General features: G+C 67.0%; 108 protein-coding genes and 3 pseudogenes (2 of these 111 running past the window's edge). 59 read left to right on the top strand and 52 right to left on the bottom strand.

What is annotated here, in order from left to right; genetic code table 11:
• On the bottom strand, positions 1-3447 hold the 5' portion of the coding sequence (gene metH, locus ABD225_RS04670) for a methionine synthase (RefSeq protein WP_344081959.1). Its footprint begins 270 nt before the window's first position; the window shows 3447 of its 3717 coding nt (coding positions 1-3447); the start codon lies at positions 3445-3447; its stop codon lies off the left edge, out of view.
• Between the two features lie 71 nt (positions 3448-3518).
• On the opposite strand from metH, the gene ABD225_RS04665 reads away from it, so the two are divergent.
• The 4 genes from ABD225_RS04665 (at position 3519) to ABD225_RS04650 (ending at position 8424) form a co-directional block, all read left to right on the top strand.
• Entirely contained in the window at positions 3519-4625 is a 1107-nt protein-coding gene (locus tag ABD225_RS04665) for a site-2 protease family protein (RefSeq protein WP_344081957.1), read from the top strand.
• A gap of 11 nt (positions 4626-4636) precedes the next feature.
• Positions 4637-5614, top strand: a complete 978-nt coding sequence (locus ABD225_RS04660) for a tRNA (adenine-N1)-methyltransferase (RefSeq protein ID WP_344081955.1) — start codon at positions 4637-4639, stop codon at positions 5612-5614.
• A 127-nt stretch (positions 5615-5741) separates the two neighbouring features.
• Complete coding sequence (gene arc / locus ABD225_RS04655; RefSeq protein ID WP_344081953.1) at positions 5742-7373, top strand: proteasome ATPase; 1632 nt, start codon at positions 5742-5744, stop codon at positions 7371-7373.
• 94 nt (positions 7374-7467) lie between these two features.
• Entirely contained in the window at positions 7468-8424 is a 957-nt protein-coding gene (locus tag ABD225_RS04650) for a hypothetical protein (protein WP_344081951.1), read from the top strand.
• 40 nt (positions 8425-8464) lie between these two features.
• On the opposite strand, the gene ligD is transcribed toward ABD225_RS04650, so the two are convergent.
• A complete protein-coding gene (gene ligD / locus ABD225_RS04645) occupies positions 8465-9430 on the bottom strand; it encodes a non-homologous end-joining DNA ligase (protein ID WP_344081949.1) in 966 nt (321 codons plus the stop codon).
• 202 nt (positions 9431-9632) lie between these two features.
• Positions 9633-10613 carry a ribose-phosphate diphosphokinase gene (locus tag ABD225_RS04640; RefSeq protein ID WP_344081947.1) on the bottom strand — a complete coding sequence of 327 codons (981 nt, stop codon included), beginning with the start codon at positions 10611-10613 and terminating at the stop codon, positions 9633-9635.
• Positions 10614-10858: 245 nt separating this feature from the next.
• Here ABD225_RS04640 and ABD225_RS04635 point away from each other — a divergent pair, with 245 nt between their 5' ends.
• From ABD225_RS04635 to ABD225_RS04565, 15 genes and pseudogenes are all read left to right on the top strand, one after another.
• On the top strand, positions 10859-11257 hold the full coding sequence (locus ABD225_RS04635; protein ID WP_344081945.1) for a hypothetical protein: 399 nt from the start codon (positions 10859-10861) through the stop codon (positions 11255-11257).
• A gap of 61 nt (positions 11258-11318) precedes the next feature.
• Positions 11319-11975, top strand: coding sequence for a vWA domain-containing protein (locus tag ABD225_RS04630; protein WP_344081943.1), 657 nt, complete (start codon positions 11319-11321; stop codon positions 11973-11975).
• Positions 11976-11984: 9 nt separating this feature from the next.
• Positions 11985-13514, top strand: coding sequence for a depupylase/deamidase Dop (gene dop / locus ABD225_RS04625; RefSeq protein ID WP_344081941.1), 1530 nt, complete (start codon positions 11985-11987; stop codon positions 13512-13514).
• An 85-nt stretch (positions 13515-13599) separates the two neighbouring features.
• Positions 13600-13797, top strand: coding sequence for a ubiquitin-like protein Pup (locus ABD225_RS04620; protein ID WP_344081939.1), 198 nt, complete (start codon positions 13600-13602; stop codon positions 13795-13797).
• Positions 13794-14615, top strand: a complete 822-nt coding sequence (gene prcB, locus ABD225_RS04615) for a proteasome subunit beta (protein ID WP_344081937.1) — start codon at positions 13794-13796, stop codon at positions 14613-14615. Before ABD225_RS04620 ends, prcB begins: the two co-directional genes overlap by 4 nt.
• Positions 14612-15472: a proteasome subunit alpha gene (gene prcA, locus ABD225_RS04610; RefSeq protein WP_344081935.1), complete on the top strand. Its 861-nt coding sequence runs from the start codon at positions 14612-14614 to the stop codon at positions 15470-15472. Before prcB ends, prcA begins: the two co-directional genes overlap by 4 nt.
• Positions 15473-15483: 11 nt before the next feature.
• Entirely contained in the window at positions 15484-16869 is a 1386-nt protein-coding gene (gene pafA / locus ABD225_RS04605) for a Pup--protein ligase (RefSeq protein WP_344081933.1), read from the top strand.
• Positions 16870-17012: 143 nt separating this feature from the next.
• A complete protein-coding gene (locus tag ABD225_RS04600; RefSeq protein WP_344081931.1) occupies positions 17013-18026 on the top strand; it encodes an FKBP-type peptidyl-prolyl cis-trans isomerase in 1014 nt (337 codons plus the stop codon).
• A gap of 27 nt (positions 18027-18053) precedes the next feature.
• The gene (locus ABD225_RS04595; protein ID WP_344081929.1) at positions 18054-18443 is read left to right on the top strand and encodes an FKBP-type peptidyl-prolyl cis-trans isomerase; all 390 of its coding nucleotides are present in this window, start codon (positions 18054-18056) and stop codon (positions 18441-18443) included.
• A complete protein-coding gene (locus ABD225_RS04590; RefSeq protein WP_344082027.1) occupies positions 18440-19165 on the top strand; it encodes a DUF4921 family protein in 726 nt (241 codons plus the stop codon). The genes ABD225_RS04595 and ABD225_RS04590 overlap by 4 nt, the downstream gene beginning before the upstream one ends.
• 349 nt (positions 19166-19514) lie before the next feature.
• A complete protein-coding gene (locus ABD225_RS04585) occupies positions 19515-19982 on the top strand; it encodes a hypothetical protein (protein WP_344081927.1) in 468 nt (155 codons plus the stop codon).
• Between the two features lie 47 nt (positions 19983-20029).
• Positions 20030-20979 (top strand): annotated as a pseudogene (locus ABD225_RS04580) (ABC transporter ATP-binding protein).
• Entirely contained in the window at positions 20972-21226 is a 255-nt protein-coding gene (locus ABD225_RS04575) for a hypothetical protein (RefSeq protein WP_344081925.1), read from the top strand. The pseudogene ABD225_RS04580 and the gene ABD225_RS04575 overlap by 8 nt, the downstream one beginning before the upstream one ends.
• A 27-nt stretch (positions 21227-21253) precedes the next feature.
• Positions 21254-21643: an FKBP-type peptidyl-prolyl cis-trans isomerase gene (locus ABD225_RS04570; protein WP_344081923.1), complete on the top strand. Its 390-nt coding sequence runs from the start codon at positions 21254-21256 to the stop codon at positions 21641-21643.
• A 169-nt stretch (positions 21644-21812) separates the two neighbouring features.
• Entirely contained in the window at positions 21813-22733 is a 921-nt protein-coding gene (locus ABD225_RS04565; RefSeq protein WP_344081921.1) for a universal stress protein, read from the top strand.
• Between the two features lie 114 nt (positions 22734-22847).
• On the opposite strand, the gene ABD225_RS04560 is transcribed toward ABD225_RS04565, so the two are convergent.
• Positions 22848-23951 carry a DUF3866 family protein gene (locus ABD225_RS04560; protein ID WP_344082025.1) on the bottom strand — a complete coding sequence of 368 codons (1104 nt, stop codon included), beginning with the start codon at positions 23949-23951 and terminating at the stop codon, positions 22848-22850.
• A 43-nt stretch (positions 23952-23994) separates the two neighbouring features.
• Here ABD225_RS04560 and ABD225_RS04555 point away from each other — a divergent pair, with 43 nt between their 5' ends.
• The 7 genes from ABD225_RS04555 to ABD225_RS04525 are packed head-to-tail and all read left to right on the top strand — an operon-like array spanning position 23995 to position 31053.
• Complete coding sequence (locus ABD225_RS04555) at positions 23995-24981, top strand: helix-turn-helix transcriptional regulator (protein ID WP_344081919.1); 987 nt, start codon at positions 23995-23997, stop codon at positions 24979-24981.
• Positions 24978-25949 (top strand): helix-turn-helix transcriptional regulator, encoded by a 972-nt coding sequence (locus ABD225_RS04550; protein ID WP_344081917.1) that lies wholly within the window; start codon positions 24978-24980, stop codon positions 25947-25949. The genes ABD225_RS04555 and ABD225_RS04550 overlap by 4 nt, the downstream gene beginning before the upstream one ends.
• A gap of 3 nt (positions 25950-25952) precedes the next feature.
• Positions 25953-26258 carry a hypothetical protein gene (locus ABD225_RS04545; RefSeq protein ID WP_344081915.1) on the top strand — a complete coding sequence of 102 codons (306 nt, stop codon included), beginning with the start codon at positions 25953-25955 and terminating at the stop codon, positions 26256-26258.
• A 39-nt stretch (positions 26259-26297) separates the two neighbouring features.
• On the top strand, positions 26298-26540 hold the full coding sequence (gene tatA, locus ABD225_RS04540) for a Sec-independent protein translocase subunit TatA (RefSeq protein WP_344081913.1): 243 nt from the start codon (positions 26298-26300) through the stop codon (positions 26538-26540).
• 5 nt (positions 26541-26545) lie between these two features.
• Positions 26546-27382 (top strand): twin-arginine translocase subunit TatC, encoded by an 837-nt coding sequence (gene tatC / locus ABD225_RS04535; protein WP_344081911.1) that lies wholly within the window; start codon positions 26546-26548, stop codon positions 27380-27382.
• 9 nt (positions 27383-27391) lie between these two features.
• Positions 27392-28312 carry a diacylglycerol/lipid kinase family protein gene (locus ABD225_RS04530; RefSeq protein WP_344081909.1) on the top strand — a complete coding sequence of 307 codons (921 nt, stop codon included), beginning with the start codon at positions 27392-27394 and terminating at the stop codon, positions 28310-28312.
• Positions 28309-31053, top strand: coding sequence for a DEAD/DEAH box helicase (locus tag ABD225_RS04525; RefSeq protein WP_344081907.1), 2745 nt, complete (start codon positions 28309-28311; stop codon positions 31051-31053). The genes ABD225_RS04530 and ABD225_RS04525 overlap by 4 nt, the downstream gene beginning before the upstream one ends.
• Before the next feature lie 137 nt (positions 31054-31190).
• Here ABD225_RS04525 and ABD225_RS04520 read toward each other — a convergent pair whose 3' ends face one another.
• Together ABD225_RS04520 and ABD225_RS04515 are read right to left on the bottom strand one after the other, a co-directional pair.
• Positions 31191-33050, bottom strand: coding sequence for an NHL repeat-containing protein (locus ABD225_RS04520; protein ID WP_344081905.1), 1860 nt, complete (start codon positions 33048-33050; stop codon positions 31191-31193).
• 179 nt (positions 33051-33229) lie between these two features.
• Entirely contained in the window at positions 33230-34165 is a 936-nt protein-coding gene (locus ABD225_RS04515; RefSeq protein ID WP_344081903.1) for a 5'-3' exonuclease, read from the bottom strand.
• A 69-nt stretch (positions 34166-34234) separates the two neighbouring features.
• Between ABD225_RS04515 and ABD225_RS04510 the strand changes: the two genes are divergently transcribed.
• Positions 34235-34657: an Lrp/AsnC family transcriptional regulator gene (locus tag ABD225_RS04510; protein ID WP_344081901.1), complete on the top strand. Its 423-nt coding sequence runs from the start codon at positions 34235-34237 to the stop codon at positions 34655-34657.
• Between the two features lie 7 nt (positions 34658-34664).
• On the opposite strand, the gene ybaK is transcribed toward ABD225_RS04510, so the two are convergent.
• Both ybaK and ABD225_RS04500 read right to left on the bottom strand, forming a co-directional pair.
• Positions 34665-35159 carry a Cys-tRNA(Pro) deacylase gene (gene ybaK / locus ABD225_RS04505; RefSeq protein ID WP_344081899.1) on the bottom strand — a complete coding sequence of 165 codons (495 nt, stop codon included), beginning with the start codon at positions 35157-35159 and terminating at the stop codon, positions 34665-34667.
• 47 nt (positions 35160-35206) lie between these two features.
• On the bottom strand, positions 35207-36652 hold the full coding sequence (locus ABD225_RS04500; RefSeq protein ID WP_344081897.1) for a KamA family radical SAM protein: 1446 nt from the start codon (positions 36650-36652) through the stop codon (positions 35207-35209).
• Positions 36653-36740: 88 nt separating this feature from the next.
• Between ABD225_RS04500 and kdd the strand changes: the two genes are divergently transcribed.
• The 4 genes and pseudogenes from kdd to ABD225_RS04480 form a co-directional block, all read left to right on the top strand.
• Positions 36741-37835, top strand: a complete 1095-nt coding sequence (gene kdd, locus ABD225_RS04495; RefSeq protein WP_344081894.1) for an L-erythro-3,5-diaminohexanoate dehydrogenase — start codon at positions 36741-36743, stop codon at positions 37833-37835.
• 22 nt (positions 37836-37857) lie between these two features.
• Positions 37858-38448, top strand: a complete 591-nt coding sequence (locus ABD225_RS04490; protein ID WP_344081891.1) for a sigma-70 family RNA polymerase sigma factor — start codon at positions 37858-37860, stop codon at positions 38446-38448.
• A complete protein-coding gene (locus ABD225_RS04485) occupies positions 38445-39020 on the top strand; it encodes an anti-sigma factor (protein WP_344081889.1) in 576 nt (191 codons plus the stop codon). The genes ABD225_RS04490 and ABD225_RS04485 overlap by 4 nt, the downstream gene beginning before the upstream one ends.
• Positions 39017-39352: pseudogene (locus ABD225_RS04480) on the top strand (fasciclin domain-containing protein); the annotation flags it as partial. The gene ABD225_RS04485 and the pseudogene ABD225_RS04480, both read left to right, overlap by 4 nt.
• A gap of 177 nt (positions 39353-39529) precedes the next feature.
• Here the strand turns inward: ABD225_RS04480 and ABD225_RS04475 are convergent.
• From ABD225_RS04475 to ABD225_RS04465, 3 genes are all read right to left on the bottom strand, one after another.
• Positions 39530-39853 carry a putative quinol monooxygenase gene (locus ABD225_RS04475; RefSeq protein WP_048543660.1) on the bottom strand — a complete coding sequence of 108 codons (324 nt, stop codon included), beginning with the start codon at positions 39851-39853 and terminating at the stop codon, positions 39530-39532.
• A gap of 166 nt (positions 39854-40019) precedes the next feature.
• Positions 40020-41054, bottom strand: a complete 1035-nt coding sequence (locus ABD225_RS04470) for an NAD(P)-dependent alcohol dehydrogenase (RefSeq protein WP_344081887.1) — start codon at positions 41052-41054, stop codon at positions 40020-40022.
• Positions 41051-41449 (bottom strand): hypothetical protein, encoded by a 399-nt coding sequence (locus ABD225_RS04465; protein ID WP_344081884.1) that lies wholly within the window; start codon positions 41447-41449, stop codon positions 41051-41053. Before ABD225_RS04465 ends, ABD225_RS04470 begins: the two co-directional genes overlap by 4 nt.
• 63 nt (positions 41450-41512) lie before the next feature.
• On the opposite strand from ABD225_RS04465, the gene ABD225_RS04460 reads away from it, so the two are divergent.
• The gene (locus ABD225_RS04460) at positions 41513-41668 is read left to right on the top strand and encodes a hypothetical protein (RefSeq protein ID WP_344081881.1); all 156 of its coding nucleotides are present in this window, start codon (positions 41513-41515) and stop codon (positions 41666-41668) included.
• Positions 41669-41917: 249 nt separating this feature from the next.
• Here ABD225_RS04460 and mgrA read toward each other — a convergent pair whose 3' ends face one another.
• Positions 41918-42964, bottom strand: coding sequence for an L-glyceraldehyde 3-phosphate reductase (mgrA, locus tag ABD225_RS04455; protein WP_344081878.1), 1047 nt, complete (start codon positions 42962-42964; stop codon positions 41918-41920).
• Positions 42965-42996: 32 nt separating this feature from the next.
• Positions 42997-44715 (bottom strand): NAD-dependent malic enzyme, encoded by a 1719-nt coding sequence (locus ABD225_RS04450; RefSeq protein ID WP_344081875.1) that lies wholly within the window; start codon positions 44713-44715, stop codon positions 42997-42999.
• Between the two features lie 249 nt (positions 44716-44964).
• Here ABD225_RS04450 and kamD point away from each other — a divergent pair, with 249 nt between their 5' ends.
• The 3 genes from kamD to kal are packed head-to-tail and all read left to right on the top strand — an operon-like array spanning position 44965 to position 47806.
• Positions 44965-46557, top strand: coding sequence for a lysine 5,6-aminomutase subunit alpha (gene kamD / locus ABD225_RS04445; protein WP_344082022.1), 1593 nt, complete (start codon positions 44965-44967; stop codon positions 46555-46557).
• Positions 46554-47417, top strand: a complete 864-nt coding sequence (gene kamE, locus ABD225_RS04440) for a lysine 5,6-aminomutase subunit beta (protein WP_344081872.1) — start codon at positions 46554-46556, stop codon at positions 47415-47417. The genes kamD and kamE overlap by 4 nt, the downstream gene beginning before the upstream one ends.
• The gene (gene kal, locus ABD225_RS04435) at positions 47414-47806 is read left to right on the top strand and encodes a 3-aminobutyryl-CoA ammonia lyase (RefSeq protein ID WP_344081869.1); all 393 of its coding nucleotides are present in this window, start codon (positions 47414-47416) and stop codon (positions 47804-47806) included. Before kamE ends, kal begins: the two co-directional genes overlap by 4 nt.
• On the opposite strand, the gene ABD225_RS04430 is transcribed toward kal, so the two are convergent.
• Entirely contained in the window at positions 47803-48393 is a 591-nt protein-coding gene (locus ABD225_RS04430; protein ID WP_344081866.1) for a hypothetical protein, read from the bottom strand. The genes kal and ABD225_RS04430 overlap by 4 nt on opposite strands.
• A 57-nt stretch (positions 48394-48450) precedes the next feature.
• Between ABD225_RS04430 and ABD225_RS04425 the strand changes: the two genes are divergently transcribed.
• Positions 48451-49197 carry a vWA domain-containing protein gene (locus ABD225_RS04425; RefSeq protein ID WP_344081863.1) on the top strand — a complete coding sequence of 249 codons (747 nt, stop codon included), beginning with the start codon at positions 48451-48453 and terminating at the stop codon, positions 49195-49197.
• A gap of 604 nt (positions 49198-49801) precedes the next feature.
• Here ABD225_RS04425 and ABD225_RS04420 read toward each other — a convergent pair.
• From ABD225_RS04420 to ABD225_RS04410, 3 genes are read right to left on the bottom strand one after another with little or no spacing between them, the layout of a single operon-like run.
• Positions 49802-50983, bottom strand: coding sequence for a TolB family protein (locus ABD225_RS04420; RefSeq protein WP_344081860.1), 1182 nt, complete (start codon positions 50981-50983; stop codon positions 49802-49804).
• A 13-nt stretch (positions 50984-50996) separates the two neighbouring features.
• Complete coding sequence (locus ABD225_RS04415) at positions 50997-52151, bottom strand: TolB family protein (protein WP_344081857.1); 1155 nt, start codon at positions 52149-52151, stop codon at positions 50997-50999.
• Between the two features lie 2 nt (positions 52152-52153).
• Positions 52154-52564 (bottom strand): hypothetical protein, encoded by a 411-nt coding sequence (locus ABD225_RS04410; protein WP_344081854.1) that lies wholly within the window; start codon positions 52562-52564, stop codon positions 52154-52156.
• Between the two features lie 48 nt (positions 52565-52612).
• On the opposite strand from ABD225_RS04410, the gene lnt reads away from it, so the two are divergent.
• The 4 genes from lnt (at position 52613) to ABD225_RS04390 (ending at position 56080) form a co-directional block, all read left to right on the top strand.
• Complete coding sequence (lnt, locus tag ABD225_RS04405) at positions 52613-54217, top strand: apolipoprotein N-acyltransferase (RefSeq protein ID WP_344081850.1); 1605 nt, start codon at positions 52613-52615, stop codon at positions 54215-54217.
• Complete coding sequence (locus tag ABD225_RS04400) at positions 54210-54998, top strand: polyprenol monophosphomannose synthase (protein ID WP_344081847.1); 789 nt, start codon at positions 54210-54212, stop codon at positions 54996-54998. The genes lnt and ABD225_RS04400 overlap by 8 nt, the downstream gene beginning before the upstream one ends.
• Complete coding sequence (locus ABD225_RS04395) at positions 54983-55543, top strand: FxsA family protein (RefSeq protein WP_344081844.1); 561 nt, start codon at positions 54983-54985, stop codon at positions 55541-55543. The genes ABD225_RS04400 and ABD225_RS04395 overlap by 16 nt, the downstream gene beginning before the upstream one ends.
• Before the next feature lie 180 nt (positions 55544-55723).
• Positions 55724-56080 (top strand): RNA polymerase-binding protein RbpA, encoded by a 357-nt coding sequence (locus ABD225_RS04390; RefSeq protein WP_344081841.1) that lies wholly within the window; start codon positions 55724-55726, stop codon positions 56078-56080.
• A 76-nt stretch (positions 56081-56156) separates the two neighbouring features.
• On the opposite strand, the gene ABD225_RS04385 is transcribed toward ABD225_RS04390, so the two are convergent.
• Together ABD225_RS04385 and ABD225_RS04380 are read right to left on the bottom strand one after the other, a co-directional pair.
• Positions 56157-57548, bottom strand: coding sequence for an MFS transporter (locus tag ABD225_RS04385; protein WP_344081838.1), 1392 nt, complete (start codon positions 57546-57548; stop codon positions 56157-56159).
• Between the two features lie 80 nt (positions 57549-57628).
• Complete coding sequence (locus ABD225_RS04380) at positions 57629-58894, bottom strand: D-alanyl-D-alanine carboxypeptidase family protein (protein WP_344081835.1); 1266 nt, start codon at positions 58892-58894, stop codon at positions 57629-57631.
• Between the two features lie 189 nt (positions 58895-59083).
• On the opposite strand from ABD225_RS04380, the gene ABD225_RS04375 reads away from it, so the two are divergent.
• Positions 59084-59452 carry a single-stranded DNA-binding protein gene (locus ABD225_RS04375; protein WP_344081832.1) on the top strand — a complete coding sequence of 123 codons (369 nt, stop codon included), beginning with the start codon at positions 59084-59086 and terminating at the stop codon, positions 59450-59452.
• Positions 59453-59494: 42 nt separating this feature from the next.
• On the opposite strand, the gene treS is transcribed toward ABD225_RS04375, so the two are convergent.
• On the bottom strand, positions 59495-61759 hold the full coding sequence (gene treS, locus ABD225_RS04370) for a maltose alpha-D-glucosyltransferase (protein ID WP_425564333.1): 2265 nt from the start codon (positions 61757-61759) through the stop codon (positions 59495-59497).
• Between the two features lie 54 nt (positions 61760-61813).
• On the opposite strand from treS, the gene ABD225_RS04365 reads away from it, so the two are divergent.
• A complete protein-coding gene (locus ABD225_RS04365; protein ID WP_344081826.1) occupies positions 61814-63433 on the top strand; it encodes an FAD-dependent oxidoreductase in 1620 nt (539 codons plus the stop codon).
• 2 nt (positions 63434-63435) lie between these two features.
• On the opposite strand, the gene ABD225_RS04360 is transcribed toward ABD225_RS04365, so the two are convergent.
• Positions 63436-64152, bottom strand: coding sequence for a hypothetical protein (locus ABD225_RS04360; RefSeq protein ID WP_344081823.1), 717 nt, complete (start codon positions 64150-64152; stop codon positions 63436-63438).
• On the opposite strand from ABD225_RS04360, the gene ABD225_RS04355 reads away from it, so the two are divergent.
• The 6 genes and pseudogenes from ABD225_RS04355 (at position 64151) to ABD225_RS04330 (ending at position 69957) form a co-directional block, all read left to right on the top strand.
• Entirely contained in the window at positions 64151-64549 is a 399-nt protein-coding gene (locus ABD225_RS04355; RefSeq protein ID WP_344081821.1) for a hypothetical protein, read from the top strand. The genes ABD225_RS04360 and ABD225_RS04355 overlap by 2 nt on opposite strands.
• A gap of 41 nt (positions 64550-64590) precedes the next feature.
• Positions 64591-66411 (top strand): glutamine--fructose-6-phosphate transaminase (isomerizing), encoded by a 1821-nt coding sequence (gene glmS / locus ABD225_RS04350; RefSeq protein ID WP_344081818.1) that lies wholly within the window; start codon positions 64591-64593, stop codon positions 66409-66411.
• Positions 66412-66556: 145 nt separating this feature from the next.
• A pseudogene (locus ABD225_RS04345) lies at positions 66557-67430 on the top strand (sulfurtransferase).
• A 34-nt stretch (positions 67431-67464) separates the two neighbouring features.
• The gene (locus ABD225_RS04340; protein ID WP_344082020.1) at positions 67465-67914 is read left to right on the top strand and encodes a SufE family protein; all 450 of its coding nucleotides are present in this window, start codon (positions 67465-67467) and stop codon (positions 67912-67914) included.
• A 418-nt stretch (positions 67915-68332) separates the two neighbouring features.
• Complete coding sequence (locus ABD225_RS04335) at positions 68333-69421, top strand: hypothetical protein (RefSeq protein ID WP_344081815.1); 1089 nt, start codon at positions 68333-68335, stop codon at positions 69419-69421.
• A 122-nt stretch (positions 69422-69543) separates the two neighbouring features.
• A complete protein-coding gene (locus ABD225_RS04330) occupies positions 69544-69957 on the top strand; it encodes a hypothetical protein (RefSeq protein WP_344081813.1) in 414 nt (137 codons plus the stop codon).
• Positions 69958-69998: 41 nt separating this feature from the next.
• Here ABD225_RS04330 and ABD225_RS04325 read toward each other — a convergent pair whose 3' ends face one another.
• From ABD225_RS04325 to ABD225_RS04290, 8 genes are all read right to left on the bottom strand, one after another.
• The gene (locus tag ABD225_RS04325; RefSeq protein WP_344081810.1) at positions 69999-71687 is read right to left on the bottom strand and encodes an SIR2 family protein; all 1689 of its coding nucleotides are present in this window, start codon (positions 71685-71687) and stop codon (positions 69999-70001) included.
• A 119-nt stretch (positions 71688-71806) separates the two neighbouring features.
• Complete coding sequence (locus tag ABD225_RS04320; RefSeq protein WP_344081807.1) at positions 71807-73303, bottom strand: AlbA family DNA-binding domain-containing protein; 1497 nt, start codon at positions 73301-73303, stop codon at positions 71807-71809.
• Between the two features lie 4 nt (positions 73304-73307).
• A complete protein-coding gene (locus ABD225_RS04315) occupies positions 73308-75788 on the bottom strand; it encodes a DEAD/DEAH box helicase (RefSeq protein ID WP_344081804.1) in 2481 nt (826 codons plus the stop codon).
• A gap of 1 nt (position 75789) precedes the next feature.
• Entirely contained in the window at positions 75790-77667 is a 1878-nt protein-coding gene (locus ABD225_RS04310; RefSeq protein ID WP_344081801.1) for a site-specific DNA-methyltransferase, read from the bottom strand.
• A 148-nt stretch (positions 77668-77815) separates the two neighbouring features.
• Entirely contained in the window at positions 77816-79027 is a 1212-nt protein-coding gene (locus tag ABD225_RS04305; RefSeq protein ID WP_344081798.1) for a hypothetical protein, read from the bottom strand.
• Entirely contained in the window at positions 79027-79170 is a 144-nt protein-coding gene (locus ABD225_RS04300; protein WP_344081795.1) for a hypothetical protein, read from the bottom strand. The genes ABD225_RS04305 and ABD225_RS04300 overlap by 1 nt, the downstream gene beginning before the upstream one ends.
• 456 nt (positions 79171-79626) lie before the next feature.
• Entirely contained in the window at positions 79627-80907 is a 1281-nt protein-coding gene (locus ABD225_RS04295) for a hypothetical protein (RefSeq protein WP_344081792.1), read from the bottom strand.
• Between the two features lie 3 nt (positions 80908-80910).
• Positions 80911-81483 carry a hypothetical protein gene (locus ABD225_RS04290; RefSeq protein WP_344081789.1) on the bottom strand — a complete coding sequence of 191 codons (573 nt, stop codon included), beginning with the start codon at positions 81481-81483 and terminating at the stop codon, positions 80911-80913.
• A gap of 219 nt (positions 81484-81702) precedes the next feature.
• Between ABD225_RS04290 and ABD225_RS04285 the strand changes: the two genes are divergently transcribed.
• Both ABD225_RS04285 and ABD225_RS04280 read left to right on the top strand, forming a co-directional pair.
• The gene (locus ABD225_RS04285; protein WP_344063728.1) at positions 81703-81897 is read left to right on the top strand and encodes an XRE family transcriptional regulator; all 195 of its coding nucleotides are present in this window, start codon (positions 81703-81705) and stop codon (positions 81895-81897) included.
• Positions 81898-81944: 47 nt separating this feature from the next.
• On the top strand, positions 81945-82835 hold the full coding sequence (locus tag ABD225_RS04280) for a GIY-YIG nuclease family protein (protein WP_344063725.1): 891 nt from the start codon (positions 81945-81947) through the stop codon (positions 82833-82835).
• On the opposite strand, the gene ABD225_RS04275 is transcribed toward ABD225_RS04280, so the two are convergent.
• From ABD225_RS04275 to ABD225_RS04255, 5 genes are all read right to left on the bottom strand, one after another.
• Entirely contained in the window at positions 82773-83324 is a 552-nt protein-coding gene (locus tag ABD225_RS04275; protein ID WP_344081786.1) for a hypothetical protein, read from the bottom strand. The genes ABD225_RS04280 and ABD225_RS04275 overlap by 63 nt on opposite strands.
• Positions 83325-83651: 327 nt before the next feature.
• Positions 83652-84686 carry a TniB family NTP-binding protein gene (locus tag ABD225_RS04270; protein ID WP_344081783.1) on the bottom strand — a complete coding sequence of 345 codons (1035 nt, stop codon included), beginning with the start codon at positions 84684-84686 and terminating at the stop codon, positions 83652-83654.
• 8 nt (positions 84687-84694) lie between these two features.
• Positions 84695-86701 carry a Mu transposase C-terminal domain-containing protein gene (locus ABD225_RS04265; RefSeq protein WP_344081780.1) on the bottom strand — a complete coding sequence of 669 codons (2007 nt, stop codon included), beginning with the start codon at positions 86699-86701 and terminating at the stop codon, positions 84695-84697.
• A complete protein-coding gene (locus tag ABD225_RS04260) occupies positions 86698-87471 on the bottom strand; it encodes a TnsA-like heteromeric transposase endonuclease subunit (RefSeq protein ID WP_344081777.1) in 774 nt (257 codons plus the stop codon). The genes ABD225_RS04265 and ABD225_RS04260 overlap by 4 nt, the downstream gene beginning before the upstream one ends.
• Positions 87472-87783: 312 nt before the next feature.
• Positions 87784-88809 carry an NAD(P)-dependent alcohol dehydrogenase gene (locus ABD225_RS04255; RefSeq protein ID WP_344081774.1) on the bottom strand — a complete coding sequence of 342 codons (1026 nt, stop codon included), beginning with the start codon at positions 88807-88809 and terminating at the stop codon, positions 87784-87786.
• Positions 88810-88896: 87 nt separating this feature from the next.
• Here ABD225_RS04255 and ABD225_RS04250 point away from each other — a divergent pair, with 87 nt between their 5' ends.
• The gene (locus tag ABD225_RS04250; protein ID WP_344081771.1) at positions 88897-89550 is read left to right on the top strand and encodes a TetR/AcrR family transcriptional regulator C-terminal domain-containing protein; all 654 of its coding nucleotides are present in this window, start codon (positions 88897-88899) and stop codon (positions 89548-89550) included.
• A gap of 257 nt (positions 89551-89807) precedes the next feature.
• Here the strand turns inward: ABD225_RS04250 and ABD225_RS04245 are convergent, their stop codons facing one another.
• The 3 genes from ABD225_RS04245 to ABD225_RS04235 are packed head-to-tail and all read right to left on the bottom strand — an operon-like array spanning position 89808 to position 91299.
• The gene (locus ABD225_RS04245; protein WP_344081768.1) at positions 89808-90434 is read right to left on the bottom strand and encodes a maleylpyruvate isomerase family mycothiol-dependent enzyme; all 627 of its coding nucleotides are present in this window, start codon (positions 90432-90434) and stop codon (positions 89808-89810) included.
• Positions 90435-90482: 48 nt separating this feature from the next.
• Positions 90483-91106, bottom strand: a complete 624-nt coding sequence (locus tag ABD225_RS04240; protein ID WP_344081765.1) for an L-threonylcarbamoyladenylate synthase — start codon at positions 91104-91106, stop codon at positions 90483-90485.
• 4 nt (positions 91107-91110) lie between these two features.
• Positions 91111-91299, bottom strand: a complete 189-nt coding sequence (locus tag ABD225_RS04235) for a DUF167 domain-containing protein (protein WP_344081762.1) — start codon at positions 91297-91299, stop codon at positions 91111-91113.
• A 116-nt stretch (positions 91300-91415) separates the two neighbouring features.
• On the opposite strand from ABD225_RS04235, the gene ABD225_RS04230 reads away from it, so the two are divergent.
• Positions 91416-92561 carry a methyltransferase domain-containing protein gene (locus tag ABD225_RS04230; protein ID WP_344081759.1) on the top strand — a complete coding sequence of 382 codons (1146 nt, stop codon included), beginning with the start codon at positions 91416-91418 and terminating at the stop codon, positions 92559-92561.
• 106 nt (positions 92562-92667) lie between these two features.
• Here ABD225_RS04230 and tpx read toward each other — a convergent pair whose 3' ends face one another.
• Entirely contained in the window at positions 92668-93165 is a 498-nt protein-coding gene (gene tpx, locus ABD225_RS04225) for a thiol peroxidase (RefSeq protein WP_344081756.1), read from the bottom strand.
• A gap of 182 nt (positions 93166-93347) precedes the next feature.
• On the opposite strand from tpx, the gene ABD225_RS04220 reads away from it, so the two are divergent.
• A complete protein-coding gene (locus ABD225_RS04220; RefSeq protein WP_344081753.1) occupies positions 93348-93551 on the top strand; it encodes a hypothetical protein in 204 nt (67 codons plus the stop codon).
• Here ABD225_RS04220 and ABD225_RS04215 read toward each other — a convergent pair.
• Positions 93544-95484, bottom strand: coding sequence for an alpha-amylase family protein (locus ABD225_RS04215; RefSeq protein WP_344081750.1), 1941 nt, complete (start codon positions 95482-95484; stop codon positions 93544-93546). The genes ABD225_RS04220 and ABD225_RS04215 overlap by 8 nt on opposite strands.
• Positions 95485-95539: 55 nt before the next feature.
• Positions 95540-95983 carry an OsmC family protein gene (locus ABD225_RS04210; protein WP_344081747.1) on the bottom strand — a complete coding sequence of 148 codons (444 nt, stop codon included), beginning with the start codon at positions 95981-95983 and terminating at the stop codon, positions 95540-95542.
• A gap of 41 nt (positions 95984-96024) precedes the next feature.
• On the opposite strand from ABD225_RS04210, the gene ABD225_RS04205 reads away from it, so the two are divergent.
• Complete coding sequence (locus ABD225_RS04205) at positions 96025-96651, top strand: histidine phosphatase family protein (RefSeq protein ID WP_344081744.1); 627 nt, start codon at positions 96025-96027, stop codon at positions 96649-96651.
• Between the two features lie 6 nt (positions 96652-96657).
• Here ABD225_RS04205 and ABD225_RS04200 read toward each other — a convergent pair whose 3' ends face one another.
• Positions 96658-98142 carry a glutamate-cysteine ligase family protein gene (locus ABD225_RS04200; RefSeq protein ID WP_344081741.1) on the bottom strand — a complete coding sequence of 495 codons (1485 nt, stop codon included), beginning with the start codon at positions 98140-98142 and terminating at the stop codon, positions 96658-96660.
• Between the two features lie 185 nt (positions 98143-98327).
• Between ABD225_RS04200 and ABD225_RS04195 the strand changes: the two genes are divergently transcribed.
• Together ABD225_RS04195 and ABD225_RS04190 are read left to right on the top strand one after the other, a co-directional pair.
• Positions 98328-99506 carry an exonuclease SbcCD subunit D gene (locus tag ABD225_RS04195; RefSeq protein ID WP_344081738.1) on the top strand — a complete coding sequence of 393 codons (1179 nt, stop codon included), beginning with the start codon at positions 98328-98330 and terminating at the stop codon, positions 99504-99506.
• Entirely contained in the window at positions 99503-102595 is a 3093-nt protein-coding gene (locus ABD225_RS04190; RefSeq protein ID WP_344081735.1) for an AAA family ATPase, read from the top strand. The genes ABD225_RS04195 and ABD225_RS04190 overlap by 4 nt, the downstream gene beginning before the upstream one ends.
• 61 nt (positions 102596-102656) lie before the next feature.
• On the opposite strand, the gene gcvP is transcribed toward ABD225_RS04190, so the two are convergent.
• The 10 genes from gcvP to clsA all read right to left on the bottom strand — a co-directional run bounded on the left by gcvP (position 102657) and on the right by clsA (position 111041).
• A complete protein-coding gene (gene gcvP / locus ABD225_RS04185; RefSeq protein ID WP_344081732.1) occupies positions 102657-105503 on the bottom strand; it encodes an aminomethyl-transferring glycine dehydrogenase in 2847 nt (948 codons plus the stop codon).
• Between the two features lie 108 nt (positions 105504-105611).
• Positions 105612-106151: a MerR family transcriptional regulator gene (locus tag ABD225_RS04180; RefSeq protein ID WP_344081729.1), complete on the bottom strand. Its 540-nt coding sequence runs from the start codon at positions 106149-106151 to the stop codon at positions 105612-105614.
• A gap of 196 nt (positions 106152-106347) precedes the next feature.
• Positions 106348-106818 (bottom strand): bifunctional nuclease family protein, encoded by a 471-nt coding sequence (locus ABD225_RS04175; RefSeq protein ID WP_344081726.1) that lies wholly within the window; start codon positions 106816-106818, stop codon positions 106348-106350.
• A gap of 23 nt (positions 106819-106841) precedes the next feature.
• Entirely contained in the window at positions 106842-107516 is a 675-nt protein-coding gene (gene ftsR / locus ABD225_RS04170) for a transcriptional regulator FtsR (protein ID WP_344081723.1), read from the bottom strand.
• 2 nt (positions 107517-107518) lie between these two features.
• Entirely contained in the window at positions 107519-107998 is a 480-nt protein-coding gene (locus ABD225_RS04165; protein WP_344081720.1) for an FHA domain-containing protein, read from the bottom strand.
• Positions 107999-108040: 42 nt separating this feature from the next.
• Positions 108041-108430: a glycine cleavage system protein GcvH gene (gene gcvH, locus ABD225_RS04160; RefSeq protein ID WP_344081715.1), complete on the bottom strand. Its 390-nt coding sequence runs from the start codon at positions 108428-108430 to the stop codon at positions 108041-108043.
• A 58-nt stretch (positions 108431-108488) separates the two neighbouring features.
• A complete protein-coding gene (locus ABD225_RS04155) occupies positions 108489-109196 on the bottom strand; it encodes a DUF881 domain-containing protein (protein ID WP_344081712.1) in 708 nt (235 codons plus the stop codon).
• 65 nt (positions 109197-109261) lie between these two features.
• Positions 109262-109594 (bottom strand): small basic family protein, encoded by a 333-nt coding sequence (locus tag ABD225_RS04150; RefSeq protein WP_344081709.1) that lies wholly within the window; start codon positions 109592-109594, stop codon positions 109262-109264.
• Positions 109591-110439: a DUF881 domain-containing protein gene (locus ABD225_RS04145; protein WP_344081706.1), complete on the bottom strand. Its 849-nt coding sequence runs from the start codon at positions 110437-110439 to the stop codon at positions 109591-109593. The genes ABD225_RS04150 and ABD225_RS04145 overlap by 4 nt, the downstream gene beginning before the upstream one ends.
• Positions 110436-111041, bottom strand: a complete 606-nt coding sequence (gene clsA, locus ABD225_RS04140; RefSeq protein ID WP_344081703.1) for a cardiolipin synthase ClsA — start codon at positions 111039-111041, stop codon at positions 110436-110438. Before clsA ends, ABD225_RS04145 begins: the two co-directional genes overlap by 4 nt.
• A 47-nt stretch (positions 111042-111088) precedes the next feature.
• Between clsA and ABD225_RS04135 the strand changes: the two genes are divergently transcribed.
• The gene (locus ABD225_RS04135; RefSeq protein WP_344081701.1) at positions 111089-112237 is read left to right on the top strand and encodes a MalY/PatB family protein; all 1149 of its coding nucleotides are present in this window, start codon (positions 111089-111091) and stop codon (positions 112235-112237) included.
• Between the two features lie 69 nt (positions 112238-112306).
• Here ABD225_RS04135 and ABD225_RS04130 read toward each other — a convergent pair whose 3' ends face one another.
• On the bottom strand, positions 112307-112525 hold the full coding sequence (locus ABD225_RS04130; RefSeq protein WP_344081698.1) for a hypothetical protein: 219 nt from the start codon (positions 112523-112525) through the stop codon (positions 112307-112309).
• Between the two features lie 216 nt (positions 112526-112741).
• Here ABD225_RS04130 and ABD225_RS18665 point away from each other — a divergent pair, with 216 nt between their 5' ends.
• Complete coding sequence (locus ABD225_RS18665; RefSeq protein ID WP_425564331.1) at positions 112742-112945, top strand: helix-turn-helix domain-containing protein; 204 nt, start codon at positions 112742-112744, stop codon at positions 112943-112945.
• Between the two features lie 84 nt (positions 112946-113029).
• Positions 113030-113120 carry the 5' portion of a toll/interleukin-1 receptor domain-containing protein gene (locus ABD225_RS04125; protein ID WP_344081695.1) on the top strand. 1076 nt of this gene lie beyond the right edge of the window, so only the first 91 of its 1167 coding nucleotides appear in the window; it begins with the start codon at positions 113030-113032; its stop codon lies off the right edge, out of view.

Raw genomic sequence — 113120 nt, 5'->3', positions numbered from 1 at the left:
ATAGCCGGGCGCCGGCCGGATGCCGCGATAGCGCTCGGCGATCAGGGCCTCATTGTCCAACGACTCCTCGGGGGCGTAGGCCCATAACTGCGTCCGCACGCGCTCGTGCAGGCGCTCGGCGAAGGCTTCGGCCAGGCGGTCGGCGAGTGACTCGAGCAGGATCGCGTTGTAGTCGTCGAGTTCGGCCTTGAAGGCCATCACCCGCTCCTGCGCCCCGAGGCCGCCGGTGACAGCGAAGGCCCCGATCCAGTCGGGTATGCCGGCCTCCACCGGCGCGATGAAGTCGGCCAGCGAGCGGTTGGGCACACCCTCGCGGTGCTGGCCCTGTTGCCGCAGGTGATGCAGCGTCGTGCGCACGGTCGTGCGGGAGTCATCGGCATACACGATGGTGTCGTCACCCGAGCGAGCGGCGGGGAAGATGCCCGTGATCCCGTTGGCGCGCAACCACTTTTCGCCGATGATCTGGTCGAGCATCGCCTGGGCGTCGTCATACAGCTTGCGCGCTGCCTCGGCCGTCGTCGGGTTGTTGAGGATGTCGGGGAAGCGGCCGCGCAACTCCCAGGCGGCGAAGAAGGGCGTCCAGTCGATATAGCGGCGCAGGTCGGCCAGGTCGTAGTCCTCGAAGAGGTGGACGCCCGGCTGTGCCGGTTGCGCGATGGTCGATTCGTCGAGCGCGATCTCGGGGGCAGCCGCGCGGGCCTGCTCGATGCTCAGCAGCGGCCGCTCATTGGTCTTGGCCGCGTGGCGCTTGCGGATCGTGTCGTACTCAGCGGCGATGACCTCCATGAGCGCTGGTCGCTGGTGCTCCGAAAGGAGTTGTGCCACAACGGGAACCGAGCGCGAAGCATCTTTCACCCAGACAACTGGTCCGTGGTAGCGCTGGTCGACCTTGACGGCCGTGTGCGCCTTCGAGGTCGTGGCCCCGCCGATGAGCAGGGGGATCTCCAAGCCTTGGCGCTCCATCTCGGAGGCGACGTGCACCATCTCGTCCAACGAGGGTGTGATGAGTCCGGACAGGCCGATCGCGTCGGCGCCGAGTTCCGTTGCCGTGTCGAGGATTCTCTGGGCCGGCACCATGACGCCGAGGTCGTGGACGTCATAGTTGTTGCACTGCAGGACGACCCCAACGATGTTCTTGCCGATGTCATGCACATCGCCCTTGACGGTCGCCGTCACAATCAGGCCCTTGGCGCGCGACGCATCACCGGGCTGCTTCTCCGCCTCGATGAAGGGGATCAGATAGGCAACAGCCTTCTTCATCACGCGGGCTGATTTCACGACCTGGGGCAGGAACATCTTCCCGGCGCCGAAGAGGTCGCCGACGACATTCATCCCGTCCATGAGCGGGCCTTCGATGACCTCCAAGGGCCGGCCACCACGGTCCGAGATCAGGGCACGCAGTTCCTCGGTGTCGCTCTCCACATAGTCGTCGATCCCCTTGACCAGCGCGTGGGTGATCCGCTCGTCCACCGGCAGGGTTCGCCACTCAGGACCGGCCGAATCCTCTTCCGCAGCAGCGACATTGAATGTTTCGGCGATCTCCAGGAGACGGTCGGTAGCGTCCGCACGGCGGGCCAGGATGACATCCTCGATCCGCTCCCGCAGCTCCGGATCGATCTGGTCATAGACCACCAGCGCACCGGCGTTGACGATCCCCATATCCATCCCCGCGCCGATCGCGTGGAACAGGAAGACGGCGTGGATCGCTTCGCGCACCGGGTTGTTGCCGCGGAAGCTGAACGAGACATTGGAGACGCCGCCGGAAATGAGCACCCCGGGCAGGTTCTCCTTGATCCAGCGGGTTGCTTCGATGAAGTCCAGGCCGTAGCGCGCGTGCTCCTCGATGCCCGTCGCGACGGCGAAGATATTCGGGTCGATGACGATGTCCTCGGCAGGGAAGCCCACCTGCTGGGTCAGCACGTCATACGCGCGCTTGCTGATTTCCTTGCGCCGCTGCAAGGTGTCGGCCTGGCCGGTCTCGTCGAAGGCCATGACGACGATCGCCGCGCCATACTTCCGGCACAGCCGCGCCTGCTCGACGAAGGCCGCCTCGCCCTCCTTCATGGAGATGGAGTTGACGATGGGCTTGCCCTGCACAACCTTCAGCCCCGCCTCGATGACCTCCCATTTCGAGGAGTCGATCATCAGGGGGACGGTGGAGATATCGGGTTCTGAGGCAATGAGTTTCAGGAATCGGTCCATCGCCGCCACGCCGTCGATCATGCCTTCGTCCATATTGACGTCGATGATCTGCGCACCGGCCTCGACCTGCTGACGGGCCACCGACAGCGCGGCCGGATAGTCCTGCGCCTGGATGAGTTTGCGGAAGCGCGCCGAGCCGGTGATATTCGTCCGCTCGCCGACATTGACGAACAGGCTGTTCTCATCGATCGTCAACGGCTCCAACCCCGACAGGCGCATCGCCCGCGGGATCTCCGGCACGACGCGCGGCGCGGTCTGCGCGACGGCAGCCGCGATCCCGGCGATGTGGTCCGGCGTCGTGCCGCAGCACCCGCCGACGAGATTGATCAGGCCAGCGCCCGCGAACTCGGCGAGGGCGGCCGCGGTGTCGGCCGCGCTCTCGTCATATTCCCCAAAAGCATTGGGGAGCCCCGCATTTGGGTAGCAGGAGACGAAGGTGTCGGCCACCCGGGCGAGCTCCGCGACATACGGCCGCATCTGTGCGGCGCCCAGCGCACAGTTGAAGCCGACCGCGATCGGGCGCACGTGGCGCACCGAGTTCCAGAAGGCTTCGGTCACCTGTCCCGAGAGGGTGCGGCCGGAGGCGTCGGTGATGGTGCCGGAGATGATGACCGGCCAGCGGCGGCCCTCGTCCTCGAAAAGGGACTCGACGGCGAAGATCGCCGCCTTGGCGTTCAGCGTGTCGAAGATGGTCTCGATCGCCAGCACATCCGCGCCGCCCTCAACGAGGCCTTCGGCCTGCTCGCGGTAGGCCGCGACGAGTTCATCGAAGGTGACATTGCGCGCGCCCGGGTCCGAGACGTCGGGGGAGATGGAGGCGGTCTTATTCGTCGGCCCGAGGGAGCCGATCACAAATCGAGGAGTATGCGGATCGCTCGCCAGCGCGGCCTCCACCGCCTCGCGGGCCAGCCGCGCGGAGGCGACATTGAGCTCGCGGCTCAGCTCCTCCATGCCATAGTCCGCCATCGAGATGCGCTGGGCATTGAAGGTATTGGTGGAGATGAAGTTCGCGCCGGCCGCGAGATATTGGTCATGAATCTCGCGGATCAGGTGCGGCTGCGTCAGCGATAGCAGGTCGTTGTTGCCGATGACATCACGCGGCCAGTCGGCATAACGCTCGCCGCGATAGTCCGCCTCCTGCAACCGGTGCCGCTGCAACATCGTGCCCATCGCGCCGTCGAGGATGAGGATGCGCTGCTGGAGCAGCTCGGTCAGCGGTGCGGTGACATCGGGGCGGTACGGCATAGGCAGCAGTATCGGCCACCTTCACGCCCACCAGGGCCGGGGTGTCACCGCCGCCGGGTAGGTTGCAGCGCGTGAGCACTCCAGCACCGTCGCCGCCCGCGCCCGGGATCAAGGTCGCCACGATCGCGGGCGTGCCCGTTTACATCGGTCGGTCCTGGGGGATCCTGGCGCTGATCATCGTCGCGCTCATCGGGCCGGACCTGCAGCCCACGCTCGGCGGCCAGGCCTATCTTGTCGCGATCGGCTACGCCCTGCTGCTGCTCATCGCTGTCATGGTCCACGAAGGCGCACATGCCCTGGGCGCCCGCTCGTTCGGCTTTCCGGTGCATCGGGTGGTCGCCGACTTGTGGGGTGGCCATACCGCTCTTGACGTCACTCGCTCGACGCCAGGGCGCAGCGCCATCGTCGCCGTGGTCGGACCGCTCTCCAATCTCGCCCTGGCAGCAGTCGGATATGGCATAGCCCCCCTTTTCGAACCGGGCATCGCCCACGGACTCGCCCGCATCTTCGGGCTGCTCAACCTGCTGCTCGCCGGCTTCAATATGTTGCCGGGACTGCCCCTCGACGGTGGGCAGATCGTTGAGTCACTGGTCTGGAAAATCACCGGCGACCGTCATCGCGGGCGCGTCATCGCGGGCTATTGCGGTATCGCGGTCACGCTCGGAGTGCTCTACTGGTTCATCGCTCGTCCGGTGCTCGCCGGCCAAACCCCGTCAATGTTTTCCCTTGGCTGGGCGCTGCTGATCGGTTGGTTCCTGTGGCAGGGGGCACGCCATGCCATTAGTGCGGGTCAGGTGGGCGGAGCCTTGGAGCGGGTGCGGGTCGCGGATGTGCTAACCCCCGTCGCGCCGGTCCGGTATGACGCCGCGCTGAGCGAGCTGCCTGGCGGAGCGCCGCCCGTGGTCGTCGATGGCACGGGTATGCCGCTCGCCCTGGTCGACCCCGAAGCGCTCGCCTCCGTGCCCCGCGAGAGCGCTCCGCATACCCCGATCTCCGCCGTGAGCCGGCCGCAGCCGGCGGGCTGGGTCGTCGAGGCGGACCCGAACGCCGGCGTGGCCGCCTTGTTCGCGCCGATGAATGCGGTCGGCACGGGGCTGCTGGCGATCACGCACCAGGGCCGGCTCATCGGCGTCGTCACCGCGGCGAGCATCAACGCCAGCCTCGACGCGCACACCTAAACTTCTGCCCCATGACCGCCATCGACCCGAACCTGCGGCGCGGCCCCTTCCGGGTCAGTGACCGGGTGCAATTGACCGACCCCAAAGGGCGCATGCACACGATCACGCTGGAGGCCGGTAAGGAGTTCCACACCCACCGTGGGTTCATCCGGCATGACGACCTGCTCGGCGCGCCCGACGGGTCGACCATCACCAACACGGTCGGCGTCGAATACCTGGCGATCCGCCCGCTGCTCGCCGACTATGTGATGTCGATGCCCCGCGGCGCGGCCGTCGTCTACCCCAAGGACGCCGGCCAGATCGTGCAGATGGGCGACATCTTCCCCGGCGCCATCGTCGTCGAAGCCGGTGTCGGCTCCGGCGCGCTGTCGATGTCGCTCTTGCGCGCGGTGGGGGAGGCGGGCCGAGTTCACTCCTTCGAGCGCCGTGAAGACTTCGCCGGCATCGCGCGGGCCAACGCCCGCGCCTTCTTCGGTGCCGACCACCCCTCCTGGACGGTGACCGTCGGCGACCTCGTTGAAGCCTTGCCCGGAGCCGTCGAAGCGGGAACCGTCGATCGCGTCGTCCTCGACATGCTGGCGCCATGGGAATGCCTGGAAGTCGTTGCGGACGCGCTGATCCCGGGGGGCCTGGTCATCGCCTATGTCGCCACCGCCACCCAGCTCTCCCGGGTCGCGGAGGCGCTGCGCGATCACGGCGGCTTCACCGAGCCGCACGCCTGGGAGTCGATGGTGCGCGACTGGCATCTCGAAGGCCTCGCCGTGCGGCCCGCGCACCGGATGCACGGGCATACCGGCTTCCTCATCACCAGCCGCCGGCTGGCGCCGGGGGTCACTCCGCCGCTGCGCAAGCGACGTCCGGGGCGGGGGTATGCCGATGTCGGCACCGAGGAGGAGTGGAGCGCCGAAGACCTCGGCGAGCGCCTGCCCAGCGACAAGCGCGTGCGCCGCACCGCCCGATCGATCGGCGAGCCCCCGCGCCTGCCCTGAGTCGGTGTCGTGAGCGCGTGTCCGCTCCGTGACGCAAAACCTCCCGGGGATTGTCAGCGCAGCGGGTTAGGGTCGAATCGGACGCCGACTCCGCGAGGGAGCGGCGCGATCCGGCAGGAGGTCGCCCGTGACCGAGGACAGCACGCAGGAGCTTCGTCGCCTGCGCTCGCAGATGGCGACGATGTCGGCGCAGAACGACCGGCTCGTGCGCACCCTGAAGGACGCGCGCGAGCAGCTCGTCACGCTGAAGTCCGAAGTCGACCGGCTCGCGAACCCGCCCGCGGCCTATGGCGTCATCCTTCAGGTGCACCCCGACAACACGGCCGACATCCTCACCGGCGGCCGCAAGATGCACGTCGCGGTGAGCCCGAGCATTCCCGCGACCGACCTGCTGCCCGGGCGCGATGTGCGCCTCAACGAGGCCCTCAATGTGGTCGCGACCTGCGGATTCGAGCGGGTCGGTGAGGTGGTGCTCGTCAAAGAGTTGCTGGAGCCGGACCGGGTGCTCGTCGTCGCCCATGCCGACGAGGAGCGGGTATGCCGGCTGGCCGAGTCCATCGAGCCCGGCACCGTGCGCGTGGGCGACGCCCTGCTGCTGGAGCCCCGCTCCGGTTTCGTCTTCGAGCGCATTCCCAAGGCCGAGGTCGCCGACTTGGTCCTCGAGGAGGTCCCCGACATCTCCTATGAGGACATCGGCGGCCTGCGCGGGCAGATCGAGGCGATCCGCGACTCCGTGGAGCTGCCGTATCTGCACCCCGATCTGTTCACCGAGCACCAGCTCAAGCCGCCGAAGGGCGTGCTGCTCTATGGCCCGCCCGGTTGTGGCAAGACGATGATCGCCAAGGCCGTCGCCGCCTCCCTGGCCCGCAAGGTGGCGGAGAAGGAAGGCAAGGAGCTCACCAAGAGCTACTTCCTCAATATCAAGGGCCCGGAGCTGCTCAACAAATATGTCGGCGAGACCGAGCGGCATATCCGGCTGATCTTCCACCGGGCGCGCGAGAAGTCCAGTGACGGGACGCCGGTCGTCGTCTTCTTCGACGAGATGGACTCCTTGTTCCGCACCCGAGGCTCGGGTGTGTCCAGCGATGTCGAGACGACGATCGTGCCGCAATTGCTGGCCGAGATCGACGGCGTCGAGGGCCTGGAGAATGTCATCGTCATCGGGGCGACCAACCGCGAGGACATGATCGACCCGGCCATCCTGCGGCCCGGCCGGCTCGATGTGAAGATCAAGATCGAACGCCCGGACGCCGAGTCCGCGCGCGACATCTTCCGCAAGTACCTCACCGCCGACCTGCCGCTGCACACCGACGACCTCGCCGAGAACGGCGGTTCGCCGCAGGCAACGGTCGAGGCGATGATCGAGGCGTCGGTGGCGCGGATGTATTCGGAGCAGGAGGAGAACCGCTTCCTCGAAGTCACCTATGCCGGAGGCGACAAGGAGATCCTCTACTTCAAGGACTTCAACTCGGGCGCGATGATCCAAAATGTCGTCGACCGGGCCAAGAAGAGCGCAATCAAGGACTTCTTGACCACCGGGCAGCGCGGCCTGCGGATCGATCACCTGCTGTCCGCGTGCGTCGATGAGTTCAAAGAGAACGAAGACCTCCCGAACACCACCAATCCCGACGACTGGGCGCGCATCTCGGGCAAGAAGGGCGAGCGGATCATCTATGTCCGCACGCTCGTCTCGACCAAGTCCGGCACCGAGCCAGGCCGCACCATCGACACCGTGAGCAATACCGGCCAGTACCTCTGACGCCGCGGCGTCCAGGTCCAGCGAGGGTCTGACCGATCTTCCGTGGGGCCGGGACTCTTCCCGGATGCGCCCATCGGCGTTACGCTGCCGGAGTATGGGTGACAGGGCGATGGTGCGGTGGACGGTGCCTTCGCTGCTCGTCGCGGCAGGGGCTTTCGCTGCGACGCCGTCGGTGGGCGATGAAACCGATCATCGGCTGGCTGGCACCCTGCTGGCGATCACGGGTGCCGGGGGCGGCGACCTCATCCGTATGCGGACCGACGGCTCCGGCCGCCGGGTGCTGGCCCGCGACGTTCAGTCGGCTGCCTTCTCTCCTGATGGTCGACGGATTGCCTTCGCGCGCAGCGGGGACATCTACGTCATGCCGGCAGCAGGGGGCAGCGCGCGGCGCGTCGTCGGCGGGCCGTACCGCAGCGGCAATCCCACGTGGTCCCCGGACGGAACCCGGCTGGCATACGACAGCTGCACCTCAGGGCTGCTATGCGACATCTTCAGTGCGCGGGTGGACGGGGCCGCCTCGATCGTCAAGCTGACATCTGGGCGCAGTCGCCCCGGCGACGCCTGCGAGGGCGAGGCCTTCGTCGGCTTCAGCTCGCCAGCCTGGAATCCGCGGGGCGGCACGATTGCTGCGGCGATGTCCTGTTGGAGTGAGGAGGACCCAATGCTGCTGGGAGCGTATGTCGACGCATCCGGCACGGGCGTCACCCGCAGCTTCACCGCCCGAGCCTTCGGATCTCCCGACTGGGCCCCCGATGGTGCGCGCCTGGCATACCGCAACCGAGCCGGCGACGCGGCGCTCGACGAAGCAGCAATCTTCACGATGCGGCGCGACGGCTCGCAAAACCGTCGCCTCACGCCGCTGCGCAGCAACACCGACACCATCAACAATGCCGACGGACCCACCTGGTCACCCGACGGAACCCATCTCGCCTATGCCAAGGCTTCCTCGACCACATCCGGTGTGCCGACCCAGACCTGGATCATCGACAGCACTGGTCGTCATCGCTGGCTGGTCGCGACCGGGATTGTGCCGCAGGACTGGGCCCGCTGACCTAAGCCTGCCGCTCTGGGCCCGCTGATCTGGGCCCGGCCTATTCCTCCGGCGGGGTCGCGGCGCCCTCGCGCTCGTCGCGGGCGGCCCACTCCAGCAGGGGCGCGATGTCGTATGCCGTCTGGTCGATCCGGGCGTGCAGGTCACCGATGGCGGCGAACCGGGCGGGCATGGTCGCCATCGTGAAGTCGTCCGGTTCCACGTCCGGAATCTCGTCCCACGTCACCGGCGCCGAGACGGTTCCGCGGGTGTTTCCGCGCACCGAATAGGCCGCAGCGATCGTGTGATCGCGCGCGTTCTGGTTGTAGTCGACGAAGACAGCCGCGGGATCGCGGTCCTTGCGCCACCAGGTCGTCGTCACCTCGTCCGGGAGGCGGCGCTCCACCTCGCGCGCGAAGGCCAGCGCCGCGCGGCGAACGTCGCCGAAGCCGTGCTCGGGGTGGATCCGCACATAGATGTGCAGGCCGCGCCCACCGGAGGTCTTCGGATAGCCCACCGCACCGAGCTCGGCGAGGAGGTCACGGCATACCCCGGCTGCGGCGCGCACCCGAGAAAACGGGCAGTCGGGCATCGGGTCGAGGTCGATCCGCCACTCGTCCGGCTTCTCGGTGTCGGCGCGACGACTATTCCACGGGTGGAACTCCACCGTGCTCATCTGCACCGCCCAGATGACATCGGCGAGTTTGGTGACGCACAGCTCGTCGGCATGCAGGCCGTAACGCGGGAAGTGCAGGCGCACCGTCTCGACCCACGGCGGCGCGCCGCGCGGGAGGCGCTTTTGGTGCACCTTCGGCCCGTCGACGCCATCGGGGAAGCGATGAAGCATGCACGGCCGCTCGCGCAGCGCGTTGACGATGCCCGGGCCGACGGCGAGGTAGTAGTTCGCCAGGTCTAGCTTGGTCTCGCCGCGCTCGGCGAAGTACGGCCGCCCCGGGTTCGAGAGGCGCACGTCATACCCCTCGACGTCGAGGATCACCGGCTCCCCAAACTCACCCTTGCTCGCCACGCCCCCACCGTATGCCGCCCGCCCCCGCCGGCGTGCGCGTCAACCGACGACCCGCCACGGGTGAGGAGACGTAAGTCCTCCATTCGGGCGTAACTCGCACGTCTGGTCGTGGGTCCTACCGCCGGATGGGGGAGTCACGACGAAATGGTCGAGTCAGGACCGAATCGGGGACCCAACCCCGGGGGTATGCCGCCCGGCCGGGTCAGTTGAAGAGGGCCGACTGGGGCGGGGCGTGGGTGGGGTCGACGCCGTCGAAGAGCGAGGAAATCGACTCACCCGCGTGGATGCGGCCGATGGCTTCGGCGAAGAGGCCCGCGACTGAGCGCACTTTCAGCGCGGGCCATGCGGTGGCAGGCGGCGGGACCGTGTCGGTCGTGACGACCTGGCTGATCATCGGATGGCCGGAGAGTCGCTCGACGGCCTTGCCGGTGAAAAGGCCGTGCGTGCAGGCGACCGCAGCCTCAGTGCAACCGAAGTCCTTGAGCCGCTCGAGCAACTCGATGATCGAGCCACCGGTGGCGATCTCGTCATCGAGGACGATCGCGCGCTTGCCGGCGACATCGCCGACGATCATGTCGATGACGACCTTGTCGTCGGCCTTGCGCATCTTCGAGCCGGCGGCGACGGGCAACCCCAACAAGCGGGCGAATTGCGTCGCGGTCTTGGCGTTGCCGAGATCGGGGGAGACGACGACGGTGTCGCGCAGGTCGTCGGCGCGGAAGTGGTCGGCCAGCACGCCGATCGCCGTGAGGTGATCGACGGGCACCGAGAAGAAGCCGTGCACTTGCGGCGCATGCAAGGTCATCGTCAGCACCCGGTGCGCGCCGGCCGCGACGATCATGTCGGCGACCAGGCGTCCGCCCATCGAGATGCGCGAAGCATCCTTCTTATCCGATCGGGCATACGCGAAGTGCGGCATGACAGCCGTGATCTGCGCGGCGGACGCCCCTTTGGCCGCATCGATCATCAGCAGCAACTCCATGAGGGATTCCTGCGTCGGCGGAACCAGGGGAGCGATGAGATAGACATCCCGCTGCCGGCAGTTCGCGCCGAGCTGCACCTGCAAGCAGTCATTGCTGAAGCGAGTCGTCGAGGACGGGGAGAGCGGCACACCGAGGGAGGAGCAGATCCGCTCGGCGAGCGCGCGGTGACTCGATCCGGAGAACACCACGATTTCGCGCATGCTGACTTCGGCTCCTGGGGGGAAGATCGCCGGTCTGGGCCGCGGCCAGCCTACTGCCCGGCGCCGACCGGCACACCGCCCCCAGGCGGGTGTGTGATCAAGAACAAGCACCGCTCCAGCGCGCCCCCGCCGCCTCACCCTCTGGCTGCCACTCATCGACCCGCGCGTCCGCCCGGAGACCTTCCCCCACAAATTGCGGCACCGCATATCTTGCGTACCCGCACTTTCTGCGGCAGAATGGATCTATGACGCCCAAGGACCCGGCATACGAACGCATCCGCGAAGCACTGGACGCTGCCGAAGCCGCGTCCGCCGCCGCAGCGCTGCCGCATCTGCGGGTCGTGGCCGAGGAGGTCACCGGACTGATCGACGAAGCCCTCGCGAGTGCTGTTCTCTACGAAAGCAATTCGCTGCGCGCTGCGGGGGCAGCGGCTGGCCTGACCGAGAATGCCGTCGGGCCGCGCCTGGCCCGCACCCGCGCGCTGGCGGCATACGCCAACGAGGCCGGCCGGGTGACGGCCGAGGGGGTGCGGCGGGCGCAATATGACGCCGAAAGCCTGGATGTCGCCGCGCTGAGGTCGACGGCCAGCCCGCCTAAGACCCCCCAGCCGATGCGCTTCAAACCCCGCCGGCGCACCACCTGACCCCCATGTCGCGCCGCACCGACGCGACATCCCCCGCCCGCACCACCAGAAAGGCCCGCGCATGACGGACGCGAATCTCACCCATCTCTACTTCCTTCTCGACCGATCCGGATCGATGCAGACGATCAAGTCCGACACCGAGGGCGGCTTCGCGGCCTTCATCGAGCAGCAGCGCACCGCCGCCGGCGCCTGCCGCGTGACGCTCGCGCAGTTCGACGACAGCTATGAGGTCGTCTATGCCGACCGCGATCTCGCCCAGGTCCCCGTCCTCGACCTGCAGCCGCGGGGTATGACCGCCCTGCTGGACTCCCTGGGCCGCCTCATCACCGAGTCCGGCGCCCGTCTCGCCGCCCTGCCCGAGCCGGCGCGCCCCGGAACCGTGGTCGTCGCGATCATGACCGACGGGATGGAGAACGCCAGCCACGAGTGGACGCACCCAGCGATCAAGGCGCTCATCGAACAGCAGGAGCAGGACTACGGTTGGGAGTTCCTCTACCTCGGCGCGGACCAGGACGCCATCGAGGTCGGCGCGTCCATCGGCATCGCCCCCGCCAACTCCCTGACCTATGCCCGCAGCAATGTCAGCGACGCCATGGCCGCCGCATCGGTGATGGTCGACGATCTTCGGACCGCACGGCGCAGCAGCCCAACAGCCAAGCTGCGCGGCTACACCTCCGCCGAGCGAGAGGCCGCAGGAGGTCGCAAGCGCCGCGCATAGGGTGGGCGCATGGGTGTGCGGCGTGTCATGGGCATCGAGACCGAATACGGCATCTCGCTCCAGGGTGCGCCGCACGCCAACCCGATGGTGCTCTCGGGACAGGTGGTGACGGCATACGCCCAGGCCCACGGCATCCGCGCCGCGCGCGGCTCCTGGGACTATGCCGACGAGGCGCCGTTGCGCGATGCGCGTGGCTTCGACATGGGCCGAGGGGTCGCGCACCCCTCGCAGTTGACCGACGAGTGGGGCAGCGATGACGACCCGACGATGGCCAATGTGGTGCTCACCAATGGGGCCCGGCTGTATGTCGATCACGCCCACCCCGAATACTCCTCACCCGAGGTGGACACGCCCCGCGACGGACTGATCTGGGATCGCGCGGGGGAGTTGGTGATGCAGGAGGCCGTGCGCCGGCTCGCCGCCTCGCCGCCCGGCATCAATCTCTATAAGAACAATGCCGACGGAAAGGGCAGTTCTTATGGCACACATGAGAACTACCTCATGCGCCGCTCGACACCCTTCGCCGAAATCGTGCGGCACCTGACGCCCTTCTTCGTCGCCCGCCAGGTGATGTGCGGGTCGGGGCGGGTGGGCATCGGCGTCGACTCCAAGGTCCCTGGCTTCCAGATCGCCCAGCGCAGCGATTTCTTCGAAGTCGAGGTCGGGCTGGAGACCACGCTCAAGCGCCCGATCATCAACACCCGCGACGAGCCGCACGCCACGGCGGATCGCTATCGCCGGCTGCATGTGATCATCGGCGACGCCAATCACGCCGATGTCGCCGGACTGCTCAAGCTCGGCACCACCTCCCTCGTCCTCGAACTCATCGAGGCCGGCGCAATCCGCGAAAGCCTCACCGTCCGGCATCCGGTCGCCACCTTGCAGGCCATCTCGCACGACCCCACACTCGCCGCATTGATCGAGCTCGAGGACGGTCGCAAGCTCACCGCAGTGCAGTTGCTCTGGAGGTATGCCGAGCTGGTCGCCGGCCATGTGGAGCGCACCGGGGAGGGGAGCGAACCGCATACGGCGGAGGTGATGCAGTGGTGGACCCAGGTGCTCACCAAGCTCGAGACAGACCCGATGAGCGCAGCCCGCGAAGTCGACTGGGTCGGCAAACTCGCTGTGCTGCAGGCCTATCGGGATCGGGACGGCATGGAGTGGCATGACCCGCGGTTGAAGGCCATCGACATTCAATGGTCCGACGTTCGCCCCGACAAGGGCATTTTCAGCAAGCTGCGTGCGGCCGGTCGGTTCACCGAGCTCGTCACCGCGGATGAGGTCCAAGCAGCCGTGACCAGCCCGCCTGAGGAGACCCGGGCCTACTTCCGCGGCCGCATGCTCGACCAATTCGGCGACGCCGTCGTCGCGGCATCGTGGGACTCGCTGATCGTCGAGGTGCCGGGCCAGCGCGCCCTGCATCGCATCCCGATGATGGAGCCACAGCGTGGCACCCGCGCCCACGTCGGCCCCCTGCTGGATGCCAGCAGCGATATCGCCGATCTCGTCGACCGGCTGCGCGCCGACGAACCGACCTGAGCCGCACCGAAAGAGCGCGAGGACTCCCCGGCTTCGTCAGGGCCGTGACATAGGCTCGACGCAGACGACGAAAGGGAGCACGACGATGGCAGGTCAGGAGCAGATCCGGCCCACTCGCCGCGGTGGCGATGACGAGGGCCCGGACAGTGACGGCGGGCAGGTCAGCGCGACCAAAGCCAACCTCGACCAGGATGTCGACGGCCTCCTCGACGAGATCGACGGCGTGCTGGAGTCCAATGCCGAAGAGTTCGTCAAGAGCTTTGTCCAGAAGGGCGGCCAGTGAGCGCTGGCGCGCCCGGGCGGCTGCCCGACGCCTTCCGAGCCGGGGGCTCTTCGTCCTTCACCGACTTCCTTGGCTCTCACGCACCGGACCTGCTCCCGGCGCGCCGCACGGTGCCGAGTAGGCCGGTCGAGGCTCCGCACGGCACCACGATCGTCACGTTGACCTATGCGGGCGGCCTGCTGATGGCCGGCGACCGCCGCGCGACAATGGACAATATCATCGCCAACCGCGATATGGAGAAGGTCTTCGCCGCCGACGAATTCTCGGTTGTCGGGATCGCCGGGACGGCCGGCCTGGCGATCGAACTCGTCAAGCTCTTCCAGGTCGAGCTCGAGCATTACGAAAAGATCGAGGGCACGCTGATGTCCTTGGAGGGCAAGGCAAATCGCCTCGCCACGATGATCCGCGGCAACCTCGGAATGGCGATGCAGGGCCTTGCCGTCGTGCCGATCTTCGGCGGCTTCGATCTGGACACCGCGCTCGGCCGGATCTTCTCGTATGACGTCACGGGCGGCTGCTATGAGGAGCACGACCACCACAGCGTCGGCTCCGGCTCGCTCTTCGCTCGCGGATCGATGAAGAAGCGCTGGCGGCCGGGCATGTCGGCCGACGACGCCGTCGCTGTTGCCATCGAGGCGCTCTATGACGCGGCGGACGACGACTCGGCAACCGGCGGCCCAGACACCACCCGCCGCATCTATCCGACCGTCGCGCTGGTCGACGCCGAGGGCGCGCGATTCGTCGACGAGCCCGGCGTCCAGGCGGCGGTCGATGCGGTCATCGCCGCACGCACCGGCAACCCGGGAGGGGCCCGATGACCCAGCCGCAGTTCTATGTCTCACCCGAGCAGGTGATGAAAGACCGCGCCGATTTTGCCCGCAAGGGCATCGCCCGCGGCCGCTCTGTCGTCGTCCTCGGCTATGACAAGGGCATCGCCTTCGTCGCCGAAAACCGTTCTCGCGCACTGCACAAGGTTTCGGAGATCTATGACCGGATCGGCTTCGCCGCGGTCGGCAAGTACAACGAATTCGAGAACTTGCGCGTCGCCGGCATTCGCTATGCCGATCTGCGCGGCTACTCCTACGACCGCTCCGATGTCACCGCCCGCGGCCTGGCCAATGCCTACGCCCAGACGCTCGGCACCGTCTTCATCCAGGAGTCCAAGCCCTTCGAAGTCGAAATCGTCGTCGCCGAGGTCGGTCAGGACTCCGACGGCGACCAGATCTACCGGCTGATGTATGACGGCTCAGTCGCCGACGAGGTCGGCTTCGTCGCCATGGGCGGCGCGGCCGACACCATCGAGGCCGGCCTGAAAGAGCGGTGGGAGCCGGGTATGCCGCTCGGCTCGGCCCTGCAACTCGCCGTCACCTTGCTCGGTCAGGACCCGGCCGGCGGGGAAGCGCGCGAGCTGGACCAAGGGTCCTTGGAAGTCGCCGTCCTCGACCGCACCCGCCCCCGCCGGACCTTCCGGCGGATCACCGGCCCGCTGCTCGACCAACTGTTGAACCCGGCCGAGGCCACCCAGGACGCGCCGCCGGACGAGGAGCACCCCGGCCACCGCGACACCCTGTCCGGGCAGCCCCATCCAGACACCGCGGGGGCGAGCCCACGGCATACCTCCACCAATCCGCAAACCCAGCGGCCGGGCGCCGATCCGGTCCCCGACGGCGACTGAGTCGGCCAACCATGGACCGGCGGATCTTCGGCATCGAGACCGAATTCGGCATCACCTGCGTCGAGAAGGGGCAGCGCACGCTGACCCCCGACGAAGTGGCGCGCTATCTGTTCCGCAAGGTCGTCTCTTGGGGCCGGTCGTCAAATGTCTTCCTGGGCAATGGATCTCGGCTCTATCTCGATGTCGGGTCGCATCCGGAATATGCCACGGCCGAGTGCGACAACCTGATCGATCTCATCGCCCATGACAAGGCGGGGGAGCGGATCCTCGGGGATCTGGTCGCCGATGCGACCGAACGCCTCGCCGAAGACGGGATCGCCGGCGAGATCTATGTCTTCAAGAACAACACCGACTCCGCTGGCAGTTCGTATGGCTGCCATGAGAACTACCTCATCGGCCGCGGCGGTGAGTTCCAGGACTTCTCCGATGTGCTGATCCCGTTTCTCGTCAGCCGGCAGTTGATCGCCGGGGCGGGCAAGATCATCCCGACCTCCACCGGCGCGGCCTATTCCCTCAGCCAGCGGGCAGAACACATCTGGGAGGGCGTGTCGTCGGCCACCACCCGGTCGCGACCGATCATCAACACGCGCGATGAGCCGCACGCCGATGCCGAGCACTTCCGTCGCCTGCATGTCATCGTCGGTGACTCCTCGATGAGCGAAACCACCGCCCTGCTCAAGGTCGGCAGCTGCGATCTGGTGCTGCGGATGATCGAAGAGGGTGTGACCCTGCGCGATTTCACCCTCGACAATGCGATTCGCGCGATCCGCGACATCTCCTTCGACCTGACCGGCCGCAAGACGGTCAAGCTCGCCAATGGCAAGACCCTGAGCGGCCTCGACATGCAGAGCGAGTTCCTCACCAAGGCAACGGAATTCGCCGCATCCAAGGGCATGGACGATCCCACCACGACCCGCGTCCTCGATCTGTGGCGGCGCACCTTGGCGGCGATCGAGTCCGGCGACCACAGCGGCATCGACACCGAGATCGACTGGGCCATCAAACGCAAGCTGATCACCAGCTATGCCAGCAAGCACGACCTGCCGTTGCACCACCCCCGGCTGGCGCAGCTCGATCTGGCCTATCACGACATTGATCCGCGCCGCGGGCTCTTCGGCGTGCTGCAGCGGCGGGGTCTGGCAGCTCGCGTGGTGACCGATGAGCAGGTGGAAGCCGCCAAGGAGACGCCGCCGCAGACGACGCGCGCGAAACTGCGCGGTGACTTCATCCGGGTCGCCAAGGAGCAGCGTCGCGACTACACCGTCGACTGGGTTCATCTGAAACTCAATGATCAGGCGCAACGCACGGTCCTGTGCAAAGACCCCTTCATCAGCGAGGACCCGCGGGTCACCCGGCTGATCGAAGGGATGACGGCGAGCGGCATACCGCAACCCTGAACGCGGCCTGTGGATCGCCCGTCAAGACGTCGGGAGGCAGGTTCGCGGGAACTTTCGCCACGGGTTAGCGGGTTATGGTTGATCGGTTGCCGCCCGTCGCGGGCGGTCCGCATACCTCCCCGATGAACGAAAGCTGCTCACCTGTGTCGTCTGCTGCCCGTCGCCCTGTCCGCACATTAAGCGCCCTCGCGGCAGCCAGCGCACTCACGCTGGCGATGACCGCCTGCGGCTCCGACAAGGGGTCCACCTCCTCGTCCAGCTCTTCGACGTCTTCCTCCGCAGGCGGGACCTCCGCGGTGACCGACGGCAAGATTGCCGACGTCAAGGCCACTGGCGGCGACGACAAGACGGCGCCGAAGCTCGAGTTGAAGACGCCCTTCGGTGTTGCGGCGTACGCCTCCACCGTCTTGAAGAAGGGCTCGGGCACGCCCACGGATGACAAGAGCATCGCGGTCGTGAAGTACACCCTGGTCAATGGCACCGACGGCAAGGTGATCGACGAGACCTACTCCGCCAAGGAAACCGGCTTCGATGTCGGCGATGCGACGCTGATTTCCGGGCTGCGCAAGGCCCTGACCGGCGTGACCAAGGGCTCACGCGTTGTTGCGGCGCTTCCCCCCGCCGAGGCATTCGGCGATCAGGGCAACGCGCAGATCGGCGTCAAGGGCACCGATACCGTCGTCTTCCTCTTCGATGTCGTGAATGTCGCGACCAAGTTACCGGAGGCGGAGGGCACAGCGGTCACCCCGACTGCCAAGAACCTGCCCGAGGTCACCTTCGAGTCGGGCAAGCAAGCATCGTTCACGATGCCCAAGGCGGACCCGCCGAAGGATCTGGTCATCCAGCCGCTCATCAAGGGCAAGGGCGCGAAGGTCGAGCAGGGTGACACGGCAGTCGTGACGTACACCGGCGCGCTATGGCGCAATGGTCAGATCTTCGACTCCAGCTTCAAGCAGGGTCCGACCGCCTCCTTCAGCTTCCCCGTCGGCGCCGGCCGCGTCGTCGCCGGTTGGGACAAGGGCATCGAGGGCCAGACCGTCGGCTCCCGACTGCTCCTGATCGTCCCGCCGAAGGACGGCTATGGCGACAAGGGCCAGGGCGAAATCAAGGGCACCGACACCATGGTCTTCGTCGTCGACATCCTCGCGAAGTACTAATCCTCGAACCCGACAGGAGTAATCCTCATGCCATTCGACCCCAACACCGAGCGCCCGGAGATCGACTTCCCCGAAGGCGCCCCGCCCGCCGACCTCGTCGTCGAGGACATCTGGGAAGGCGACGGTCAGGAAGCGCAGGCCGGCGACACCATCCGCACGCACTACCTCGGCGTCGCGCACTCCACGGGCGAGGAGTTCGACGCGTCGTGGAACCGCGGTGCGCCCCTGGACTTCCGCATCGGCGTCGGCCAGGTCATCCCGGGCTGGGACCGCGGCATCGTGGGCATGAAGGTCGGCGGCCGGCGCAAGCTGACCATCCCGGCTCACCTGGCCTATGGCGACCGGGGAGCCGGCGTCGTGATCAAGCCGGGCGAGACGCTGATCTTCGTCGTCGACCTGGTCGACGTCGCGCGCTGAACCCGAGCCGGCCCGCACCGGTAGGCGAAGCGTTCATCAGCTACACCGTCGAGTCGGTGAAGGGGCTCTACGACCTCAACCGCTACGCCCGCTACGTGACGGTCTTTCAGAACTGGCTGAAACCGGCGGGGGCGTCTTTCGACCACCTGCACAAGCAGCTGGTGGCGATCGACGAGCGCGGCGTCCAGCACGAGGCGACCCTGGCCAAGCTGCGCTCGAACGCGAACCTGTTCAACGAGGTCGCCACGAACTACGCCTCCCACAAGAACCTCGTCATCGCCGAGAACGAGCACGCGATGGCGTTCGCCGGGTTCGGGCACCGCTTCCCGACCGTCGAGATCTACAGCAAGTCCGAGCAGCCGGACCCGTGGGAGCAGACGCCCGAGGAGGTCCGGGGCATGAGCGACATGATCCAGGCGATGCACGCCGCGACGGGCACCGAGGTGCCCTGCAACGAGGAGTGGCACTACCGGCCCATCGACGTCGACCTGGCGATGCCGTGGCGCGTGATGCTGAAGTGGCGGGTCTCGACGCTGGCCGGCTTCGAGGGGGCGACGAAGATCTACCTCAACACCATCGAGCCCGTGATGCTGCGCGACCGGGTGGTCGACCGCTTGTTCGCGCTCCGCAACGACCGCAAGGTGGCCGACTCGCTGAAGATCGCTTTCGAGGCGCCCTGCCGCCCGAACGCGCTGCGCTGCGCGCGTCCCCTGCGCGGCTAGGCCCCGAAGGCCACGGCGCTGGGGTCTAAGCGGCTGGGGGAGCTGGTGCCGACCCTGGCCCGGCGCCGTCGTCCACGGCACGCGCTGGCTGCTCGACCAGCTCTCGTAGCCTCCGGCGGGCCAGTCGTCGGGGCCGGCGCGCTACTCATGCATCCGCCGTCGCCGGCGCCGGGCCAGTCGTCGGGCTGACTGGGGCTGTTGTGTCCGGGTGAGGCGCCTGAGGCGACCGGAAGCCCCGCAGTCCTGCAATCGGTCCCGTCGTCACCCGATCAGGTGTATCACCGGCACGGCTGCGAGCTCTTCTTGGGTGTGCAGGGCAGCCGGCCCTGCGGACCGAGAGGGGCTCTCCATGCCTGCGAACACGTCACTGCTCACCTTTTGGGCCCAGCGCTACCCGATCATCTGGGACATCATCAACCAGGGCGGCCTCGAAGAGCGCGGCATCATCATCCAGGGCGGCCGCAGTGAACGCGTCGCCGGCACCTCACCCATCCCATGGGTCGACCCGGGCTTCAAGCTCGGAGCCGCGACGGGCGTCGAGCTGATCCGCACCGCGCGCCTGGCCGACGCGCTCGGAACGGCGTTCCGCCCGAACCCCGACGAGATCTGTCCGCCGCGGTGGCCCTGGCCCTTCCCGCTGCCCTTCCCGCCGCGCATCGACGAGAAGTTCTTCGAGGACGACGAGCGACGCGTCGGGTACGCCCTCGGACTCGCGACGGCTCTCGAGGCATCCTTGCCGTTCTGGGCCGAGAGCGGCGGTGCTGACGCGCTGCACGCCGTATATGACGTCGCCCTCGAGCAGGCCCGGGTGAAGTAACGCCGATCCGCCGGGCGGACGCCGTCACATGCGCATCCGCCCGCCGGATCGTCGCCGGCGGCTGTAGTGTTCACGCCGTGCCCGTGATCCAAGCCCAGAACCTCACCAAGAAGTTCGGGCGACTTCACCGCCGTCGACGGAATCTCGTTCGAGGTCGCCCCCGGTGAGTCCTTCGGCCTGCTCGGGCCCAACGGTGCGGGCAAGTCGACCACCATGCGGATGATCGGCGGCACTTCGTTGCGCACGTCCGGCTCGCTGACCGTGCTGGGCCTCGACCCCGAGGAGCGGGGCCCCGAGGTGCGGGCCTCCCTCGGCGTGGTGCCGCAGCAGGACTCACTGGACGAGGAGCTGCGCGCCCGCGACAACCTCATCGTCTACGGCCGCTACTTTGGCCTGCCCCGGGCGTACCTGGAGACCAAGGCCGACGAGCTGCTCGAGTTCGCCCAGCTGACAGAAAGGCCAAAGCGAAGGTCAACGCGCTGTCCGGTGGCATGAAGCGCCGCCTAACGATCGCGCGCGGCTTGGTCAACGAGCCACGCATCCTGCTGCTGGACGAGCCGACCACGGGCCTGGACCCGCAGGCCCGGCACATCCTGTGGGATCGGCTGTTCCGCCTCAAGGAGCAGGGCGTCACCCTGGTCATCACCACGCACTTCATGGACGAGGCGGAGCAGCTGTGCGACCGGCTGGTCGTCATCGACCACGGCAAGATCGTCGCCGAGGGCTCGCCCCAGGCGCTGATCCGCGAGTACTCGACCCGCGAGGTCGTCGAGGTGCGGTTCGGGTCGGCCCGCAACGCCGCGATGGAGGCGGAGCTGCGCGGCATGGCCGAGCGCATCGAGGTGCTGCCCGACCGCATCCTGCTTACGCCCGCGACGGCGAGGGCCTGCTCGAGCAGATCTCCCGGCGCGGGCTCAACCCGCTCACCTCGCTCGTGCGGCGTTCATCGCTGGAGGACGTGTTCCTCCGGCTGACCGGGAGGTCCCTCATTGACTGACGTCCGGCATGAGCAACCCGTCGTCACGTTCACGGGGCTCGACCACGCCGCCCTCGCCGCGCGCACCCGCCGGTGGGGGTGGCTGCACTACGCCCGCTACCGGCAGGCGTCCGAGGGGCCGTTCCTGGTCACGGCGCTGATGCTGGCGATCGGCAACCCGATCCTCTACCTCGCGGCCACGGGCCTGGGCCTGGGCTCGATCGTCCAGGCCGACGTCTCCGGCGTCGACATCCTCGCGAAGTACTAATCCTCGAACCCGACAGGAGTAATCCTCATGCCTTTTGACCCCAACACCGAGCGTCCGGAGATCGACTTCCCCGAGGGCGCCCCGCCCGCCGACCTGGTGGTCGAGGACATCTGGGAAGGCGACGGTCAGGAAGCGCAGGCCGGCGACACCATCCGCACGCACTACCTCGGCGTCGCGCACTCCACGGGCGAGGAGTTCGACGCGTCGTGGAACCGCGGTGCGCCCCTGGACTTCCGCATCGGCGTCGGCCAGGTCATCCCGGGCTGGGACCGCGGCATCGTGGGCATGAAGGTCGGTGGTCGCCGCAAGCTGACGATCCCGGCGCACCTCGCGTATGGCGATCGCGGCGCCCCGCCCGTCATCAAGCCCGGCGAGACGCTGATCTTCGTCGTCGACCTGGTCGATATCGCCCGCTGAGGCCGCAGCGGCCCCGCCCGCGCGGCCGCCCCCTCCCATCGAGATCGGAAACACGCCGATGACGCGCCTCGTGCGTGGGCGTGTTTCCCGATCTCGTTCGTATGACGGTGCTCCCGTCGCCTCGCGACCCCCCACGAGCCTGAGCAGGGCCGATGGCTAGGCTGGAGCTATGGCAACGACGCCCGCAGACCAGCCCAACGGACCAAGCCATGGCGCGCCGGATGGTGCCGTGGTCGTCGGCATCGACGGCCGAGAACAGGACCGGGCAACGCTCACCTGGGCGGCTCGTGAGGCGCTCAGCCGAAATGCGCCCGTCCACATCATCAGCGCCATCGACATGGACCTGCCCTTGCTCAGCAGTGGTGAGGCCGTCCCGCTGGCGATGGTAGAGGAGCAATTGCAGGTCGACCTCGGGCGCCGGCTGCAGGAGGCCGCCGAGCAGGTGAGGGCGAGCGCACCGGGGACCGCGGTGTCCGCATACTCCGCCTCGGGGAAGGCCTCCAGCGTGCTCCTCGCCGCGGGCGAGACCGCCGCCCTGATCGTGCTCGGCTCCGCGAGCGCCGGACGACTGCAGCGGATTTTCCTCGGCTCGACCTCGACCGCGGTGGTCGGCCTGGCCGCGTGCCCGGTGGTCGTCGTCGGCGCGGCCCCGCCGGAGACCGGCGATGTCGTTGCCGCCTTCGACGGCAGCGCCCCCGCCCTCGCGGCGCTGGAGTATGCCGCGGCCACCGCGGCGCGGCTGGGTGTCGGCCTGCGAGTGGTCAGCGTGTGGTTCCTGGAGGTGGTCGACGGTATCGTCGCGGCGGACCCGGAATCACCACAGTTCGCGAGCGTGCAGCAGCGTTATGGCGCGAAAGTGGAGGCGGCCATCGGGCCCCTGCGTGCCCGCTATCCGGACCTGGTGATCGCTCCGGTGGTGCGCCAAGGTCGCGCGGTCGATGTCTTGACCGAGGAGTCGCGCACCGCGCAATTGCTCGTCTGCGGTCGCCGCGGTCGCGGGCTGGCGGCAACGCTGCTCGGCTCGGTCAGCCGCAAACTCCTGCAGTCCGCCGAGGTTCCGGTGGCCGTGGTGCGCGGACCCCAGGACTGACTGCGCTCGCGGTGAGATCGTCAGGTTCAGCCCAGCTCGTCAGCTTGATCTGACGACCTCCCGCCGAAACTGACGCTCTGGCACCGAGTTCGGCACATTGTGCGACCAGCTCCGTCAACGGCTGGCGAGCCTCGCGACAGCGCGGCCGGCGGCGGCGTGGCTCACGAAATAGGCCTCATCGCGGTCCACGCCACGTCCCATACTCGACAGGCCGACCGGGGATTCGCTCAGCGCCTCAAGCAGCCCGTCGGTCTCCTCAGCGATCAGGTCAAGCCGCCCGCTCGCGTCCTGCACGATCGCCTGCGCCTGGGTCTCGACCAGCTCGCCGAATTCCCCGCCGAGCCGGGGCAGCACCAGGCTCGCCGCCCCGAGCACGATCCGGCCGTATGCCGTGCGGCTGTGATGCGAGATGCCATAGTGCCGCTCGCGCGCGTCGGCATCGCTGATCCGCAAGGCACCGATCGGCCGGCCGCCCAGCACGTGAGCGGCGTTGAGTGCTTCTCCGGCCGCGACGCCGGTGAATCCGAAAGCCGTTCCGGTGCCGACATTCCCGGGTCCTTGCGTGACGACGGCGACGTCCGCGCCCAGCACATGTCGCGCCGCAAGGAGGCCTGAATGCAGCGTCACCGCCTCGTGGTCACCGCCATACGCCTGCCCGACGGTGATCGTGGCCGTCAGCCAGCCCACCTCGCGCAGCCGCGCGATCGTCATCGAGAAGGCGGCCGGCAGGGCGCCGCCGTCAGTCATCAGATAGGCCACTCGCAGATCCGGATGTAGCGCGCGGATGCCGACCAGGATCGGCGCGAGAGCCGAGTGCAGATCGGCGGCGAGGACCGGTATACCCCCCAGGTCGCCATCGGCGGCCGGGCCGCTCAGGAAGGCTTCGTGGTGCGGGCTCTCCTGCTCATCGATGGCGAGGACGAGCTGCTGCTGCGGGGTGTAGCGCGCTTTGACGATATGCCCGGGAGCGGCCGGCGGATCGGCCGGCAGCCGGTCGGGGGCGGCGACCACGAAGGCCAGCCCACCCGTCCCGAGCCCGCGCTCTAGCGCCGAGGTGCTCAGCAGCACCCGGTCTCCCGGAGCAAGCTCGCCGACCAGGTCGACATACCCCAGCGCTCGCACGACCTCCGCCTGCGGGGAGCTGAGGGTCACGGCATACTGCACCGCCCGACCCCAGGCTCGCTCGCGCCCGGTGATGGTGCCGACTCGCCAGTGCATCACGGCGCAACCATAGAGGGCCTCGGGTAGGTTCGGACCCGACATGTCCGCGCCCAACAGCCCGGCCGCGAAGACCGAGCGGCTGATGAATCTCGTGATGACGCTGCTTTATACGCGGCGTCCGCTGTCCCGCGCCCGGCTGCGGGAGAGCGTCGAGCAGTACCGCTCGGCGCCGAGCGATGAGGCCTTCGAGAGGATGTTCGAGCGCGATAAGGATGAATTGCGCGAACTCGGCATCCCGCTGGTCACCGAGGAGATCACCGCGGGCTGGGAGGACGAGCCCGGCTACCGGATCCATCAGCGCGACTACGCCCTCCCGCAGATCCGCTTCGATTCCGACGAGCTGGCCGTCCTCGGCCTCGCGGCGCGGACGTGGAGCCATGCCACCCTCGCCGGCCCGGCCGGGACCGCCCTGCGCAAATTGCGCGCCTCCGGTGTGGAGCCCGATCACGAGGCGTTCGCCTTCGTCGAGGCTCGGCTGGGCACCCGCGAGCCGGCCTTCGGTCCCCTCCTGGAGGCCTTGCTCGCCGAGACTCCCGTGCGCTTCTCGTATGCCCGTCCGGGCGGGGAGAGCTCGCAACGCACTGTCCAGCCGTGGGGCCTGACCTCGCAGTCCGGCCATTGGTATCTCACCGGCCTGGACACTGGCCGCGACGCCCCTCGTGTCTTCCGGCTCTCGCGGATCACCGGCAAGGTCGCGACGGCCGGCCGGCCCGGCAGCTATTCGGTGCCCCCGGAGCACGATCCGGTGGCCATGATCCGGCGCCGTCGGGAGGGGCGCGAGCTCGGCCTGGCCCGGTTGCGTGTGCGCGAGGGCGCGGGGAATGCCTTGCGGCACAGGGCGGTTGTGGCCGCCGGCAAGGACGGGTGGGATGTCGTCCAGCTGCCCTTCGGCGATGTGCAGGACCTGGCGCACGAGATCGCGTCCTATGGTGGCGGCGTCCTCGTCGAGGAGCCGCAGGAGTTGCGGGCGGCGGTGCTCGCGATCTTGCGAGCCGCCGCGGACGCGCATGGCGGGAGCGGGCGATGATCAACCCGAATGAGGGCGCCGCCAGCCGCGTGTCCCGGCTGCTGTCGATCGTGCCGTGGCTGGTCAATCGCCAGGGCATCGACATCGCCGAGGCGGCTCACGAGCTCGAGGTCAGCGAGGCGCAGTTGCGCGAGGACCTGCAATTGCTCTTCATGTGCGGCTACGGCCCGATGACCGACGAACTGATCGACGTCTCGACCGAGGGGGGACGGATCCTCATCTCCAATGCCGAGACCATCGCCGACCCGCTGCGCCTGACCCGCGCCGAGGCGCTCGCGCTGACCGTCGGCCTGCGCGCGCTGCGCAGTGCCGAAGGCGTGACGAAGTCCGATGTCATCGAGCGCACCCTAGCCAAGCTCGGCGAGGCGTCCGATGCCGCCGCCGGCGGGGGAGCGGGCCGCGTCGAGGCGGTCCTGGACGACGAGTCCGCCGAGCCGGTGCGCGCGCGGGTCACCGATGCCCTGCGCCGCCACCGCCGCATCCACCTGCGCTATCTGGTGCCCGCCCGCGACGAGAGCACCGAGCGCGATGTCGACCCCATGCGGGTGATCAATGTCGACGGCCGCTGGTATCTCGAAGGCTGGTGTCACCGCGCCGAGGACACCCGCCTGTTCCGGCTGGACCGGGTCGAGGAGGTCGAGATCCTCGACGCCGACGGTCACCCGCCGGCGCAGGCGCAGGCGCGCGATCTCAGCGCCGGCGTCTTCACCCCGTCCCAGGACGCCCCACTGGTCGCCCTGGCCCTGGGCCGCGGCTGGGAGTGGGTCGGGGAGTACTACCCGATCGAGTCGAGCCACGCCGACGGCGCCGACACCATCGTCGAGCTGCGGGCCGGCGACACCGACTGGGTTCGCCGGCTGGCGCTGCGCGCCGGCGGCGGAGTCCGCATCCTCGACCCGCAGTCACTCGCGGACGTGGTGGCGGCGGACGCGGCGGGTGCGCTCGCGGCATACGGGCAGCAGGGCTGAGGTATGCCGTGGTGGGCCTGGCTGGCCGTCTTCTCGACCATCGTGGTGGGTGGAGGCTGGTGGTCGTGGCAGCGCGTGCGCGTCACCTGGCGCTCGGTGCGGGCGCTCAACGCCCAACTCGCGCAGACCTCCGAGATCGTCGGCGCCTTCGAGGCGGCCGCCTCCCGCATCGATCCCGAGCCGGGCGACGCCGCGGTCTTCACACACCCCTACGACGCACACAGGGAACACACAAGGATCCGTGCGAACCTGGACATCGAACGCCGCAAGAGGCGCGAAGCGAACCGCCCGCCCTGGGCGTGGCGCTAAACTGGCAGTTGACTCATCACTCGACGTGAAAGGCGCGTCATGCCTCTCGGTGCTCCGGAACTGGTCATCATCGCTGTGGTGATCATCCTGCTCTTCGGCTGGAAGCGGTTGCCCGATGCTGCCCGCTCCCTCGGCCGCTCGGCTCGCGTCTTCAAGGCCGAGGTCAACGAGATGAAGGTCGAGGATCAGGCGCGCAAGCGTGATGGTTCCACCGACGGCACCTCGGCCATCCGTGAGGACAACAGCCCGCGGACCGACAACCAGTCCGGCCCGACCGCCTGATCGTGGTGCCCGGCCTGCCGGGACGCGCCAAAAGGGAGGCCCGCAAGGCCAACCCCGAGGGGCGCATGTCCCTCGTCGATCACCTCCTTGAGTTCCGGCAACGACTCGTCAAGTCCGCCCTCGCGCTCGCCGTCTGTTCGGTCATCGGCTGGTTTCTGTACGACTTCGTCTACGGCCACCTGACCGCGCCGCTAGAGAAGGTGGCCTCCGAGCGCGGCGTCGACGCCGACAAGGTCGCCCTGAACTTTGCGGGCCTGACGGCGGCCTTCAGCAATCGGATCAATCTGTCGATCTGGGTGGGTCTGATCTTGGCCAGCCCGATTATCCTGTACCAAGCCTGGGCCTACCTCGTTCCCGCCCTGACCCAGAAGGAGAAGAAGGTCTCGATGGCCTTCGTCGGGGCGACGGTCCCGCTCTTCCTCATCGGCTGCGCCTTCGGTTTTTGGGTCCTGCCCCGGGCGGTGGAGATACTGCTCGAGTTCACCCCGATCAACGCCTATAACCTGCCCGAGGCAGCGCTCTACTTCCGCTTCGTCACGCGGCTCATTCTCGTCTTCGGCGTGACCTGGATGATGCCTGTGGCCCTCGTCGGGATGATCTTCGCCGGCCTGATTCCAGGCAATTCGCTCCTCAAGCAATGGCGCCCCGCCGTCGTCGTCATCTTCATCATCTCCGCCGTCGTCACCCCCACGCCGGACCCCGTGACGATGTTCTTCATGGCGGCCCCATTGGTGGTTCTCTACTTCATCGCCGCCGGGATCGGTGTCTGGATCGGCCGGCGCCGCGCCAAGGCCGAGCCCGACTGGGCGAAACTCCCCGACGATCAGGCCTCCGCCCTATAGCCTGACGAGGTGACCGAGGCCCCCGCGTTCGCCCGTGTCGGCCTCGTCGTCAATCCGTCCGCCTCCGCCGGCAGCGCCGGCCGGGCCGCCGCCACCTTGGGGTCGGCGCTGGCCCGCCACGGCCTGACGGTCACCGACCTCTCGTCCCGCAGCGCCGGTGGCGCCTTGGCGCACGCCCAGCACGCAGTCCGCGACGGCGAGATCGACCTACTCGTCGTCGCCGGTGGCGACGGGATGGCCCACCTCGGCGTGAACGCCTGCGCCGGCACCGACATCCCGCTCGGCATCGTCGCCCTGGGCACCGGCAATGACATCGCGACCGGGCTGGGCCTGCCGATCCACGATGCCGCGGCGTCGGTCGCGATGATCGCGGGCGGGCATACCCGTGCCGTCGATGCGGGGCGAGTCGACGGTGGCGGCCACCGGCCGTGGTTCGGCGGCACCCTCTATGCCGGCTTCGACGCGGTCGTCAACGCGCGGGCCAACCGCTGGTCCTGGCCCAAGGGACAGGCGCGCTACAACCTCGCGGTGGTCCGCGAGTTGCCGGTCTTCAGCCCCATCCCGTACGCCGTGACCGTCGATGGGACGCGCCACGACACCGAGGCGATGCTCGTCATCGTCGCCAATGCCGCCTCCTATGGCGGCGGGATGCAGGTCACGCCGGAAGCGTTGATGGACGACGGCCTCTTCGACGTCCTCATCCTCGAACGGGTGGGGCGGGCCGAGTTCCTGCGGGTCTTCCCCAAGGTCTTCGCGGGCACCCATGTCGACCATCCCGCCGTGCGGATCCTGCGTGGCGCGCGGGTGCGGCTGGACGCCGAGGGCATCACGTCCTATGCCGACGGCGAGCCCTTCCATCCAGTGCCATTGCGTGCCGAGGTGGTTCCGGGGGCGCTGCGTGTGATCGTGCCGGCGCCAGAGGTCCGATGAGTCATCTCGACGACTTTGCCGCGAGCCTGGACTTCCCGCTCGACGACTTCCAAGTGCGCGCCTGCGCCGCCGTCGAGGCCGGGCAGGGGGTGCTGGTCGCGGCCCCGACCGGCGCCGGCAAGACCGTGGTCGGGGAGTTTGCTGTCTCCCTTGCGCTGACGCGCGGCCAAAAGGCGTTCTACACCACGCCGATCAAGGCACTCTCCAATCAGAAGTATGCGGATCTCGTGGCGCGCCATGGCAGTTCGCAGGTCGGCCTGCTGACCGGTGATAGTTCGATCAATGGCGACGCCCCCGTGGTCGTCATGACGACCGAGGTGCTGCGCAACATGATGTATGCCGGGTCCTCCACCCTCGACGGGCTCGGCTTCGTCGTCATGGACGAGGTGCACTATCTCGCCGACCGCTTCCGCGGCGCGGTCTGGGAGGAGGTCATCATCCATCTCCCGCCGGCCGTGCAGTTGATCTCGCTGTCGGCGACCGTCAGCAATGCCGAAGAGTTCGGCGACTGGCTCGAGCAGGTGCGCGGCAACCAGGACGTCATCGTCTCGGAGCACCGGCCGGTGCCGTTGTGGCAGCACATGCAGGTCGGTCCACGAACCTTCGACCTCTTCGCGGACTCAACCGCCGGGCCCCGGGTCGACGGCGGCATACCCCGCCTCAACCCGCACCTGACCGACGCGATCCGGCAGGCGAACGAGCGGGGCCACGCCGAGGCGGCCGCCCGGCGTGGCGCCCGCGGCCGTGGGGGAGATCCCGACCGGCGGCGCCGGCCAGGACCCGTCGCGGGGGGCACGGCCGGCGGCTATGCCACGCGCACCGAGATCATCCGCGAACTAGATCGCGAAGGCCTGCTGCCGGCGATCACCTTCATTTTCAGCCGAGTCGGATGCGAGGCCGCCGTCGGCCAACTGCTCGGCAGCGGCATCCGCCTGATCACCGACGAGCAAGGAGAACGTAACCGGCGCATCGTCGAGGAACGCTCGACCGGGCTGGCAGAGGAAGACCTCGGCGTGCTCGGCTACTGGGACTTTGTCGAAGGCATCTCCCGCGGCTTCGCCGCCCACCACGCCGGGATGCTGCCGACCTTCCGGGAGATCGTCGAAGAGCTCTTCACCGCCGGGACGATCCGGGCCGTCTTCGCGACGGAGACGCTGGCGCTGGGCATCAATATGCCGGCGCGCACCGTCGTCCTAGAAAAGCTCGTGAAGTTCAATGGCGAGTCGCATGTCGACCTCTCGCCCGCCGAATACACCCAGCTGACCGGCCGCGCGGGGCGGCGCGGCATCGACATCGAGGGGCACGCCCTTGTCGTGTGGCGGCGCGGGATGGACCCGGTGCATGTCGCGGGACTGGCCTCCGCGCGAACCTTCCCGCTGCGCTCGAGCTTCCGCCCGTCATACAACATGGCAGTGAATCTGGTTGCGCAAGTGGGACGTTCGCGGGCAATCGAGGTACTGCAGACCTCCTTCGCGCAATTCCAGGCGGACCGATCGGTCGTCGGGATGGTGCACGACACCACGGACCGGCTCACCGCGATGGAAGGCTATGCCGAGGCGATGCACTGTCATCTCGGAGACTTCCGGGAGTATGCCGCGCTGCGCCACCAGATCACGCAGGCCGAGAAGGAGGGAGCCAAGGCCCGCTCGGCGGCCCGGAAGGCCGAGGCGGCGCTCTCGCTGGAGGCGCTGCGCGTCGGCGACATCATCCGCATACCTGCTGGGCGGCGTGCGGGGCTGGCCGTCGTGATCGACCCATCGCGCACCCACCGCGGCGACACCTCACTGCCGACCGTCCTGACCGAGGACAAGCAGGTGAAGCTGCTGACGCTCAGCGATGTGCCGGTTCCGGTGTCGGCGTTGGGGTCAATGCCCGTTCCGCGGCACTTCAACCACAAGTCCCCCAAGGCCCGGCGCGATCTCGCGACGACCCTGCGGGTCAAGGCGCCCGCCCGCCCTCGCGCGATCGAAGGGCGCGATGCTGTCGCGGAGGAGGCGAGCGGCGGGGACGCTCGATTGGCCGAGTTGCGGCGCCGTCTCAAGGCGCACCCGTGCCATGCCTGCCCCGATCGCGAGGAGCATGCCCGGTGGTCGGAGCGCTGGTGGCGGCTGCGACGCGAGACCGATGGCCTGACCCGCAAGGTGGAGTCGCGCACCAATACGGTCGCGAAGACCTTCGAGCGGATCTGCCGGCTGTTGGGGGAGATCGGCTATCTCAGCGCCGACGGCCAGTCGCTGACGCCCGACGGCGAACGGCTGCGCCGGATCTATTCCGACCGTGACCTGCTGGCCGCTGAATGTCTGCGCCAGGGCGTGTGGAAGCGCCTGGACAAGGCCGAACTCGCCGCCTGCGTCTCGATGCTCGTCCACGAGCCGCGCTTCGGCGACGCCGACCCGCACCCGCGCCTGCCCACCGATGGCGTGGCCGAGGCGGCCGACCAGATGTTGCGGATCTGGTCGGAACTGGAGGACCGCGAGCACGATGCCGGGCTGCCCGAGACGCCGATGCCCGACGCCGGCCTGGCCTGGTCGATGCACCGCTGGGCCGCCGGGCAGCGGCTGGACGTGGTGCTCAAGGAAATGGACCTCGCCGCCGGCGACTTCGTGCGCCGCTGCAAGCAGGTCGTCGACCTGCTCGGCCAGATCGCCGACGCCGCCCCCGAGCCGCACCTGCGCTCTCTCGCCCGCGGTGCCATGGACGCCGTCCTGCGCGGCGTCGTCGCCGCCGACCGCCTCGACTAGCGGCGCCTCGGCCCGGTCGTGCAACCTCTGCTGGGTCGTGCAACCTCTGCTAGCACTAGTTAGTCAACTGTGCACAGGTTGCAACCTGTGCACAGTTGACTAACGCGTGCTAGCAGAGGTTAGGGAACCCCGCCCGATCAGCTGACGGTCAGCTTGATGACGCGGTTGCCCCAGGTGTCGGACATATATGCCGTATTCGCGCCCGCGAAGATCACCTGGAAGGGCCCGAGGAAGTCGCTGGTGCCGGCCGAGGCGCCGGTGACCTGCTGCCGGAAGACGCCGGTATTGCTCATCTGCACCAGGCGCTTGTTCGTCGTGTCGGCGACCCAGATGGTCCCGTCCGGAGCGGCCGTGACGCCCCAGGGAGTGTTGAAGGCCTTGGTCGTCGCCCCGGAGGGCTTGAGGATCGGGGTCCGCCAGGCACCGCCCTTGTATGCCTGGATCCGGCTGTTCTTGGTGTCCGCCACCCAGATCGTGCCGTCCGCGGCGACCGAGATGCCGGTCGGCATGTCGAACTGCCCGACGCCGGTTCCCTTGCTGCCCAAGGCTTTGAGGAAGGTCGCCTTCTTGCCGGCCACGTCGACCTTGAACTGCTCGATGCGGCTGTTACCCGAATCGGCGACCCACAAGGTGCCATCGGGAGCGAAGGTCATCCCCTGCGGGAAGGTGAAATCGCCGAGATTGGCGCTGCGCTTGCCCCAGACGAAGAGCTCCTTGGAACCGTCATTGGAGAAGACCTTGATCTCGTGGCTCTCCCGGCTGGCGACGAAGACATAGCCGGTGCCGGGCTGCACGGCGACCGCCCACTGGAAGTTCAGCGACCCGGCTTCGCCGCGGATGCCGCGCTTGCCCCAGGTGGTGATGGCGCCCGCGGGCAGGGTCCGGCGGATGATGCGCTGGTTCCACCAGTCGCTGACGAAGATCCGGCCGCCGGTGTCCAGGGCGATGCCACGCGGGCTGTTCGCGCCGGTCTTGGGCGCCGGCACGCCGAAGAGCCGGCGGGTCAGGCTCGCACCCGTCCCGGAGACCGTGAACTCCTTGAGGGAGTAGTCCCATTCGTCGGCGACGAGCAATTTGCCGTCCGGGGTGACCTCGATGCCGCGGGCGTCGACGAAGGTCGTCGAGGTGGGGGAGCCGATGGCATAGAGCGCCGTGCCCCGGTTCGCGCCGGTTGCGGAGAAGGCCTGGATGCGGCGGTTGCCGTCATCGGTGACGAAGATGATCTTGCCGTCGCGCGTCACGGTGACGCCGCGCGGATCGCCCTTGAACTGGCCCAGCGCGCTGCCCTCGGTCCCGAAACTGAAGAGCTTGGTCCCCGCCTTGTTGAAGGCGACGATCTGACGGGCGCGGGCGTTGACGACATACACATCGCCGGTGACCTTGTTGACCTCGATCTGCCGCGGCTGGTTGAAGCCGCCGGCGAAACCACGGATGAACTCGCCGGTCTTGGAGAAGACCTGCACCCGGTCGGAGTCGATCGTGTAGACGACCTCGGTCGTCGCGCCGGACTTGTCCAGGCCGGGGCCGACCGCCACGCCATACACATTGGTGAACATCCCGGGCGCGGTGCCCTTGGTTCCCCACTTCGCCAGGACGGTCTGCAGCGTTGGGTCGTACTTCACGACCCGGTGGTTCGGCGTGTCGGCGACATAGACGGCCCCCGCGCTGTCCACGGCGAGCGCCCGGGCGGCCGCGAGTTCCCCATCACCGGCGCCCTTGCCGGCTCCGGGCGTGGTCTTGTCGATCGCACCGGTGGCGCGGTTGACCCGCTCGATGCGATAGCGACCGGGGTCGACGACGTAGTAGTACTGGCTGGTCGTCGTGACATCGACGGGATACATCGAGGCGAAGGCGCCGGGCAGGACGGTCCCGGCGTATGCCGCCCCCGCCTTCTGGGCCGGGCCCGCCCCGGCGCTCGACCCGGCGACCGCGACCGAGGCGGCGAGCGCGAGAGCGGTGGTGGCGGACAGCATGGTGCGACGCGTACGAATGGTCATGACGGATTCCCCAGGGGCCGAGCGGCGGAAGATGCGTCCTCGATGGTGCCAGACCAGCGCCCGGATCGCCGCATCCGTGGCAGCGACGAGATCGGGAAATATGCCGAACGACCCGGCGCAGCGTCGGCGTGTTCTCCGGTCTCGACCGCGAGCGGCCGGGCCAGGCAGCGGTTCAGCCCTCACTCACCACCGAGCCCGAGGGCGTCGATGACGCGATTGATCGGCGAGGTCAGGCCGTACTCCGAGGCGAGGAAGGACATCCGGGCCAGATCAGCGATCTCGGTGGGCAGCGCGCCGTCCTCCTCCGGGACGGGCGCGTCGTGCGCGACCCGGACCACGAGCGGCCCGACGTCGAGATAGGCGGAGCCGGCCTCCAAATTGCGCCGCTGCGCCCCCTTGATGGCCGGGTCGCCGGAGTCGATCGCCTCCCGCAGGGCGGCGAGCGAGCCATAGGTCGTGATGAGCTTCGCGGCCGTCTTCTCGCCGATCCCGGCGACCCCCGGCAGGCCGTCACTGGTGTCGCCGCGCAGGACGGCCATATCGGCATACTGCTCACCCGAGGAGACGCCATACTTCTCGGCGAGGAAGGCCTGGTCCACCAGATCGGGATTGCGCACCCCGCCGCGGGCCGTATAGAGCACCCGCACCTGGGCCGCATCGTCGACGAGCTGGAAGAGGTCGCGATCCCCGGTCACGACATCGATCGGCATCGACCCCTTGTGCCGCGCGAAGAGGGTGCCGATCGCGTCATCGGCCTCGAAGCCGTCGGCTCCCAGGCGCGTGATGCCCAGCGCCGCGAGGGCGTCCTCGATGATCGGCACCTGCGGGGCCAGCGCGTCCGGCACCTCTTCCTCGACGACCGCGCCCTCGGCGACCCGGTGCGTCTTGTAGCTCGGGATCGCCTCGACCCGGAAGGCGGGGCGCCAGTCATTGTCCCAGCACGCGATCAAGTGCGTCGGCTGGTGCTCGCGCACGAGGGTGGCGATGAAGTCGAGGAAGCCGCGCACGGCATTGGTCGGCGTCGTGGACGGATCGTCGCGGTCGTCCGGAACGCCGAAGAAGGCCCGGAAGTACAAGCTCGCGGAGTCGAGCAACATCAGGCGAGGCGGCGTCATACGGCCCATCATGCCCAAAGTCCGGCATTCCGATTGCGCTGACGGCCCCGGACGACAAAGCTTGCCTGCGTGGAGGATGTCGACCGCAAACTTGTCGAGTTGCTGCGCCAGGACGGCCGGATGAGTTTCACCGACCTGGGCAAGGCCGTGGGTCTGTCGACCTCTGCGGTCCACCAGCGGGTGCGCCGGCTGGAGGAGCGGGAGGTGCTGCTGGGGTATGCCGCGCGCGTCGCCCACGACCAGCTCGGCGCGCCGCTGACCGCCTTCGTCGCGATCACGCCCTTCGACGCCTCGGCGCCGGACGACATCCCCGACCGGCTGCGCGGACTGCCCGAGATCGAAGCCTGTCATTCGGTCGCCGGCGAAGCGAACTACCTGCTCAAGGTCCGCGTCGGCACCCCGGGGGAGTTGGAGGAACTGATCAGCCGGATCCGCAGCGCCGCCAGCGTCTCCACCCGCACCACCATCGTGTTGTCGACGCCCTGGGAGTGAGCGCGGTTCAGCGGGCGATGGCCGCGCTGCGCCCGCCGGTGACCGCGAGCAGGTCGCTCGGGGCCAGGCCGATGTCGAAGCCGCGCCTGCCGCCCGAGACATAGATCTGCTCGTATGCCGAGGCGCTCGCGTCCAGGACGGTCGGGAGTGGCCGCTTCTGCGCGATGGGGGAGATGCCGCCGACGACATAGCCGGTAAGGCGTTGCGCGACAACGGGATCCGCCATCGTCGCGCGCTTCGCGCCGCACGCGGCGGCCATCGCCTTGAGGTCGAGATGCGCGTCCACGGGCACGATCCCAACGGCCACCTTGTCTCGACCGCCGTCGAGGTCGACCAGCAGGGTCTTGAAGACCTGCTCCGGTGGGAGCCCGAGGGCCTGCGCCGCCTCCAGGCCGTATGACGCCGCGCCCGGGTCGTGCGCGTAGCTGTGCTCCGTGAAGGCGATCCCGGCCGCGGTCAGGACCACCGTGGCCGGGGTCCCGGAGGAGTGGCGAGGCGGCATACCCACGAGCCTAAAGCCCGCCGGGACAGGCCCGTCCGCAGCGATGCTCAGCCGACGGCGAGTGCCGCAGCCTCGCGAGAGGCCGCTGCGCGCTCCATGGCGAGAGCGTGGTCGGCATCGGCGTCACCGCGGGCGCGCCACCAGTCCTGACCGGACTCGGGCAGGGTGTAGATCGGGTCGTAGTAGACATAGTCGCGCGAGAGCGCCTCGGTGTCCGCCGCCTCGATGGAGGTCCGATAGTTCTTGCGCCAGAACGACATTCCGAGTTCACGGTCATACGAGTCGACCTGGTGCACCCACCGCTTGCCGACGAAGGGCACATCGCAGACGATGCGGGGCGTGGCGAAGCCGGGCAGGTAGCCCATGATGGCGTGCTGCAACTCCTGAGCCTCGTGCAGCGACATCCGCCAGTGCTCCGAAAACGGGATCATGTCGCACATATAGAAGTAGTACGGCGTGATCATCGCGCCGTCGAGCAGCGAGAAGCTCAGGTCGAGCAATTGGTCGGCGCTGTCGTTGACGCCGCGCATCAGTACGCCCTGGTTGCGGACATCGCGCACGCCGGCCGCGAGCATCGCCTTGGCGGCATCGGCGACCAGCGGTGTGACCGAGGCGGCATTGTTGACGTGCGTGTGGATGGCCAGCGACACCCCGCGCTCGCGGGCCTTCGTGGCGATCCGGCCGACACCCTCGACGACATCGGGTTGCAGCCAGTGCTGCGGCAGGCCCATCAGAGCCTTGGTCGCCAGGCGGATGTCGCGGATGTTCTCCACCCGGAGCAGGTTGTCGAGGAAGCCTTCGAGGTTCTTCCACGGCATATTCGCGACATCGCCTCCGGAGACGACGACATCTCGGACCGAGGGCGTGCGCTGGAGGTAGTCGAGCATCGCGGCATACCGGTCCACGGGCTTGCCGGCGAGCTTGAGCTTGGCGACCTGGGGGGTGGAGTTGCCCACCAGGTCCATGCGCGTGCAGTGACCGCAATATTGCGGACAGGTCGGCAGCATCTCGGCCAGCACCTTGGTGGGGTAGCGGTGCGTCAGGCCCTCGACCGCCCACATCTCGTGCTCGTGCAGGCTGTCGCGGGTGGCGTGCGGATGGCTCGGCCAGTCCGTGCGCCGGTCGCTGAAGACCGGCAGCATGTAGCGCCGGATCGGGTCGGCGAGGAAGGCGGCGGTGTATGCCGCCCCGGCCGCCGGCATGGGGGCCTGCGTCGCCGGGACCATGGTGTTGATCATTTGTGGCGGGACGAGCATCGACATCGTGGCCCGCTCGGCTTGGTCGCGCTCGAGGTCGGCATAGAAGTCCTCGGTCAGCAGGTCTCCCATGACCTCGCGCAACTGCTTGAGGTTCTTCACGCAATTGACGCGCTGCCACTGCGCATCGGCCCACTGGGTGCTGGTGATCTCGCGCCAACCGGGGAAACGGGTCCAGTCCGGCTCGACCAGCTCGCGCTGGAGGTACGCGTAAGGCTGCTCGACGTGCGCTGTCATGCGTGACAGGATAGACAAGGATTGCGGTTTCAGCGAATAGCCGGCGCAAGAGTTGTTGCGTTATGCCCTCGTATAAGGAGAATTTCTCGTGTCGAACGATGCCGCGGTGGCGTCCTCTCCCGTCGGCCTGCACCGCGTCCTGGAGCCGGCCGGCGAGAGTCTGCCGCAGGCTGCCCGCCGCCTCGACGCGCGGCCTGCGCTCTGGCCGGATGAGGTGCGGATCGCCGTGGAGACTCTCAACCTGGACGCGGCGTCCTACCGCCAGCTCTCTGAGAGGCATCGCACCGCTGAGGGCGAACTGGACGCCGACGCCCTGCGCTCCACGGTTCTGGACATCATCGCCACCCGGGGCAAGATGCAGAATCCGGTGACCGGCTCGGGTGGGATGCTGATCGGGACGGTCGAGGAGGTAGGGCCCGAATCGTCGCTCGGCCTGGCGGTGAGGGACCGGGTTGCGACGCTGGTGTCCCTCTCGCTCACCCCGCTGGTGATCACCGACGGCCTCACCCGCTGGGACGGCCGCAGCGAGCGGGTTCCGGCCGCCGGTCACGCCATCCTCTTCGGCCGCTCGATCGCGGCGAAGCTCCCCGACGATCTGTCACCCGAACTCGCGCTGATGGTCATGGATGTCTGCGGTGCGCCCGCCCTCGTGCGCCGCGTGGTGTCCTCGTATGCGGACCGCGGCCACGCCCCGTCGGTCCTCGTCCTCGGGGGTGCCGGGAAGTCCGGCTCGCTGGCTCTCGCCGCTGCCGCGGATGCCGGTGCAGGCCGACGGATCGCGGTCGTGCCATTCCAGGCGGAGGCGGATCGCTTGACCGAGGCCGGGCAACTGACCGGCGGGGGGCTGGCCGACGCTGTCGTCATCGCCGACGCTCGCTCACCACTCGGGCTATTCGATGCGATCGATTCGGTCGGCGGGCCCGCCGATGTCACCGTGGTCTGCGTGGATGTGCCCGGGTGCGAGCAGCCCGCGATCCTCGCGACGGCCGAGGGCGGCACGGTCATCTTCTTCTCGATGGCCACCAACTTCGCGGCGGCCGCGCTGGGCGCGGAGGGGCTCGCAGCCGATGTCACGATGCTGGTCGGCAATGGCTATGTGCCGGGCCACGCGGCATACGCCCTGGATCTGCTGCGCGCCAACCCGGCCGTCCGCGCCCTCTTCGAGGTGCGCTTAGAGGACTGACCCTGGCTGCTCCAGCTGTGGTGTGCTGGCCAGATGGAACGACGCCCGATCGGTCTTGCCGGGGCGCCGGGGGCGGTCTGGAGGAGTTGCTCGCGCGGTGTGCCCGCGGCGAGCAGGACGCGTTCGCCCGGCTGTACGACGCGACCAGTGCCCGGCTGTACGGCCTGGCGTTGCGGGTGCTGCGCAACCCGGCGCACGCCGAGGAGTCACCCAAGAGGCCTACCTGGAGATCTGGCGCACCAGCGCCCGCTTCGACTCGCGCCGCGGCAGCGCGATCGCCTGGTTGATGACGATCACTCACCGCCGCGCCGTCGACCGGGTGCGCAGTGCGGCCGCCGCGGACCGGCGCGACGACCTGTTCGAGCAACGCACCCGTCCGCGTCCGTACGACGTCACCGCGGAGGACGCGCATCGCAGCCTCGAGGCGCACCGGGTGCGCAAGGCGCTGCAGCAACTGACCGACACCCAACGAGAGGCGGTCGAGCTGGCCTACCTCGGCGGGTACACGCACACCGAGGTGGGGCAGTTGCTCGACCTGCCACTCGGCACCGCCAAGACCAGAATCCGGGACGGGTTGATCCGCCTGCGCGACACGATGGGAGTCGAGCGATGACCGACGACACCTACCAACTGCTGGCCGCCTACGCGGTCGACGCCGTCACCGACGACGAGCGGACGCGGGTCGAGAACTACCTGTTGGAGCACCCCGAGCACCTGCCCGAACTGGACGGTCTGCGCGACGCCGCGGCCGGGCTCGGTGCACAGGTCGAGACGCCGGCGCCGCCGCCGAGCCTGCGCGACTCGGTGCTGGCACAGGCCCACCAGATCCGTCCGCTGCCGCCGCAGGAGCCCACCGTTGCGTCGCTCGAGGACGAGCACGCCGCGAAGAAGCACACCGACCAACCGCGCGACGAACTCGCCGCCCGCCGTCGGCTGCCCTGGTTCATCGCGGCCGCTGCAGCCGCCGTCATCGGGGTCACCACGGTGGCCGTCCAGCAGCAGATCGCACCGCCGTCGCAGCAGACGGTGGTGGCGCAGGTGAGCGCCGCGGCCGACGCCCGCTCCTACGAGCTGGCGATGCCCGGCCACTCGGCCACGGTGACGCGTTCGATGGCGATGGGCAAGGCGGTCTTCCGGTCCTCCGACCTCGGTGCCGCGCCGGCGGGTCATCGTCCGACACGATGACCGACGCCCGGTTCGGCCCGGGCTGCGCGAGCGTCCCGGCCGATGGCAAGGGGTCCTTCGCCGGCATGGCCAAGGAGCCGGTCGCCACCGCCGCCAGCAACAACCCGCTGCTGAGCACCCTCGTCGCCGCTGTGAAGAAGGCCGGCCTCGTCGACACCCTCAACAACAGCAAGAACATCACCGTGTTCGCGCCGTCGAACTCCGCTTTCGACAAGATCCCGAAGGCCGACCTCGACAAGGTGCTGGCCGACAAGACGACGCTGACCCACCTGCTCACCCACCACGTGGTGCCGAGCCGGTTGGCACCCGCCGCGCTGGCCGGCACCCACCCGACCCTCAACTCCGACTCGGTGGTAAGCGGCACGACGCCCGACTTCGACGTGGTCGGCGCGAAGGACCACCGTGGAGGACAACGCGACGATCTGGCCGGTGGCCTATACGAGTCGTCCGGCGATTTCGGCGGCGCAGGCGGAGCTAACCCTCAGCCAGCGCACCCGGAAGGTGGAGGGTCAGTCGACCCGCATCTCGCCAAGCTCACTCCAGTCGTCCTGGTCGACGGACTGGCTGACGACCTTCGGCGTCGCGGAGAGGTAGGGCGGCAGCTCGGCCTGGGCGGCCTTGAAGTGGTCGCTGTTGACGTGCGCGCCACCGGCATCGCCGTCGCGGAACGCCTCGACGAGGACGTATTCGTTGCTGTCGTCCAGGCTGCGCGACCATTCAAACCACAGGCAGCCCTCCTCGGCGCGCGTGGCCTCGGTGAAGGCACGGGAGATCTCGGGCCAGGCGTCGGCGTGCTCGGGACGGACGGGGAACTTGGCGGTGATGAAGATCAAGGTGTGTCTCCTCAGGTTGCGGGGATGGCGTCGGGCGTCGTGGCGGTCTGCGCGCAGGCGTAGATCGAGGACTTAACGAGCCCGCCGACCTTCTGCGAGAGAATACCGAACGCCGCCCCGACGACGATCGATAGCAGCGGGCCGGGCGACATGCTCGTGCTCCTTGTCAGGGGATGAGGATCGCGCGACCGCGCACGCGGCCGGCGTCGAGATCCGAGATCGCGGACTGGAAGTCGTCCAGGGCGTACTTCTGCGTGTGCAGGGTGACCAAGCCCCGAGCGGCGAGGGCCATGAGGTCACACAGATCGTTGTACGACCCGACGAGGTTGCCGATCACGTTCTTCTCAGCCGAGATCAGGTCGATCGTGGGGACGTTGACGTTCTCGCCGTAGCCCACGACGTGGTAGTCGCCGGCCGCACGTGTCATCACGATGCCTTCGCTGGTCGAGCCGCCTTCGCCGACGAAGTCGAGCACCACCTCCGCCCCTGAGCCGCGGGTGATCTCGAGGACCTCCTCGACCTGGTTGCCCGCGGCCACCACCCCGTGGTCGGCGCCGAGGTCCAGAGCGAGCTTGAGCGCCTCCGGGTTTCGGTCGACCACCACCAGCTTCGCGGGCGACAGCGCCTTCATGATCTGAATGCCGATGTGGCCGAGGCCTCCGGCGCCGATGACGACGCAGGTGTCCCGGGGCGTCAGCCGCTTCGCCGCCTTCGCCGCTGCGTGGTATGCCGTCAGCCCGGCGTCGGCCAGGGCGGCCACATCGGCCGGCTCGAGCTCGTCGTCGATGAGCACGACGCTGCGCGCCGACGTGCGGAGGTACTCGGCGTACCCTCCGTTCGTGTCGACGCCGGGGAACTGGCTGTTCTCGCAGTGGACGTCGTCTCCGGTGCGGCAGGCGCGGCACAAGCCGCAGGTGATGTGCGGGTGCACGATCACCTTGTCGCCCTCGCGGACGTTCGTGACCGCGGAGCCGACGGCGTGCACCCAGCCGGCGTTCTCGTGGCCGATCGTGTATGGCAGCGCGACGCCGGTCTTGTCCGCCCACTGCCCTTCGAGGATGTGAAGGTCAGTGCGGCACACGCCGGCGCCGCCGATCCGCACGATGACGTCGAACGGTCCCGAGACCTCGGGGACGTCGACCTCGCGCATCTCGGGGTTCTGGTGGTAGCCGACGACCTGAACGGCTCGCATCGTGCTCATGACAGGGGGTCCTTTCGCAGGGAGGTGAGGGGGATGAAGGTGGGGTCGTAGGCCTGGTCGGCACGCTCCGCGCCGTCCGGGCGGTGGACCTGATCGTCCTCGGACCCGGGGTATCGGGTCCGAAGCAGGCCGCGGCAGAAGTGCGCGTTGCCGTCGATCGAGATGCGCGTGGACCGGGCCCGCCGCACGGCGAGGGGTACGTCGTCCGGCGGCACCCCATCGTGGTCGACGAGGACGAGGGCATCCGGATCGAGGGGCAGTCCGATGGTGTCCCGGCGCCTCAGGAGCGCGTCGGTGTGCGGTCCGGGCGGGAGCTCGGCCAGGGTCACCGAGCCCAGCGACTCGACGTCGCGGTCGGGCTCGGCGCGCAGCAGGCCGGTCAGGCACCGCTCCATGGCGGCCGTGTGCGCCTTGCGGTCTAACGTGGTGCGCAGCTCGTCGAGCGAATCCTGCGCCTCGTGGGCGAAGGTGCCGCGGTAGCCGGCGTCGGCCGCGAGCCGGCGTTGATCTTGTCGGAGTCGTGGTGGTCATCGAGCTCGACCACGACCTGCCCGGTCCAGGCAAGCGCCAACCCGGCCGTCCGCGCCCTCTTCGAGGCGCGCTTAGAGGACTGACCCTGGCTGCTCCAGCTGTGGTGTGCTGGCCAGATGGAACGACGCCCGATCGGTCTTGCCGAGGCGCCGCGCCGACGTGCTGCGCACCGGCTATGTGCCCCCGGAGGTGGCCCGGGCCGCGATCACCGTGCCCGGCCGCCTGCCCGAGGTGCGCACCGAGAGCGCTCAGACCCCCACCGGCGCTGCGGGCGTGATCTCAGGGCTGAGTCGTTGTCGCGCACACCCACCGTGGGTGGTGTGCGCGGCGGCTCAGGTGGCGGAGGATGCCGCCCAGAGGTTGATGCCGGAGTCCACGGCGTGCTTGTCGATGCTTTTCAGTTCGGCGTCGGTGAAGTCCAGGTTCGTGACGGCCCCGACGCTGTCCTCCAGTTGTTTCACCGATGACGCCCCGATGAGGGCGGAGGTCACGCGCTCGTCGCGCAGCACCCAGGCGATCGCCATCTGCGCCAGCGTCTGGCCGCGCTTCTTGGCAATCCGGTTCAACGCCGCGATGTGCTTGATCGCCGTTTCGGTCAGCAGTCCTTCGCTCAGCGACTTGTCTTGTGCTGCACGGGAATCCGCGGGAATGCCCTTGAGGTATTTGCTCGTCAGCATGCCCTGAGCCAGCGGGCTGAAGGCAATGCAGCCGACCCCCGTGTCGCCGAGAACGTCCAGCAAGTCCTCCTCGACCCATCGGTTCAGCATCGAGTAGGACGGCTGGTGGATCAGGAGGGGAGTCCCGAGGTCCTGAAGGATGCGCACCGCCTCGGCGGTCTTCGCTCCGCTGTATGACGAGATCCCGGCATACAGCGCCCGGCCCGAGCGGACGATCTGGTCCAGCGCCCCCATCGTCTCCTCGAGCGGGGTGTCGGGGTCGAAGCGGTGGCTGTAGAAGATGTCGACATAGTCCAGGCCCATCCGCTTCAGGGACTGATCGCACGAGGAGATGAGGTACTTGCGGGAGCCGCCGCCCTGTCCATACGGCCCAGGCCACATGTCGTAGCCGGCCTTGGAAGAGATGATCAGCTCATCGCGATAGGGCTTGAAATCGTGCGCGAAGTGCACCCCAAAGTTGCGCTCGGCACTGCCATAGGGCGGGCCGTAATTGTTCGCGAGATCGAAGTGCGTGACGCCGAGATCGAAAGCGCGCCGCAGGGTCGCGCGCTGCCGTTCCATCGGCACGTCATCGCCGAAGTTGTGCCACAGACCCAAACTGATCGCCGGCAAGAGCAAACCGGACCGGCCGACCCGGCGGTACGGCATACCCGTGTCATAACGCCCTGAGTCGGCGAGATAGTCGATGCCCTGCAAGGTCATGGTGCTCCTGTCGTGAGGAAGTCTGGAAGTGCTCAGATGGCTTCGACCGGTGGATAGACCGGCTGCCACATGCGGTTGTAGATCTGCTGGATCGGGTCGGTCAGCGGCTCGCGCGCCAGGCCCTCCCGCTCGGCCTGCTTGGCGACAGCGACGGCGACGGTGGCCGACACCATCCGCAGATCGCTCATCGTCGGCAGCAGCGGGGCGCCTTGCCGGTAGGCGTTGACCATGCTGGCCAACGCCTCGGCCGCCGCCGCGATCATGCCCTCGGTGACGCGCTCGGCACGGCAGGTGGCCACGCCGAGGCCAAGGCCAGGGAAGATCAGCGCGTTATTGGCTTGGGCGATCTGATAGCGGATGCCGTCATAGTCCACCGGCCCGAAGGGGCTACCGGTGGCGACCAACGCCCGGCCATCGGTCCACGTCAGCAGGTCCGCCGGCGTCGCCTCGGCCCGGCTCGTCGGATTGGAGAGCGGGAAGATGATCGGCCGCGCGCAATAGGAGGCCATCTCCTCGACGATGGGCCGACTGAAGGCCCCGCCCCGCGTCGAGGTCCCGATGAGAATCGTCGGCTTGGCGTTGCGGATGACGTCTTCGAGGGTGATGTGGTTCGGGTCCGCAACGGCCCAATGCTCGACCTCGGGGCGGCGGCGGGCATATGGCCGCTGGAAGGGCAGCAATTCCGGCTGGTCATCGACATACAACCCGTTGATGCCGATCGCATAGAACCGGGAGTAGGCCTCTTCCTCGGTCTCCGAGGCCCCCGTGCGCAGCATCGCGTCGCGGACGAGATTGGCGATCCCGACGCCCGCGCTCCCGGCGCCGAAGACGCACACCTTGTGGTCGTCGAGCGCCAGCCCGGTCACGTCGACGGCCGCGAGAATTGCCGCCAGCACGACGGCAGCCGTGCCCTGAATGTCGTCATTGAAGGTGCAGATTTCGTCGCGATATTTCGTCAACATCCGGTGCGCATTGGTGGTCCCGAAGTCCTCCCAATGCAACATCGCATTCGGGAACATCTCCTTGACCGTATGCACGAAGAGGTCGAGGAATTCGTCGTACTTCTCCCCGCGCACCCGGGCGTGCCGCTCGCCGAGATACATCTCGCTGGACAGCAGCCCGAGATTGTCGGTGCCCACGTCCAGGACCACGGGTATGGCGCGGCGCGGGTGGATCCCCGCCGCGGCTGTGTAGACCGAGAGCTTCCCCACAGCGATCTGAATCCCGCCGATGCCCTGGTCACCGATGCCGAGGATGCCTTCGCTGTCCGTGACGACGACGAGGTCGACCTCGTCGGGTCCGAGACCGAAATTATGGAAGGCGTCCGCCATCGCCTCCGGGTGATCGATCGAGAGGAAAACGCCTCTCGGGCGGGAGAATTCGTGACTGAACCGCTCGATCGCCTCACCGATGGTGGGGGTGTAGACGATCGGCAGCATCTCCTCCAGGTTGCTCGTGAGCAGCCGATAGAAGAGCACCTCGTTGCGATCGCGGACACCGGCGAGGTGGAGGTACTTGCCGAGCCGTGTGGTGGTTCGCGTGTACTGCTCATAGACCCGCCGCACCTGGTTTTCCAGGTTGGTCACCTGCGAGGGGACCAAGCCGATGAGGCCGAGCGCCTTGCGCTGCTCGATGGTGAAGGCGGTGCCGCGATTGGTCGTCGGATTGCTCATCACCGCGCGGCCGCGGGCCTTGATCCGAAGCGGCCCGAAGCGGGTGGAGGTGTCCTGCTCGTAGTCCTGGCTCGGCATACTGACAACCCTCTCCTACGGAAGGTGATCTGGACAACATCACGCCACGGCAGTTCTCCGGCACTCACGTGAGCGAAAGCAGGGTGATAACCCCGCTATCTCTCACGTGACACCTGCGGTCCGACGTCAGCCCGGATGGACAGCCCACGGCATACTTTTCGGCCGCGAGGCGCTTTCGCGCGTGCCTTTGCGGCCAATTCGGTCCATGCCTGGAAGGCTTGCGGGTTTCGCTAGCATGGGCGCGTGGTTATGCGGCAACGGAGCGTCCTGAAGTTGGACCCGGCTCAGGTTAAGCAGGCTCGCGCACTGGCGCGCACGGCCGGACGGCCGGTGGTCAACCTGGCCAAACGGCATACGACCGTGTCCGTGGAGCGGGCGACGCTGCGGCTCGCCGGGCTGAGCGGCGCCGATCACGAACTCGTGCCGTGGGTCAACCACCTCGTCGACGCGGTGCGAGCCCAGACCGGGCTGGGGTATGGCGTCTCGCTGCCGGTGTGGGATGCGCTGCGTCGGGGCGTTGCACCTGACCTCGCCACGCTGGCCCAGAAGGCGGCCGGGGGAGCGGTCGACTTCCGGATTCCGGAGGGCAAAGAAGCCGCCACGGCGGGCAAGGCGGCACGCTCGGCAGTCGCCCGCGGCATACGCACCATCGACGCACAGCGCGCACGGCGCGACAAACTCATTGCGCGCCATGGTGATCCGAAGCAGAAGCCGTGGATTTATCTGATCGTCGCGACCGGCGACATCTATGAGGACATCCCCCAGGCGCAGGCCGCCGCGCGCGAGGGCGCCGACATCATCGCGGTGATCCGCAGCACCGGTCAGAGCCTGCTCGATTTCGTCCCCGAGGGCGCGACGCGGGAGGGGTATGCCGGGACCTACGCGACGCAGGAGAACTTCCGGCTGATGCGGGCCGCGCTCGATGAGACGAGCAAGGAGTTGGGTCGCTACATCCGCCTGACGAACTACGCGAGCGGCCTGTGCATGCCGGAGATCGCCACCCTCGCCGGGCTCGAGCGACTGGACATGATGCTCAACGACTCGATGTACGGCATCTTGTTCCGCGATATCAACCCCATCAGAACCTTTGTGGACCAACGCTTTTCACGTCAGATCCACGCGCGCGCGGGGATCATCATCAATACCGGCGAGGACAACTACCTCACCACGGCCGATGCCGTCGAGGCCGCGCACACCGTGACCGTGAGCCAACTGCTCAACGAATATTTCGCCAAGGAAGCCGGCCTGCACGACTGGCAGCTCGGCCTTGGGCACGCCTTTGAGATCAACCCGGACGTGCCCGACAGCTTCCGCCTCGAACTAGCCCACGCGCTGCTGGCCCGCACGCTCTTCCCAAAGGCGCCCCTGAAGTGGATGCCGCCGACCAAGCACATGACCGGCGATATCTTCCGCGGCTATCTGCTCGACGGCTTCTTCAATCTTGTCGGCGCGATGACCGGCCAAGGCATCCTGCTCGTCGGGATGATGACCGAAGCCGTTGTCACACCGTGGATTTCGGACCGCGACCTGGCTCTGCAGAATGTCCGCTATGTCCTCAACGCCGCGGGCGGGTTGACCGAAGACTTCCATCCGCCGCGCGATGGTTTCATCCAGACGCGAGCTCGCGAGGTGCTCGGCGAGTCCATCGGCCTCTTGGAACGGATCGTGGGGGACAGCGACCGGGCCAGCGGACCGCCGTTGCTCGCGGCCATCGCCGATGGCACCTTCGGAGCGATGAAGCGACCGCCGACCAAGGGCAAGGGCCTCGATGGCGTCGTCGCCAAGGGGCCGGGCTATCTCAACCCGGCCACCGACTTGCTCGAGGAAGGGAGCACCCGATGAGCGCGCGCGACGCCCACGAGGCCCGCCGCCGGCGGGAGAACGCCCAACCCGGCGAGCTGAGTTTGGCCGAGCCGCCGTCGACGGGTCACGGCCCGATCGTGCGGCCGTATGGCGATACGACCGGCGACGGGATGGTCCAGGTCTCCTTCACCTTGCCCCTGCCCCACGACAAGCGGGCCGAGGGCGCCGCTGTGCGCCTGGCGATGCAGATGGGCATCGAGCCGGCGCTGCTGGTGCACGCCAAAGCCATCGGGCCCGATTTCACCTTCTTCGTGGTCTATGGCCCGGTCAAGCATCTGGTCGACATCCGCGAGTTCGAGATCGTCGAGCGTGAATACGAGTTGCTCTCCTCCAAGGAGGTCAACACCGCGATCAAGAAGCACCTGCGCCGCAAACTCGTGGTCGTCGGCGCCTGCATCGGCACCGATGCGCACACCGTCGGCATCGACGCGATCCTCAATATCAAGGGCTTCGCCGGCGAGAAGGGTCTGGAGTACTACCGCGAGATGGCAGTCCACAATCTCGGCGCGCAGGTGAGCATCCCGGAACTGGTCAACACGGCATACGACCTGAAGGCGGATGCAGTTCTCGTCTCGCAAGTCGTCACCCAAAAGGACGCTCATCTGCACAATACGAGCGCGATGAGCGCTGCCTTCCGGGAGGCCTTCCCGGCCGGGCAGGTGCCGCATCTGATCGTCGGCGGCCCGCGCTTCGAGGAGGGCGCGGCCGGCGGCCTCGGGGTCGACCGGATTTTCGGGCGCGGCACCACACCGGGTGAAGTGGCGTCATACCTCGTCCACGCCCTGGTCGACCCGACCACGCGCGTCACCCCCACCCCTACGAAGGCGAGGACAGCATGAGTTCGGCGCAGGTCGGCATGGAGGTTCTCCACCGCCGCTACGTCCCCTACAGCCACGCGCACTATGCCGGCAATCTCGTCGACGGGGCGTACTCACTGGCCGCTTTCGGCGATGTGGCGACCGAAATGTGCATCCGCACCGACGGCGACGAGGGCCTCTTCGCGTCCTATAGCGATGTGCAATTCCGAGCCCCGGTGCGTGCGGGCGACTGCATCGAGATCAGCGCCCGAATGGTGCGGGTCGGCTCGCGCAGCCGTGAAATGGACTTCGAGGTGCGGGTGATCGCCCGGGGCAATCCCAGCCGCGGCGAGTCGGCCGCCGACCTGCTCGATCCGCCAATCGTCGCCACGACGGCGCGCGGCGTGGTCGTCGTCCCACCCTCGAGCTAAGCCTCCTCGGCCGATGCCTGGGGGGCGGAAGGCGCCTCGGCAAGGTGCATCCGCAGCGCGGTATAAACCTTGCGCACGCCGATCGCCCGCTGGAGGTCGTCCTCGATGTGGTGGAAGAACTCGCGGCGGTAGTTCTGGTCGATGACGGCTTGGACGGTGAAATAGAGCCCGGCGAAGCCCGAGAGAAAGACCGCGACCGCAAAGAGTTCGTCGCTGAGCAGGTGCAGCGGACCCGTGTACTGCGGCGGCGAGCCCGTCCAGGCCTCGATCACCGAGGGGCGAATGACGAGTGAGCCGAAGAGGCAGAAGAAGCCGAAGACCACCAACGCGACGAGCACCAATTGGATCGCCTGCGTGATGAAGAGCATCAGCATCAGATTGCTGCGCTGCAGTCGAGGCAGCCGGATGCCCGCCACCTCCCGGGCCAGGGACGGCTCGGCGGCAATCTCCGCAGCAGCCGAGGCGACGGGGGTGCCCGCGCAGGTCTGCGCCAGCAGGTCGCCATCAACCTCGATGCCGAGCCGCTCGATCTCACCAGCGAAGGATGGCCACAAGAAGGCGACCCCGGCGGCGCGGGCCGTCGTCACGAAACAGCAGGGGGAAACCGTCGAAGACAAAACGCCCGGCGGAAGAAAGGAACCCCAATGGCCACCGGACTAGGTTTCGGCCACCCACTCACCCCTGGAACATGGCTGCGTCCATTGGGTCCCAGCCTGCGGCGCCTTGTCATCGCCATCCTCGCCCTCGCGATCCTCTTGTGGGCGACCATCCCCGCTGCCATATCCCGACTCACCGACCCCTCCGCGATCGATCAGGTCGCCCTCACCGGACCCCGCGGACCCCAATGCTTGCGGCTGATCCTCGCCGGCGACGTCTCCGGGTCGATGACTCAGTACGCGGCCGCCGAGCAGGCCGCCGTCAACCAATTCCTCACCTGGGCGCCCACCAACCTGCGCCCCGACGACGAAATCGGCGTCTTGAGTTTCGCCGGATCCATTGCCTGGAACCGGCGACCCGCACCGGCCAACGCCTCGACGATGACGACGGGAACTCCTGCGAACATGAGCGACGGCACCGCGCTCAGCCCTGTCATAAACGGGATCGGCAGCCTCCCCGCCAGCGGCTGCCGGACCGCGCTCGCCCTTCTGTCCGACGGGCAAATGCAGGACCTCCCCGCTCCACAGGACGCCCGCGCCATGCAAGTAGCCGCCGGGATCGACGACCTCAGCCTCCTGGTCCCCTCGGCCGGCATCGACCGACCCACCGACTGGAACACGACCTTCCCCGCAGCGATGGGCACCGTCTTCGACGGCACCGACCCCAACGCCACCGGCCTTACCTTCGCCCACCTCGTCGCCCGGCTCACCGAACAAACCCTCCGCAAGCTCTGACCGAGACTGTCTGCGAAAGAGATCGCGAGCATGAGTTCGATGCCGACAGCATGCTAGACGAGCCGTCATCAGCAGGCGCGACGCCCGACGCGGTTGTTGGGCCTGGTCAGCGGTTGCTTCACCGGGCCATTCGCACCTTACTCTCGGGCTGATCGGCGGACCGAGCCTGACGTGGTGGAAGTGGGGGGCCGATGATGCATAGCACCAGGTTCAAATCGCTGCGCCCGACGTGCCCCGCGCCGGCGAGCAGGTTCCCACAGACATCGGCTGCGTCCCGATGAGGCCTCCGAGGCAAACTGAGACCACGCTTGGACTCTCATACCTGAGATGACCTAATCCTAGGAATCGATGTCCAGGTACGGACTACACTCACCAGTCATCAGACTCCACTAATGATGAACGCCGCCCACGTCGCTGACCCGTCAGGTCCGGCCTCTCGAAGGGTGAGAGCAGCCGCACGTAGAGCATTACAGGGTTCCATGCCCCCATGCAGTTGATTGGCAATAGAGATGACTACCTTTCAATAAGGAGGGGCGTACTCCCAGTCGATTTTTTCGTTGGGCGATAACGAGCGCGCCTACCAAGCTCGCCAATTTCGTGCTGGCTAGCCCACGCTCACCGGGACAACTGTGGCCGAGGCCCACTTCCACGTCATGATCTGCCCTGTGGCGCTGTCGGCGTAGGCGATTGTCGAGCCGTCAGCCGACATGCTCAGAGCGTTAGCGGATACCGGGAGACTCGCCAGCGGGCCGTGATCGGGCCAATAGTCGTCGAAGAGGACCAGCTCTCTCTGACCGTCGGACTCGAGGTCGACGTCTGCAACGGCCATTGCTCCCCAACGGCTGACGTCGTAGCCGTTGATGTAACTGTCGGCATCATCGAGGTACACGACGAAGCTCTCGGACGCCGGCGAGGCATTAGCCACCAGCCGGTACACGGAGTAGCCCCCAGCCACGTCGCGATAGTGCTCGAGCAGATAGCTGACGCCGCCGTTCGAGGCAACCGGCCGGTAGACATCGTCGTCCCCGTAGTCCTCACTGACGAACTGCGTTTTCCCCGTCGAACGATTCCACCGGTAAATCGCATCGGCCGAGCCAGAGGGCCCGGAGAAGCCAACGATGCTGCCGTTGTTGCTGATCGTGACGTCGCCAGCTCCACGTTGCATGAGTTGGTCGCCGGTGGGAGCCAGGGACACACGCTTCGTTGTTCCGGCGGCGATGTCGCGGAGGAAGACGTCCTGAACTCCATTGGTGTCGCGGGCAACAAGGTTCGACGCCGCCGCCACGAATGCGATGCTCGCTCCGTTCCCAGAGATCTTGGGCGTGGCCGAGACGCCGTTAGCCTGTGCGCCCCCGCTGGAAACGCTCACGCGAATGATCCGGCCCGTCACCAGATCTGCACGGAAGGCGTCGGCCTTCGTGTTCGTGTCGCCGACGACGAGATTCGAAGCCGAGGACGCGAAGGCCACGTACCGTCCGTCATCGGACACGGTTGGCGACGTGCTTGCACCGTTGGATGGCCGGCCGTTCAAGCCCCGGCTCACGAGCCTGGTAGTCCCGGCCTGAGTGTCGCGGATGAAGATGTCCCGTTTGCCGTTGACATCCCCAGCCACGAGGTTGGTCGCATCGGAAGCGAAGACGATGTAGCGGCCGGTGCTGGACACGTCAGGTCCGTAAGACGGTTTGTTCCCCACCACCGGTGCCGCTTGGGCACTGCCGGCCGTCGTGAACATTGCCGAGGCGGTGAGTGCGGCGCCGATGATGGCGGCGGGCCATGCTGGCTTCATGTCGGCCTCGGCTTCAGTTGGTGCTGACGGTGGTGTAGGAACCTAGGCGCCACAGCCACTTCACGATCTGCCCATTCGCGTTGTTACGTGCCACGATGGTGCTGCCGTCGTTCGAGAAGGCGACCGCGCTCCAGTTGCCGGACAGGGCGCCGAGCGCGCTGGCCGGGTCGTAAGACGTGCGGTCGACGACGAACATGCCGTTTCCGTACTGGTGTGCGTAGACCGCCATAGCCCCCCATTGACTCACATCGAAGTCCTTTAGAGAGCCCGCGTCCCAGTTCGGGTCGTAATAATGGAAAGAGTCCGTCGTGGGGCTGGCTGTGGTGTGGAGCATGTAGTAGTAATTGTGGCCGTCGGTGTCCCAATCGGCCCACGCGGCACCGCCGTTGCTCGCCCGAACGGATTCCAGATTCCCTGGATCCTGAGCCACCACCGTCTTACCGGTGGCACGGTTCCACTGATAGACGGCGTCATGCAGCCCGACCGGCCCGACGAAGACGACGAGGGAGCCGTTGGGGCTGATGCTCGGCGCGGTCGAGGCATAGACGTTCTGATTGCCCTGGCCGGTGACGGAGATGCGCTTCGTGGTGTTGGCGATCAAGTCGCGGACGAACACATCGGTCACGCCGTTCGTGTCGCGAGCCACAAGGTTCGAGGCGTCCGACGCAAAGGCGACAAGCGTACCGTTCCCCGACACCTTGCCGTTGACGGAGGCGCCGTTCGCCTGGGTGGACACGCCGCCGACACTGACACGGACAATCTTCCCGGTGCTCATGTCGGCGCGGAAGATGTCAGCCTTACCGTTGGTGTCCCCCGGCACCAGATTGCTTGCGCTGGAACCGAAGACGACGTACCGTCCATCAGCGGAAACCGATGGGGAGACGCTGAAATTGTTCGCGGGCCGTCCATTGAGACCCTTACTGACCAGCCTCGTCGTGCCCGCCTGGGTGTCGCGGATGAAGATGTCCCGCCGGCCGTTGACGTCGCCTGCGACGAGATTGGTCGCGTCTGAGGCAAACACGACGAAGCGCCCCGTGCTGGAAACATCTGGCCCGTACGAAGGCTTATTCCCCGTCGTTCCGGCGGCCGTAGCCGGCGACCCCACGCCGATGAGCGCGGCACAAGTGATGGCGCTGGCCGCAAGAGCGGCTGAGAACTTGGTAGGCATCTTCACTCCATTTGTGCGTTAGGAGATCGTGGCCTGACCTCTCTATTAAGCGTCCTCGTCACCATACCCCGGAGCCGCAGCGGGGCGCGCCGCACCAGCCGCCGGCTCTCCCAGGCGTGTTGAGCAGCCCAGCCGGCGATCGCCCCGACATCGAAGACCACAATGCCGCGCACCACGGCGACCAGTAAGGCAACCTGCACCCCCACGAGCAGGGCGGTGAACGTGTCTAACCCCGCCAGCTGACCGCACACAAAGGCGGCTGCCCCGACCGCCGCGATGATGCCGCTCCACAGCGCGACGACGCGGCCACCCAGCGCCCGCTGGATCGCCTCATGACGCTGCTCGACGAAATACGGCAGGCCGTTCTCGTCGAACCAGCGCTCGCATCGCGCGACATCATTGCTGCTGAGCATGGGCCCAGCATGACGGAGCCGCTGGTTCCGAGCACGTACCGTTGTCCCGTGCGTCGCGAACCCGCCGGCCCGATCTTGCCGGCCCGCCTGCTCCTCGCGCTGGCGGGCGGCGGGGCCATCGCGCTCGCCTTTCCCGGCACGAACTGGTGGTATGCCGCCTGGCTCGGCTGCGCGTTGCTGGCTGCGGCCGGCTGGTGCGCCTCGTGGCGCACCGGCTTGCTCAGCGGCCTCGTCGGCGGGCTGGCCTACTTCATCCCCACCTTGTCGTGGTCAGGGGTGTATGTCGGGAAGCTCCCGTGGTTCGCGCTCGCGACGCTGGAGGCCCTGTACATCGCCGTGATGCTCGCCGTCATCGGCCCGCTGCAGCGTCGGCTGGTGGAGCGCGGGTGGAGGTGGGCGGCATACGGCATGGTCCCGCTCGGCTGGGTGCTGGGGGAGTGGGCGCGCTCGACGACACCCTTCGGCGGTTTCCCGTGGGTGCGGCTGGCGTTCAGCCAAGCCGATTCGCCGCTGCGCACGCTCGCGGCTTTCGGGGGTGCGCCCCTGGTCACGGCGGGGGTCGCCACCATCGGGGTCCTGCTGTATGCAGGCGCTCGCGCCCTGCGCCGTCGACCGGGAACCGCGGCTCTCGGCATCGCCACCACCCTCGGTGCCGCCTTTGTGCTCGGCGGCATTCCGGTGGGCCGCGGTGGCGACTCGCCGAAAATGGCCGCCATTGGGCTCGTTCAGGGCAATGTGCCCGAGCCTGGACTGGAGTTCAACGCCGAGCGGCGGGCGGTTCTCGACAATCACGTGCGGGAAACCGAACGCTTGGCGAGCTACATGTCCCGCGCGGATCTGGTCGTATGGCCCGAGAACGCCTCGGATATCGACCCGACCCGCAATGCCGACGCGGCGGCGGTCATCAACCAAGCGCGCTCGGCGATCAAGGCGCCGCTGTTGATCGGGGCGATCCTCGATGAGCCGGCGCCCTTTGTCTCCAATGCTTCACTGCTCTACCGGCCGGGCTCGATGGATCCCGAGCGCTATATCAAGCAGCATCCCGTGCCCTTCGCTGAGTACGTCCCGGCCAAGGACTTCTTCCGCCACTTCAACAGCAATGTCGATCTGGTCCGCGAGGGCATGGCCAAGGGCACCGAGACCGGCTACTTCGAGCTGACCAGCGACTACTCCTCGCCGGGACAGCCCTACACTTTCGCGGCGTTGCCGACGATCTGCTTCGAGGTCGCCTACGACGGCTTGGTGCGCACCTCGGTAACCCACCGGCCGGACGTCCCGAGCGTGCTCGTCGTCCAGACCAATAACGCGACCTTCGGCTATACCGCTGAATCCGACCAGCAGTTCGCCATCTCGCGGTTGCGCGCGATCGAGCACAACCGCAGCGTCGTCCACGTCTCCACGGTGGGAGTCAGCGGCTTCATCAGCCCCAACGGAACGTATGTCGAGAAGTCGTCGTTGTTCACGGCATACGCCGCCTCGTCCAATGTCGAACTTCGGAGCGGCCTGACGATCGCGGACCGAGTCGGCCCAACCCCCGAATATGCCGCCCTCGCCGGGCTGTTGATTGCGTGGGCTGCGACGCGTTGGCGTCGTCGAGATAATGACCAGCAGCCCCTGTCGACCCTCAAGAGCAAGGACCTCGCTCGTGCCTGACACCGCGGCGCCCGACCGTGACCCGATCACTCGGGTGCTGGTGTGCATCCCCACCTTCAACGAGCGCGAAAACCTGCCCACAATCGTCGCCGGGGTTCGTGAGCACGCGCCGGCGGCGGACATCCTCATCCTCGACGACAACTCACCCGATGGCACCGGGGCGATCGCCGACGAGCTGGCCGCAACGGACCCGGCCATTCACGTCCTACACCGGCCGGGCAAGCAGGGCCTGGGGATGGCCTATCTTGCTGGCTTCGATTGGGGTCTGCAACGCAACTATGACGCCCTGGTTGAGATTGACGCGGACGGCTCCCACCAGCCCAAATATCTCCCACAGATGCTCGCCGCACTCGATGATGCCGATCTCGTCATCGGCTCCCGCTATGTCCCTGGCGGGTCGGTCGTCAACTGGCCGGCGAGCCGTAAGGCGCTGTCGATGGGGGGCAACCTCTACATCAGGTTGATTCTTGGGATGGGCGTCGGGGATGCCACCGCAGGCTATCGGGCCTATCGCGCGAGTGCCTTGCGGACCATCGGACTTGAGCATGTCGAATCTGCCGGTTATTGCTTCCAAGTCGACCTCACGGTGCGCGCCACCCGCGCCGGCCTGCGGATCGTCGAGGTGCCGATCGAGTTCGTCGAGCGCGAGATCGGTGACTCGAAGATGAACAACGCCATCGTCGCCGAGTCGATGAAGCGCATCACCGGTTGGGGCCTCGCCCACCGGGCGGGTCAGCTCAAGAAACTCACCGATCGGGAGCCGCAATGGCACGCCCTGTAGGCCAGACGCCCTATGCCGCCCGCTCGCGCCGGCGGCCCTGGCGCACGCTTCTTTTCCTCGCCTTCCTGATCGTGCCGGTGCTGGAGATCGCCGCGATCATCGGGGTCGGCAAGATCATCGGCGGCTGGCCCACGGTCGGGCTCTTGCTGCTCATGTCCTTCCTCGGCACCTGGCTGATGCGCCGCGAAGGGGCTCGGACCTGGCGCGCGCTCAATGGCGCGTTGTCCGGCGGCACTATGCCGTCCCGCGAACTCGCCGACGCAGCACTCGTCCTCATCGGCGGCACCCTGCTGCTCGCACCGGGCTTTCTCACAGATGTGGTGGGCCTCTTCTGCATCCTCCCAATCACTCGCCCGATCACTCGGCGGCTGTTGGAGGGCGCGGTGCGCGCCCGGGTGCTTGCGAGCGCTGCGGGGCCGCTCGGCGCTGCGTTCCCCCAGGGGTATGCCGCGGGGCCAACCGATCCCGCCACGGGACCCGCGAGTCGCGCAGGTCACACCGACGCCGCCAGCCAGACCGTGCAAGGCAAGGTCGTCGAGCGCTAAACTGTAATGCTGGGCCTCGACGCAGAGTCCCTCGTCATGCGCCCTTGACGCCACCCGGTTGTTCCCACCCTTGGTGTGCGCTGCGCTGCGGAACACGCAGCCGTCTGTGGACGTTGACACCGACAGCACTTGCGACGCGCACCCCGCGACGCGAGCACAACCGAGTATTAGGAGTTCCCCATGGCCGACCGCACATTGCGTGGTAGCCGCATGGTGTCTTTCAGCATGGAGACGAGCGAAAATGTCGTCCCCAGCGAGCGCCAGATCGTCGTGTATGTCTGCCCGCAGGAGCACCGCATCGAGTTGCCCTTCTCCATCGAGGCGGAGATTCCCGCCACGTGGGAGTGTCGCTGCGGTGAGGAGGCCCTGCTCCTCGACGGTGCGGCGCCGGACCGCAAGCCGGTCAAGCCCGCCCGAACCCACTGGGACATGTTGCTCGAGCGCCGTTCCATTCCCGAGCTCGAGGAGCTCCTCGAGGAGCGTCTCGACCTGCTGCGCGCCAGCCGCGGCGAGAAGGCGACCAAGCGCAGCGCCTGAACCACCCGGCATACTTCCGGCACGCGAAGCGGCCCACCCCAACGATGGAGTGGGCCGCTTCGCGTGTGCTCGGCGATCAGATCAATGCGGGCTGGGTGTTGCCAGCCTGGCGGATGCCTTCGCGGAAGTCCACGCGCGAGAGCAGGAATCCGCCGATGACAAAGAAGATGATCAAAGCGATGATCGCCAGGCGGTAGGTGTGGGTGAGTTGGTAGACCACGCCAAAGAGCAGGGTCCCAAACCAGCTCGTGCCGCGTTCCATGGCCTGGTACAGCGCGAAGTACTCCGCTTCCCGCTTGTGGGGGACTAGCTGCGAATAGAGGCTGCGCGAGAGCGCTTGAGAGCCGCCGAGCACGAGTCCGATCGCCACGCCGAGCAGCACGAAGGGGATAAAGGCCTTCTCGGGCACGAAGTATGCCGCCGCGACGATCCCCGTCCACAGGGCCAGCGACCCGAGCACCGTCTTGGATGCCCCCACGCGCGCGGCGATCCGGCCGAAGATCAGGGCGCCGAAGAAGGCAACGAACTGGACGAGCAGGATGAGCGCGATCAACTGCGACTGCTCGAACTTCAGTTCCTCGGCGCCATACAAGCTTGATGAGGAGATGACGGTTTGGATGCCGTCATTGAAGAAGAGGTATGCCAGCAGGAAGAGCATCGTCTGCGGGTGGTGCGCGCGCAGATCGGAGAAGGTGTTGCGCAATTGCGCGATGCTCCCGCCGACCACGCTCTCACCGGCTGCGACGGGCGGCTTCTCGGCATTGCGCAAGTCCCACATGCCCTTGATCGGGATGATCGCGAAGACGGCCCACCACACGGCGGCGCTGAGCATGGATGCCCGCACCGCCATACCTGTGGTCAGCCCGAAGGGTTTCATCGTGACCAGGACAAGGTTGACCGCTAGGAGAAGGCCACCACCGAGATAGCCGAGCGCCCAGCCGCGAGAGGAGACTTTGTCGCGATCGTCGGGGGCTGCGATCTGATTGAGCATGGAGTCATAGGTGACCAAGGAGGAGCCGAGGAAGACCGTCGCCAAAACCATGAGGATAGCCCCGAGTTGCCAGCGGGTGCCGGTGACGAAGAAGAGGCCAGCGGCACTGATGGCTCCGCCCCAGGCGCAGAGGCCGAGGAACTTGGCCGGCCGTTCCATGCGGTCCACGATGGCGCCGATGAAGATGAGCACGATCGCCGAGAGGATCGTCGCGAAGGTCGTCGTATAGGGCGCGAGGGCTCCGGGGGCGATGGGTATGCCGAGAACGTGCAGATTCGTCGCGCAGTCCAGATCACTGTCCTGGCCAGGACAGGCTGCCGCCTTGGCGATCGAGGTGATGTAGGGGCCGTAGAGCACCGTGCCGATCGTCGTCACAAAGGCGGAGTTGGCCCAGTCGTACCAGTACCACGGGCGGATGAACCGGGCATTGGCCGCATAGTCCGGGGAGTCGGTGGGGGCCACCGGCGCACTAGTCATGGCGGAACTGTGGCACAGCCAGGGGTCGGTGCGACATAGGCGCACCTACTCATCGGTAGGAGATTTCCCGTCCGGCCTGATCAGCCGGCGTACTCCCAGTGCCACGGCTCGGGCAGACGACCACCTTGAGCGGCCCAGTCCGGGTGGAACCACCCGAAGAGCGCGGCATTCTGAACCAGCCACAGGTGCGCGGGGGCGCTGTAGTCCTGCACGCCGCCGCACAGGTCAACGGCGCGGCCGAGGCCGTGCTCGCTGGTGCCGGGGGTGGCGGCCCACGGGCCGCGGGCCGCCTTGACGGCGACCTGCTCGGCATACGAGCGGTAACCATCGGTGACGCACAGCAGTTGGCCGGAGTCCTTGGCATAGGCCTTGGACATGGCGTTGAAGGCGGCGGCCGCGTCCGGGACGAGGAATTCGTCGCTGCTGCCGACCATGGGGCACAAGTTTGACGGCGGGATCTGGCCGTTGGGGAAGACGCCAGAAGCATCGGTGCACGGCGTCAGGCGCAGGTCCTTAATCGAGACATTGCTCGCCGCGAGCGCGTCCGTCAGTCGCTCGCTGGCGGCGATCGCGTCGGCGTCGCCAGTGCCGAGCAGCAGGCCCGCGAGCGGGCCGGCCTCGGTGACATGCTCGGCGTGTGCCGTGCGCAATTCGTCAAGGGCGCTCTGCTGCTGCTGGACAAACCCTTGCGCCTTCAGCTTCGCCTTCTTGGCCTTGGCCTCGGCCGCCTCGGCCTTGCCCAATTCGGCTTCCGCGTTCATCGACGCCAGCTTCTGCGCGACGGCAACCTGGCGGATGTCATCGACGCTGCGGATGCGATTGTCGGTGAGGTAGTTGAGGTCTTGCAGGGGGTTGGAGGCCTCGGAGGCTTCCTTGGACAGCGCGTCGAGATAGCCGAGTTGCTCGGCGAGCGGGCCACCTTGGGTATAGGCGCTGACGGCCCACTCCCGCAGCTCCGAGCGGGCCTGGTCGAGCCGCTCCTGCAGCGCATCGGCGATGTCCGCCTGGGTCTTGGCCTTTTCACGGGCGTCGCGCCCCTCGGTGGATGCTTCGCTGTATGCCTGCAGGGCCGCGTTCGCCTTCTTGGCGGCCTCCTCGACCTTGGTCATGGCAGCAGCCATGTCGTCGCTGGTCGCCAGAATCTGCTGCCGGAGGATTTCAGCCCGCGCCACCTGGCGCTGGACTTCCTCCGGGGAGAGGCCACCGGAATCGGTGGTGTCCGGCGGGATCGTGACCGTCGTGCTCGGCGTCGGCGAGGATGAGCCGGACTCTGCTGCCTGGGCGGCGGAGCAGCCTAAACCGAGCGTCAGGGACGCCACGAGAAGCACAGGGCCGGTCAGCCGCATCAAACCATCCGTTCGGAAACAGCCATGCTCCGCGGGAGAACGCAGCACAAGCGCTCGCAATCATATCGTGACCAAGACGGTCACAACAGACGATGGCCGATATCCACAGGTAGCACGTGGAAAAGGGCTTATCCACAGATTTTCGAGCCCCACTTCCGATGCCGGTGCACCCGCGGAACAGTGGTCGGCATGCGAAAGACAGCGGCCGACGGGGGCCAGATCCCGATGACAGAGCCAGACGCCAACACCGTGCTGCTGCGCGGGCGAATTTCTGGAGTGGAGGAGCTGCGCGAGTTGCCGAGCGGGGACAAGGTGCGCACCCTGCGCCTGGTCGTGCCGCGGCCGGCCGGTCGGGGCCGTCCTGCGTCCGTCGACACCATCGACGTCGCCTGTTGGAGTGCGGCGACGCGGCGGGTCCTCGATCGCGTTGGGGTGGGGGACACGATCGCGGTTAGCGGCTCGCTGCGGCGCCGGTTCTTCCGTGCTGGTGGCGCGGTGGCGAGCCGGTATGAAGTCGAGGCGAGCAGTCTGCAGCGCCTGGTCGGCGCCGCAGACTGATCCCGCCTTTGACCCGCCGCTTGGCCCGGGTCAGCCGGTCTATCAGTCGCTCTCGCTCGGGCGCAGCACGAGAAGCGAGCGGCCCTCGTGAGGCTGCAGCACGACATACAACGAATGCAGGTCGTCGACCTCCCCAACCGGCGCCTCAGTCATCATGTCGACGACCTTGCTGCCGGGGGTCAGCTCGAGCGACCGGACGCTGCCGGACACCGTTTCGGACGAGAAGTTCAAGACCGTGATCTGGTCTGCGTCGGCCAGGCGGTGAACCAGGACCAGCATGCCCTTGTGCGAGGTGGCGGGGATGTCGACCTGCTCGCCGGTGGCCAGGCCGTGGCGAGCGCGCGCCGTGAGAATGTCCCGCAACTTGCTCGCGAACGAGGTGTCGTCAGCAAGTTGGGTCGTCAATGAGCCATACAGCGACCGGGCCTTGGGAATGCGGGAGGTGGACTCCGTGGCCTCCGGAGCGAAGTCGAGCAGGTCATAGGCGCCGCGGTGGATCCACCGGGTGTCGCCATCCTTGATCAAGGCCGCGACCTGCTTGCGCTCCAACGGCAGAGCGCCGACCAAGTCCCAGCCCGAGAGGGCGAAGACACCTGGCTGCCACGCGTTGTACATCGCCAGCAGCAGATGCGCCTTCTTGATCGCCTCGATGTTCTCCGAGGTGAGCGCGCTCAGGTCGTTCAGGCCAAGTGAGGCGGCGATGATCGACGCCGTCGTCGACGCGATGCCATTGGTCGTGAAGGTGGAGTTATACGGACCGTTGTCACCGGTGAGTTTCTCGGTCAGTTCGGCGCGAATCAGCGTGGCGAGATCGCCCCCGAGAATCGGCTTGCGGCGGAAGCTGAAGGTGTCGCCGGCGTGCAAGGTCGCGAAGTGGACGAGTTCGTAGGTCATCTCGTCGTGGTTCTGCAGCGCATGCACCAGCGAGACGGTGTCAACCCCGATCTCGCGCGCCGCGCGCATCGTCAGCCGCAGGAACTCGGCGTCGCCGGTCGCGAGGGCGTGGTGGTATGCAGGGCGGTTGACGAAGTCGTAGGACAAGTCGGCGCCACGTTCACCCGAGGAGAGGATGTCGTCGATCGTGAGGTTGAGCTCCTGGAAGGTGAAGCCGCCGACCTTGCGAACCATGCTGGCGATCAGCTGGTTCGCTGCCTCGGAGAGAGGGTGGCCTTCGGACCAGGCCGGCCCGCCAGAGGCCGACTTCTCCACGCCGAGGAAACCATTGGCGTCCAAGCGCAGCGCGCCACTGCCGAGGTCGCCGAGGGAGTGCAGGGCGTCGCCGATCACCAGGCGCATGCCCGCGAAGGTCGGGTCGAGCCAGTTCAACGAGGGCTGACCCTCCTTGAAGTAATGCAGGTAAACCCAGCGGTGTTCCTCCCCGTCCGGTCCGAGGACGGGGGCTGTGGCCGACCAGTTCGTCTCCTTCACGCCCGGCTCAAAGAAGATGACGCGCTGAAGTTCGCCGACGATATAGCCCTCGTCGGTCAGTTTCTTCTCGGTCGCCGGGTCGAGGTTGACCGAGTCCTGGCCCTTGGGGACCTTCGGCAGCAGAGCCCAGTCCTTCTGGGGGATCTCGACCATGTGGTAGATGCCCGGGTAGTCGCCAACCTTCATTTCGGCGAGCCGGAAGTCCGCGCCCTTGCCCGTGTGGCCCGGGACGATGTCGTCGATGACGATGCCGCCGTGCGCGGTCGCCACCTCGCACATGGCCCGGAACTCATCCTCGGTGCCGAACATCTCGTCGAACTGCGTCGAGATCCGGTCGAAGTGCCCGTCGACACTCGGCGTGGTCTCCCATCCGCTGATCCCGCCGGCGCGTTTGACCGGCCCGGTGTGCACCGCCGTGATGCCGATCTGCTCGAAGGCGCTCCACAGGCGCTCGTTCCCGAGCGCCCCAAGGAAGGTGGCATCCGGCGCCGTGATCATCGAGATCGGGTATGCCGTGAACCACACCGCTGCCTTCTCGATGGCCGCGCGCGGGTCGGGCGCGGCATAGGGGTTCTGCCACATCGAGCCCTCGCCAGCGAACTTGCGCGCGAAGGTTCGGGCGTCCGCGAGCATCGACTCCGATTCCAGCCACTGAACGTATTCGGGATTGTCGCCACTGGCGGAGCCGGGTTGCTTCGGCTTGCGCTGCCACAGCAGGTCGCGCAGCCGAGCCCGCGGACGCAGACGCGCGGGGCGGGCGTCATACAACTGACCCTCGAAGCTGACCTCCTCGGGGACCGCGTCGCTGGGGTCGAGGATTTCGTCGGGGACTGTGGGGTCGGTCACGGTCCCCAATGGTACGGACCTCGTGATGGTCATCGTGCCGGAGTGGGGACAGGATGCACAACATACCCGTGGGGGTATTATTTCCTCATGCGTATCGTCATCATTGGGGGAGTCGCCGGCGGCATGTCCGCCGCCACCCGAGCCCGCCGTCTCCTGCCCGAGGCCGAGATCGTCGTCGTGGAACGCAGCGGTCACGTCTCGTTCGCCAACTGCGGCCTGCCGTATTACGTGGGAGGAGTGATCGAGCAGCGCTCGTCCCTGCTGCTGCAGACCCCGCAGTCGCTCGCGGCCCGCTTCGGGCTTGACGTGCGCGTCGGTCACGAAGTGGTCGGCGTTGACGCGAGCGAGCGCACCGTCGAGGTGCGCGAGCTCGCCTCCGGAGCCTCCACGACGATGGCGTATGACGCGCTAGTTCTCTCGCCAGGGGCCACGCCAGTCCGACCGCCCATCCCGGGAATCGAACGGGCCCTGACCCTGCGCGACATCGAAGACACCGACGCACTCGCCGCCGCGATTGCTGGCGCTGGCCGAGCTGTGGTGATTGGCGGTGGTTTCATCGGAGTCGAACTGGCCGAAAACCTCCGTCACGCCGGTTTGTCGGTCGACCTCGTCGAGGCCACTGAGCAGGTCCTCGCCCCGCTGGACCCCGAGATGGCCTCGCCGGTGCATGCCCGGATGCGCGAGCATGGGGTCGGTCTCCATCTGCGCTCCCAGGTTGTCGCCATCGACGCCGAGGGGGTCGAACTCCACGACGGCCGCCGACTCGATGCCGACCTCGTGGTGGCGGCGATCGGGGTGCGTCCCGACACTCGGCTCGCCACCTTGGCCGGCCTGATGGTCGGCGAGCGCGGCGGCATCGTGGTGGATGAGCACGGACGCACCTCGGATCCGCATATCTACGCGGTCGGCGATGCCGTGGAGAAGAGCGACGCTCACGACGGCTCGGCGGTCTTGGTGCCGCTGGCCAATACCGCCAACTTGCAGGGGCGCCGAGTCGCCGATGTGATCGCCGGCCGGCCAAGCTCAATGCGGCCGGTGCAGGGCACCGCCATCGTCGGCGTGTTCGGTCTCCAGGTGGCGACAACCGGCTGGAATGAGAAGCGACTGCGAGCCAGTGGGCGGCCCTATCGCGCCATCCATACTCACCCCCTGGATCACGCGGGCTACTTCCCCGGGGCCGCGACCATGTCCTTGAAATTGCTGGTGGACCCTGAGAGCGACGCCATCCTCGGCGCCCAAGGCGTCGGCTCAGCCGGAGTGGACAAGCGCCTCGACGTCATCGCGACCGCCATGCGCGGTGGCCTGCGCGCGCGCGAGTTGGCTGATCTGGAGTTGTCCTATGCCCCGCAGTTCGGCTCCGCCAAGGACGCGGTCAACATGCTCGGCTATGTCGACGAGAACCTCGCGGACGAGGTGACGCACAGCATCCAGTGGCACGAGCTGCCCGCCGCGTTGGCGGGTGGAGCGACGCTGATCGATGTGCGATCGGCGAGTGAGCACGCGGCCGGCGCCATCCCTGGCGCTGTTTTGCTGCCGGTCGATGAACTTCGGAGCCGACTTGGGGACGTGACGAGCAATGACGTCATCGTGCACTGCGCCGTCGGGGTGCGCGGTCATGTGGCCGCCATGATGCTGGCGGCGCCGGGACGGCGCGTTCGGAATCTGGACGGGGGCTATAAGACCTGGGCGGCCGGCACCGGCGAATGATCTCAGACCGGGGGAGTGCCCATCGCGGGCTTGCCCCCGAAGGGGTTGTCGCAGAACAGGATCGACCAATGCAGGCAGCCCAGATTCCACTCACCGAGCTCCTGCTTGTGAGTCACCACGAGCCAGTTGCGGGCGGGGTCGAGCTCCGCGCCCGTGCCGTCAAGGATCGTTGAGCGGTATGCCGGACCGTAGCTTTTGCCGCACCACCAGTCGTCGTTCGTTTGGGCTTCCACAAAGACCGCAGCCCGTGACGACCGTGATCCGACAGGCGTGCCCTCATCGCTGTCGGCCCGGCGCAGGGGAGTGCACCCCGACAGGGGCGACTCGCCGGTCACCGGGTCCCCGACCACACGCTCGGGGACCTGGCCAAGGATCGCGTTCGCTTCCGCGCGGTCGGTCACTGGCCAGGCGCTCGTGGTGACCAGTCGGCACGCTTGGCGGTAGGACTGCACGATCCACCCGGAGTCTGTCGTGGGAAATTCGCAATCCTCGGCGATGAAGGAGATCTCGGGCGGCTTTGGCAACGCGATCAGGTCCCGCTGAGCGGCGCGTTCCGGCGGCAGTTTCTGCGCTAAAGCCGAGGTCAACTCCTTGTTGATCTCGGCGCGCGTGCCGCGCGCCTTGATCCAGCCGACGCCGTTGACCAGGAGATAGGCCGCGACGGCGAGCGCCATCAGTGCACCGATGACTTTGCCGATCGCGGAGAAGAATCGAGCCATGAGGGAACGCTATGTCGCCGTCCTCTCGGCGCAGGTGAGCACGACTACTCGGTTCCCCGCGGAAGCATTAGGTGCAATCTGCCCGAGTTCGGGCAAATTCTTGGAGATCGTCTGTTCATGCCTCATCCTGGACCGTATGCCGGATCGTGAGGTCGTCGAGCGCGTCGCCGCCTCGACGGGCCTGACGATCGGGGAGGCCGAGCGCGTCATCGATGACGTGCTGGCGTGGTACCGCGAATCGGTCGAAGACTTCGTTCGGCGTCGCCACGCCGATCTGCATCTGCACGGAGTGCGCAATGACGTGGCCTTCCGAACCATCCGGAATGAACTCGCGCAGCGCCTCGTGGCGCCGCCCGAACTCACCGAACGCCAAGTCCGTCGGATCATCTACGGCTGAGCCGACACTGCATTCTTTTCGACCATCAGGAGATCGACACCATGTGCGGGATCGTTGCCTATATCGGTGACCAGCAGGCCGCCCCCTTCCTCATCGAGGGTTTGAAGACCCTCGAATATCGCGGTTATGACAGCGCCGGCATCGCCGTGCTCGGCGCCAAGGGGACGACCGCAGTTCGCTCCGTGGGACGAATCCGCGACCTCGAGTCCGCACTGCCCAAGCGGCTCACGGGGAGCGCGGGGATCGGGCATACCCGCTGGGCAACGCACGGCCCGGCCACCGAGGCCAATGCTCACCCCCACCGCAGCACGGACGGGCGAATCAGCGTCGTGCACAACGGCATCATCGACAACTCCGCCATCCTGCGCGACCAGCTGACCGCGGCCGGAGTCACCTTGAACAGCGACACCGACACCGAGGTCGTCGCCCACCTCGTGGCGCGCTCCGAGGCCGACACCCTCGAAGGAGCCGTGCTGGACGCATTGCACAAGATCACCGGGACCTACGCGCTCGCCGTGATCGATGAGGCCCACCCGGACCGGATCGTGTTGGCTCGCAACGGTTCTCCGCTGATCATCGGCGTGGGGGAGAAGGAGACGCTGGTCGCGAGCGATGCGGCGGCGCTGGTGCGGCATACCTCCCATGTCATCCACCTCGACGACGGCGAACTCGCCACGGTCACGGCTGGCGGCTTCCGCACTTTCGACCGGCAGGCGCAGGACACCGGCCGGGAACCGGTCGAGATCGAGGTCGCCGCGGCCGAGTGGGAACTGACCGGCCACCAGCACTACATGTACAAGGAGATGCTGGAACAGCCCGAGAAGGCCGCCGCCGTCATCCGCGGGCGACTCGACGACCGCTTCGCCACCGCCCGACTGAACGGCCTGAACCTGACGCCCAAGGAGTTGCGCGCCTTCCGACGAGTGAAGATTCTCGGCTGCGGATCCGCGTACTACGTCGGGCAGATCGGGGCGCAGCTGATCGAGGATCTGGCCCGGATCCCCGCCGACGCAGAGGCAGCCTCGGAGTTCCGCTACCGCAACCCGATCATCGAGCCGGACACGCTGTATGTCGTGGTCTCGCAGTCCGGTGAGACCGCCGACACCGCCTTCGCCGTCTCGGAGATCAAGCGCAAGGGCGGGACGGTTGTCGGTGTCGTCAATGCGGTGGGCTCGACGATTGCGCGCGAGGTGCACGGTGGCATCTACCTGCACGCTGGGCCGGAGATCGCGGTGGCTTCAACCAAGGCGCTGACGAATATGGCGATGGCGTTCGGCATGCTCGCCTTGCACCTTGGCCGGCTGCGGGATCTGTCCTTCGCCGACGGCGAGCGCATCCTGACCGCACTCAAGCGCATCCCGGACCAGATCCAGGCCGTGCTTGACGACGAAGCGCACATCATCGACCTGGCCAAGCGTCTGGCGAAGACGCAGAACGCCTTCTACATCGGGCGGGTCCGGCAGTATCCGGTCGCGCGCGAGGGCGCGCAGAAGCTGAAGGAAATCAGCTATGTGCACGCCGAGGCCTATCCGACGAGTGAGTTGAAGCATGGGCCGCTCGCGCTCATCGATCCCTCGATGATGACGGTTGCGGTCGTGCCCGACGATGAGTTGACCGACCGCAATGTTGGTGCGGTCCAACAGGTTTTGGCACGCGGGGGAGAGGTCATCGCCATCACGCACGCCAGCGTCGACTTGCAGGGCCTAGATGTGGCCCGGATCGATGTGCCGAAGTCGGAGCCCGAGCTCGACCCGATTCTGCTGATCATCCCGACGCAATTGCTGGCCTATCACGCAGCGCTCACGCTGGGCTATGACATCGACAAGCCGCGCAATCTCGCGAAGTCGGTCACCGTCGAGTAGTCGGACTGGATCGAGGGGCGCCGCGTTGATCGCCTTGTATGTCGTGATCGCCACCGTCTTCTGGTGGGGCTGAGCGACTCCGCGCTTCGCCGCCGGCCCCAGGCCGTGGCGCAATGTCATGTGAGGGCGGGGATAACATCGCATTATGACCGCGACCGACTACGCCCATCCTGAACGCCTCGTGTCCACCCAGTGGCTCGCCGACCAGTTGGCCGCTGGCGCTGCGGGCGCGGGGACGCAGATCGTCGTGCTGGAATCGGACGAGGACGTGCTGCTCTACGAGACGGGGCACATCCCGGGCGCTCAAACTCGACTGGATCACCGACCTGAACGACCCGCTGACGCGCGACTACATCGACGCCCAGCAGTTCGCGGCTGTGATGAGCGCGCGCGGGATCAGCCGGGACACGACGGTGGTCCTCTATGGCGACAAGAGCAATTGGTGGGCGGCCTATGCCCTCTGGGTTCTCAGCCTGTTCGGGCACGAGAACGCCAAGCTGCTCGATGGCGGGCGCGCCAAGTGGATCGCCGAGGGACGGGAGCTGACCACCGCGATCCCGGAGGTGGCCCCGGCGACGGGGGAGGCGGCATACCCCGTGGTGGAGCGGGATGACGCGCCGATCCGGGCCTTCAAGGAGGACGTGCTCGCCCACCTCGGCAAGCCGCTGGTCGATGTCCGGTCGCCGGGGGAGTACTCGGGGGAGTTGCTGCATATGCCGGACTACCCGCAGGAGGGCGCGGTGCGCGGCGGGCATATCCCGGGCGCCAAATCGGTCCCGTGGGCGCGCGCGACCAATGAGGATGGGACGTTCAAGTCGCGGCCCGAGTTGGAGGCGATTTACCTTGCGGAGCAAGGACTTTCGCCCGAGGACGAGGTCGTTGCCTACTGCCGGATCGGTGAGCGGAGCAGCCATACCTGGTTCGTGCTGCATCACCTGCTCGGCTTCGACAAGGTCCGCAACTATGACGGCTCGTGGACCGAGTGGGGCAATGCCGTGCGCGTGCCGATCGAGAAGTGAGCGCGGGGTGACTGCTTCCGCTGGTGGCGGGGCGATGCCGGCGTCGCTCTCCGAGATCGCCGCGGACTTCCTCGACCTCGCGCCGAAGGACCGGCTGCAATTGCTGCTGGAGTTCAGTCAGGGGCTGCCCGACCTCCCCGAGCGGTATGCCGATGCCCCCGAGTCGCTGGAGCAGGTGCACGAGTGCCAATCGCCGCTCTTCCTGACCGTCGAGGTGGGGGAGGGTATACCGCGTGGCGCCCAGCCGGTCTCCCTCTTCTTCTCCGCTCCGCCCGAGGCGCCGACGACCCGCGGCTTTGCCGGGATCCTGCACGAGGGTCTGGACGGGTTGAGTGTCGATGAGGTGCTGGCGACTCCGGAGGCGGCCCCGATGTCCTTCGGTCTCGCCGAGGTCGTCTCACCGCTACGGCTGCGCGGCATGGTCGCCATGCTGAGCCGGATCAAGCGCCAGGTGGAGCTGAAGTCCGGCGCGGCCCTGGGCTGATTTGGCGTAAGCGCCGTTTTGAGCGTGTTCGGTCGGGTTGTGACGGGCTAGGTCGGGCTGGCGTCGGCTGGTTGGCCCGACGAACTACAGGTATGCCGCCCACCTCCGCCCCCGCACGCTCAGCACCTCGGCGCGCGACGACATACCTGTAGTCTGACTGACTACGTGAAAGATGGCCAACAGACACTGCGTTGGTGGCCATCTTTCACGTAGCACCAGCGAAGAGTCTCGTCCTGCAAATTATGGCCACTCCGGATTCGACGTGAGGGTACTCACGACCTGCATTCAGGCCCTGGCGGCTCTGTGAAGCACGTTGGCAAGGGCAAAGCGCACAGCGACGGGCCTGGCCTCGTAACCTGCTGGCATGCCTCGCGAGTCATACAACGTGCGCGTCCTTCGCCAGAAGGCCCTGTCTTCCTTGCGCACCGGCGTGGGCGCGTTCAACGCGCTGGACGACGAAGGACGCATCACGCGCGTCTTGCTGAGCCTTCAGCATGCCTTCGAGATGTTGTTGAAGGCGGCTCTGGAGGCCAAGAGGGTCCCAGTCTTCGACAAGCGCAGTGGCAAGTCGATCTCGCTGGAACTCGCGATCCGGCAGTGCCAGCAGACCGATGGCATCAAGATCAGCGACGACGAAGCGGGCACCATCCGCGCTCTCGACTCGCTGCGCGACGCTGAGCAGCACTGGTACGTGGTCGTGGACGAGGGGCTTCTCTACCTGTACGTGCGGTCGGCGGTCACTCTGTTCGATGACCTGCTGTGCCGGGTCTTCGGCGAGCGGTTGGGCGATCACCTACCAGCGCGCGTGTTGCCGATCAGTGCAGAACCGCCTCAGGGCCTAGACCTGCTGGTCGACCGCGAGCACGAGCGGATCGCCCGACTCTTGAAGCCAGGACGTCGAGCAACGGCTGAGGCCAATGCCAGAATCAGAGCCCTGCTGGCGACGGAAGCACTCGCGGACCTAGACGCAGCCGAGGTCAGCGAAACCGATGTACGCCGCGTGGCCCGAGGGATCAGGGAAGGGAAGAGCCGCAGCCAAGTGTTCCCCAAACTAACCGGCTACGCGGCGAACATCGTCGGATCAGGGCTGACGGTAGAGGTCCGGTTGGTCAAGTCGGGCGGCTTGCCGGTCACGTACACGAGCGACCCAGCAGTCGACCCAGCGGCGATCCGGACTGTGGACCTGGAGAAGAAGTTCTACATGGGTCCCTATGACTTGGCCGACCGGGCGGGGGTGAGCCGCAGCGGCGCGACGGCGCTCCGTCGTCACCTCGGCCTCGACAGCAACGATGACCACTTCTCGCATCGGTTCGTCTTCGGGAGGACCAAGCACTTGCGCTACTCGGACAACGCGTTGAAGGCAATGCGCGACGCCCTAGGAACCGTCGACATGGAGCGTGTCTGGGCGGCGCACAGGACGCTCGCCAGCAACTCTAAGTCGACGCTGCCACCCTGTGACCAACCGGGCTGTGTCCTCGGCTCGACTGCCAAGCCAGCCCAGGCGTAGCCCGCGTAACGGGTTGTCGCCGAGGTGATCCGTTCACTACGGACTTCATGGACTACCCGCAGGACCCAAGGACGGTCGGTATGCTCGGCGGCTGGTCGCCGTCTGGCGAGCCCCTCCCTGCCATGCCAGATCACCTGTTCGCCGTCGCGGCGTCCTGGCCGGTGAGCGAGCACACGCCCCCGGAGATTCGCGAGCAACTACGGGTGTCGCGCGACCTGTTCACTCACTGCCTGCTCGTCTGGGAGTTCAGCGTCGTCGGTGTGGCCTGGTCGCTGATGGCCGTCGAGTCGACGCTGCGCTGGGTCCTGGGGGCCGGGGACTCGGTGTCCTTCAAGACCTTGATCACTCGGGCGCATCAGGACGGGCTGCTCACAGACGAACTCGCGGAAGTGGTCCATGTGGGCCGTGAACTACGCAACGGCTTCAGTCACCCGAAGAACCAGCCCGCTTGGACGCTGGGGATGGCCGCCCCAGCGCTGCAACGGAGCCACGAAGTGGTGTTCCACGTGAGCGAGATCGCGGCATCCCGACGCTAAGGGGCCCCCACTACAAGCGGCCTTGGTCCTCCCGCCAGCACTCAACGCATGTTGTGGTACTTGAACTTCTTCAGGATGTCGCGGTGCTGGATTAGCGCGTCGTCGTATTTCTCGTGGCCGCCAAGGAGGTCAACCCAGGGCCAGTCCTGAACGCGGTCGCCTCTCGCACGAAACGTCTCTTCCGCGATGGGGATGTCGCGATCATCCCAAGACCAACCTGTCTCACCGACGAACTCGCCTGGCATCGCCCGGTACGCGCCTCGGTACGAGGAGTTGGTGACCTCGTACATGAGGCTCATCCGGTACTCGAAGCCGTGGACTGTGCGCGTGTAGTCATCGTCCCGGGGGATCAGGTCGCGGAAGACTTCGCGGCACTCCGCAGCGAGAAGGTGGCTGACGGGGTAGGTCCACTTACCGCCTCCCCAACGGGGCAGGTCGTTGGTCCAATCGTCGTTCAGGACGCGGGCTGGGTGAGCGATCTGGCAGGCGGGCAACTCCAGGCTGACGCCAACGTCCATGTGGCCGTGCACCTCGGACACCAGACGGACGAGGAGGCGCTCCCGTCCTCGGCTCACTGTCGCCACCCCAGCGCATGTCATGAGGAGCAGTGCTGGATACATGCGGGCCCGCTCAAGTACCTGCTGCACAGGCACTCCGAGTGCCCTGATGCTCCCGGCGTCGATCAGGCGCTTCACAACGTCCATCCAGAGCCGGTCGTGGTGTCCTTCGGGGTCGTGCCACATGCCAGTGACGGCCAGTTGCAGCATCTGCTCGGAGCGGGCACGGTGATCTTCGAGAACCGCCTGGAAGCCTTCCCCGTCAAGCCCGGCGATGCTGAGAGGCTGGTCGTTGACCCCTGTGACCACCGCGTCGGTTGCGGACATCACTAGATCGTGTAGGTCGAGTCGGTGAACGGGATCAGGCAGATAGCGTTTCAGCCTGGCAACTGCGATTGCGGTCGTGAGTGGAGGCTCGGCCAGCCTCTCCAAGGCATCCAGGCTCGTGGCGAGGTCCGCAAACATGGAGTCCGCGTCGGCTGCCGTGATCACGGACCCATTGCGGTTGGCCAGAATACTTTGGGCTGTGCTGCCTCGACTGCTGCGCTGATCCCAGTAGAGCGGGTAACGACGGCTCTTGGCTGCCTCCAGGAGTGCGACGAGTGCCGTGTCCCAGTCTGCTGACCAGCCCGAGATAACGAGGCCGTACTCTTCGAGAACCTGGCTCACCAGGACCTTCCACTCTGTTGGGTAGGCGGCCAGTTCGTCCGGAGTGTTCAGGGACCCCAAGTCCTTGTAGTCGCCGTGCAGTTTGATCAGGGTCGCCGGTGCGTGGGCCAGCGGGCTCATGCCATTGACCGCCTCGGGTCGAGCGATGACCTGAGCGGAGACGCCTTCGCCTTCAAGGGCCTGCTCCATCAAGCGGTCGAAGTTCGTCGTGATGATGACGCGCACCGCACCCCGCTTGACGAGTTGCGCGATGCTGCGATGCGCCTTGCTGGGCATCTTGACTCCGGCTGCGCGGTCGTCGTCAGTCGGCTCGAAAAAGGACGCAAGCAGCCCCTGTCGGGCGGCCTGCGTAGGAGCCAACGCTTCCAGCAACGAGGAGTATCCGAGGTCGCCTCCATGATTGCCTCGCCACCACTGTTCCGGGTCGGCTTGTGCTGCTGCCAGGGAGGCTGGATCATCGGGGTGCTCTGCAACGGCCAGCCGCCTTACCAGTTCCTTGACCACTCCCCAGCCGGTGGGCATTCCTGCGCCGGTCGAGACGCCGGAGCCGAGCAGGACAGCGTAGACACCCGGCTGAGCGTGCATGGATGTAGCGAGCATGGCCAGCGGAGAAAGAGGTGAACTCACGGTTGGCCCCCACCGTGTTCGATCACGAAACGCTGAGCCGCAGGGGGCAGCGAGTCCCAGTGACCGCCGAAGGAAAAGGACTCTCGCTCGGCAGCCTCGAAGACCTCCGTGATGGCAGACGCGACCCGTGCGTCCACCGAGTTGGGAAAGAGGAGCGTACGAGCATGGGCATCCGTCGCGACCAGCACGAACGCTGGGTCGGCCCGGTACTGATGCATCGCGGACGACGCCGGATAGCCACCCCCATGGTACGAGCCTTCGGCGCGGGCGATCAGGCAGTAGAGCACATCGAACTGGCAGAGCGAGTTGAACAGAACGTCGTCGTGCGCTAGTTCCTTGGCGTCCGGCAGACCGGCATCGGGAACATCAGGACGCATCGCGGGCCGTTCCGATGCCAGAGACCTCGCAGCGGAGATCATCATTCCTCCACGATCCTTGGGGAAAAGGTTGGCCCTGCTTGCGTTGACTTGGCCGTGGCGAATCCACGACGAGTACACGTAGCCGTCGTCCTGCGGGGGGTACTGGCGGAGAACGAGATTGTGGACGGTCGACCACGCACCAAGTCGCACGGCCAGACTCCCCAGCACGTACACCCGTGTGATCGTGGCCAGTCGCTCCGATGCCTCCTGAAAGTCCAAGCGGGCGTAGAGGGCGAACAGCGCGTCCACGGCTTGGTGTGCTTGCTCGTAGCGTTCGAAGTAGAGACACTGCGCCGCGAGAATGGTGATCTTGTCCAACACGTTCGTCAGGGCAAGCGGATCGCCAGAGCGGTGGGACCCCTGTCCTAGGAATTGCTTCAGGCGAACGTCCTTGTTCGCTTCGAGGTTCGACACGACCGCCTCAACGAATGCTTCGTCGGACATTTCCCACGAAAGCGGCACAGCCACAGGCCCATTGGCGTCTCGCAGGGCGCGTGCCAGGTCGGTCAGGAGCGAGTCGATCTCGACTCGGCTCTCGGCGCGAAGGCGGCGGTCGCGTTCGCTCAGCAGGTCATGCCAGTGCGCATGCCGTAGTGGCGAGTTCTTTGCCCCCTCACGCACGAGCATGTCGCCCTCTCGAAACACAATCACGTCCTTGCCTCTGTCGCTTCGGTACTGGCCCAGAGTGCTCATCGGCACCGGGAGGCCATCGCGATGATGCGGCAGATAGATGAGGACGACTTCATGGCCGTCAACCTCGTGGAACTGAGCGACCACGTGGACCTCGCCCTCGATGTGCTTGCGAATGAGATCGCCAAGTCGAGCGCCGTCGAAGAGCGCCCGATCACGCAGGGACCCGAGCGGAAGGGCCAGCGAGCCGCCCTCTTGCGCCCCCACGATGATGTACCCGCCTGGCGGACGGTTGGCCATGGAAACCGCGTCCTTCACGAACTCCAACTTGTCCTTGTTGGACGTGAGGTCGAGAGCGGACTTGAACTCCAGGTGGGTTTGCTCGGGCTCCAGCAGGAGTTCCCGTAGTTTCTCCAGGTCCGTTCGGCCATCTACGACGATCACAGTCTCACTCCGGCTTCGTGCTCACGAGCAGGCCGTTCCATGAGCCCCCGGCCTGCTTGATGTCGGTCTCGGTGGCGAACAGGTACCGCCACTTGCCGAAGTCGCCATCGTCGCGCACCGCCCGCGCCCAGGTCTCGGCAGCAGCCTTCTTGCGGAGCACCGAGTCGTCCTTTGCGTGGTCGTCTGCCTTGCCTTCGATCAGCCAGTAGGTCCCCTCGGTGTCGATGGCGATGAAGTCGGGGAAGTACGCGCCATCGGTCGTCGGGACGAACGCGGGTCCGTTGGTATACAGGCGCACCCACCACTCGATGTTGGGGTCGCGGTCCATGAGGAGCGCCAGTTGCCACTCAGTCGTCCCTGCGTCGAAGGTCGCCATCGGCATGACGTTCTTCTTCCAGCCGACGTACTGCACGCCCTTCTTGAACTTGGTGACGTTGTGCGCCTGGGGCGCGTCCGCGTCCACCAGAACCGGTTCGAGTGGAAGTGTCACCGGTACGAACTCGAAGGCCATCTGCTGCTTCCGGTTGGCGATCTTGTCACGGATGAGGCGACGCATCCCTTCGACCGCTTGCTGGCGGCGCTTCTGCCCCCACTCGGCACTCGCCACCTCGGTTGTCACGCCCGCGCCTTTCAGGAACGCCCAGACCAGGCGTTTGGCCGCGTTCTTCGACGCCTTCTCGGACGGCACCTCGGGCTGCTGCATGATCGCCTCGATCAGGTCGTCACGCACAACATCAAGGCCGGCGAGGGTCTGCTGCGCTTCCTCGGTTCCCTGCGGCGTGCTCACGATGGTCACGTCGTCGCCAGAACGCTTTGCCTCCAACGCGTCCCGGAAAAGAAACGTCGGTACCTCTTTGATGAAGGCCACACCGGCTGCCTGCGCGTCGCCGTCCGGTATATCGGAGAGCGAGAACGGCGCGTAGGCAAGGCGTGCCTCCCGACGCGGAAAAACGATCTGCGGCGCTCCCTCGACGCGGTGCTGCGGAATCGGCTCCTTGGTCTCGATGCGCTCCTCGGCCTCCTGGAACTGCAACCCCGGGCCGGTCTGACCGTATTCGTCCTCGAAGTCCCAGTCATCAAACAGACTGCGTTGTCCTGGGCCGATAGCAACCGCAGCGCCAGCCCCACCGACCCCGAAGTCGCCCTCGCCCCAGCCCCTCGGGTCGACGGGCTTGGACGGATCGAGAGTGCTCGTGGTGGCGAAGCCCTGGTTGTCGACCGGGACCTCGGAGGAGGGTAGTTGAATGCGCTGACGCAGAACGTCCTTCTGATCGAGCAACTGCTGGTAGGAGTCGTGCGCCACCAGGTCCACCTGGTCGACGTCAGCGACACCCGTTCGCACGCCGAACGGGAGCCGAAGCCCGCGACCCAAAATCTGCTCGGTGAGCGTTTGGGAGGCGAGTCTGCGCAGCGCCACGATGACCGCGATGTTCTTGACGTCCCAGCCCTCGCGCAGCATGTTCACACTGACGATGGCCCGGATCGGAGAGTCCGGGTGCTCCACCTGCGCCAGGGCCTCCAACGCCTCGTCCGAGGACTGCGACGTGATCTCCAAGACTCGCGAGCCGTCTCCGATGAGCCCCGGCTGGGCGAGCAACTGGCCGACCTCGCCTGCGTGTTGGATCGTCTGACAGACGACGAACAAGCAGGGCTTCACAGCGGGGGCGTCCGGGTGCATCTCGCGGTAGAGCGCATACGAGCGCTCCTTGTGACCGAGCAGTTGACATGCGTCCTGCAACTGGGTGCGCTCGTCCTTCGTGCCGTCCTTGCGGTAGACGATGACAGGCACCTTCACATGCCCGTCCGCGATGGCCTCACCCAGCGTGTACTGGAAGGCCACCTTCGAGGCGTCTGCCGGATCGGGAGTTGCCGTCAGGCCGATCAACGCGACTGGGTGCAGATCGCGGATCGCGCCCGAGAACGCCTTCGCCTTCTCGTGGTAGACGTGATGCTCATCCGCGATGACGAGCAGGTCGTCGGCGTTCTCCAAGTACGAGTACAGCGCGTCACCGAGGTTCTCATCCTCATCCCGGACCTTGCGGCTCACCTTGTCGGTAGGGCGAATCAACTGCTGCACGTTGAAGACGAACACCTTGAGCCGACTGGGATCGCGCAGGGCTGCGCTCACGCGGGCCGAGCGGAAGGTCTCGGGGGTGACCACGAAGGGGATGAGGTCCGCGCCTGGAACGTACTTCGCCGAGGCCGCGTCGAAGTTCTCCAATGTTTTCCGCTGGATGGTCGAGCCGGGCGTCACGACGAGGACATGCCGGACACCCTGGGTCGCCAGGTACTCGATGAGTGAGGACATGAGGTACGTCTTGCCCACCCCGGTTGCCAGGTCGGCAACCAACTCCTGAAAGACGAAGCTGCCACTCGCCAGACGCTTCACCAGCGTCGCGAGTGCCCTCTTGTTCGGGTCACGGAGATCGAAGCGAGCCGCAATCTCCTCGATCAGGGCCTCGTCGTATGCGATGTCGAAAGTCATGTCACTTCACCGTGGCCTTCGGGAACACGTCGGCGGGTGCCTTCTTGATCCGAGAGCCAGGCGAGAGTTCCTGGAGCAGTTGCGCAGCCTCCGGGACAACCCCCTTGGCCACGATCACGGCCCGCTCCTTCTCACCCAACCGTTCAGCCACCGTCCGCACCACCATCTCGTCAGCCACCCCGTCGATGACGGCAAGCCGCTGACGCTTGCGCACGCCGCAGAACACGGGATCGTCGGGCGTGAGAGCGAACTTCAACTGACCTGCGATGGCCTTGGACCATGCCCCGTTCGTCGCCTCTGAAGACAGGAAGACCTGACCGTCCTCGTCGTCCACCTCGTACATGGACGGACCCATCTTCGCGACGGTGAATCCGCCGCCGCCTTCCCACACGGTGGTGGACTCGTCTCTCGTCTTGGCCGCGTCGCGTAGGGCCTTGCGAACCTGTGGCATGACATCGACCGCAACTTCGCCTTCGGCTCCCTGTCCCACCTTCCGAAGCAATGCAAGGAGGGCCTTGGACTCATCCTCCCTCAAGGGCGGCTCGTCGGTCTTGGCTGCCTGTCGAACGAACTTCGCGGTCTCGGTCACGACGTTGATCAGGAGGTCTCGGTCATCCGTGAACTTTCCTACCAAAGTCGTGAACTTCCGCGCGTCTTCCGGCCCGACTCCATCAGGAAGGTCTGCCACTGCCACCCGCGTGGTACTGGACGTGACACCTCCGGGGTCCTGTCCCTCCACCACCCTGCGTAGCCGGGGAACCGTAAACAAGCAGGCATTGGTCTCTGCAAGTTCAACCGTCAGCCAGCGCCATCCCATCTTGTGCGCCACGGCGGCAGTGGTACCGGACCCGCCGAAGAAGTCCACGATTAGATCACCAGGGTTACTCCCGATGTGAACGATCCGTGAGAGTAGGCGCTCGGGCTTTGGGGTGTCGAACGGGCTCTGTCCTGGAAAGAGGGACTGGATCTCCCGCTTCGCCTCGTCGTTCTCCCCGACCTCGACCGAGGGCCAGATGGTCTGAGGAACCAGCCCTGGTGCCTCACTCGCGAACTGCTTGATGCGAGGCTTTCCGTTTCCGCCCTTCGGAAAGTAGATGCGGCCATCCGAGAGCAAGCGCTGGTACTCGCTCTCCACCGCACCCCAGCATCTGTTCGCTGGAGGCTGGTGCTCGACACCTGTGGGCGTTGTGATCGAGTACATCTGGTTGGCTCGGAAGCCCTGTGCCGTGAACGGAATGCTGTCCCAGGGTCCACGAGGGTCGTTGTCAGGGTTGTTGGTGGCTTCTGTCCGGGGAAGTCGGTTCCGGGTCTCTCGCCATTCCGTCACCGGGCAGTTCGTGTAAACGAGAATGTGGTCGTGGTTGTCGCTGAAGGCAGAACGATTCTCGCGAGTCGTTCGCTTTTGCCAAACGATCTGGCTGGCGCAGCGGTCGGCTCCGAACTCCTCGTCCAAGAGCACGCGCATGCGATGCACCTCAGCGTCGTCTAGGTGGACCCAGATTGAGGCATCGTCAGCGAGGAGCGGCTTGATGTCCCTGATCCGGTCACGCATCATCGTCAGCCAGATGCTGTGCTCCATCTGATCGGCGTAGTGCTCGAAGGTCTGGCCGGTGTTGAAGGGAGGGTCGATGTAGACCAACTTGACCTGGCCGAGGTATGTGTCGGCGTACTCGGGGATCGTGCCGAGAGAGCGTAGGGCGTCGCCCGAGTCTCCGATGATAAGCAGGTTCTCGCCAGCCCCGGTCGGTCCGCCGACCTCTCCGACCCGCTCCACGACCTCGATGGACTTCACCTCGCGAGCACGCGGGTCGTTCGGGTCGACCCAGGCGTAGTCGTACTTGCCGTCCTCGACGGGGATGAGCGCCGAGTCTTTGCCCATCCACGTGAGTTCGAGCCGTCCTCTCGGCTTACGTTGCATGACCTGCCTTCGGTGGGTTCTGGAGTCGAGACAAGCGTACGAGGGAGAACTGACATCACCCGGGACGACACGGGGACTGCGAGCCGGTCGCCATAGAGAGCGGCAGCGCTCACCCGGCCTTGCGCAGTCGCCCCCGCCGCCACTCACGCCCGTCCTCATGCCCCGCCTCGATCACACTAGTGGGGTCCCCCTGGTGGAGGAGGTCGCGGATCGCTGACGCCTGCTCAGCGTGTCGCATAAGCCACTCGGTTAGGAAGTTGCAGTTGGCGAGGCGTCGGTCCGCCACCCAGGCCGAGACGAGGTAGAGGGCCTCCGGGGCTGACGCACCGGACCCCACCATCCATGCTTGGAGACCTTGCTGTGCCTCTCGCTGACGAGAACTCGACCACTCACGAAGCGCGCGTCGGTCCAGGCTGCGCTTCACGAGCGCCAAGACCGATTCGGCGTCAGTCACCTCGCTCCACGCTGGTGCGGGCGGCTCGGCGGCGGCGGAGTCGCCGCAAGAGGGAAGGGTGTCGGCTGGCGAGAGGTCTGCTTGAGGACAGGTCCCCTTGTGAGAGGAAGTCTCCTTGTAGGGGTGTAGGCCACCTGCACCCTCTTCTTCCGAAGCCTGCCGGTCACATGCACCCTTTCCCTCAGAAGGGTGCATGTGACCTACAGCCTTCCCGTCGTATGCCCGCATGTCACCTGCACCCTTTTCCGCCGCGTACTCCGCCGTGATGGCGTTCGTCCAGACTCTGAAGTCCGAGCCTGGTCCCTTCTGACAGTAGGGGTCAGCGACTGTTCTCCTCTTCATCGAGACCGCAGCGGGCTTCCCCCTGCCTGTGCAGACCACTCGGTTGACAATGATGTACCCAGCGCATTCCAGTTGCTTGATCGCCGCGCTGATCATCCGGGGGTGCGGATGCGCAACCAGGTCGACGGTCTCATCGGCCAGCACCTTGGTGCTCGTCCACGCAATGGCATCGGCGATCTCCGTCCAAGGGATGCGCTTGGTCTCGCCCGGCTTCCACGTCTCGGTGATTGCCCAGAGCAGACATCCCACTTGCTTAGCCAGCGGACCCAAAGCCGGGTTGGCCATCATCGAGACTATCTGCGCTCGGGTCTGGACGAGAGTGAGAAGCACCTCGGACTGGATTGTTCCATCGCTGCCAGCGGCTGGACCCACGGATGCGCTCTGCACCCCATCGTCGGGGCTCCCGGTGTCGCGCTCGTGCAATGCCATCGCAGTGTTGTCGGGTGCGCCTGCTATGCTCATATTGTCCTCACAGTTGGACTTCTGAGCCGCCTCCCATGCCGCCAAGCCGGGGAGGCGGCTCATCACTTGGTCAGGTCTGGATCGCTTGGATGAGAGTCGAGCCAGGCTCGGACGCCCTCCTCAATGAAGGTTGCGATCTGTGCACTGGTGGAGCGGCGCTCGGCCACGCAGACTGCGAGGCACTCTTGGTAGAGGGTCGGTTCCATGGCAACCGTCCTCTTGACTTTCTCACGAAAGGCAATTGCCCCCGGAGGCGTCTGTCGTGGCATTTGCTCGTCCCTTTCGGCTTCTGGGTATGAGCAAACGCTACGGCCAAGCGCGCACGTTCTTCTTGCGTCGCGAACGGATTTCCCTAGATGCGCAAACCTGCTTCACTAGTTTCTGACCAGGGAAAATAGATGACGCAACGCCATCGGCGCGCGTCTCGGCTTTCCGTTCTACGTTGGGCGTGTCGCTCGCGCGCGTACGCCTGTGCCTGCGAAGCCCTCAAAGGCGGTCGGTGCTCGACCGGGCCCCAGAGATGGAGGAGGGACTCGGCCCAGATCATCGACATGCTCATCTTCGGCGTCTTCCGCCGCGATCTGCGCATCCAGAGCCGCGAGCCAGTCAGCGTGCCCGGCGGGTTCACCCGCCCTCGACTTACTTTGAGAAGGCACCGATGCTCACTTGATGGTGTTCCCCGTGATCACCGCACGGTTGGGGTCCCAGTGCACGGCGACTTCGCCGGCCATGATCCCAATGGGAGCGGACTCGCCCGTTGACAGGGGCTCGGTGGTGACCTTGCCATCAGGAGCCACCGTCACGAAAGAGGTGTCGGAGCCGCCTGCCCCGGCTGTCCCGTAGGCGATGCCCGAGTCGTTCACCGCAGTGAGCGCGACATCCTTCTGGCCCGCTCCGCCACCGAAGCACTGGGCGTGCCCTTGCTCGTCTAGCCTCATGGGTCCGATCACCTCGTGCTTGCCATCCGGGCTGGACGAGAAGACGGCCTGTCCGACCGGCTCACATGAAGGCTGGGCGACAACCTTCCCGTTGGCCGCATCGAGCACCAGGATTTTCACGGTTACTGGGTCCATCGCCGTACGACCTGGAGCAACCCATCGGCCAACTAGCAGGCGATGGGCGTCACCCGCGACAAGTGATGCCGAGGTGAAGGCGGAGGACGGCGCGGTGGAAACCGAAGTCCACCCGGGCCCGGCGAAGCCAGCGGAAGAGGGCGGCGTTCCGCCATCGGCCTTGCTCTCCCAAGTGCTGATTGCGGCGGAACCCACCGTCCCCCCGCCATCGGTTGCCCGGGGCTGCCCGCCGACCGCAGTGCTCGCAGGCAGGGTCCGAGTTGAGCCGTCAGCAAGAACGGCCACCACGCCTTTGCCATCAGGTAGGGCGACGGCGAGGCCTACTGCCGAAGGCTTCGGCGCGTCATTGCTCGTGCCGGGGATCACGAGAGTCTTGATGACGTGGCCGTCCGCAACGTCGATCAAGGTCACTCGCGTCTCGTAGCGGTCCTGGCTGAGGCCGGAGCCTGCCGCCTTACCGCCATCAACGACCGCGACAGTCTCGACATCGGCGAGCCGCAGGAACGGGTAGGCCGCGCCATCCTTGATCTGTGCATCGCCCGCGAAGGCGGGGAACTGCGCTGACCAGGCCAACTTGCCCGTCGCGTCAACCGCTTTCACAGACGCGCCGTCGAGGTAGATAACTCGTTGCGCTGTGACGACCGGTCGTTTCTGCTGGCTCGATGCGGGCAGTTGAACTCCCCACGAGGGAGCGCCGAAGGCCGATGCGACCGGAAGGGTGACAGTGGGTGTCGAAGCGGTCGACGCAGCCGGGGTTGGGGCATCCGTGCTTGCCGGAGCGCCCTGCCCAGAACAGCCTGCGAGCGTGAGGATGGCAGCCACGGCGGTGACGATGGGAGCGGGGCGGCGGGATTCCGCGTGGCGCGACATCGGTCAGTCGTCCTCAGCCACAGGGATGAAGAACGAGCCCAGCCACAGGTTGACTTGAACGGGATCAGCACCCCGCATGAGGTCATGAGCGGCCTGCTGGCGAGCGTCCCAGTAGCGGCGGAACTCGGCGAGGACGACGCCCTCGCTACGCCGGTTGTTCTCGCGCGAGCCGCGAACGATCCAGATCAGGAGCCCAGGCAGCCAGCCCGCCAGGAGGGCCCCGCCAAGGCCAACGCCGAGACTGCCCACTATGGCCAGCCCGGGGGGAGTGTTGGGGTCGCGCGCTGAGAGCCCGGCGACGAGGAACGGCAAGGCCACCAAGACCGCCGTCAACGCGGCCCCCATGAGCCAGGACTGGAGGAAGAGCACCGGCTTGGAGCGGGCAGCACGGCCCGTCAAGGGGAGCGCAGGTGGGACATCCGCGACCCGGCCATGCCGCGCGATGTAGTCGATGTCGGCCTCGATCTGGGCGTTCATGATGCGGCCTGCTCGGTCGTAGGCACGCGCCTCACCGACCTGCCCGGCAACCCAGGTGGCCGCGCCCACGCCGATGCTGGCCTTCGTTGATCCCTGCATGACCTCACCCCGATCCGGCCCTTGGTCGGGCCTCAACTTGACGGTCCCCATACTTCGGTTCAGGTCCCTTAGTGAAGCATCTTGAACCAGAAAGTACAAGTCCCTGTACTGCGCCGAGGTGGCCCAGAACGCTTGGCTGGCACCGTGATTGGCGAAGTGCGAGAGCCCGACCTCTCCCAACTCCGGGCCATTTTCAACGACTTACGAGCGAAGAGCGGCATGAGTTTCGATGACCTCGCTAGCGCGAGCGGCCTGACGAGGGGGACCCTGCTCAATATCAGCAGCGGGCGCTACAACGGCGATCTGCGCACGTGGCTCATGCTGGCGCGGGCGTGGGGAGTCTCGCTCGATGAGGTGCTCGCTCCGGTGTGGGGGAGTGAGCGGGACAGTCCGGTCAAGCGGCGTTCGCGCTAGCGTCGGTGCGCGAGAGACCAACGCGAGAGAGGCCGGCCACCCATCTCATGCCCACTCCCACCCACGGCGCGAACGACGATCACGACCGCGACGCGTTCGACGCCGCTACGCAGGCGCACTTCCAGGGCGATCCTCTGCCGTGGGCCGTGTACTTGCTCATCGATCCGACGAGACCGCCGACAAGCCATCCCGGGGGCGAGGTCTTCTACGTCGGCATTGCACTCTCGGGCCGACATTTCCAAGACCTGGGTGCGCCCGAAGCCCTACCCGACCGGGAGGTTGACGCCCGCGAGAGGGTGAAGGCGATCATGGACGCGGGGCAAACCCCTCTGGTGGAGGTCCTCGCCAACGCGCTGACCGACCGGGGCCGCGAGGATAGAGCGGAAGCCGCGCGAGATGCACTCATCCTCACCCTCAACCCCCCAGTGCTCAACGCCCGGATGGCCTCCTGCTTCGAGCGCTGGGACGGGCGCACCGCCTCGCGCCTTCAGAGCGCGCCCGCAGCGCGTGCGCCCGATGACGTCCAGGTCTTGGTGGCTGAAGTCACCGAGCCGGGCCAGTTTGGCACGGTCCAGGGGCTCCTCGACGCCTCGGCGGACGCGCTGTTCGAGACGTTCTCCAGTTGGCCCAGGTCACAGGTACATAAGGCATCGGCCCTGAATCGGGCTGCCTCCGAGGCGAGAGTGCTTTGGCTTCTCGTTGCGGGGACCACCCTGTTTCCGGGCCTTGTCCCACCGGGCCTGATCCTCGGCGCCAGACTCCTCGGCGAGGCTGAAGACAAGGGACCTGGAACGCTGCTACTCGCGGGCTTGACCGGACCGGAGTCGGATGCCCTCCAGCGGTTGCTGGTCGGCGCGGTGATCCCGATACCCGCCTCACCAGCCGAAGGTCGGCACGCCCTCTACTGGTTCGACCGGACGCTCTACGACGAATCTTGAGAGCCTGAGCACGTTGTACTGAGCGTCCTCAGGCAGCCGATCCACAAGCGCAGCGTCTCGAATGAGGTCAGATAAGTCGGTCACCATGGCCCACACTCTGTTCACGGCCCGCCACGCCTCCGTGTCCCTCTCGCCAGGCAGGATGCGAGTGACCTCACCCTCGACCAAGAAACGGCGCTGCCGCCCGGGCACGCCAGGATCACAGACGAGATCGAGGAACGATCTCCGGGTCAGTAGACGAGCCATCCGCACCGTCTCCGGGTATATGAGAAGAGGAGGAGAGGGGTAAGTCACTCGGCTGGCACGCTCCTCGAATGTCGCCCGCGAGATTCCGACTATGGCGCACTCTTCGGCAAGCCGCATGACCGGGCTTTCGACCACGACACCGCGAGGGACGAGGACCCGACGTAGATGCCGTTCGGCAGCGAGGGCCTCAGGAAACGCCTGCAATGCAACCTGTTTTCCGTCCAGCCAGCGCTTGTGGCTCACGCACACCCATCCCAAGTCGGGGCGCTTGCCTGTCGAGCGGACGCCGGCAGAACACTGGATACAGGCGGGCCGGTCGATCACCCAGTTGCCCGCCACGATCTCCGGGGCGGTGAAGGCTGACTCATGGAGCGCGCCCAGTTCACGCCACGCCTGAAGACGCAGGGGATGAGACCGCGCCTTCGACCTCGTGAGAAGACCGGCCTCCCGCAGCGCCGTCTCGATGTCGTCGACGATGGCGCCATTTCGGGCCGCTGCGCGAGGGGCGTACGACCCGATGCCCTCGCCTCCAATTAGACGCGTGGGGTGGGGCAGCGGTTGTATTGGCACCTACGCTGACGCCCTTCGACTGGACTTGTGCTCATTGCTCGCGCTGATTACGGCGCGATAGTCAGGTATGACCTGTTCCAGTGCCCTCCGGTCGAGATGTTCATGACCGTCGATGATGGCCGCGACCAGACCTTTTCGCAGCAGCGTTCGCAAAGAACCCAGCACTCCTCCTGTAACAGCGTGAAGCCACGCGGCCTCTTCCATGAGGGTGCCGACCTCGTGCTCGACCAAAGGGAACTCCCGCTCGAAAAGGGCAATCACCTTGTCCCACTCCTTTCGGTGCGTCTCTGATCCGATGGAGTAGGGCTGCATCTGCACCATCGTCGTCCGCCCCTGCATCTGGGCTCCCATCGCACCACCGAGGAAGTCGCTTCGTGGGAGATCAACGCCGACGTAGAGGAAGGTGGCGGGTACCCTCTCGGAGAACGACTTCAGGGCGGACGCGGCCTCCATGCCAGCCTGTGCTCGCGTCCGCAGGTGTTGTACCTCGTCCAGGATCACCATGCTGGTCTGGAGTTCGCGCAAATTGTCGACCACACGGTCCATCGCTTGGTCCGTGGTTGTGCTGGACCGCACCGGGATTCCTAGAGTCGAAGCGAATCGAACCATCAGACCCTTGGGTGAGGTCTGGGGCGGGGTGCTGACGTAGAGCACGGGAACGAACGACTTGTCGCCCTCGCGGGCGTGCTTGGCGCGCTCTCGCTCTTCATGTGCGCGACCGAGGTAGAGGGCCGCTGTGCTCTTGCCGAGGGTCTGCGTGCCTGAGATTGCCAGGGACAGCCGAGCGGTGAACTGCGGACCCCGATTCATCCCAGTGATGATCCGCGCCTCACGGATCAGTCGCTCCAAGTCCGGCGTCGGCAGGACGATGGGTGCGTTGACGAACGCGATTCGAGAGTCGTCGTATTGTTCACGGAGCAGGGGAGTGAGCGCATCGCGCTCCTTGACGGTGAGCACATGGGGCCGATCAGCCTGGTAGCTCACGAAGTCACGCCAGGCCGCGAGAGTGTCTGGTGTCCAAGTGGTTTCAGTCATCTCAACCCTTAGAGCAGACGGTCCGGAAGATCAGGAAGGACGGGCTTCCTCTTCGGTTGCGCCTGCGGTTCGTGACACGTCTTCTCCTCAGCAGGTTCGACCACGACGGCGAGGTCCGGCACGGTCGCCTCCGTCCTTCTACGGGCTGCGCGACGCTCTTGCCCGGTCACGCCGACCCCGCTCTGGATGCGGATGATCTCCTCCAGTACCTTGTGCTGAGGTGCCGTCTCGTCCCGACGCGCCACGGCCTTCCGCGCGGCTTCCAGCACCGCGCTGGAGAAGGGTGCGAGGGTTTTGTCATCGAGCTGCCACTGCGCCTCGATCCAGCGGCTCTTCAGATGATCGCGGATGAAGATCATGTTCATCCGAGCGGGGTCATAGCGGACCTCCCAGCCGTCCTTGGCTCTTCCACCGAGGCCCGACCTCTGACCACGGAGCGAATGCAGGTCCGGCGCGTCGTATATAAGGCCGGAGTGGTTCACGCCGTAGGGCTGGATGGACCGGAAGTCGATGGGTAGCAGCGAGATGTAATCGTCACGATTGAGTGCCACAGCAGGAGTGGGGGCGACTCCACTCAGGGCGGCGTACATCTCGTTGGGGGAGAGCGCCTTTCGAGGCATCGCTGGCACGGTGAGCCCCTTGCGTGGCGTCGTCTGCCAGTTCTGCACCAGCCAGGAATCGAGGATGCTCTGCAACTGGGAGAGGGTCCAGTAAGCCTCCGCACTCGGGTCTATGCCACGGCGGTTGACACTGCGGCCCACGTACCCCCGCAGGTACTGAATGAGCCCGTCGTGAACGGCTCCGAACTGGCGCTCGACGTGCGGCTTTGCCGTGGGGGTGCCTGGGGGAGCGGGGATCACGCTGATCTGGAGGCGTTCGCAGGCCAGTTGGAAGACCGAGCCGGTGTAGACCTTGCCTCGGTCGATGGTGATGGTCTCCGGATAGATGAGCGGACGGGCGGCGATGGCCGTCCGTAGTGTCTCATCCGGCTCGATCATGTCGGCGGGCAGCACCGAGCGGGAGAGCGCTAGTTCCTCGTTCCAGCCCGGTTGCATCGGCAGGGGGATCAGAGAACGGGCCAGCACAAGTGCGGCAACGTCGATGCCCTTGGTCGCCTCCGGGAACAGGACTGCTGCGGTGGGAGTCATCGTCGCCACGTCGATCATCGTCGTGAGTTCGGGCCGTCCCGTGGTTCCGTCGGGGAACACGACCATCAGGTCCAACTTGGTGCTGTCGATCTCCACGAGTTCGCCCGGGCGCAGGGGAGCGCGCCGTCCGTACGTTCGGTCAGGCCGGTTGGCCTGAGTCCGGCGCAGCGTCGCGTCCCCGAAGGGGTGCGTGCGCTGCTCCGCATTGATGAGGCGGTACATGGTGTTCCGCGAAGGGAAGTCGATCCCCAAGTCTCCTGCGCGCACCATGACCCGCGTGATGACTCTGGTGCGGGTCCCGGTGCTCACCTTCTCCTGGGCCGCGATCTCCTCACGAATCAGGCTGAGCAGACGTGGGTCTTGATCACGCCCAGGCTTGCGCTGGCGGCGCTTTCGACCGTCGACAAGGGCGACCACCCCGTGCTTGCGGTACGCCGACACATATCGGCGCAGGCTCCGGGCCGACAGCGGGCGATCCGTTCCCGCTAGTTCGTCGGCTTTCGCCGCGATCCGCTCTAGCAGCGGAACAGAGGGGTCGTACCGGGGGTTCGGGTCGATCTCTGCACCGTTGAGTACCGCCAGGGGAGGAGTGCCATGGACGATCTCGTGGACGTGTCGGTAGAGCCAGAGTGTTTCCTCGCGGGTCTGGTCGTCCAGCGTCTCCAGCACGGCCACGTCGTCCAGAACGGGCAGGCGGTCAGGCGTATCCGGCTCGTACGAGTCATCCGCGAGCAGTTCGGCGACGCCGACATGTCGAATCCGGTTGGTAGTCAGAGATTTCAGCGCGAGGCGAGCGCCGTCCTGAGCGATGACCTGGTACGAGTCACCGTCGTACGAAATGAAGTCGAAGAGCCGGACTGACTTCATGCAGGCACCGCTGATGGGACCCACACCGGAGACGCCAGGTCAAGCGGGGCGTCGAGGTCGACGGTAAGAACACTGTTCCAGAGCAGATGAAGGACGTTGCCGTGGACGACAGGCCGGGGTCGTCCCGTGGCTCGCACGGCGCGGCGAACTCCGGCCTCCAAGGAGGTCTCAGGTGTGAACGCATCCAGGAGCGCTGGCACGTCCTCGGCACCAGGGGAGTAACGGTCCTGGCGGAACCCGCCCAGGAACGTGAGGTTGGACAGGCGCGGCTCGGGCAGGCCGGTGAAGACCTTGTAGCGCCATCCCACCTCTTCACACACCTCGCGAGTCATGGCGAACTGCTGCTCGCTGGCGTGCACCTTGTCCGGACGCTTCACGTCCACCACCAGGCCGTCGCCGGTGCTGAGACGGCAGAAGTAGTCGGGCACGTGGCCCCGGTGTCCCTTGGTGCCCTTGGGCCACTTCAGAATGAAGGGCTGCCAGGCGAAAGCGAGGATCGACTGGTCAGAGTCCGCTGCCATGAGGTACTCGCGCTCCAGGAAGGACTCGTGGTGAACGAAGCCCCTGGTGGTCGATGCCCAGTAGTCGCCCTCGTAGACGTTCTTGCCCTTCCACGAGGGCACTGAGCGCGCGGGCATCGTGTGCTCGAAAGCAACAATCGCTAGATCGGTGCTGATCACTGTCGACACGCTGTCGCCGCTCGCGTCGCGGTACTCGATGACAGTCCGGTCGATGGCGTTGAAGTACGTCGGCTGCGAGCGTCCACTCACCGATCCACCTCCTGATGTGGCCAAGAGTCGTGAGACACGGGGCTGCTACTATAGCAGGCAACTTTTGATGAGGAAGTGGCCCGGTTTCAGGGGAGTAGACATAGTCGGTGGGGACGCGCCATCCGTACGCTGGGTATAACTTGACATAATGTAGCTTATCGGCGCTGCCTCGCATCTCACGTCCGCTGCCAGCTAGCCCTGCGCACTACTTGCCCTACATCAGGGTCATACCGCGCTTGGCCGCTGCTCGGTGGAAAGTGATGATCTCTGAGACACCGGCTGCCTGCTCGGCCGAACGCCGAGTGCACGGCGTCATCCGGGGTGAACGATTACGTGGCCACGCAATCGGCCCTGCTGCATGTCTTCGATCCCTGGGCCAAGGCCAGCCAGATCAACACACCGATCGAGTGGCGGCTGCAGATTCCCGGACACCAGGGCGTCGGCTAGGAGCGCGAGATTCTCCGTGGTCGGGCTCGCGAACAGCCAGCCCAGGCGTTGGGTCGTGAACCGATTGACGAGCGACGCGAACAGATTTCGCTCGATCCCGCCGAGCAGCGAACCACCCGCTTCGCCGCCGACGATCACGAGTATGCCGTCGGCGGCGAGGGCGGAGCGCAGTTTGCGGAGCGGGCGGTTGCCGGCGATGTCGATGATGGCATCGTAGGTATCCGGCAGGTCGGCGAGGGACAACCCCGCATAGTCGACGGCCAGCTTGGCCCCGAAGGAGCGGACCAGATCGCGCTTGGACGCACTGCATACCCCCGTCACGTCAGCACCGAGCTGGCTCGCGAGCTGCACGGCATACGTCCCCACCGCGCCAGACGCGCCGAGGATGAGCACGCGCTGGCCCGCCTGCACACGCGCGCGACCGACCACGGCAGCGTATGCAGTGACTCCCGAGACCCCCAAGGTGGCGGCTATGTCGTCGCTCAGCTGAACCGGTGTCGGCGCGATGGTGGCCTCCTTCGCCACGGCATACTCGGCAAATGCTCCGGATGCGGTTCCGAAGACCCGCTCCCCCACGGCACGACCTGTCACGGCTGAGCCGACGGCCACGATGCGCCCGGCGACCTGCTGCCCCAAGACCGCCTGCCGCGGTCGTCGCACGCCGAACGCGAGTCGGGCCAGATAGGGCTTGCCCTCCAACAGGTGGACGGTGGCCCGGTCGAGACCCGCCGCGGCGACGTGGATGAGCACCTCGGTCGCTCCGGGTTCCGGACGATCGACGCGATCAACGACGACACGTTCCGTTGAGCCGTAATCCGATCGGGTTGCCGCCCTCATGGTGCTCGGCAGAGGCTGGGCGGTCAGGTCGGCCCCGGGCGAATATGCAGTCATAGCCAGAATCCAATCCATACGTTGTAAGTTTTCAGTGGAACCGTAACATTACGTTGTAAGGATCACAAGGACTTCGCAGGAGGATGTATGCCGCCGCGCAAGCTCACTCAGGACGCCGTCATCAGCGCGGGGATGGCCATGGCCGATGAGTCGGGCCTCGACGGGCTCACCATGCGGGCGTTGGCCCGCCGCCTCGGCGTCGAGGCGATGTCGCTCTACCACCATGTCGCGAACAAAGAAGCGCTGCTTGACCTGATGGTGGACCGCATCTACCGCGAGATCGAGTTGCCGCAGGCACGAGGACAGTGGCGGGCCGAGCTACGCCGTCGTTCGCTGTCGGTGCGGGCGGTCCTCCATAGCCATCCTTGGGCTTTGCCCTTGATGGAGTCGCGTCACCGGCCTGGGCCAGCGAACCTGGCCTATCACGACGCCAATATCGGCTGCCTGCGGGAGGCCGGCTTCACTGGCGCCCAGGTCGCCTTCGCGTATGCCGTCATCGACGCGTTCGTATATGGCTTCGTTCTGCAGGAGTCGACCCTGCCCTTCGACAGCGGGCCTGAGGCCGCGTCGATGATCGTCACGGATGGCTTCGGGGACGCACTTCGGGGCTATGCACACATGATGTGGTTTGCCGAGCAGGTGATCCCCGCCCCGGGCTACTCCTTCGACCGCGAGTTTGAGCCTGGCCTGGACCTCGTGCTCGATGGCATCGAGCACGTGGTGCTCCGGGGTGCCAGTTGAAGGGTCAGCCGCTGAAGCGGTTCGGATGCGCACGTCCATCCTTCTCTTCCTGCCGTGCAACGGTTTTCGCGGCACTTTCTTCGTCGCTGGCAGGATGAAGGTGTGGAGCCTCGGCGTCGGCGACGCTCAGGAGCAAGCAGTCCTGAGTGCGGACCAGGCGACGCAGCGCGACGCGGAACCGCCAAGGGAAGATCGGTGCGGCCGCAGCCAGCGAAACGACGCGACGATTGACGAGGTGCAGACCCGACCGGCTCTTCTCAATCCGTCAGCGTCGGAGGCGGCGCGCAGCGCCGCGCGAGGATGCCTGCCCCGGGACCGTGCAGTTCGGCGATCGCGTGCTGGCGCCCCGCCATACCCATGAGCAATGCCTCGCCCGATCCCTCAACTACAGGGCCGCGGCCTGCGGTCCACCCGAGGTCCGTTGCCACCAGGTGAAGGCCCCTGATTCGGCGCGGGATGCCGGCGGCGAAGGCGACCCGTGCGAAGTTGAGGGCTGGGATGAGTCGGGCCGGCGGAATGGTCCGAGGCAGGTCGAGCGCGCGCCGGATGTCCTGGTGGTGGACCAGCGCATCGAGCAGCCCGACGCGACCGCCAAAGACCGCGGTCAGGCCTCTCGGCGACAGGTGTTGCGCAAGCAGCTCACGAATTTCGTCCGGCGTGAGGTGGGCATTCGCGATTCCGCCGCCCGCGTTGGCTTGATCCAGGCTGAAGGACGCCGAGAGCAGCCTCCTGATCGTCTTCTGCCAGCCCGCGATGTCGTAATCGATCACATGCGCCGCAACGTCACGGACAGACCAGCCAGCGCACAGCGAGTCGGCCGCCCACTGGCGCGCAGTCAACTGGTCAAGCAGTTCCAGCAGATCGGCCCGCTCGTCTCGAACCAAGTGTCCGACTCTCGCCTCCCGCTTCCTCTCCCCCACGAAGGAAGCACCTCAGCCGACGAAGCGGGTGGGGTCGCCAGCGCCCGCGCGGGCGATCACCGGCTCACCCGAGGAGAAGTCGACCACCGTCGTGGGTTCGATGCCGCACTCCCCCGCGTCCAGCACGATGTCGACAGCATGGTCTAGTTCTTCCTTGACCAGCCAGCCCTGGGTCATTGGCTCGCTCTCGCCGGGCAGGATCAAGGTGCTCGAAAGCAGCGGCTCCCCCAATTCCGCGAGGATCGCCTGCACGACGCGGCTCTGCGGAATGCGCACGCCGATCGTTTTCTTCTTTGCGTGCAACAGTTTTCGCGGCACTTCCTTCGTCGCCGGCAGGATGAAGGTGTAGGGCCCGGGCGTTGCCGACTTGATCGCGCGGAAGATCGAGTTGTCGACGAACACGAACTGCCCGAGTTGGGCGAAGTCGCGGCAGATCACGGTGTAGTGGTGCTTGTCGTCCAGGCGGCGGATCTCGCGGATGCGGTCCTTAGCCTCTTGATTGCCCAAGGTCGCGCCCAGGGCATAGCCCGAGTCGGTGGGATAGGCGATCAGGCCGCCGTCGCGCAGCACGGCGACGACCTGCGAGATCGCCCGCGGTTGGGGATCGATCGGGTGCACATCGAGCAGGCGAGCCATGTGTTCACTGTATGCCGAGCAGCTCCACCAGCCGCGCGCCCACCAGGTCATCTGGATCGTCGATCGCGACGCGTTTGGTGCGCGAAGTCGCCCCACCGACGATGGCGACCGCGCGGGGGCGCACCCCGAACGCGGCGGCGAGCGCACGGCATACGGCCTCATTGGCCCGGCCGTCCACGGCGGGCGCGGACACCGCGACCACGAGGCGTCCCCGCCGAAGCGGCCCCCCACGCGGGTGCGCGAGGCGCCAGGCCGGACGCGAACGACGAACTGCATAGGGCTCATTGTCGCGGCCTACGCTGGGCCGTGATGGACTGCCACTACTACGACGCCGGCGTATGCCGCTCGTGCACCCTGATGGGCACGCCCTACGAGCGCCAGCTGGCGGATAAGCAGTCGGTCGCCGCGCAGCTTCTCGCGGAGCATGTGGGCCCCACCCGGTGGAGCGAACCCTTCGACAGCCGCGAGTCCGGCTTCCGCAATAAGGCCAAACTCGTTGTCGCAGGGCGGCCTGGTGAGATCACACTCGGCATCCTTGACGCCACGCAGAGGGCTGTAGACCTGAGCGAATGTGGCCTGTACGAACCGGGATTGCAGGCGGCTTTCGCGCCGCTGGCCCACCTGATCGAAGACCTGCGGCTGCTGCCCTATGACGTGCGCAAAGCTCGCGGCGAACTGAAGAATCTGCTGGTCACCCACTCCCCCAGCGGCGAACTCATGGTGCGCTTCGTCTTGCGCAGCGAGCGTCAGGCGCAGCGGATCGCCGACGCCGTGCCCGCAATCGGCGACTTAGTCGATGGAGTCGCGGTGGTCTCGATCAACCTTCAGCCGGAGCACAAGGCCATCCTCGAGGGTCCGCACGAGAGGGTGCTCACGGCGCGGCAGAGCCTGTCGATGGAGTTGGGTCAGGTCCGCTTGCACCTGCGGCCGAACAGCTTCTTCCAGACCAACACCGACGTCGCCATCGGCCTGTATCACCAAGCACAGCAATGGATTTCGCAGGTCGCGCCCGATGTCGTCTGGGATCTCTACTGCGGGGTCGGCGGGTTCTCGTTGTATGCCGGTGCGCCGGGTCGCCGGATCTTCGGCGCCGAGATCTCGGCGGACGCCATCGCGTCGGCGCGGCAGAGCGCGTCGGAGCTCGCTGCGTCCGAGTCGGGTGGGGTCGGGAGCTTCACCTTCGCTGCCGGCGACGCAGCCGTGATGGCCCGTGACGCAGGCTGGCCAGGGCCGGACCTGGTGATCGTCAACCCGCCACGGCGCGGAATCGATGCGCGTCTCGCGGCAGACCTCGAGAGCTCAGGCGCGAGCTTCCTGCTCTATTCGAGCTGCAATCCCGTGACCTTAGCGCGCGATCTGACGCGGCTGCCGAGCTTCCACGTCGAGCAGGCACGGCTGTTCGACATGTTTCCCCAGACGGGTCACAGCGAGGTGCTGGTCCTGCTGCAGCGCTGACGCGTCGCCATATGGGAGAGAAACCCTCCCTTTGTGCCAGAAGCTTTCCGGCACAAAAGGAGGGTTTCCGGCATCGGGCGGGAAACCTACAAACGGCGCCCCAGGCTCAGGAGAGGGCGGCGATGGCGGCGTCGTAGTCGGGCTCGGTGGTGATCTCGGGGACGACCTCGGTGTAGGTGACCTTGCCGTCGGCATCGAGCACGACGACGGAGCGGGCGAGTAGGCCGCGCAGCGGGCCGTCGGTCATCGTCACGCCATAGTCGGCGCCGAAGTCGCTGCGGAAGGAGGAGGCGGCGACGACATTCTCGATGCCCTCGGCGCCACAGAAGCGGCTCAGCGCGAACGGCAGGTCCGCGGACGCGCAGACGACGCTGGTGTTCTCCAAGCCGGAGGCCAGCTCGTTGAACTTGCGAACGCTGGCCGCGCACACACCGGTGTCAACGCTCGGGAAGATGTTGAGGACCACCCGGCGTCCGGCGAGCCCGGCCAGGGTCACATCGGACAGGTCCGAGCCGGTCAACGTGAAATCGGGGGCGGCACCACCTTGCGCGGGGAGGTCGCCGACGGTGTGAACGGGGTTGCCCTTGAATGCAGTCGTAGCCATGGACTCTGTCTAGCACGCCCGCGGCGCCCTGAACATTCCCAGCGGTCCGTCATGAGATTCCTAGCCAGGCCACGCGTCGGGCACAGCCGACTCACAAGGTCAGGCGGGAGTCTCGTCACATCGGCAGACCAGCCCCAAAGGCTAGCCGCACCATACGAATTCGCCGCTCAAGGAGAGACTCGATGATCGCCATCGCGCCCGCCACCGTCACCACGACCACCGCCGCTGCCCAGGTTCAGGACAGCCTCGGCACCACCTCGACGGGGCGGACGACATACGCCGGATCCGCCCACCGGGGCACCCCCGACCGCCTCACGACGGTCGCCGCGCAAGCCGGCCACTCACCCGCCGACCTGCCCGTGCTCGTGTTCGTCTGTGTCAGCTAGCCGACGGCGCGTCGACGACCCACCAGGCCGCAAAGGGTGGGATCCAGATATAGCCGTCATCGCCGATGGCGACCTGATGGTCATTGCCCAAGGCGTTGACCGGCTCCCGGAAACCGAGGCTTTCGAACTCCATCCCGGGGAAAGGCCGCCAGTCTTCGGTGACGTTGTAGATCGCCAGCATGGGACCGGCCGCGTGCGCCCGGTGCACAACGAGTAGACCCCGGTCGATGTGCTCGCCATACACGCGCGATTCCGCGCTTGCGTGCAGCTGCGGCAGGCTCGCGCGCACCCGCCCGAGATGCACCAGGCCTTGGAATATCTTCCCCGCGTCCGTGCGCAAGTCGTGGCGGTCCGCAGCCAACCGCCAGTCGAGCCGGGGTCGGTGCGCCCACCGGTTGTCGTTCTCATGGCCCTTCTCGGCAGCCCACTCCGGATCGTTGGGCGTCCCGAGTTCGTCCCCCGACCACAGCACGGGTATGCCGCCCCAGCCGTAGGCCAGAGCGTGCAGCACGAAGATCCGAGCCAGAGCGTGTTCACGGTCGGCATCGGTGCGGGCCGCCGCCAGCCCGGCCAGAGACGCCGCGGTCCCGCTGGTGCGCTTGTCGCCCGTTGCCTCGTTGAATTGGAAGACCAGTCCCCGGCCCCAGGAGCCGGCGACGTCCCCGGCATACCAGTCGGCGAGGAAGCGCCGGTGGAGAAAGCCGTTGAGCCCCAAGGCGGCTGCGTCCCGGTCATCGATCGCCCAGCCGATGTCGTCATGGCAGCGGACGTAGGTGATCCATGTGCCGGTCGGCGGCGTGGACGGCAGGGCACGCAGGGCGACCCGGGCGAGTTCGGTGTCGCCCCCGGCGAGCACCGACCAGCCCTGCACCATGAGGGAGTTGTGGTATGCCAGATCGCTGACCTGGCCGACATGCTGGCCGATTCCGAGGTACTGGATGAGGTCGCGTGGGCCCACGATCGCCTCGGCCTTGAAAACTGTTGCGGGAGCAGCGATTCGGGCCAGTGCGCGAAGCACAGCGGTGAGGTGGTGAACCTCTGGCTGGTTCTGGCAATCGGTGCCCATGCGCTTCCACGTGAACGCGATGGCATCGAGGCGCAGGACCTCGACGCCGAGGTTCGCGAGATACAAGATGATGTCGACGTACTCCCCCAGCACCGCCGGGTTGGCCCAGTTGACATCCCATTGCCAGGAATTGAAGGTGGTCCACACCCAGCCGCCGACCGCGTCATCCCAGGTGAAGCTGCCCGGCGCGAAGTCGGGGAAGATCTCCGGCAGCGTCCGCTCGTAGGCGTCCGGTTGCTGTCGATCGGGATAGATGTAGAAGTAGTCGCGATATGTCGCATCTCCCGCCTGCGCGCGCCGCGCCCAATCATGTTCGCGGGCAACGTGGTTCAGCACTAGGTCCATGACGAGCGACATACCACGGGCCCGCAAGGAGTCGGCCAGGCGTCGCAAGTCGTCGGTCGTGCCGAGGTCGGGACGGACAGCGCGGTAGTCGGCCACGGCATACCCACCATCGCTGTCGCCCTCTCGCGGCTGCAGGAGCGGCATCAGGTGCAGGTAGGTGACGCCGAGTTCCTGCAGATAGTCCAGCTTCTTGCTCACGCCACGCAGATCCCCGGCGAAACGCTCTGTGTAGCAGGCGTATCCGATCATCCGCGGGTCCTGCAACCAGGTGGGTGTCAGCAGGCGGGCTCGATCCAGTCGCCGCAGTTCTGGGTCGCGGTCGCGATATCCGCGCGCGGCCCGACGCACGAGATCCTCGGCAAGTTCCTCGGCCCGCTCCTCGCCATATAGCCGCGCAACGCCGGAGCGCACGGTAGGCCAGTAGCGCTCCAATCGCAGCGCGAATTCGTCGATGAGAAAGGGGTCTAGCCCCGCGAGTTCTTCGGAGGCGACGAGCTGGGCAGCGCGCGAGGAGCCAGGCATGCGACCATTCAAGCACTCGCGGGGCCAGCGTATTTGGTCGCGCCCAAAGCCCTCGTCAGTCGTGCGTCATCTGGACCGGGGCACCGGTTTGCACGGTCCGCGAAACAGTGCACAGCCGGTCGTGCGACATGGCGACAGCTTTGGGCAACATCTCGCGCGCGCGATCGCCGTCCGCGCCGTCCGGGAAGTCGATGGCGAAGTGAACCGCGATGTCCTGCAGTCGATTCCCCTGCTCATCGCGCGCCTTGGTCCCCGTTGCGGTGACCTCGAAGTGCTCCGGCTCCGCGCGCTTGACCGTGATCAGGTCGACGTCGACGGCGCTGCACCCCGCGATGGCGACGAGCAAAAGTTCCACCGGGGTGAAGTCGGTGTTCTCCCCCGAGGCGAAGTCCAAAGTGCCGCCGCGCGCATTCGTTGCTCGGAAGCGGCCCTTCTCGATTCTGCTGAACGTGATCTGGCGGTGCCCCAAGCCGGGGCCGTCGGCGATGACCTCACTCATGATCGAAACGCTATCCGGACCGAGCACCTAAGGTCGGACGTATGAGTGCACCGGCTGCGAGCGGCATACCCACTGGACGGCTGTTCCTACTCCGTCACGGGGAGACCGAGTGGTCCAAGAGCGGGCGGCATACGGGCCGGACGGACCTGCCGCTGACCGAGCACGGGGAGGCGCTAGCCCGGGCCGCAGGCGGTTTGCTCAGTGGCTGCAGCTTTGGCCTGGTGCTCAGCTCGCCGCTGCAACGCGCTTGGCGCACAGCGGAACTCGCGGGTCTCTCGCCCGAAGCAGAGCCTGATCTGATGGAGTGGGACTACGGCAGCGCCGAAGGCCGCACGACCGCGCAGATCCGCGCCGAGCTCGGCCGGCCATGGTCGGTTTTCCTGGACGGCGTCACGCCCGGCGCCACGCCGGGCGAGCAGGTCGAGGAGGTGGCCGCCCGGATGGCGAGGGTGCTGGTCCGCATACAGCCGACACTGCAGACACAGGATGTGGCCCTCGTGGGGCACGGACACGCGCTGCGGATCTTGGCCACCGTTTTTCTGCGGCAAGAAGTGCGGCTAGCTGCCTCGCTTTTGCTCGACGCCGGGTCGGTGAGCGTGCTGCGTTACGACAAGGAGTTCCCGGCTGTGGAGATGTGGAATCGGCTGCCTGGCCTCAACGCTGACTGACTGGTCTCAGATCTCGCGCGGCCACTCATGGACGGGCAGATTCTCGTGAACGTGGCTGATATAGCGCTCGAGCATTGAGCGCAGGGCAGTCGGGCGATCCATGCCCGTCGCCTCGAAGGCCTCGACCATATGAACCTGCCACTCCGCGCCATTGGCCGCGGTGATGCAGCGGCCCTCGATGACGCTGAGATAGCGGTCCCGAACGGCAGCGGAGACGCCCCAATCCGCCAGGCCCTCGTGAGCCATCGGCAGCAGGTGCCGCAGCACGAGTTCGTCCGCGCGCACCTCACCGAAGCCGGGCCAGTAGATGCGCGCATCGATCCCGTCGCGGGCGCATCGCCGGAAGTTTTCCTCGGCTGCGGCGAAACTCATCCGCGTCCAGATCGGCCGCTCTTCGCGGGCGAGCTGGCGCACGACGCCGTAATAGAAGGCGGCATTGGCCATCACATCGATCATCGAGGGGCCCGCGGGCAGCACTCGGTTCTCGACCCGCAGGTGTGGGGTGCCGTTCACGACGTCATAGATGGGCCGGTTCCAGCGATAGACGGTGCCATTGTGTAGGCGCAGTTCGGCCAGAGTGGGGGCAACGCCCTGCTCCAAGAGCGCGATCGGATCCTCGTCCCCGCACTCGGCAAGTAGGGCCGGGAAGTAGCGGACGTTCTCCTCGAAGAGATCGAAGATGGAGGTGATCCAGCGTTCGCCGAAGAAGACCCGGGGGCGGACGCCCTGGTTCTTCAGTTCGATGGATCGGGTGTCGGTGGCCTGCTTAAACAGCTCGATGCGGGTCTCGGCGTGTAGCCGCTGGCCGAAGAAATAGGGCGAGTTGGCTGCCAGCGCAAGTTGCGGGCCGACGATCGCTTGTGCCGCATTCCAATAGTTCGCGAAATCCGCGGGAGCGACCTGCAGGTGCAATTGCATCGAGGTGCACGCCGACTCGGGGGCGATCGTGTCGCTATAGGTATGGACGCGCTCCCCGGTCGGACCCTCGATGTCGAGGTAAATGTCCTCGCCGCGGGCGTAGAAGATCGAGTCGTTGAGCGCCGCATAGCGATTGTTGGCGGTGATCCAGTCGCCCTCGAAATGCTCCGGCATGATCGTCGGCAGGATGCCGATCGGCACGATCCGCGCCTGTGCCGAATGGGCCTTCTCCTCGGCATTGTTCAGCGAGCGGCGCAGGTCCTCTTCCAACTCCAGGGCGGAGTCTCCGGGCAGCGGCCGGGGCCGGACGTTCATCTCGATGTTGTACTGCGCCAATTCGGTCTGGAAGTCGGAGTCGGCGATGGCCGCCAGGACCTCGAGATTGGCGAAGCGCGGCTGGAAGTTGTCATCGACGAGATTGAGTTCGAGCTCCATGCCGGTCATGGGTTTCTCGAACTCGAACTGGCTGCTGGCGAGCATGCGCTCGAAGACGTCGAGGTTCTGACGCACCTTCTCGCGATAGCGCTGTCGTTCCTCGCGGCTGTAGCTCTTGGCTTCGACCTCGACACCCATGGGCACACCCAACCACAGCCCACCCGTCGGGGCCACGCGCGAGCGGCGATTTCTTACCGATTGACCAGAAGGGCGTTTCTCACGCCCTGCGAAACTGCCCAATTGCTCGCCCTCGCCTCTCGGATTGGGGGCGCACCGGCGCAAATGCCGGGGGGCTGTCAGTGCGGCCTCATAGCCTGCTGGGCATGCGCATCCTGCACACCTCCGACTGGCACCTGGGCCGGTCGTTCAAGAGTGTCGGAATGCAGGCCGTGCACGAGAGCGCTCTCGATCAGCTGATCGAGGTGGTGCGCGAGACGCGGGTCGATGCGGTCCTCATCTCGGGGGATGTGTATGACCGCGCGATCCCCTCCCCCGATGCCGTCGCCTTGCTCTCGACCACGCTGGAGCGGCTGGTCGACGCCGGCACCCAGGTGGTCTTGTCCAGCGGCAATCACGATTCGGCGATCCGTCTCGGCTTTGGCGCGGGCTTGCTGCGCCAGGCCGGCGTGCACGTGGCCACATCGGTTGCGGAGGTGGGGCAGCTGGTGCCGATCGCCGACGGAGTGATCGCCCCCATTCCCTATCTCGACCCGATCCTGGCGGCGGGCGCTCTCGGAGCCAGTGAGCGAACCCACTCCGGCGTTCTGGGCGCGGCCATGGGGCGGGTGCGGGCGGCATACTCCGGCGGGCCCCTGGTGGTGATGGCCCATGCCGTCGTCACCGGCGGCGATAGCTGCGACTCCGAGCGAGATATCAGCACCGGTGGACTCTCGGCGGTGCCGGCCTCGACCTTCGCCGGGGCGGCGTATGCCGCGATGGGTCACCTCCACGGCGCGCAGACCCTTGGGGAGCGCGTGCACTACAGCGGGTCGCCAGCAGCGATGTCATTCGGGGAGGCGAACCATCGCAAGACCTGGTCGCTGGTCGAGGTGTCGGGCACGCGGGCGCCGCGCATCGAGCGCATCGAGGTGCCCGTCCTGCGCGCCCTCGCCAGGCTACGCGGGACTTTGGAGGAGCTGCTGACCGAGGTGCGGCACGCGCATGCCGAGTCCGCGTGGTGCTCGGTCGTGCTCACCGATCCGGTGCGGCCGCTGGCCGCCATGGACCGGCTGCGCGCGCGCTTCCCCCACACCCTCGAGTTGGCTTTCGAACCCGAGGGGATCAGCGTGCTGCCGAGCACCTACACCACCCGGGTGCAGGGGCGCTCGGATCTGGACGTCTGCTGCGATTTCGTCGGGCACGTGCGCGGCGGCGCGGGCGTGCATGCGGACGAGCGACGGCTGCTCGAACGCGCGATGGAGGCCTCGCGACGCGAGCGGTGGCTCAGCGAGCACGAGGCCAAAATCGGCGATGATCCGGCGGGTGAGGTGGCGAGCGCATGAGATTGCACGGCCTGCACGTCAGCGCCTTCGGCCCCTTTGCGCAGTCGCAGGTCATCGACTTCGATGAGTTGTCAGGTGCTGGTCTCTTCCTGGTGCACGGCGCCACGGGCGCCGGCAAGACCAGCATTCTCGATGCGGTCTGTTTTGCCCTCTTCGCCGATGTTCCCGGCGCCCGCTCGGCGCGCGCTTTGCGCTCGGACCTCGCTCCACCGGACCTGCTCACCTCGGTGACGCTTGAGTTCACGGCCTCCGGGCGACGCTTGCGGGTGACCCGCAGCCCCGAGCAGGTCCGTCCTAAGCGGCGGGGCACGGGCAGCGTCAAGGCAGTGGCCAGCGTGGTCTTGGAAGAGTTTGCCCATGGATGGCAGGTGCGTTCAACGCGCATCGACGAGGCTGCTGAGGTCATCGCCGATGCGGTCGGGTTGGGGTTGGCCCAGTTTCAACGCATCGCGCTGTTGCCTCAGGGTGAGTTCTCGGCCTTCCTGCGCGCTGATGCTCGCGATCGGCATCGGCTGCTCACGGCCCTTTTCGATGTCACGGCTTTTGAGGATGTCGAAGCCTGGCTGGCCGAGAAGCGCCGGGAGCACGCCAGCGCCCGCGAGGCGGCGGAGCGCGATTTTGGGTATGCCGTGCGCTCCCTCGTCGACCTACTCTCGGGCCTGCCGGGTGAGGCCGTCGATTTGCCTGCGCTGTTGGGTGACCGGGACATCAGCGACCTGGCCGCGACCGAGTGGGCGGCCGTCACGCCGATTCTGAGTGAGCACTTGCGCGGTGCCGCCGTCGAGGCAAATGCTCGCGCGAGCGAGGCGATCACCGCCGCCGATGGCTGCCAACGGGAGCTCGCGCAGGCCGAGACTCTTCTCCGAGCGCGCCGGCGAGGAGAAGCGGCCCAGCAGGAGACGGCCGAGTTGGCCTCGCACGCGAGCGCGATTGCCGAGGCTCGCGAGCGGCTTGCGGCATCTGCCAGGGCGGAGCGTGTTCGTCCGCATCTGCACGCCGCCGACGTGGCCGGCTCGGCTCATCGTCGTGCCGCCGCGGCTCTGGCCCAGGCGGGCGTCTCCTTATCGTCCCTGTCCACCTCGCTGGACCCGACCGATCTGCTGGCCGAGGACGCCGTGGATCGGGGGACCCGGTTGCTCGCGGCAGCGCAGGCGCCGGCTCGCGATCTCGCCAAGACGGCAGCTGAGGTGACTAAGGCGGAGCGTTCACATCGGGACCTTGGGCGCCGAGCCGAGGCACTTGCGAGCCAGCAGGACCAACGCCACCAGCAGATCGCCGATCTGGACCGGGCCCTAGCGTCGGACGAGACCGAGCGAGAACCGCTCGCCGAGGTCATCGCGCGGCATACCGTGATAGCCCAGGCTGTGCAGCTTTCGGGTGTTCTCACGTCGTCCCGGGACGCCGAGACGGCGGGCCGAGAGGAGTCGCTGGCCGCCGAGCGCGCCGAACTCTCCGCGCAACGACGACTGCTCGATCTCGAGCAAGCCCGGCTCGCCGACCTCGCCGCCCAACTCGCCGATGGACTGATCCCCGGCGCCCCCTGCCCGGTATGCGGGTCCGCCGAGCACCCCGAGCCGGCGCAGATCGGCGCGGACTGGTCGCCCGACGCGATCGCGCAGGCCGAGGCCGCCCTGGCCGCCCGGCGGCGCGAGATGCAGCGCATCAACTCCACGCTGGCGGTCGTGTCCGAGCGGATCGCCTCGGCAACCAGCCGGCTCGCCGAACTCGGCCATGCCGATCACTCCCCCGCCGAGTTGGCGAGCAAACTGCGTCAATGCGGCGAGGAGGTTGAGTCGGCCCGGCAGCAGGTGCGCGAGCGAGAAGCGCAGCAGCGGGCACTGGCTGACGCACGGCATACCCAGGAACAGGCGGCCGCAACGCTGAGGCAGGCCGCGATCGACGCCCAACTGGCCAAGGCCGCCACGCGTGACCTGCGGGATCGACTGCAGCAGTCCGTGGACCGCGTCCGAGCCCTCCTCACCGACCATGCCGACTGCCCATGCCAGCCAAGCGGCCCTGTCGTGACCGATCTCGAAGCTCTCGATCACCCCGGCCTAGTGCGCGAACTGACCCGCAGCCACGATCACCATGACCAGGTGATTCGGGAGGTGTCGGCAGTCCGGTCGGCGCGCGAGCGTCAGGCCGCCACCGCCGATGCGCTGCAGGCAGCGGACACCGACCTGCTGGCCGCGCTTCCCGAGACAGGCTTCGCGGACCGAGAGGAAGCCCGTCGAGCACTACTGCCGGACACCGAATCCCAGGCGCTGGAGGCGAGCATCCATGAGCACGAGAGGCGGGGTCATCTCGCGACCGCGACCTTAGCCGAGCCGGACATCATCGCTGCCCTCGCGGCCCCGACGCCCAATCTCGACGCACTAAAGCAGGCGGCCGCGCACCAGCGGGCGCAGGCCCAAAACCTCAGCCGAAGTGCTCATGATCTTGACCGGATCGCCACCTCGTCAACGATTCTGCTCGCCCGGATTGGGGTTGCGGCGAAGCTGCTCGAGCGGGAGCGAGAAGCTCACCTGCGGGTCAGCGCGCTGGCAGAACTCACCGGCGGCACCTCGGCGGAAAACACGCTGCGGATGCGGCTGTCGACCTTTGTGCTGGCAGCCCGGCTCGAACGCGTCGTGGAACTTGCCAATGAGCGCTTGGCCGTCATGGGTGAGGGCCGCTTCCGCCTCGGGCACGACGACTCCCTGGCGGCTCATGGCGCCCGCAGCGGCCTCGGACTGCTGATCCGCGACGAGTGGTCAGGCGTGGACCGCTCGCCGGCGAGCCTGTCTGGAGGCGAATCCTTCATGGCCTCGGTGGCGCTCGCCCTCGGACTCGCCGATGCGGTCCGCGAAAGCGCCGGCGGGGTCGAGTTGCAGACCCTTTTCATCGACGAAGGCTTCGGCAGCCTCGACGAGCACAGCCTCGAAGATGTCATGGCCGTCCTCGACGGGCTGCGCGATGGTGGCCGCGCCGTCGGCGTGGTGAGCCACCTCGCCGAATTGCGTGACCGCATACCCACGCAGCTGGCGGTCCATAAGTCGAGCGCCGGCTCACACGTGGAGCAGAACGGGAACTCCGCGCTCAGCGCCTGAGCCAAGCCGAGCCGACGTGCCGTGGAGACCGGACTCCCCGACGCCGGCTTTCGGGTGCGGCCTATTCGAAGGCCTCCGGCGGCGGACAGGAACAGACCAGGTTGCGGTCGCCATACGCACCATCAATTCGGGCCACGGGCGGCCAGTACTTCGCGGCGTGCAGGCCGGCCGGGAAGCAGGCGGTCGCGCGGTCATACGGGTGCTCCCACTCGCCAACCAACGACTGGGCGGTATGCGGAGCGTGCCGGAGCACGCTGTCGGCGACGGACACCTCACCATCAAGGACCTGCTGGATCTCGCCGCGGATCGCGATCATCGCGTCGCAGAAGCGGTCGATCTCCCCCAGGTCCTCGCTCTCGGTCGGCTCGACCATCAAGGTTCCGGCGACCGGGAAGGACATCGTCGGCGCGTGGAAGCCGTAGTCGATCAAGCGCTTGGCGATGTCGTCCACAGTGACCCCGGAGTCCTTGGTCAGCGGCCGGACATCCAGGATGCACTCGTGCGCGACGAGGCCACCGGCCCCGGCATAAAGCACCGGATAGTGCTCGCCGAGCCGGGCCGCGATGTAGTTGGCATTGAGGATGGCGACCTGGGTCGCGCGGGTCAGCCCGACACCGCCCATCAGCCGGATGTAGGCCCAGGAGATCGGCAGGATGCCGGCCGATCCATAGGGCGCCGCCGACACCGCGGCGCCGGTGCGCCCCTGCTGCGGGCTCGCGGGCAGGAAGGGCGCCAGGTGTTCGCGGACGCCGATCGGTCCCACGCCCGGCCCGCCGCCGCCATGCGGGATGCAGAAGGTCTTGTGCAGATTCAAGTGCGAGACATCGGAGCCGAACTTGCCCGGCCGGGCCAGGCCGACGAGCGCGTTGAGATTGGCGCCATCGACATAGACCTGGCCGCCGGCGTCGTGGACCAGCCCGCACAACTCGGTGATCGTGTCCTCGTAGACGCCATGGGTCGAGGGATAGGTCACCATCATCGCCGCGAGATTCTCGCCGTGCTGCGCGACCTTGTCTTTGAGATCCCCCATGTCGATATCGCCGCCGGGTGCCGTCGCGACGACGACGACCTTCATCCCGGCCATCACGGCGCTCGCGGCATTGGTGCCGTGAGCGCTGGAGGGGATGAGGCAGACCGTGCGGTGCCCCTGCCCGTTGGCGCGGTGGTATGCCCGGATCGCCAGCAAGCCAGCCAACTCGCCTTGGGAGCCGGCATTGGGCTGCAGGGAGACGGCGTCATAGCCGGTGATCTCGCAGAGCCAGCCTTCGAGCTCGGCGATCAGATCCTGATAGCCCGCAGACTGATCGTCCGGAGCGAAGGGGTGCAGATTGGCGAATTCCGGCCATGTCACGGCGACCATCTCGGTCGTCGCGTTGAGCTTCATCGTGCACGAGCCGAGCGGGATCATGCCGCGGTCGAGGGCGAAGTCCTTGTCGGCGAGTTTGCGCAGGTAGCGCAGCATCGCCGTCTCAGAGTGATGGCTGCTAAAGACTGGGTGGGTCAAGAAGTCGCTGGTGCGGCGCAGGTCCTCGGGGATGGCCGCATCGCCAGCGCCGGTGAGCTGCTGCGGCAGACCGAGGGCCACCAGGAGCCGGTTCACAACCTCGGGTGTCGTGGTCTCGTCCACGCTGATGCCCACCAGGTCGTCATCGATCCGGCGCAGGTTGATGCCTTGCTGGCGCGCGGCGGCGACGGCGGCATCGGCTCCGCCGGGCGCTCGCACCGTCAGGGTGTCGAAGAAGGCGTCGGCGAGGACCTCCACGCCACCCGCGATCAGGCCGCCGCGCAGCTGCTGGGCGCGTTCATGGACCGTCCGGGCGATGCCGGTCAGTCCCTGCGGGCCGTGGTAGACGGCATACATCGAGGCCATGACGGCCAGCAGCACCTGGGCCGTGCAGATATTGGAGGTCGCCTTCTCGCGGCGGATGTGCTGCTCGCGGGTCTGCAAGGCGAGGCGGTATGCCGGATAGCCCACCGCGTCCACGGAAACACCGACGAGCCGGCCCGGCATCGTGCGCTCGAGCCCCTTGCGCACGCTCATGAAGCCCGCGTGCGGCCCGCCGAACATCATCGGCACTCCGAAGCGCTGCGCCGAGCCGACGGCGATATCGGCGCCCCACTCCCCCGGCGGGGTCAGCAGGGTCAGGGCTAGTAGGTCTGTGGCGGCGGTGACCAGGGCCTTGGCCTCGTGGGCGGCGGCGGCGAGGGCGGCATACGAGCGGATCGCGCCTCGATCGTCCGGATATTGCACGAGCACCCCGAAGACCTCACGCTCCCCCGCCGCGGCGCGCAAGGCGGCGGGCGAGTCGACCCCGCTGAGGTCCGCGACGACCAGAGGTATGCCGATCGCCTCGGCCCGGGTGGCGACGACGGCGAGGGTCTGGGAGAAGACCCGCTCGTCGATCAACAGCACCGAGTCGTCCTTGGCCCGGGTGGAACGGTGCATCAAGGTCATCGCCTCGGCCGCTGCCGTTGCCTCGTCGAGCAGGGATGAGCCCGCGATGTCCAGGCCCGTCAGATCCGTGACGACCGTCTGGAAGTTCACCAGGGCCTCCAGCCGGCCCTGGGAGATCTCCGGCTGATAGGGCGTGTAGGCGGTGTACCACGCGGGGTTCTCCAGCACATTGCGCGCGATGACGCCGGGGGTGATCGTGCCGTAGTAGCCTTGGCCGATGAGGCTGGTCAGGACCTGGTTCTGCTCGGCATAACCCCGCAACTGAGCAATGACGGCGGCCTCGGAGGCGGCTGGCTCGATGCCGAGCGGCGCCTCGGCGCGGATCGAGGACGGGATGGCGGCATCGACGAGGGCCTCCAGGCTGTACTGGCCCACGACCCGCAGCATCGCCTCGACATCCGCCTCCCGCGGACCGATGTGTCGGGCGGTGAAATCGGGCAGCGGTGTCGTCACCTGAACTCCTTCATCGGATGCTCGTGGGGCCGCGCCGAGCCTATCAATGGCAGCGCCAGCACCCGACGACCCTGCCCACGTGGTCCCGGCTGGTGAAGGTGGGACCTCTCAGCCGACGCGGGCGGCGCGGCGAGCGCGCAATTCGTCGTGCGGGTGCTCGGACGGCTCATCCTGGTCGGCGCTCTCCCCAGGCAGGTGCGCCAGGGATCCCTCGACTTCTTGCCAGACCTTGCCGAGCGCAATCCCGAAGACGCCCTGACCGCCTTGGAGCAGGTCGAACATCTCGGTCGGCGAGGTGCATTCGAAGACCGACGCGCCGTCGCTGAGCAAGGTCACCTGAGCCAGGTCATCGACGCCGCGCTCGCGCAGGTGCTCGATGGCGAGCCGGATCTGGTGCAGGGAAACCCCGGTGTCCAGCAGCCGCTTGACGACCTTGAGCACGAGGATGTCGCGGAAGCCATAGAGCCGCTGCGAACCGGAGCCGGCCGCCCCGCGGATCGAGGGCTCCACGAGGCCGGTCCGGGCCCAGTAGTCGAGCTGGCGGTAGGTGATGCCGGCCGCCTTGCACGCGGTCACACCGCGATAGCCGACATCGCCGAAGGGATTCGACAATTCGTCGAACAATGCGTCCTGGGTCACGGTGGGCATCGCCCGACCGTTCTCCTCGCCAGTCCCGTTCACCGGGTCCCTCCATCTGAAATGGCCGTTTATCTGGATTTGACGGTACGGCGCGGGGTGGGCAGCGTCAACGACCGAGCAGATAACGCTTTCGGCGTGTCGCGCCAGCCTCACTCGTCACATCAGTCACACACGACACTCTCAACCCATAGTCGACATTGAGTCACTAGGGTGTCGATTCGAAGTCTTCCGGCGAGACATGATCGAGGAACTCCTTGAACTTCTCCACCTCGTCGTCCGTCTCTTCCGGCAGCAGGATGCCCGCAGCTTCCAGCAAGCCCTCGGGCGCAACCACCTCGGCACCGGAACGGATCGCCAAGGCGATGGCATCGGAGGCCCGCGAATCAATCTCTAAACCGCTGTGCAGCACAAGATTCGCGAAATAGACGCCATCCTCAATGCGCTCGATCCGCACCCGCTCCAAGGTGTCCCCCAGGGCTTCGAGGACATCGATCAGCAGATCGTGCGTCAGGGGCCGAGGCGGCACGACACCTTGCTGGGCATAGGCGATTGCGGTGGCCTCCGCGGCACCGATCCAGATCGGCAGATGGCGCACGCCATCGCGTTCGCGCAGCAGCACGATCGGGGTGTTTGTGGGCATCTCCACCCGCACGCCGAGGACGTCCAAGGGCTTCATCAGGCCACGCTATCGCGCGGACCTTAGCCCCGACGGGCCAATTCGTCCTTGACCAGGGCGGTATGCAGTGCCAGGCAGGCTAGCGCCACATCTGCCGGTTCCGGGCGGGCGGCCTGCGAGGCGGCATAGTCCACGAGCCCGATCTCGCGCTCGGCCGCAGTCCGGAACAGACGCAAGTGCCGCGCCTCGATCCCCAGAGCCGCCAATTGCGCGGCAGCGGCGACAATCCGGACGCTCTCACCGACGAAATAGCCATCGCGGTCCGGGCGCAGCAGGCCGTATGAGGTCAGTTCGTCCAACAGCGCCAGCGGCGCCTCCGCGGCCCGGGCCAACTCGGCCCTGTTCAGGCGCGCGGTGGTGCGGATCGTCATACTCCCGGGGTCGGGGAGGTCGGGATCCGCCGCCAACTGCGGCGGCTGCGGGAGCGCGGAGGGCGCGTCCTCGGCCACCGTGAGTCCGCGTTCCATCCCATCGAGCGCATCACGAATGACCTTCAACGGCCAGAAGCGGTCGCGCTGGGCCGTGAGGATGAAGCGCAACCGCTCCACATCGGCGCCGCTGTAGTAGCGATAGCCGGAGCCGCTGCGCTGCGGCTCCACGAGGCCCTCGGATTCGAGGAAGCGGATCTTGCTGATGCTCAGGTCAGGGAAATCGGGCTGCAGTGCCGCAAGCACCGCCCCGATTCGTTGACCGGCCACGATCAGGCCTTGGCCTGGTGGAACACCAGGCGGAACTTCCCGATCTGGACTTCGTCGCGATCGTGCAGATCCGCCTCGTCGACCCGCTGCTTGTTGACATAGGTGCCGTTGAGAGAGCCCACATCGCGCACGACGAAGTGCTCGTCCTCCCAGGAGAAGACCGCGTGCTTGCGCGAGACCGTTACATCGTCGAGGAAGATGTCGCTGTCCGGGCCGCGCCCGCTGGTGACCTGGGCATTGTCAAGCAGGAAGCGCGCGCCGGTGTTGGGACCGCGCTGGACGATCAGCAGGGCGGTGCCGGGGCGCAGCGCCTCGATCAGGCCAAGGTCCTCGCGCGAGAGGGCAGGCTCGTAGTCGGCCCAGTCTGGCGCCTCCTGGCCGCCGGTCGGGGGGAGGCGCTGGGTCGACGGATCGAAGCGGAAGGCCTGCGGGCTGTCCGCACCGTCGTCGGGAAGGCCCGTGCCCGGGGCGGTGTCACTCATGTCGCGGCTGTCCTGTCGTGCTCGGGGTGTATGAGGTGGCGGTCAGGCCAAGTTCTCGCGGTATGCGGAGGCGTCCATCAGAGCCTCCACTGCGCTGGCGTCCGCCAGCGACATCTCGAAAATCCAACCCTCGCCATATGGGTCGGTGTTGATCAATTCTGGCGCGGCATCGAGCGCCTCATTGACGGCCGTGATCGTGCCAGTCAGCGGCGAGTAGAGGTCGCTGACCGACTTGGTGGACTCCACCTCGCCGCAGGACTCCCCGGCCGTGACAGCGGCACCAACGGAGGGCGCACTGACGTACACCACATCACCGAGCGCGTCCTGCGCATAGGCCGTAATCCCCACCCGCACGTTCTCGCCGTCGCCTGGGCGCACCCACTCGTGCTCGGCGGTATAGCGCAAGTTATCGGGGTAATCGAAATCTGACATGGGGTCTCCGTTCTCGGCGAGGCTGTTCGCCACCCTAATGGTCGATGGCGCTCTGGCGTCAGGGGGACGCGCTCGATGTCGGGACGGGCTGGGGTGTCGCGAAGCGAGGGGTCGGCAGATCGACCACCGCGGTGATATCCACCCGATCCAATGGCGCGATCGTGACATCGCCCCCGAGTCCACGGACCGAGACCGTGACGCCGCCAGGGATGCCCATCGCGGCCGTCATCGTGGCGGGGTCGCCGATGGCGAGGATGGAGTATGGCGCGGAGATCCCGGTGCCCGAAACACTCACTCCCGCATCAGAATCGGTGAAATACGTGCTCGCCACGACGCGGACGGGTCCGACCTGCATCACCTCGGCACCGGCGTCACGCAGTTCCTGAATGGCGTCCAGCAAGATGGTCGAGCCGATCTTGCCGTCCGGGTCAGTGATCGTCAGCCGGATGCCCGGGCCGGTCGCGGGCGCGGTGCCCGCCAAGATCGCGAGCGTGTCGGCGCGCTCGCGGGCCAGGGCGAGTGCCTCCTTCTCACTGTCCACGCCACTGGCGAGCCGGTCCCGGGTGCGTTCCAAGTCGCGCAGTTCCGTTCCAAGCCGAACACCTTCCTGGGTGACGGTGTCCAGGACGCCGACGAGGTCTTGCTCGCGCAGGCTCTCCAGGCCGGAGGATCGAGTTTGGTGGACCTGCGTGCTGATGGCAAAGCCGAGCAGGGTCGCGAGGAGCAAGACCAGGACATTGGCCTTGGTCGCCCGAGGGCGGCCCATCCGGGCCAGCCTGCGCCACGCGCCGGCCGATGAGGTCGCCGGGCGCGGGCTCGATCCCAGGTCATTCATGCCGAAAAGAGATGGCGTCGGATGGCCGCCACATTGGAGAAGATTCGCACGCCGAGCACGACGATGACTCCGGTCGACAGTTGCGAACCGACGCCGAGCTGGTCGCCGAGGTAGACGATGAAGGCGGCGACGACGACATTGGACAGGAACGAAACGACGAAGACCTTGTCATCGAAGATGCCGTCCAGGACCGCCCGGACCGCCCCGAATACCGCATCCAGGGCGGCGATGACCGCGATCGGCAGATAGGGCTGCAGCCAGATCGGCACATCGGGCTTGAGCACGATGCCGATGACGATGCCAGCAAGCAGTCCGAGGGCGGGAATCACGATCCATCACCTAGCGGTCGGGCCCGGTCGATACTGACGCGTGTCGCGCCGGGCAGCGAGATGTCATCCTTGGCCGTGACCGAGGTGACGATGCCGAAGTTGTCGCTCAACGATTTCACATAGGCCCCGCCGACGCTTTGAGCGAAGAGCTCCGGCAACTGGTCTGGATCGCCGATGGCCGAGATTTCGTAAGGTGGCGAGATCGGCCGGAAGTTGACGAGGATGGCGGCGCCGGCGAAGCGAATCGGTGAGCGCACCGTCAGGCGCTGGCCGTTGATCGAGATGGCCTCTGCCCCGGACTGCCAGAGCCCATTGACGACGATAAAGACATCGCGGGAGAGGACCTTGCCCTGATCGACCCCCGTGGCCTCCGGATCCGCAGGGCCGGGACGGTCGGCGAGGCTGACGATCAGTCCAGGACCCTCGACCGCGCTGGATCCGGTGTCGATGCCCAGCCTCTGGAGCCTCGCCGTCAGCGACGCCCCAGCCCCGGCGAGCGAAGCTGCCTCGAGCCCGGCGATCTCCTGCTGCCGGGCGGCGATGGCCCGGCTGCGTTCCTCCACCACATCGCGCCGCTCGGTGATCTGATCGATCAGTTCGGCTCGCACACCCTGCGCCGTCGGGGCGTCCCGCCGCACACTGCCAGCGGCCACGGCGAGCAGGAAGCCGATGAGGATGGCGGTCAGCGTCACCAGGACCGTGCCCACGGAGGTATGCGGAGGCTCCCCCGCGGCGACCCGGCGGGCGGCGGATGCGGCATACGACGGATCCAGCGGGCGGGTAAGCATCTCGTTGATCAGCGTCATCGAGGCGTCGGGCCGACGCGTCGATGAGGGGCTGGTCACGTCGGGCTCACCGGCTGCAGGGTTCGGGCGCGCAGGTAGCGGCGCAGGGAAGCGGCATACATCAGGCCCGCGAGCCAATAGAGCACGATGCCCCACCAGGCGAAGCCCCACCCGACCGGCCGGGCGATGCTGGCGAGGGTGCCGTCGCCGTCGGCGAGCAGCAAGAGCGGGAAGGCGTAAAGCAGGTTGAAGGTGGCGGCCTTGCCGACGAAGTGCACCGGCATCTCGCGCAGGCCCTTGGTGCGGGCGATGAGCAACAGGATCGTGAGCAGCACCTCGCGCGCCAGCAGCACGGCGACCAGCCACCACGGGATGATTTCGCGCCAAGCCAGGCCCAGCAGTGTCGAGAGGATATAGAGACGGTCGGCGACGGGGTCAAGGACGGCGCCGAGCTGCGAGACCAGCCCGAAGCGTCGCGCGATCTTGCCGTCGAGATAGTCGCTGATGCCGGAGCCCATGAGAATCAGCAGGGCCAGCGTGTCGTCGTGCTCCAGGATCGCCCACAGGAAAACTGGCACCCCGACCAGGCGCAGCATCGAGAGCACATTCGGGATCGTCCAGACCCGGTCCGCCGCCTGCTCGGCCCCCGGTCCATTCGTCACGTGGGAAGCCTAAACGCTCGCGGGGACCAGCCGGTACCTTCGCGACTATGACCGAGCCCATCCTTGCCGTGGACCTCGCCGACTTGCGCACGCGGATCAGCGCCAAGTGGACCGCGTACGACCCCGATGTGATCCCGGCCTGGGTGGCCGAGATGGATGTCATCCCCGCCGAGCCGATCCGGCGCGCGCTCGCCGACTGGATGGCCAAGGGCGATACGGGCTACCCGACATCCGCGGGCTATGTCGATGCCTTCGGCGGTTTCGCCGAGCGCCGCTGGGGCTGGAGCATCGACGGTGCGCGGGCCCGGTTGGCGCCGGACGTGATGATGGGCATCCTGGTCGTGCTGCTCAAGGCGACGTCCGAGGGCGACGCGGTCGTGATCAACGACCCCGTCTATCCGCCCTTCGACTCCTTCCCGCGGTTGGCGAATCGCCGGGTCGTGCGCGCCGCGCTGACGGACGCGGGTCGGCTGGACCTCGAGGCGCTCGGGGCAGCCTTCGATCAGGCGAGCGAAGGGGGGCGGCGGCGGTCCGCATACCTGCTCTCCAATCCGCACAACCCGACCGGCGTCGTGCACACCCCGGACGAGCTGGCCGCGGTTGCGCGGCTGGCCGATGAGTATGGCGTGACCGTCATCTCCGATGAGGTGCACGCTCCGGTGGTGTATGCCGAGGCGCGCTTCACCTCATACCTCCAGGTGCCGGGCCTGCAGCGCGGGTTCGCCGTGCATTCGGCAGCGAAGGCCTTCTCGTTAGCGGCCTTGAAGGCCGGGGTGATTCTGGCCGCTCCCGGCGAGGATGAGTTGTTGGGGCAGATCACCGGTGGGCCGAACGCCAGCCTGTCCGGCGTCGTCGCGCACACGGCGGCCTTCAATGAGTGCGAGGACTGGCTGGACCAACTGCTCGGCGAACTGGACAAGGTGCGGCGCCAGGTAGTCACGCAGCTGGCCGAGCGCGCGCCGGACATCTCGGTCGCCCTGCCGGAGTCGACCTACCTGATGTGGCTGGACTGTCGTGCTCTCGGTTTGGCCGTTGAGCCCGCGGAGCACTTCTTGACGCATGCTCGGGTGGGAATGAATCCCGGCCTGACCTTCGGCGCCCGCGGCGCCGGCCACGCCCGGCTCAATATCGCCACCTCCCCGGCCATCCTCGACGAGATCACCCGCCGCCTCGGCGCCAGCTTGCCGCTCGCGTGAGCGCCAGCAGGGTGGGGCCCTGCTGCCGCTCACGCGAGACCGACCTTGATGGCGCGGCTCGGCCGCCGCTTAGCGGCGTTCGGCCGCCTCGGGATTGCTCGTGTACAGAGTCGGGATCAGGTCAGCCATTCCGCGCTCGTAACGCTCAACGTAGGGAACATGGTGCGTCACCAGGCTCCGCTCGACATAGCAAGCCAGAACATCTCTCTGCTTTTCCACCAGTCCAGCAGCTTTCATCAGCGGGGCAGCAGTGGCCACCACGCTGGACATCGCCGCCGCGAAGGTCATGTCACCCGTCTCCGTCCTTCCAGATCCTGGCGCCAGCTTGCCGCTCGCGTGAGCGCCAGCAGGGTGGGGACCCTGTTACCGCTCACGCGACAGGCGATTGCTGGCCGATGCGAGAAATGGGCCCCGGAGCTAAGGCTCCGAGACCCATTTTCGGTCGCCCTCGCCTCCGTTAATCCCAACCCCCTGAAACCACCATCCTCCCTGGTCAGGACGCAGATGGCTGTTCCGGTCGCGTCGGCGTCGTCGGTCACTGCGTCTCGTCGGGTTCTGGAGAAGGACAAAGACCGGATCGTTCAGCTGTACCAGTCTGGGCAGACAAGCCTGGAGGTTGCCGAGGAGGTTGGCGTCGCGAAGTCGACGGTGCTCCGGGTTCTGCATGAACGAGGGATACCGATCCGTCCGTGGGGGAGGCATCGGTGACCTGATGACCCTTTCCGAATGACCTCCCAGCTTCCAGAGCGCTCTTGCGAACACACGTACGAAGGCGCGTGCTAACATGGCGCCATGAGCCTACAAGCAGAAAACCCAAGGTACCAGACTTTCTGGTCATATGTCCGTCGAGACAATGGGAATGATGGCGGTCGAATCCTGCAAC

Origin of the sequence: Nostocoides veronense, from assembly GCF_039531185.1 — a bacterium.
Taxonomy (GTDB): domain Bacteria; phylum Actinomycetota; class Actinomycetes; order Actinomycetales; family Dermatophilaceae; genus Nostocoides_A; species Nostocoides_A veronense.
The sequence above is the reverse complement of the archived record's forward strand: the minus strand, read 5'-3'. Positions and strand labels throughout refer to the sequence as shown.

Excerpts from the sequence above, each read along its gene's own strand:
- ABD225_RS04660 (WP_344081955.1), top strand. The coding sequence starts at position 4,637 with ATGACCGCCATCGACCCGAACCTGCGGCGCGGCCCCTTCCGGGTCAGT.
- ABD225_RS04650 (WP_344081951.1), top strand. The coding sequence starts at position 7,468 with ATGGGTGACAGGGCGATGGTGCGGTGGACGGTGCCTTCGCTGCTCGTC.
- ABD225_RS04640 (WP_344081947.1), bottom strand. The coding sequence starts at position 10,613 with ATGCGCGAAATCGTGGTGTTCTCCGGATCGAGTCACCGCGCGCTCGCC.
- ABD225_RS04635 (WP_344081945.1), top strand. The coding sequence starts at position 10,859 with ATGACGCCCAAGGACCCGGCATACGAACGCATCCGCGAAGCACTGGAC.
- ABD225_RS04630 (WP_344081943.1), top strand. The coding sequence starts at position 11,319 with ATGACGGACGCGAATCTCACCCATCTCTACTTCCTTCTCGACCGATCC.
- dop (WP_344081941.1), top strand. The coding sequence starts at position 11,985 with ATGGGTGTGCGGCGTGTCATGGGCATCGAGACCGAATACGGCATCTCG.
- ABD225_RS04620 (WP_344081939.1), top strand. The coding sequence starts at position 13,600 with ATGGCAGGTCAGGAGCAGATCCGGCCCACTCGCCGCGGTGGCGATGAC.
- prcA (WP_344081935.1), top strand. The coding sequence starts at position 14,612 with ATGACCCAGCCGCAGTTCTATGTCTCACCCGAGCAGGTGATGAAAGAC.
- pafA (WP_344081933.1), top strand. The coding sequence starts at position 15,484 with ATGGACCGGCGGATCTTCGGCATCGAGACCGAATTCGGCATCACCTGC.
- ABD225_RS04595 (WP_344081929.1), top strand. The coding sequence starts at position 18,054 with ATGCCATTCGACCCCAACACCGAGCGCCCGGAGATCGACTTCCCCGAA.
- ABD225_RS04585 (WP_344081927.1), top strand. The coding sequence starts at position 19,515 with ATGCCTGCGAACACGTCACTGCTCACCTTTTGGGCCCAGCGCTACCCG.
- ABD225_RS04570 (WP_344081923.1), top strand. The coding sequence starts at position 21,254 with ATGCCTTTTGACCCCAACACCGAGCGTCCGGAGATCGACTTCCCCGAG.
- ABD225_RS04565 (WP_344081921.1), top strand. The coding sequence starts at position 21,813 with ATGGCAACGACGCCCGCAGACCAGCCCAACGGACCAAGCCATGGCGCG.
- ABD225_RS04560 (WP_344082025.1), bottom strand. The coding sequence starts at position 23,951 with ATGCACTGGCGAGTCGGCACCATCACCGGGCGCGAGCGAGCCTGGGGT.
- ABD225_RS04555 (WP_344081919.1), top strand. The coding sequence starts at position 23,995 with ATGTCCGCGCCCAACAGCCCGGCCGCGAAGACCGAGCGGCTGATGAAT.
- ABD225_RS04550 (WP_344081917.1), top strand. The coding sequence starts at position 24,978 with ATGATCAACCCGAATGAGGGCGCCGCCAGCCGCGTGTCCCGGCTGCTG.
- ABD225_RS04545 (WP_344081915.1), top strand. The coding sequence starts at position 25,953 with ATGCCGTGGTGGGCCTGGCTGGCCGTCTTCTCGACCATCGTGGTGGGT.
- tatA (WP_344081913.1), top strand. The coding sequence starts at position 26,298 with ATGCCTCTCGGTGCTCCGGAACTGGTCATCATCGCTGTGGTGATCATC.
- ABD225_RS04525 (WP_344081907.1), top strand. The coding sequence starts at position 28,309 with ATGAGTCATCTCGACGACTTTGCCGCGAGCCTGGACTTCCCGCTCGAC.
- ABD225_RS04520 (WP_344081905.1), bottom strand. The coding sequence starts at position 33,050 with ATGACCATTCGTACGCGTCGCACCATGCTGTCCGCCACCACCGCTCTC.
- ABD225_RS04515 (WP_344081903.1), bottom strand. The coding sequence starts at position 34,165 with ATGACGCCGCCTCGCCTGATGTTGCTCGACTCCGCGAGCTTGTACTTC.
- ybaK (WP_344081899.1), bottom strand. The coding sequence starts at position 35,159 with ATGCCGCCTCGCCACTCCTCCGGGACCCCGGCCACGGTGGTCCTGACC.
- ABD225_RS04500 (WP_344081897.1), bottom strand. The coding sequence starts at position 36,652 with ATGACAGCGCACGTCGAGCAGCCTTACGCGTACCTCCAGCGCGAGCTG.
- ABD225_RS04485 (WP_344081889.1), top strand. The coding sequence starts at position 38,445 with ATGACCGACGACACCTACCAACTGCTGGCCGCCTACGCGGTCGACGCC.
- ABD225_RS04470 (WP_344081887.1), bottom strand. The coding sequence starts at position 41,054 with ATGAGCACGATGCGAGCCGTTCAGGTCGTCGGCTACCACCAGAACCCC.
- ABD225_RS04465 (WP_344081884.1), bottom strand. The coding sequence starts at position 41,449 with ATGGAGCGGTGCCTGACCGGCCTGCTGCGCGCCGAGCCCGACCGCGAC.
- mgrA (WP_344081878.1), bottom strand. The coding sequence starts at position 42,964 with ATGACCTTGCAGGGCATCGACTATCTCGCCGACTCAGGGCGTTATGAC.
- ABD225_RS04450 (WP_344081875.1), bottom strand. The coding sequence starts at position 44,715 with ATGCCGAGCCAGGACTACGAGCAGGACACCTCCACCCGCTTCGGGCCG.
- kamD (WP_344082022.1), top strand. The coding sequence starts at position 44,965 with ATGCGGCAACGGAGCGTCCTGAAGTTGGACCCGGCTCAGGTTAAGCAG.
- kamE (WP_344081872.1), top strand. The coding sequence starts at position 46,554 with ATGAGCGCGCGCGACGCCCACGAGGCCCGCCGCCGGCGGGAGAACGCC.
- kal (WP_344081869.1), top strand. The coding sequence starts at position 47,414 with ATGAGTTCGGCGCAGGTCGGCATGGAGGTTCTCCACCGCCGCTACGTC.
- ABD225_RS04425 (WP_344081863.1), top strand. The coding sequence starts at position 48,451 with ATGGCCACCGGACTAGGTTTCGGCCACCCACTCACCCCTGGAACATGG.
- ABD225_RS04420 (WP_344081860.1), bottom strand. The coding sequence starts at position 50,983 with ATGAAGCCAGCATGGCCCGCCGCCATCATCGGCGCCGCACTCACCGCC.
- ABD225_RS04415 (WP_344081857.1), bottom strand. The coding sequence starts at position 52,151 with ATGCCTACCAAGTTCTCAGCCGCTCTTGCGGCCAGCGCCATCACTTGT.
- ABD225_RS04410 (WP_344081854.1), bottom strand. The coding sequence starts at position 52,564 with ATGCTCAGCAGCAATGATGTCGCGCGATGCGAGCGCTGGTTCGACGAG.
- ABD225_RS04395 (WP_344081844.1), top strand. The coding sequence starts at position 54,983 with ATGGCACGCCCTGTAGGCCAGACGCCCTATGCCGCCCGCTCGCGCCGG.
- ABD225_RS04390 (WP_344081841.1), top strand. The coding sequence starts at position 55,724 with ATGGCCGACCGCACATTGCGTGGTAGCCGCATGGTGTCTTTCAGCATG.
- ABD225_RS04385 (WP_344081838.1), bottom strand. The coding sequence starts at position 57,548 with ATGACTAGTGCGCCGGTGGCCCCCACCGACTCCCCGGACTATGCGGCC.
- ABD225_RS04380 (WP_344081835.1), bottom strand. The coding sequence starts at position 58,894 with ATGCGGCTGACCGGCCCTGTGCTTCTCGTGGCGTCCCTGACGCTCGGT.
- ABD225_RS04375 (WP_344081832.1), top strand. The coding sequence starts at position 59,084 with ATGCGAAAGACAGCGGCCGACGGGGGCCAGATCCCGATGACAGAGCCA.
- treS (WP_425564333.1), bottom strand. The coding sequence starts at position 61,759 with ATGACCATCACGAGGTCCGTACCATTGGGGACCGTGACCGACCCCACA.
- ABD225_RS04365 (WP_344081826.1), top strand. The coding sequence starts at position 61,814 with ATGCGTATCGTCATCATTGGGGGAGTCGCCGGCGGCATGTCCGCCGCC.
- ABD225_RS04355 (WP_344081821.1), top strand. The coding sequence starts at position 64,151 with ATGAGGGAACGCTATGTCGCCGTCCTCTCGGCGCAGGTGAGCACGACT.
- ABD225_RS04360 (WP_344081823.1), bottom strand. The coding sequence starts at position 64,152 with ATGGCTCGATTCTTCTCCGCGATCGGCAAAGTCATCGGTGCACTGATG.
- glmS (WP_344081818.1), top strand. The coding sequence starts at position 64,591 with ATGTGCGGGATCGTTGCCTATATCGGTGACCAGCAGGCCGCCCCCTTC.
- ABD225_RS04340 (WP_344082020.1), top strand. The coding sequence starts at position 67,465 with ATGCCGGCGTCGCTCTCCGAGATCGCCGCGGACTTCCTCGACCTCGCG.
- ABD225_RS04330 (WP_344081813.1), top strand. The coding sequence starts at position 69,544 with ATGCCAGATCACCTGTTCGCCGTCGCGGCGTCCTGGCCGGTGAGCGAG.
- ABD225_RS04315 (WP_344081804.1), bottom strand. The coding sequence starts at position 75,788 with ATGACTTTCGACATCGCATACGACGAGGCCCTGATCGAGGAGATTGCG.
- ABD225_RS04310 (WP_344081801.1), bottom strand. The coding sequence starts at position 77,667 with ATGGGCAAAGACTCGGCGCTCATCCCCGTCGAGGACGGCAAGTACGAC.
- ABD225_RS04305 (WP_344081798.1), bottom strand. The coding sequence starts at position 79,027 with ATGAGCCGCCTCCCCGGCTTGGCGGCATGGGAGGCGGCTCAGAAGTCC.
- ABD225_RS04300 (WP_344081795.1), bottom strand. The coding sequence starts at position 79,170 with ATGGAACCGACCCTCTACCAAGAGTGCCTCGCAGTCTGCGTGGCCGAG.
- ABD225_RS04295 (WP_344081792.1), bottom strand. The coding sequence starts at position 80,907 with ATGTCGCGCCACGCGGAATCCCGCCGCCCCGCTCCCATCGTCACCGCC.
- ABD225_RS04290 (WP_344081789.1), bottom strand. The coding sequence starts at position 81,483 with ATGCAGGGATCAACGAAGGCCAGCATCGGCGTGGGCGCGGCCACCTGG.
- ABD225_RS04285 (WP_344063728.1), top strand. The coding sequence starts at position 81,703 with ATGAGTTTCGATGACCTCGCTAGCGCGAGCGGCCTGACGAGGGGGACC.
- ABD225_RS04280 (WP_344063725.1), top strand. The coding sequence starts at position 81,945 with ATGCCCACTCCCACCCACGGCGCGAACGACGATCACGACCGCGACGCG.
- ABD225_RS04270 (WP_344081783.1), bottom strand. The coding sequence starts at position 84,686 with ATGACTGAAACCACTTGGACACCAGACACTCTCGCGGCCTGGCGTGAC.
- ABD225_RS04265 (WP_344081780.1), bottom strand. The coding sequence starts at position 86,701 with ATGAAGTCAGTCCGGCTCTTCGACTTCATTTCGTACGACGGTGACTCG.
- ABD225_RS04255 (WP_344081774.1), bottom strand. The coding sequence starts at position 88,809 with ATGACTGCATATTCGCCCGGGGCCGACCTGACCGCCCAGCCTCTGCCG.
- ABD225_RS04250 (WP_344081771.1), top strand. The coding sequence starts at position 88,897 with ATGCCGCCGCGCAAGCTCACTCAGGACGCCGTCATCAGCGCGGGGATG.
- ABD225_RS04240 (WP_344081765.1), bottom strand. The coding sequence starts at position 91,106 with ATGGCTCGCCTGCTCGATGTGCACCCGATCGATCCCCAACCGCGGGCG.
- ABD225_RS04230 (WP_344081759.1), top strand. The coding sequence starts at position 91,416 with ATGGACTGCCACTACTACGACGCCGGCGTATGCCGCTCGTGCACCCTG.
- tpx (WP_344081756.1), bottom strand. The coding sequence starts at position 93,165 with ATGGCTACGACTGCATTCAAGGGCAACCCCGTTCACACCGTCGGCGAC.
- ABD225_RS04220 (WP_344081753.1), top strand. The coding sequence starts at position 93,348 with ATGATCGCCATCGCGCCCGCCACCGTCACCACGACCACCGCCGCTGCC.
- ABD225_RS04215 (WP_344081750.1), bottom strand. The coding sequence starts at position 95,484 with ATGCCTGGCTCCTCGCGCGCTGCCCAGCTCGTCGCCTCCGAAGAACTC.
- ABD225_RS04210 (WP_344081747.1), bottom strand. The coding sequence starts at position 95,983 with ATGAGTGAGGTCATCGCCGACGGCCCCGGCTTGGGGCACCGCCAGATC.
- ABD225_RS04205 (WP_344081744.1), top strand. The coding sequence starts at position 96,025 with ATGAGTGCACCGGCTGCGAGCGGCATACCCACTGGACGGCTGTTCCTA.
- ABD225_RS04200 (WP_344081741.1), bottom strand. The coding sequence starts at position 98,142 with ATGGGTGTCGAGGTCGAAGCCAAGAGCTACAGCCGCGAGGAACGACAG.
- ABD225_RS04195 (WP_344081738.1), top strand. The coding sequence starts at position 98,328 with ATGCGCATCCTGCACACCTCCGACTGGCACCTGGGCCGGTCGTTCAAG.
- ABD225_RS04190 (WP_344081735.1), top strand. The coding sequence starts at position 99,503 with ATGAGATTGCACGGCCTGCACGTCAGCGCCTTCGGCCCCTTTGCGCAG.
- ABD225_RS04180 (WP_344081729.1), bottom strand. The coding sequence starts at position 106,151 with ATGCCCACCGTGACCCAGGACGCATTGTTCGACGAATTGTCGAATCCC.
- ABD225_RS04175 (WP_344081726.1), bottom strand. The coding sequence starts at position 106,818 with ATGAAGCCCTTGGACGTCCTCGGCGTGCGGGTGGAGATGCCCACAAAC.
- ABD225_RS04165 (WP_344081720.1), bottom strand. The coding sequence starts at position 107,998 with ATGAGTGACACCGCCCCGGGCACGGGCCTTCCCGACGACGGTGCGGAC.
- gcvH (WP_344081715.1), bottom strand. The coding sequence starts at position 108,430 with ATGTCAGATTTCGATTACCCCGATAACTTGCGCTATACCGCCGAGCAC.
- ABD225_RS04155 (WP_344081712.1), bottom strand. The coding sequence starts at position 109,196 with ATGGGCCGCCCTCGGGCGACCAAGGCCAATGTCCTGGTCTTGCTCCTC.
- ABD225_RS04135 (WP_344081701.1), top strand. The coding sequence starts at position 111,089 with ATGACCGAGCCCATCCTTGCCGTGGACCTCGCCGACTTGCGCACGCGG.
- ABD225_RS04130 (WP_344081698.1), bottom strand. The coding sequence starts at position 112,525 with ATGACCTTCGCGGCGGCGATGTCCAGCGTGGTGGCCACTGCTGCCCCG.
- ABD225_RS18665 (WP_425564331.1), top strand. The coding sequence starts at position 112,742 with ATGGCTGTTCCGGTCGCGTCGGCGTCGTCGGTCACTGCGTCTCGTCGG.